Annotated in this window: 76 protein-coding genes, 1 tRNA gene, 3 rRNA genes, 1 other RNA gene and 16 pseudogenes (2 of these 97 only partly in view); 30 read left to right on the top strand and 67 right to left on the bottom strand. The window is 71.3% G+C overall.

Features of this window, described 5'->3' with window-relative positions:
- A protein-coding gene (locus ACXKR8_RS18620) for an MFS transporter (protein WP_458274032.1) crosses the window boundary here: on the bottom strand, positions 1-31 show its beginning. Its footprint begins 1,442 nt before the window's first position; 31 of the gene's 1,473 nt are visible here — the first part of the coding sequence; the start codon lies at positions 29-31; its stop codon lies off the left edge, out of view.
- A 383-nt stretch (positions 32-414) separates the two neighbouring features.
- Here ACXKR8_RS18620 and ACXKR8_RS18625 point away from each other — a divergent pair, with 383 nt between their 5' ends.
- The 3 genes from ACXKR8_RS18625 to ACXKR8_RS18635 all read left to right on the top strand — a co-directional run bounded on the left by ACXKR8_RS18625 (position 415) and on the right by ACXKR8_RS18635 (position 3,972).
- Positions 415-1,629: an IS4 family transposase gene (locus ACXKR8_RS18625; RefSeq protein ID WP_458267222.1), complete on the top strand. Its 1,215-nt coding sequence runs from the start codon at positions 415-417 to the stop codon at positions 1,627-1,629.
- Positions 1,630-1,903: 274 nt separating this feature from the next.
- Positions 1,904-1,978, top strand: a tRNA-Cys gene (locus ACXKR8_RS18630).
- A 593-nt stretch (positions 1,979-2,571) separates the two neighbouring features.
- Positions 2,572-3,972, top strand: coding sequence for an IS1380 family transposase (locus ACXKR8_RS18635; RefSeq protein ID WP_458266600.1), 1,401 nt, complete (start codon positions 2,572-2,574; stop codon positions 3,970-3,972).
- 1,077 nt (positions 3,973-5,049) lie between these two features.
- Here the strand turns inward: ACXKR8_RS18635 and ACXKR8_RS18640 are convergent.
- The gene (locus tag ACXKR8_RS18640) at positions 5,050-5,469 is read right to left on the bottom strand and encodes a phosphotransferase (RefSeq protein ID WP_462100585.1); all 420 of its coding nucleotides are present in this window, start codon (positions 5,467-5,469) and stop codon (positions 5,050-5,052) included.
- Positions 5,470-5,923: 454 nt separating this feature from the next.
- On the bottom strand, positions 5,924-6,397 hold the full coding sequence (locus ACXKR8_RS18645; protein ID WP_458274035.1) for a glycine-rich domain-containing protein: 474 nt from the start codon (positions 6,395-6,397) through the stop codon (positions 5,924-5,926).
- Between the two features lie 469 nt (positions 6,398-6,866).
- Here ACXKR8_RS18645 and ACXKR8_RS18650 point away from each other — a divergent pair.
- Both ACXKR8_RS18650 and ACXKR8_RS18655 read left to right on the top strand, forming a co-directional pair.
- Positions 6,867-7,626: pseudogene (locus ACXKR8_RS18650) on the top strand (helix-turn-helix domain-containing protein).
- A 240-nt stretch (positions 7,627-7,866) separates the two neighbouring features.
- Positions 7,867-9,378 carry an FAD-dependent monooxygenase gene (locus tag ACXKR8_RS18655; protein ID WP_458274037.1) on the top strand — a complete coding sequence of 504 codons (1,512 nt, stop codon included), beginning with the start codon at positions 7,867-7,869 and terminating at the stop codon, positions 9,376-9,378.
- Here ACXKR8_RS18655 and ACXKR8_RS18660 read toward each other — a convergent pair.
- Positions 9,364-9,987, bottom strand: a complete 624-nt coding sequence (locus tag ACXKR8_RS18660) for a TetR/AcrR family transcriptional regulator (RefSeq protein WP_458274038.1) — start codon at positions 9,985-9,987, stop codon at positions 9,364-9,366. The two genes, ACXKR8_RS18655 and ACXKR8_RS18660, sit on opposite strands and share 15 nt — an antisense overlap.
- A gap of 128 nt (positions 9,988-10,115) precedes the next feature.
- Positions 10,116-10,535 (bottom strand): TOBE domain-containing protein, encoded by a 420-nt coding sequence (locus tag ACXKR8_RS18665; RefSeq protein WP_458274039.1) that lies wholly within the window; start codon positions 10,533-10,535, stop codon positions 10,116-10,118.
- A 280-nt stretch (positions 10,536-10,815) separates the two neighbouring features.
- Here ACXKR8_RS18665 and ACXKR8_RS18670 point away from each other — a divergent pair, with 280 nt between their 5' ends.
- The 3 genes and pseudogenes from ACXKR8_RS18670 to ACXKR8_RS18680 all read left to right on the top strand — a co-directional run bounded on the left by ACXKR8_RS18670 (position 10,816) and on the right by ACXKR8_RS18680 (position 14,049).
- The gene (locus tag ACXKR8_RS18670) at positions 10,816-11,211 is read left to right on the top strand and encodes a TOBE domain-containing protein (RefSeq protein ID WP_458274040.1); all 396 of its coding nucleotides are present in this window, start codon (positions 10,816-10,818) and stop codon (positions 11,209-11,211) included.
- 34 nt (positions 11,212-11,245) lie between these two features.
- Positions 11,246-12,059, top strand: a pseudogene (modA, locus tag ACXKR8_RS18675) (molybdate ABC transporter substrate-binding protein).
- Positions 12,059-14,049 (top strand): annotated as a pseudogene (locus ACXKR8_RS18680) (ABC transporter permease). The pseudogenes modA and ACXKR8_RS18680 overlap by 1 nt, the downstream one beginning before the upstream one ends.
- A gap of 184 nt (positions 14,050-14,233) precedes the next feature.
- Here ACXKR8_RS18680 and ACXKR8_RS18685 read toward each other — a convergent pair.
- From ACXKR8_RS18685 to ACXKR8_RS18710, 6 genes and pseudogenes are all read right to left on the bottom strand, one after another.
- Complete coding sequence (locus tag ACXKR8_RS18685) at positions 14,234-16,756, bottom strand: xanthine dehydrogenase family protein molybdopterin-binding subunit (protein WP_458274043.1); 2,523 nt, start codon at positions 16,754-16,756, stop codon at positions 14,234-14,236.
- Between the two features lie 494 nt (positions 16,757-17,250).
- Positions 17,251-17,739, bottom strand: a pseudogene (locus ACXKR8_RS18690) ((2Fe-2S)-binding protein); the annotation flags it as partial.
- An 80-nt stretch (positions 17,740-17,819) separates the two neighbouring features.
- Positions 17,820-18,679 (bottom strand): annotated as a pseudogene (locus ACXKR8_RS18695) (FAD binding domain-containing protein).
- Positions 18,680-18,913: 234 nt separating this feature from the next.
- Positions 18,914-20,524: a beta-N-acetylhexosaminidase gene (locus ACXKR8_RS18700; protein ID WP_458274044.1), complete on the bottom strand. Its 1,611-nt coding sequence runs from the start codon at positions 20,522-20,524 to the stop codon at positions 18,914-18,916.
- Between the two features lie 89 nt (positions 20,525-20,613).
- A complete protein-coding gene (locus ACXKR8_RS18705; protein ID WP_458274045.1) occupies positions 20,614-20,904 on the bottom strand; it encodes a DUF3039 domain-containing protein in 291 nt (96 codons plus the stop codon).
- 77 nt (positions 20,905-20,981) lie between these two features.
- A complete protein-coding gene (locus tag ACXKR8_RS18710; RefSeq protein WP_458275018.1) occupies positions 20,982-21,560 on the bottom strand; it encodes a YqgE/AlgH family protein in 579 nt (192 codons plus the stop codon).
- 260 nt (positions 21,561-21,820) lie between these two features.
- Between ACXKR8_RS18710 and murA the strand changes: the two genes are divergently transcribed.
- From murA to ACXKR8_RS18725, 3 genes are all read left to right on the top strand, one after another.
- Complete coding sequence (murA, locus tag ACXKR8_RS18715) at positions 21,821-23,149, top strand: UDP-N-acetylglucosamine 1-carboxyvinyltransferase (RefSeq protein ID WP_458274046.1); 1,329 nt, start codon at positions 21,821-21,823, stop codon at positions 23,147-23,149.
- A gap of 113 nt (positions 23,150-23,262) precedes the next feature.
- Positions 23,263-23,784, top strand: a complete 522-nt coding sequence (locus ACXKR8_RS18720; protein WP_458274047.1) for a SigE family RNA polymerase sigma factor — start codon at positions 23,263-23,265, stop codon at positions 23,782-23,784.
- Positions 23,784-24,389 (top strand): hypothetical protein, encoded by a 606-nt coding sequence (locus ACXKR8_RS18725; RefSeq protein ID WP_458274048.1) that lies wholly within the window; start codon positions 23,784-23,786, stop codon positions 24,387-24,389. The genes ACXKR8_RS18720 and ACXKR8_RS18725 overlap by 1 nt, the downstream gene beginning before the upstream one ends.
- A gap of 7 nt (positions 24,390-24,396) precedes the next feature.
- Here the strand turns inward: ACXKR8_RS18725 and ACXKR8_RS18730 are convergent, their stop codons facing one another.
- The 12 genes and pseudogenes from ACXKR8_RS18730 to ftsE form a co-directional block, all read right to left on the bottom strand.
- Positions 24,397-25,197 carry a hypothetical protein gene (locus tag ACXKR8_RS18730; protein WP_458274049.1) on the bottom strand — a complete coding sequence of 267 codons (801 nt, stop codon included), beginning with the start codon at positions 25,195-25,197 and terminating at the stop codon, positions 24,397-24,399.
- 174 nt (positions 25,198-25,371) lie between these two features.
- Positions 25,372-25,953: a SigE family RNA polymerase sigma factor gene (locus ACXKR8_RS18735; RefSeq protein ID WP_458274050.1), complete on the bottom strand. Its 582-nt coding sequence runs from the start codon at positions 25,951-25,953 to the stop codon at positions 25,372-25,374.
- Positions 25,954-26,130: 177 nt separating this feature from the next.
- Positions 26,131-26,412 (bottom strand): HU family DNA-binding protein, encoded by a 282-nt coding sequence (locus tag ACXKR8_RS18740; RefSeq protein ID WP_030260605.1) that lies wholly within the window; start codon positions 26,410-26,412, stop codon positions 26,131-26,133.
- A 410-nt stretch (positions 26,413-26,822) separates the two neighbouring features.
- Positions 26,823-28,274, bottom strand: coding sequence for an NAD-dependent malic enzyme (locus ACXKR8_RS18745; protein WP_458274051.1), 1,452 nt, complete (start codon positions 28,272-28,274; stop codon positions 26,823-26,825).
- A 332-nt stretch (positions 28,275-28,606) separates the two neighbouring features.
- A complete protein-coding gene (locus ACXKR8_RS18750) occupies positions 28,607-30,961 on the bottom strand; it encodes a HelD family protein (RefSeq protein WP_458274052.1) in 2,355 nt (784 codons plus the stop codon).
- An 84-nt stretch (positions 30,962-31,045) separates the two neighbouring features.
- Positions 31,046-32,167, bottom strand: a complete 1,122-nt coding sequence (locus tag ACXKR8_RS18755; protein ID WP_458274053.1) for a winged helix DNA-binding domain-containing protein — start codon at positions 32,165-32,167, stop codon at positions 31,046-31,048.
- A gap of 167 nt (positions 32,168-32,334) precedes the next feature.
- Positions 32,335-32,703, bottom strand: a transfer-messenger RNA (tmRNA) gene (gene ssrA / locus ACXKR8_RS18760).
- Positions 32,704-32,882: 179 nt separating this feature from the next.
- On the bottom strand, positions 32,883-33,368 hold the full coding sequence (gene smpB / locus ACXKR8_RS18765) for an SsrA-binding protein SmpB (RefSeq protein WP_458274054.1): 486 nt from the start codon (positions 33,366-33,368) through the stop codon (positions 32,883-32,885).
- An 84-nt stretch (positions 33,369-33,452) separates the two neighbouring features.
- Positions 33,453-34,001: a S41 family peptidase gene (locus tag ACXKR8_RS18770; protein ID WP_462100586.1), complete on the bottom strand. Its 549-nt coding sequence runs from the start codon at positions 33,999-34,001 to the stop codon at positions 33,453-33,455.
- A 154-nt stretch (positions 34,002-34,155) separates the two neighbouring features.
- A pseudogene (locus ACXKR8_RS18775) lies at positions 34,156-34,536 on the bottom strand (S41 family peptidase); the annotation flags it as partial.
- Positions 34,537-34,657: 121 nt separating this feature from the next.
- Positions 34,658-35,617, bottom strand: a complete 960-nt coding sequence (gene ftsX, locus ACXKR8_RS18780; protein ID WP_458274056.1) for a permease-like cell division protein FtsX — start codon at positions 35,615-35,617, stop codon at positions 34,658-34,660.
- Positions 35,618-35,685: 68 nt separating this feature from the next.
- Positions 35,686-36,375 (bottom strand): cell division ATP-binding protein FtsE, encoded by a 690-nt coding sequence (gene ftsE / locus ACXKR8_RS18785; protein ID WP_380515036.1) that lies wholly within the window; start codon positions 36,373-36,375, stop codon positions 35,686-35,688.
- Positions 36,376-36,770: 395 nt separating this feature from the next.
- On the opposite strand from ftsE, the gene ACXKR8_RS18790 reads away from it, so the two are divergent.
- The gene (locus tag ACXKR8_RS18790; protein ID WP_458274057.1) at positions 36,771-36,965 is read left to right on the top strand and encodes a hypothetical protein; all 195 of its coding nucleotides are present in this window, start codon (positions 36,771-36,773) and stop codon (positions 36,963-36,965) included.
- A gap of 106 nt (positions 36,966-37,071) precedes the next feature.
- Here ACXKR8_RS18790 and ACXKR8_RS18795 read toward each other — a convergent pair whose 3' ends face one another.
- The 5 genes from ACXKR8_RS18795 to ACXKR8_RS18815 form a co-directional block, all read right to left on the bottom strand.
- On the bottom strand, positions 37,072-37,626 hold the full coding sequence (locus tag ACXKR8_RS18795; protein WP_458274058.1) for an LPXTG cell wall anchor domain-containing protein: 555 nt from the start codon (positions 37,624-37,626) through the stop codon (positions 37,072-37,074).
- Positions 37,627-37,834: 208 nt separating this feature from the next.
- A complete protein-coding gene (gene prfB, locus ACXKR8_RS18800) occupies positions 37,835-38,944 on the bottom strand; it encodes a peptide chain release factor 2 (RefSeq protein WP_458274059.1) in 1,110 nt (369 codons plus the stop codon).
- A gap of 71 nt (positions 38,945-39,015) precedes the next feature.
- Positions 39,016-39,345: a hypothetical protein gene (locus ACXKR8_RS18805; RefSeq protein ID WP_462100587.1), complete on the bottom strand. Its 330-nt coding sequence runs from the start codon at positions 39,343-39,345 to the stop codon at positions 39,016-39,018.
- Positions 39,300-41,279 carry a serine/threonine-protein kinase gene (locus tag ACXKR8_RS18810; RefSeq protein WP_462100588.1) on the bottom strand — a complete coding sequence of 660 codons (1,980 nt, stop codon included), beginning with the start codon at positions 41,277-41,279 and terminating at the stop codon, positions 39,300-39,302. The genes ACXKR8_RS18805 and ACXKR8_RS18810 overlap by 46 nt, the downstream gene beginning before the upstream one ends.
- A 155-nt stretch (positions 41,280-41,434) precedes the next feature.
- Complete coding sequence (locus ACXKR8_RS18815) at positions 41,435-43,219, bottom strand: serine/threonine-protein kinase (protein WP_458274061.1); 1,785 nt, start codon at positions 43,217-43,219, stop codon at positions 41,435-41,437.
- Positions 43,220-43,445: 226 nt separating this feature from the next.
- Between ACXKR8_RS18815 and ACXKR8_RS18820 the strand changes: the two genes are divergently transcribed.
- Positions 43,446-45,335 carry an FHA domain-containing protein gene (locus tag ACXKR8_RS18820; RefSeq protein ID WP_462100589.1) on the top strand — a complete coding sequence of 630 codons (1,890 nt, stop codon included), beginning with the start codon at positions 43,446-43,448 and terminating at the stop codon, positions 45,333-45,335.
- Positions 45,336-45,424: 89 nt separating this feature from the next.
- Positions 45,425-46,420: an FtsK/SpoIIIE domain-containing protein gene (locus tag ACXKR8_RS18825; protein WP_462100590.1), complete on the top strand. Its 996-nt coding sequence runs from the start codon at positions 45,425-45,427 to the stop codon at positions 46,418-46,420.
- Positions 46,421-46,442: 22 nt separating this feature from the next.
- Here ACXKR8_RS18825 and ACXKR8_RS18830 read toward each other — a convergent pair whose 3' ends face one another.
- The 7 genes and pseudogenes from ACXKR8_RS18830 to ACXKR8_RS18860 all read right to left on the bottom strand — a co-directional run.
- Positions 46,443-47,396, bottom strand: a complete 954-nt coding sequence (locus ACXKR8_RS18830; RefSeq protein WP_458274063.1) for a carbohydrate ABC transporter permease — start codon at positions 47,394-47,396, stop codon at positions 46,443-46,445.
- On the bottom strand, positions 47,393-48,367 hold the full coding sequence (locus tag ACXKR8_RS18835; protein WP_458274064.1) for a carbohydrate ABC transporter permease: 975 nt from the start codon (positions 48,365-48,367) through the stop codon (positions 47,393-47,395). The genes ACXKR8_RS18830 and ACXKR8_RS18835 overlap by 4 nt, the downstream gene beginning before the upstream one ends.
- A gap of 85 nt (positions 48,368-48,452) precedes the next feature.
- The gene (locus ACXKR8_RS18840) at positions 48,453-49,835 is read right to left on the bottom strand and encodes an ABC transporter substrate-binding protein (protein ID WP_458274065.1); all 1,383 of its coding nucleotides are present in this window, start codon (positions 49,833-49,835) and stop codon (positions 48,453-48,455) included.
- 228 nt (positions 49,836-50,063) lie between these two features.
- Positions 50,064-55,019, bottom strand: coding sequence for an NAD-glutamate dehydrogenase (locus ACXKR8_RS18845; protein ID WP_458274066.1), 4,956 nt, complete (start codon positions 55,017-55,019; stop codon positions 50,064-50,066).
- Positions 55,020-55,220: 201 nt separating this feature from the next.
- Positions 55,221-56,858, bottom strand: coding sequence for an L-glutamate gamma-semialdehyde dehydrogenase (gene pruA / locus ACXKR8_RS18850; RefSeq protein ID WP_458274067.1), 1,638 nt, complete (start codon positions 56,856-56,858; stop codon positions 55,221-55,223).
- 13 nt (positions 56,859-56,871) lie between these two features.
- Entirely contained in the window at positions 56,872-57,534 is a 663-nt protein-coding gene (locus ACXKR8_RS18855) for an HAD family hydrolase (protein WP_458274068.1), read from the bottom strand.
- Between the two features lie 74 nt (positions 57,535-57,608).
- Positions 57,609-58,109, bottom strand: a pseudogene (locus ACXKR8_RS18860) (DUF6912 family protein); the annotation flags it as partial.
- 302 nt (positions 58,110-58,411) lie between these two features.
- Here ACXKR8_RS18860 and ACXKR8_RS18865 point away from each other — a divergent pair.
- Positions 58,412-58,882 carry an Rv3235 family protein gene (locus tag ACXKR8_RS18865; protein WP_458274070.1) on the top strand — a complete coding sequence of 157 codons (471 nt, stop codon included), beginning with the start codon at positions 58,412-58,414 and terminating at the stop codon, positions 58,880-58,882.
- Positions 58,883-58,912: 30 nt separating this feature from the next.
- Here ACXKR8_RS18865 and secA read toward each other — a convergent pair whose 3' ends face one another.
- The 7 genes and pseudogenes from secA to ACXKR8_RS18900 form a co-directional block, all read right to left on the bottom strand.
- Positions 58,913-61,681, bottom strand: a complete 2,769-nt coding sequence (gene secA / locus ACXKR8_RS18870) for a preprotein translocase subunit SecA (RefSeq protein ID WP_458274071.1) — start codon at positions 61,679-61,681, stop codon at positions 58,913-58,915.
- A gap of 228 nt (positions 61,682-61,909) precedes the next feature.
- Positions 61,910-62,763 (bottom strand): annotated as a pseudogene (locus tag ACXKR8_RS18875) (endo alpha-1,4 polygalactosaminidase).
- Entirely contained in the window at positions 62,760-63,458 is a 699-nt protein-coding gene (locus ACXKR8_RS18880; protein WP_458274073.1) for a spherulation-specific family 4 protein, read from the bottom strand. The pseudogene ACXKR8_RS18875 and the gene ACXKR8_RS18880 overlap by 4 nt, the downstream one beginning before the upstream one ends.
- Positions 63,459-63,493: 35 nt before the next feature.
- Complete coding sequence (locus tag ACXKR8_RS18885) at positions 63,494-64,174, bottom strand: hypothetical protein (RefSeq protein WP_462100591.1); 681 nt, start codon at positions 64,172-64,174, stop codon at positions 63,494-63,496.
- Positions 64,141-64,905, bottom strand: coding sequence for a hypothetical protein (locus ACXKR8_RS18890; RefSeq protein ID WP_462100592.1), 765 nt, complete (start codon positions 64,903-64,905; stop codon positions 64,141-64,143). The genes ACXKR8_RS18885 and ACXKR8_RS18890 overlap by 34 nt, the downstream gene beginning before the upstream one ends.
- Positions 64,902-66,374 (bottom strand): GT4 family glycosyltransferase PelF, encoded by a 1,473-nt coding sequence (gene pelF, locus ACXKR8_RS18895; RefSeq protein ID WP_458274075.1) that lies wholly within the window; start codon positions 66,372-66,374, stop codon positions 64,902-64,904. Before pelF ends, ACXKR8_RS18890 begins: the two co-directional genes overlap by 4 nt.
- 110 nt (positions 66,375-66,484) lie before the next feature.
- Positions 66,485-68,695 carry a hypothetical protein gene (locus ACXKR8_RS18900; RefSeq protein ID WP_458274076.1) on the bottom strand — a complete coding sequence of 737 codons (2,211 nt, stop codon included), beginning with the start codon at positions 68,693-68,695 and terminating at the stop codon, positions 66,485-66,487.
- A gap of 367 nt (positions 68,696-69,062) precedes the next feature.
- Between ACXKR8_RS18900 and ACXKR8_RS18905 the strand changes: the two are divergent.
- Positions 69,063-70,255: pseudogene (locus ACXKR8_RS18905) on the top strand (winged helix-turn-helix domain-containing protein).
- Positions 70,256-70,284: 29 nt separating this feature from the next.
- On the opposite strand, the gene ACXKR8_RS18910 reads toward ACXKR8_RS18905, so the two are convergent.
- Positions 70,285-71,031 (bottom strand): response regulator, encoded by a 747-nt coding sequence (locus ACXKR8_RS18910; RefSeq protein ID WP_458274078.1) that lies wholly within the window; start codon positions 71,029-71,031, stop codon positions 70,285-70,287.
- A 181-nt stretch (positions 71,032-71,212) separates the two neighbouring features.
- Complete coding sequence (hpf, locus tag ACXKR8_RS18915; RefSeq protein ID WP_458274079.1) at positions 71,213-71,842, bottom strand: ribosome hibernation-promoting factor, HPF/YfiA family; 630 nt, start codon at positions 71,840-71,842, stop codon at positions 71,213-71,215.
- Positions 71,843-72,262: 420 nt separating this feature from the next.
- Here hpf and ACXKR8_RS18920 point away from each other — a divergent pair, with 420 nt between their 5' ends.
- The gene (locus ACXKR8_RS18920; protein ID WP_458274080.1) at positions 72,263-73,057 is read left to right on the top strand and encodes a ComF family protein; all 795 of its coding nucleotides are present in this window, start codon (positions 72,263-72,265) and stop codon (positions 73,055-73,057) included.
- Here ACXKR8_RS18920 and ACXKR8_RS18925 read toward each other — a convergent pair.
- The 4 genes and pseudogenes from ACXKR8_RS18925 to mtrA all read right to left on the bottom strand — a co-directional run bounded on the left by ACXKR8_RS18925 (position 73,045) and on the right by mtrA (position 77,690).
- Positions 73,045-73,524 (bottom strand): LpqB family beta-propeller domain-containing protein, encoded by a 480-nt coding sequence (locus ACXKR8_RS18925; RefSeq protein WP_462100689.1) that lies wholly within the window; start codon positions 73,522-73,524, stop codon positions 73,045-73,047. The genes ACXKR8_RS18920 and ACXKR8_RS18925 overlap by 13 nt on opposite strands.
- Positions 73,515-74,942: a GerMN domain-containing protein gene (locus ACXKR8_RS18930; protein ID WP_462100593.1), complete on the bottom strand. Its 1,428-nt coding sequence runs from the start codon at positions 74,940-74,942 to the stop codon at positions 73,515-73,517. The genes ACXKR8_RS18925 and ACXKR8_RS18930 overlap by 10 nt, the downstream gene beginning before the upstream one ends.
- Positions 74,929-77,011, bottom strand: a pseudogene (gene mtrB / locus ACXKR8_RS18935) (MtrAB system histidine kinase MtrB). The gene ACXKR8_RS18930 and the pseudogene mtrB overlap by 14 nt, the downstream one beginning before the upstream one ends.
- 1 nt (position 77,012) lies before the next feature.
- Positions 77,013-77,690 (bottom strand): MtrAB system response regulator MtrA, encoded by a 678-nt coding sequence (mtrA, locus tag ACXKR8_RS18940; RefSeq protein ID WP_123502153.1) that lies wholly within the window; start codon positions 77,688-77,690, stop codon positions 77,013-77,015.
- A gap of 263 nt (positions 77,691-77,953) precedes the next feature.
- Between mtrA and ACXKR8_RS18945 the strand changes: the two genes are divergently transcribed.
- A complete protein-coding gene (locus ACXKR8_RS18945; RefSeq protein WP_458274083.1) occupies positions 77,954-79,126 on the top strand; it encodes a DUF7544 domain-containing protein in 1,173 nt (390 codons plus the stop codon).
- Between the two features lie 137 nt (positions 79,127-79,263).
- Here the strand turns inward: ACXKR8_RS18945 and rrf are convergent.
- The 5 genes from rrf to ahcY form a co-directional block, all read right to left on the bottom strand.
- Positions 79,264-79,380, bottom strand: a 5S ribosomal RNA gene (gene rrf, locus ACXKR8_RS18950).
- 77 nt (positions 79,381-79,457) lie between these two features.
- Positions 79,458-82,584 (bottom strand): 23S ribosomal RNA (locus ACXKR8_RS18955).
- Between the two features lie 292 nt (positions 82,585-82,876).
- Positions 82,877-84,402, bottom strand: a 16S ribosomal RNA gene (locus tag ACXKR8_RS18960).
- Together the 16S, 23S and 5S rRNA genes form the textbook arrangement of a ribosomal RNA operon.
- 478 nt (positions 84,403-84,880) lie before the next feature.
- The gene (locus tag ACXKR8_RS18965) at positions 84,881-85,519 is read right to left on the bottom strand and encodes a hypothetical protein (protein WP_458274084.1); all 639 of its coding nucleotides are present in this window, start codon (positions 85,517-85,519) and stop codon (positions 84,881-84,883) included.
- Positions 85,520-85,596: 77 nt separating this feature from the next.
- Positions 85,597-87,045: an adenosylhomocysteinase gene (gene ahcY / locus ACXKR8_RS18970; RefSeq protein ID WP_458274085.1), complete on the bottom strand. Its 1,449-nt coding sequence runs from the start codon at positions 87,043-87,045 to the stop codon at positions 85,597-85,599.
- A 443-nt stretch (positions 87,046-87,488) separates the two neighbouring features.
- Here ahcY and ACXKR8_RS18975 point away from each other — a divergent pair, with 443 nt between their 5' ends.
- Genes ACXKR8_RS18975 through ACXKR8_RS18985 form a run of 3 tightly spaced genes read left to right on the top strand, consistent with a single transcriptional unit; the run spans position 87,489 to position 89,877 of the window.
- A complete protein-coding gene (locus ACXKR8_RS18975; RefSeq protein ID WP_458274086.1) occupies positions 87,489-88,508 on the top strand; it encodes a heavy metal-binding domain-containing protein in 1,020 nt (339 codons plus the stop codon).
- A gap of 18 nt (positions 88,509-88,526) precedes the next feature.
- Positions 88,527-89,357, top strand: a complete 831-nt coding sequence (locus tag ACXKR8_RS18980) for a heavy metal-binding domain-containing protein (protein ID WP_458274087.1) — start codon at positions 88,527-88,529, stop codon at positions 89,355-89,357.
- Between the two features lie 52 nt (positions 89,358-89,409).
- On the top strand, positions 89,410-89,877 hold the full coding sequence (locus ACXKR8_RS18985; RefSeq protein WP_458274088.1) for a hypothetical protein: 468 nt from the start codon (positions 89,410-89,412) through the stop codon (positions 89,875-89,877).
- Between the two features lie 98 nt (positions 89,878-89,975).
- Here the strand turns inward: ACXKR8_RS18985 and manA are convergent, their stop codons facing one another.
- The 5 genes from manA to ACXKR8_RS19010 all read right to left on the bottom strand — a co-directional run bounded on the left by manA (position 89,976) and on the right by ACXKR8_RS19010 (position 94,866).
- Positions 89,976-91,217, bottom strand: coding sequence for a mannose-6-phosphate isomerase, class I (gene manA / locus ACXKR8_RS18990; protein WP_458274089.1), 1,242 nt, complete (start codon positions 91,215-91,217; stop codon positions 89,976-89,978).
- Positions 91,218-91,363: 146 nt separating this feature from the next.
- The gene (locus ACXKR8_RS18995; protein WP_458274090.1) at positions 91,364-92,668 is read right to left on the bottom strand and encodes an SIS domain-containing protein; all 1,305 of its coding nucleotides are present in this window, start codon (positions 92,666-92,668) and stop codon (positions 91,364-91,366) included.
- A gap of 58 nt (positions 92,669-92,726) precedes the next feature.
- On the bottom strand, positions 92,727-92,897 hold the full coding sequence (locus ACXKR8_RS19000) for a Trm112 family protein (protein WP_380534596.1): 171 nt from the start codon (positions 92,895-92,897) through the stop codon (positions 92,727-92,729).
- A 93-nt stretch (positions 92,898-92,990) separates the two neighbouring features.
- Positions 92,991-94,376, bottom strand: coding sequence for a phosphomannomutase/phosphoglucomutase (locus ACXKR8_RS19005; protein WP_458274091.1), 1,386 nt, complete (start codon positions 94,374-94,376; stop codon positions 92,991-92,993).
- Positions 94,377-94,497: 121 nt separating this feature from the next.
- Positions 94,498-94,866 carry a DUF3499 domain-containing protein gene (locus ACXKR8_RS19010; protein WP_458274092.1) on the bottom strand — a complete coding sequence of 123 codons (369 nt, stop codon included), beginning with the start codon at positions 94,864-94,866 and terminating at the stop codon, positions 94,498-94,500.
- A gap of 104 nt (positions 94,867-94,970) precedes the next feature.
- Between ACXKR8_RS19010 and ACXKR8_RS19015 the strand changes: the two genes are divergently transcribed.
- A complete protein-coding gene (locus ACXKR8_RS19015; RefSeq protein ID WP_458274093.1) occupies positions 94,971-95,426 on the top strand; it encodes a metallopeptidase family protein in 456 nt (151 codons plus the stop codon).
- A gap of 24 nt (positions 95,427-95,450) precedes the next feature.
- Here ACXKR8_RS19015 and ACXKR8_RS19020 read toward each other — a convergent pair whose 3' ends face one another.
- The 3 genes from ACXKR8_RS19020 to ACXKR8_RS19030 all read right to left on the bottom strand — a co-directional run bounded on the left by ACXKR8_RS19020 (position 95,451) and on the right by ACXKR8_RS19030 (position 101,403).
- Positions 95,451-96,905, bottom strand: coding sequence for a DUF5719 family protein (locus ACXKR8_RS19020; RefSeq protein ID WP_458274094.1), 1,455 nt, complete (start codon positions 96,903-96,905; stop codon positions 95,451-95,453).
- Between the two features lie 3 nt (positions 96,906-96,908).
- Positions 96,909-100,928: a glycosyltransferase gene (locus ACXKR8_RS19025; RefSeq protein WP_458274095.1), complete on the bottom strand. Its 4,020-nt coding sequence runs from the start codon at positions 100,926-100,928 to the stop codon at positions 96,909-96,911.
- Positions 100,929-101,133: 205 nt separating this feature from the next.
- On the bottom strand, positions 101,134-101,403 hold the full coding sequence (locus tag ACXKR8_RS19030; RefSeq protein ID WP_380518465.1) for a WhiB family transcriptional regulator: 270 nt from the start codon (positions 101,401-101,403) through the stop codon (positions 101,134-101,136).
- A gap of 551 nt (positions 101,404-101,954) precedes the next feature.
- Between ACXKR8_RS19030 and ACXKR8_RS19035 the strand changes: the two genes are divergently transcribed.
- Entirely contained in the window at positions 101,955-102,557 is a 603-nt protein-coding gene (locus ACXKR8_RS19035) for a cysteine dioxygenase (protein ID WP_458274096.1), read from the top strand.
- Here the strand turns inward: ACXKR8_RS19035 and ACXKR8_RS19040 are convergent.
- From ACXKR8_RS19040 to ACXKR8_RS19055, 4 genes and pseudogenes are all read right to left on the bottom strand, one after another.
- Positions 102,451-102,825 (bottom strand): hypothetical protein, encoded by a 375-nt coding sequence (locus ACXKR8_RS19040; protein WP_462100594.1) that lies wholly within the window; start codon positions 102,823-102,825, stop codon positions 102,451-102,453. The genes ACXKR8_RS19035 and ACXKR8_RS19040 overlap by 107 nt on opposite strands.
- 1,174 nt (positions 102,826-103,999) lie before the next feature.
- Positions 104,000-104,680, bottom strand: a complete 681-nt coding sequence (locus tag ACXKR8_RS19045; protein WP_458274098.1) for a class I SAM-dependent methyltransferase — start codon at positions 104,678-104,680, stop codon at positions 104,000-104,002.
- Positions 104,677-105,342 carry a TIGR04282 family arsenosugar biosynthesis glycosyltransferase gene (locus ACXKR8_RS19050; protein ID WP_458275019.1) on the bottom strand — a complete coding sequence of 222 codons (666 nt, stop codon included), beginning with the start codon at positions 105,340-105,342 and terminating at the stop codon, positions 104,677-104,679. The genes ACXKR8_RS19045 and ACXKR8_RS19050 overlap by 4 nt, the downstream gene beginning before the upstream one ends.
- A pseudogene (locus ACXKR8_RS19055) lies at positions 105,316-106,002 on the bottom strand (glycosyltransferase family 2 protein); the annotation flags it as partial. The gene ACXKR8_RS19050 and the pseudogene ACXKR8_RS19055, both read right to left, overlap by 27 nt.
- A gap of 154 nt (positions 106,003-106,156) precedes the next feature.
- On the opposite strand from ACXKR8_RS19055, the pseudogene ACXKR8_RS19060 reads away from it, so the two are divergent.
- Together ACXKR8_RS19060 and ACXKR8_RS19065 are read left to right on the top strand one after the other, a co-directional pair.
- Positions 106,157-106,941 (top strand): annotated as a pseudogene (locus ACXKR8_RS19060) (response regulator transcription factor).
- Positions 106,938-108,118, top strand: a pseudogene (locus tag ACXKR8_RS19065) (sensor histidine kinase). Before ACXKR8_RS19060 ends, ACXKR8_RS19065 begins: the two co-directional pseudogenes overlap by 4 nt.
- Positions 108,119-108,154: 36 nt before the next feature.
- On the opposite strand, the pseudogene ACXKR8_RS19070 reads toward ACXKR8_RS19065, so the two are convergent.
- A pseudogene (locus tag ACXKR8_RS19070) lies at positions 108,155-109,272 on the bottom strand (NAD-dependent epimerase/dehydratase family protein).
- 103 nt (positions 109,273-109,375) lie between these two features.
- Here ACXKR8_RS19070 and cofD point away from each other — a divergent pair.
- Together cofD and ACXKR8_RS19080 are read left to right on the top strand one after the other, a co-directional pair.
- Positions 109,376-110,387, top strand: a pseudogene (cofD, locus tag ACXKR8_RS19075) (2-phospho-L-lactate transferase).
- Positions 110,384-111,724: a coenzyme F420-0:L-glutamate ligase gene (locus ACXKR8_RS19080; protein ID WP_458274102.1), complete on the top strand. Its 1,341-nt coding sequence runs from the start codon at positions 110,384-110,386 to the stop codon at positions 111,722-111,724. Before cofD ends, ACXKR8_RS19080 begins: the two are co-directional and overlap by 4 nt.
- A 37-nt stretch (positions 111,725-111,761) precedes the next feature.
- On the opposite strand, the gene ACXKR8_RS19085 is transcribed toward ACXKR8_RS19080, so the two are convergent.
- The gene (locus ACXKR8_RS19085; RefSeq protein ID WP_462100595.1) at positions 111,762-112,694 is read right to left on the bottom strand and encodes a DNA-3-methyladenine glycosylase family protein; all 933 of its coding nucleotides are present in this window, start codon (positions 112,692-112,694) and stop codon (positions 111,762-111,764) included.
- 178 nt (positions 112,695-112,872) lie between these two features.
- Here ACXKR8_RS19085 and ACXKR8_RS19090 point away from each other — a divergent pair.
- The 3 genes and pseudogenes from ACXKR8_RS19090 to ACXKR8_RS19100 form a co-directional block, all read left to right on the top strand.
- A pseudogene (locus ACXKR8_RS19090) lies at positions 112,873-113,636 on the top strand (TIGR03089 family protein).
- Positions 113,637-113,758: 122 nt separating this feature from the next.
- Positions 113,759-114,625 (top strand): LytR C-terminal domain-containing protein, encoded by an 867-nt coding sequence (locus ACXKR8_RS19095; protein ID WP_458274105.1) that lies wholly within the window; start codon positions 113,759-113,761, stop codon positions 114,623-114,625.
- Positions 114,626-114,679: 54 nt separating this feature from the next.
- A protein-coding gene (locus ACXKR8_RS19100) for an LCP family protein (protein WP_458274106.1) crosses the window boundary here: on the top strand, positions 114,680-115,343 show its 5' portion. The gene runs 878 nt beyond the window's last position; the window shows 664 of its 1,542 coding nt (coding positions 1-664); it begins with the start codon at positions 114,680-114,682; its stop codon lies off the right edge, out of view.

The raw sequence follows: 115,343 nt of genomic DNA on the forward strand, positions 1-115,343 counted from the left end.
GGGTGGTCACCGACCTCAGTGTAAGGGTCATCGCCGGGGTTGACCCCTGTCCGAAGGCGTAGCCCGCCTCCGCCTCCGGGCCTAGGACTCTGCTACTCCTGCGGACCCGTTCGCGGACTCTTCCACGGAATTTCCGGGATGGTGTTGACGAATACGGGGGTGAATACCGTAGAGTCGATTTCACCAGGGCAGGACCGGAGCACAGCAGAGGGAGTCACAATGAACGGGAAGGCAGTGCACAGCATGACGCGCGCCACCCGTTTCGACGCCCGCCCGGTCAGCTGTTCCAGCACGGCGTGTTGTTGTCCCGCCGCAGCCTGAAGGTTTTCACCGCCTCACCCATGCATCACCCCTATCACGGCCGTGTGCCCAACGTCGCTTGGGAAGCTCATGATCGGCTAAGGTCTGGATCTTGTGCCACGTGATCACATAGCTGGTGAGAGCTACCCGGAGCGGCTGCGGATGGGGCTGCTGTCGCGCACCTTTACGCCCGAGTTGGTCGACTTCGTCGTCGATGAGGCCGGGGCGCGGGAGGAGCGGACCAAGTCCCTGCCCTCGTCGCTGATGGTCAACTTCGTTCTGACGATGTGGCTGTTCACCGGCTACGGCTACGGGCTGGTGCTGCGCGAGCTGGTGGAGAACTGGCCGCGCCGTGCGGGCGAGACCTGGCGGCCGGCGACCACGGGAGCCCTGACCGAGGCGCGGGCGCGGGTGGGGCCCGGTCCGCTGCGGCTGCTGTTCGACCGGGTCGCCGGCGCCAGGGGGACGCCCGCCACACCGGGGGCGTTCTGGCGCGGACTGCGCCTGGCCTCCATGGACGGAACCCTGGTCGACGTCCCCGACAGCGAGAAGAACACCGCCGCGTACACGCGCTCCTCGAACGCCGCCGGCCCGGGGCCGTATCCGCAGGTACGACTGCTGGCCCTGGTGGAGTGCGGCACCAAGGCGATGATCGGGGCCGTCTTCGACTCCTTCGCGGTCGGCGAGCGGACCCTGGCGCTGCGGCTGCTGCCCCTGCTGGGGCCAGAGATGCTGCTGCTGGCAGACCGGGGCTTCCCCGCCTACGGCCTGTGCACCGACACCGCGGCCACCGGGGCCCAACTCCTGTGGCGCGTCTCGCAGTCGTTCGCCCTGCCGCTGGTCCAGGTGCTGCCCGACGGCACCTACCTGAGCGAACTGCGCGGGCGACGCAAGGGCGAGCGGATGCCGGTGCGGGTCATCGAGTACACCGTGACCACGACCACCTGGGGCCCCGACGGGACCACGGAGGAGACCTCGGAGCTGTTTTGCCTGATCACAACCCTGCTCGACCCCGTCACCGCGCCCGCACAGGAGCTGGCCGAGCTCTACACGTCCCGCTGGACCAGCGAGACGATCTTCAAGCACATCAAGATCGAACAGCGCGGCGGGCGCACCGCCACCCTGCGCTCGAACAGCCCCGCCATGGTCGAGCAGGAACTGTGGGCGATGCTCTGCGTCTACCAGGCAGTCCACGAGCTGGCCCTCGACTCCGCCGAGCAGGCCCACGTTCCCGCCGCGGAGATCAGCTTCAAGAACACCCTCGCCGCCGTCCGACGCACCGTCGGGACGGCTTTTCCCCCCTCGCCAGCTGGCCGCCAAGGCCCGTGACGTCCGCGCCGACCTCATCCGCCAGGCCGTCACACCCCGACCCGGACGCGCCGCACCCCGTGCCGCCAAGCGCAGCGGCACCGGATACCGCACCCTGAAACCCGACGAGCCCGCCACCACCCGCGTCACACACACCGTCAAGCTGCAGCTCTTCCCCCAGGCACACCGACCCGGCAACCCGGCAACCGTCGTCACCCTCTGCACCCACAACAACCTTGACGAACAATCACGAACACTCGAACACTTCACCGCCGCGGCCTAGCCAAGCGACGTTGGCCGTGTGCCCGAGTGGTTCAGGGGACCGCCTGCAAAGCGGTTTACGCCGGTTCGAATCCGGTCATGGCCTCCACTAGCGCTCTGAACAGCGCAAACTCCGAAACAACCGTCTTGTTGATCCAGATTGCACCCCGCACGGAAGCAAGATCACAGCACCACTGAAGTCTCCGCTTCGCTCCGGCCTGCAGAGCACCGAACCGACCAGGAGGACCGACCTGTAGGCGAGTATCGCCGCAGCAGCGGTAGACGCCAAAGAAATGGTTCTCGCTGAATTCGTGGCACATTTGCAGACGACCACGAATAAGCGTGGTCGTCCCTTTCAGGTACGCACTATCAAGGCGTACCGGTCTTCCGTCATGGCATTGGCCAAGTAGCTTGAGACACCTGCCGGTGGCGGAGGGGCAGGGTTCTTCTTGGGCGGGGGCTGGGCTATGCATCGGTGCCCATGCTGACCACGATCGCAGTGATTGCCAGCGGCGGGGCGGCGGTGCACTTCCGGTTGTGCGCGCTGACAGACAACCGGCTGATGTGCCGGGGCCCCTCAGCCCGAATCCACCGATGAATGACCTGTCCGAGGCCTGGACATAACGACGCGGATGCCCTCTGACCTGGGACGATGGGACTTCCTACAGAACCAAGTCGCCAGAACGAGAGAACATCCGCGAGATGCAATCCTGCCATGCCGCCACAGCGGTTTCCGCCGTCTTCGACGAGCCGAACCTGATCGCCGATGCCGGGCTGCTGTCGCTGGTCCGGCTGGCCGAGCGGGCCGGCCTGCGGCAACTGGCCGCGTCCGCGCTCCGCATCGAGGGCGCCGACAACAGCGGCGGAGCCAACCCGGCCGCCAAAGTGATGTCGCTGATCAGCGCGATGTGCGCGGGCGCGGACAGCATCGACGACGCGGCGCGGCTGCGGCACGGCGCGATGGACCGCGCCTTCACCTCGGTCCGCGCGCCCTCCACCCTGGGCACCTTCCTGCGCTCCTTCACCCACGGCCACAACCGCCAGCTCCACCGCGTTCACCGCGACTTCCTGGCCCGACTGGCCCGCAGCACCCCACTGCTGCCCGGCGCCGACACACTGATGTTCATCGACATCGACCCCACCCACCGCCGCGTGTACGGCCACGCCAAGCAGGGCGCGCAGGTCGGCCGCCTCAAGGGCCAGCGCACCCTGCACCCGATCCTGGCCACCCTGTCCACCCCGATCGCCCGGCCCGTGATCGGCGCGGTCCGCCTGCGCCGCGGCAAGGCCGCCGACGTCCGCGGAGCCGAGAGCTTCGTGAGCGAGGCCCTGGCCATAGCGAAGGAGACCGGCGGCACCGGGATCCGCCTGGTCCGCGCGGACAGCAAGTTCTACACCGCCGACGTGGTCGCCGCCTGCCGCCGGGCCGGCGCCCGATTCTCCCTGACCACCGGCATGAACCCCTCCATCGCGGGCGCGATCTCCCGCATCCCGCAGGAGTCCTGGACGGCGATCCGCTACCCGGACGCCTTCGTCGACCCCGACACCGGCGAGATGGTCTCCGACGCCGAGGTCGCCGAGATCCCCTACACCGCCTTCACCGGCCGAAGGAAGTCCGAGCACGTCACCGCCCGGCTGATCGTGCGCCGGGTCCGCCGATTGAACGCCGAAGTGGCCCAGGGTCAGGGCGAGTTGTTCACCGCCTGGCGTTACCACCCCGTCTTCACCGACAGCTCCTTCGCGGTGCTGCAGGCGGAACTGCACCACCGGCAGCACGCCGTGGTGGAGCAGGTGATCGCGGACGGGAAGTCCGGGCCTCTGGCCCACCTGCCGTCCGGGAACTTCCAGGCCAACGCCGCGTGGCTGACCCTGTGGGCGATGTCGCACAACCTGCTGCGGGCCGCCGGTGCGCTGACCTCGGTCTTCCACGCCAAGGCCACCACAGCGACCCTGCGCGCCCACCTGGTCCACGTCCCGGCCCGGCTCGCGCGCACCGCGCGCACCAAATTGACGGTGCATCTGCCCGAGCACTGGCCCTGGCGCGACGCCTTCACCGCCCTGTTCGAGGCCGTCCACTCCCCACCGCCGCGCCCGGCGGCCTGACCGCCACAAGATCCCGCACCGCGACGGCCCGACGGCCACCGGCGACAGCGCCACCAACCGCTCCCGACCCCGCACAACCCCTCGGACAGGCCGCGACCCGCGCACGGCGGCTACCGCACACCCTCAACCTGTTGCCCCCAGCGGCCGACCGTCCACGGGCAGGAGAGCAACCCCGAAATGATCAGCCGGTGGATTCGGGCTCAGTCGTCGGCTGGGAGCTCAAGGCGACGCTCCAGCCAGTTCGGATCGCTGAGATGTTCCCGATCGACCTGCTCCGCCAGACGCAACAATCCCCGTCCTCGCCCCTGTGCAAAGCATCCGCGAGCCTCACACCGAGCGTGCTCCAAGGCAGCAGCGCGAGCCGCATCCTCACTGTCGAAAACTTGGACGTCCTGCCGCTCGTAGCCCTCCTGCGAGTCGGCAGAGGCCTGCCCGGCCTTGAGTGCCCAGCAGCCATCCCAGCCGTGGTACTTGTCGCCCTGACCCGCTACCCAGTACGTCATGGGGCCACAGTCTGCCAGGCCGGGAAGCTGCTGCGCAGGCTGATCCGTCTCACCCGTTGTGCGGTTGTGGACGCACGCGGGGCGCACGTGAGACGGCGACTGGCACCAGGTGGCAGAAGTCCTGTGGATCCCCAGCGGTAGAGCATGGCAACAGGCGAGCGGCTGACCTCCCTCAAAAAAGCCTCATGCCAGGCGAGGAACACAACTATGCCCATGAGGGCTCGGGGCGATGATGCGTGGTGGACAACCATCCTGTTCGGAGCGGCGGTATGTTGCCGGCAAGCGCCCTGACCGCAGCAACCCATCACGCCACCATCGCCTTTCACTGACTGCCAGTACGCGGCGTAGAACAGGGCATAGGGACCGTTGCCGATCAGGTTTACCGTGGTCTCGAAACCGGCGAAGAGCAGGATGAAGGCCATCGCAGCGGGGCCATTCTCCAGCCGACCCACTACGCCCGTCCATTGCCTTCTGGGGCTCACAGCCCATGAGCCGCAAGGGTCCGCAGTGGCGCCGGCCAAGCCACTCGACTACCCGACGTAGGACGGTGGCAAGCCGGGCGGTCTGGGGGTGGTCAGCCTCGCAGGCGCGTTGTCAGGGACCAGCGTTCGGCAGCCTTCGTCAGCCTCACCCGCTGAGGCAGCGGGTCCTCATCAGTCCGGAACGACCAGAACGCATGGATGGTCCGGGCGAAAATCCGCAGCCGGTCCGGGTCTGCCTCGCGGTAGGCCGGAATGTGCCGAGCAGTGTAGTCGGCTTGCTCCGGCGTGTGGCCTGCCGCGATCAGCCGAGGGACGAGCAGAGCCGCGTCTGCCCAGTCTGGCCCGGGGCACGACAGTGCCCAGTCGAGCAGTCGGACCCCGGTGTCGGTGACCAGGAGATTGAACTCCCCGGCGTCCGTGTGGGCGAGCGACGTACCGTCCAACGCCCCTTCGCCACCGGAGGGGATGAACCGGGCCAGCCGGTTACTCAACGGCTTCTTGCTGATCTCCACCGGCCACGGGTGCCCGGACACAACGGACAGGGCCTGCACGACCGGCAGCAGGTCGGGTGAGTTCGGAGCGAAGCTCGGATGCCTGCCGACCAGAGCGCCATACCCGTACAGCAGCCACCCTCCCCCCTCGGCTTCCCACAACAGGGCGGAGCCAACGGAGCGGCAGCGGTCACCCGCGCCTCATGCCGGTACACCCATGCCTGTGGGTTGTCCGCCGGGGTGGCCTTGAGGAACACGGGGCCCGTCCGGGTGTCCAGCATGCTCGCAAAGGCGGACGTGACGCCGTAGTCAGCACTCCGGGCACTGAGCACCGGACCCGCGTGTTCCCGTACCGCTTCCCTTGCATCGTCGGGGAGTTGGGTCCAGTCGATTCGCTGCGACGACACCTGATGGATTCCTTGCCTACGCGGGGGCGGGCCAGTGCCCACGACGGAGCACCGGCCGCAGGTCCCTACTACTTCCTACCGGTGAACGGGCTGTCCGAGCAGTTGGCGTGACACTGGGAGCACTGGGCCAACTCGATCTCCGGCCAGAAGTCGGGTTGGAGCAGGAACCCCAGCTCCGCGACGGCGTCGATGGCTCGGGCCCGCAGCACCTTGCCCCCGCCGTGTTCCTCCGGGTCCAGATAGCCCGGCTTGTGGTGCACCATCTTGCCGAACATCTCCGTGCACCACGTCATGTACGCCTCGGTGTTGAGGACGAACGCGTGCCAGTAGTCGTCCACCTCCGGCGACGGGCTGAGCGGGCGGTCCGACTTGGCGCAGGCCGTGAGGAACGCGGCCATCTGACCCACCCCCAGCTCCACACGCTCCTCGGTCACCTCCGGGTGCTGGGCCCGCAAGGTGGTGATGATCAGGGCGCGGACCTCGGGGTGGATCAAGGTGCGCGGGTCAACGCCTAACGCCACAGGCAGTGCGGTCTCGCTCATGGTGTCTGTCTCCTTGAATCGAAGTTCCTCGTACCCGCCCCCTGTGAAGACGGGTGTTCTTGGGTCTGTGCCCTACGTTCCGCAAGTGCCGGACGGTGAGCCCTTGCAGCATCAAAAGGGAGCCGTAATCGCTCTGCCCGGAACCAGAGTTGGGGGCGGTGCGGAACGGTCACCGCGACCTCTTGCACTGAGGGCAGGAGCAAGGCGGAAACACCATGGACAGGATCGGGCTGGGACGGTCGTCCGAGCCGGACACCCTCTCAGCACGCACGGTGCATCGCTCGCCCGTGGCTCTGCTGATTGAGTACACCTTGATCCGGAGTCCATGCCGGGCTGTCGCCGCTTCGCTGCTGCCATCCATGTTCAACATGCTGTGCTCGGTGACGTACTCAGCGCGACGACGGGACGGGCGTCACTAGGGCGTCAAACCGGTGTCATTGACCTTGTGTCAGCCGCTACCGTGGATCACATGAGTACGCCCAACGACACCTTCCGTGCGGTCCGGGTGGGACTGCGACTCAGCCAGGACGACATGGCCCGTGAGCTTCGCCGGGTGGGTGAGTCCTCAGGCGAACCAAACGATGCCAACAAGCGGCTCGTACAGCGCTGGGAATCAGGAACGTCCACATACCCCCGACCTGTTTACGCAAGGGCCCTGGAGACGCTTACGGGACTCCCCGTGGAATCCCTCGGGTTCCGCATTCCGGTGCCTCTGGTCCGGGTGGCGGATGACGGACATGGCGGCCACGACGTGGATGCCGAGGCCGGGGCTGCGCCGATTCCCGTAGCTGCCTCACCCGCACCGGTCCACAACCACGGTGGGGTGTGGATCAGTCGGTACGAGTACTTCTCGTCGAGCCGAGGTGACACTTTCAAGGCCGCTCACTACGTCGTGTTTGCTCCAACACGGCAACCGCCTGACCGGCCGCTCGCTACCCGGCACCTCCACCAATCCGGACAGCCCGATCACTCTCGACCTGACGGTCGATCGGAACGTGGTCACCGGCACGTGGACGGAGCAGACGGCGGCTGACGGCTACTACAGCGGGGCGCGGTACCACGGAGCGATCCAACTACTGATCGAACCGACCAACCGACGCATGGCCGGCAAGTGGGTGGGCTTCGGCAAGGAGTTCGATGTGAACACGGGTCCTTGGGTGCTGTCCTTTGTGGACGCCAGCACCACCAGAACCGCGATGGAGCGGTACGCCGAGCCTCCGACCCTGTAGGACCCGCACAGCACTCCATCGGCCCTGCTGCCGCAGTCCTGGCAGTGGGGGCTGCTGCATGCCTGGGCAGAACTCCTGAACGATGCCCGAGTTGGCGCAGTCATCCTTACCCCGCCTCCGCGCCGCCAAAGGGGAACGATCGTTGGCGTTTGATGGTGGGGGGTGCTAGCGTCGACATGAAAGGGAAACGAACGTTTCCGTTTGGCGTACCTGGCGTACTTGGTGGACGAGGAGGGCGCTATGGCGGCGTCGTCGGCGGTCCCGGTTCTTCCCCTGTGCACCGACGTCCTCATCGTCGGGGCCGGCCCGGCCGGGCTGGCGCTGGCGGTCAGCCTGCGCCAACTGGGGGTGGACCATGTGCTGATCGACCGCAATGCGGCGGTGCGCCCCGGTAGCAGGGCCGCCGCCGTACAGCCCTGGGCGCTGGAGTACCTGGACCGGATCGGGGTCGGCCCCGACCTGGTCGCGGCAGGCCGGCGCGGCAGCGGGTTCCGCCTCCACGACCGGGAGCGGACGCTGCTGCGCGCCGACTACGAGCACCTCGACACCCCGCACCCGTACATCCTGCTGGCGTCCCAGCAGACCACGGAGGAACACCTGGCCCGTCGGCTGGAGGAGCTGGGCGGCGCCGTCCGCCGGGGCCACCGGTTCCTGGGCTTCACCAGCGACTTTCCCGGTGTCACCGCCACCGTCGCCGGGCCGGACGGGGTGCTGCGCGGGGTGTCCGCCCGCTACCTCGTCGGCTGCGACGGCGTCCACAGCATGGTGCGCGCGGCTGCCGGTATCGGCTTCCCCGGAGATGCCCCGGAACAGCTCTACGCCCTCGCCGACGTCCGGCTGACCGCCGGGGCCGGGGCCGCCGAGGGCGAGGGCGAGGGCGAGATCGAGAGCACCACGTTCTACCTCTCCCCCGCGGGCCTGCTGCTGCTCTCCCCGCTCGCGGGCGGCCTGCACCGCCTGGTCGCCCCCACCACGGCGGACGCCGCCGGGCCCGATGCCTCGGACGTCCAGCAGTTGCTGTCCGAGCGCGGTCCTGCGGCCGGAGACGCGCGGGTGGAGGAGGTGGTGTCGGCCTCGACCTACCGGGTGCAGGAACGGGTGGCCGAGCGCTTCCGCGACGGTCCGGTCCTGCTGGTCGGGGACGCCGCCCACACCCACAGCCCGGCCGGGGGCCAGGGCATGAACACCGGCATCCAGGACGCGGGCAATCTGGCCTGGAAACTGCAGGCCGTGCTCGGCGGACTCGCCCCGGCCGAACTGCTGGACAGCTACCACCGCGAGCGGCACCCGGTCGCCGCCCGGGTGGTCGCCCTCACCAGCCAGTTCGCCAGGATCGCGGGCCTGACCGCCCCGGTGGCCGTCCAGCGCCGCAACGACCTGCTGGCGGCAGCGGCCGCCACACCGGGCATCACTGACTGGATCGCGGCCACCCTGGCCCAGCTCGACATCGACTACACCAGCGGCCCGGACCACGGCACCCCGCGCCTCGGCGCCCGGGTCTCGCCACTGACCGTCCCCGCGACCGACCTGAACTGGACCCTGGCCCTGCCCGACCCAGATCCCGATCCCAGCACCGACCCCAGCCGCCGTCCCGGCCCCGCCGACCAGCACGGGCCGCTGACCGTCCGCCACGTGCCGGGCCTGTCGACCACGCTGCTGGTGCGCCCGGACGGCTATCTGGCCGCGTCCGGAGTGCCGACCAACCCGCAGCAGGTGCTCGACCGACTGGCCCAGTACCTACCGCTGGGGTGACGTCCCGTCCCGGACGGCCGAGGCGAGGGAGGTCAGCCCGCCGATCAGCTGCTCCGCGGCGACCGGTGCCACCAGGTGGCGGCCGACCAGGAGTCCGGGCATCAGGGTGAGCAGCAGCGTGGCGACCTGCTCCGGGTCCGCCTCGGCCGGCAGTTGCCCCTCCTCGCACCAACGGCGGGCCAGCTCCACGAGGTTGCCGCGCATGTCGAGGTGGAGGGACCGGGTGCGCTGCTCCAGCTCCGGGCTGCGCAGCGCCTCTCCCCAGGCCTGGATGGCGATACGGGTCAGGTCGTACGACTGCCCTTCGCCGCGGGAGCGGGCCTCGGCCGCCATCGCCGTCAGCACCTCGGCCGGGGACGGCGTCGGACGACGCTCCAGCAGCCGGTCGAACAGATCCCGCATCAGCGCCAGGCCCTCGTCCGCGGCGGCGGCGATGAGCTCGTCCTTGCTGCGGAAGTACCGGTAGACGGCGCTGGAGGACATACCGGTCGCGGCGATGACGTCGTCCATGGACGTGGCGTGGAAACCATTGCGGGAGAAGCAACTCCAGGCACTGGTGAGAATCCGGCGGCGGCGCTCCTCGCGGCGCTCCTCGCTCAAGCGGGGCATGCCACCAGCCTAAACGCGAACGGTGGTTCCGGTGAACGGCGGGATCCCGCACCGGGCCGGGGCCCCGGGAACCCCGCAGGGTCCCCGGTCCCGGCCCCGGCCCCGGCCCCGGCACAGCGGACGGTGGGTCAGACGGTCGCCAGGGAGACCTCGGTGGACTTGATCAGCGCGGTGACCTTGGTGCCGGCCGCGAGGCCGAGGTCCGTCACGGCGTCCTTGGTGATCGCGGCGGTGAGCTCGCCGCCCTCGACGGTGATCTTGACGGTGGCCATCGCACCGCCGGTGGCGACGTCGGTGATGGTGCCGGGGATCTGGTTGCGGATGCTCAGCCCGGTGACCGGGCCGGTGGCCAGCGACACCTCGGTGGACTTGACCATGGCGCGCACCGCGGTGCCCTCGGCCAGGCCCAGCTCCTTGACGGCTTCCAGAGTGATGGCCGCGGTGATGTCCTGACCACCGGTCAGCCGGGTCTTCACGGTGGCCATCACCTCGCCGGCGGTGACCGAGGTGACGGTGCCGGGGATCTGGTTGCGGATGCTCAGGCTCATGGGGGCCAACCTCACGTGGTGGGGGAAAGTCAGGCGTTCACCTGCTGTGTCTCCTTCACCGTAGCGAGCATTCCCGCCGCGTGCTCGGAGCCCGTCGCAGGTGCCAGCATAAAGCACCATTACGGCCCGCAGCTGTGCCTGACTAATTTCCCGATGAACTCCGCAGGGCCGCAGGGCCTTCAGGTCAGGACTTTGGTCCTGTTCCACAATTAATTCTTCCTGATAACGGGCTTTGCTTTGGCTTTGCATCTGCCAGGCATATCGTCCTAACGTCTTGTATATGCAGTTCTACACCGTGGGCCAAGCCGCTCCCCTGCTCGGGGTGAGCCCCGACACCGCTCGCCGCTGGGCCGATCAGGGCCGGGTGGCCACCACCCGCGACTCGACCGGACGCCGGTTGATCCAGGGCGTCCACCTGGCCGCACTGGCGGTCGAGATCGCCCGCGCCGGTGTCCTGGACGGCGAGGCGGTCCATATCTCGGCTCGCAACGCGTTCCCCGGAATCGTCACGGCGGTGAAAGTCGGCGACGTCGCCGCACAGGTGGAAATCCATGCCGGGCCGCACCGCTTGGTCTCCCTGCTGACCAGCGAAGCGGTCGCGGAACTCGGTATCGAGGTCGGCATGCGCGCCACCGCCCGGGTGAAATCCACCGACGTCATCATCGACCGCACCTGAATACACACGAGATACACCCGAGGAGTTTCTTTCCATGTCCCGAATCCTGACCGGCCGCCGGGCCGCCGCCGCCGTGCTCTCCGCAGCCGTCATTCGTCCCGCTGGCGGCCTGCGGGAGCGGCGGCAGCACCAGCACCGGAGCCGCCGACGACCTGAACGGCTCCTCCTCCACCGGTGCGCCGAAGGCGACGCTGACGGTCCTGGCCGCCGCCTCGCTCACCGATGTGTTCAAGCAGGCCGGCGCCGCCTACGAGAAGGAGCACCCGGGCACCACCGTGAAGTTCTCCTTCGCCGGTTCGCAGGATCTGGCCTCGCAGGTGAAGCAGGGCGCACCGGCGGACGCACTGGTCACCGCGGACACCAAGACCATGGACGGCCTGAAGGCCGAGACCAACGACCCGAGCATCATCGCCAGGAACCGTCTGGTCATCGCGACCGCCAAGGACAACCCGCTGAAGATCGCGAGCCTGAAGGACCTGGCGAACCCCACGTTCAAGGTCGTGCTGGCGGCGGCCGAGGTGCCGGTGGGCCGCTACAGCCAGCAGGTCCTGGACGCGCAGAAGGTGACGGTCAAGCCGGTCTCCCAGGAGCCCAATGTGCGTGCCGTGCTGAGCAAGGTGCGGCTGGGCGAGGCCGACGCGGGCATCGTCTACGCCACCGACGCCGCCGGCGCCGCGGGCGAGGTCCAGTCGGTGCAGATCCCCGACGGCCAGAACGCCATCGCCTCCTACCCGGCCGCCACCCTCAAGACCTCCAAGCACGCCGCCGCCGCGAGCGACTTCGTCACCTGGCTGAAGAGTGCCGAGGCGCAGAAGATCCTGCAGGCCGCCGGCTTCCAGAAGCCCTGATGGCCACGCTGCCGAGGAAGGGGACGCGGGAACGGACGCGGGAACGGACGCGGGGGCGAGTGCCGGGCCGCACCCCGCTGCCGCTGGCCGTTCCCGCGCTGCTGGCCATCGCCTTCCTGCTGCTGCCCCTGGTCGGCATCCTGGCCCGCACCCCCTGGTCGGATCTCGGCAGCAACCTCAGCGACCCGGCGGTGCTGACCGCCCTGCGGGTGTCGCTGGTGGTGTCCTTCTCCGCCCTGGGCCTGTCCCTGCTGCTGGGCGTGCCGCTGGCCTGGCTGCTGGCGCGGGTCGACTTCCCCGGCAAGACCCTGGTGCGTTCACTGGTGCTGCTGCCGATGGTGCTGCCGCCCACCGTCGGCGGCGTCGCGCTGCTGCTGGGCTTCGGCCGCAAGGGGCTGCTCGGACCGTGGCTGGAGAGCTGGTTCGGCATCACCCTGCCCTTCCACACCTCCGGCGCGATCGTCGCCGCGACCTTTGTCGCCATGCCGTTCCTGGTGATCAGCCTGGAAGGCACCCTGGCCGGGATGCACCCCCGCTACGAGGAGACCGCCGGCTCGCTCGGCGCGTCCCCACTGCGGGTGTTCTGCACCGTCACCGTGCCCATGGTCGCCCCGGGGCTGGCCGCCGGGGCCGCCCTGACCTGGGCCCGCGCCCTGGGCGAGTTCGGCGCGACGATCACCTTCGCCGGCAACCTGCCCGGCGTCACCCAGACCCTGCCGCTCCAGGTCTACCTGCTGCTTCAGGACTCGCCCGAGGCCGCGACCTCGGTCTCGCTGCTGCTGCTCGCCATCGCCATGGCCGTCCTGGTCGCCCTCCGCGGCCGCTGGACCGGCAGCACCGCCCGTAGCAGCACCGCCCGCGGCAGCAGCGCGGCCACCCACGCGGACCCATCCGGCCCGGTGGCACCGGCGCTGCCGACCGAGCTCGCCGACCCGCCCGCCCCCACTGAGCTGTGGGCGCTGCACGCCGAGGTCAGCGGTTTCAACCAGCTCACTCTGGACGCCGCGCCCGGCACCACCATCGCGGTGGTGGGCCCCAACGGCGCCGGCAAGACCACCCTGCTGCGCGCCCTGCTCGGTCTGACCTCCCGCTCCCGCGCCCGGACCCGGCTGGGCCAGGACGACGTCACCGCCCTGCCCCCGCACCGGCGCGGCGTGGCCTGGGTGCCCCAGGACGGCGCCCTGTTCCCGCACCTGACCGCTCTTGCCAACACCGCCTTCGGCCCCGGGCCCAGGGCCACCCCCGCACCGAGGCCAGGGCCGAGGCACACCTGTGGCTGGACCGCCTCGGCGTGGGCCACCTCGCCCACCGCAAGCCGGACCAGCTCTCCGGCGGCCAGGCCCAACGGGTCGCCCTGGCCCGTGCTCTGGCCGCCCACCCGCGGCTGCTGCTGCTGGACGAGCCCCTGGCCGCGCTCGACCAGACCACCCGGGCCCATGTCCGGCACACGCTGCGGCATCATCTGACCGGCTTCGGCGGCGTCTGCCTGATCGTCACCCACGACCCGGTCGAAGCGGTCTCCCTCGCCGACCAGGTCCTCGTGCTCCAGGACGGCGACGCCCTCCAGTACGCCCCGCCCACCGAGATCACCCGCTCTCCCCGTTCGCCCTGGGTCGCCCGGATGCTGGGCCGCAACGCCTGGCCCGGCACCACCACCGGCGACGGGCTCGCCCTGGCCGGGGAGCACCAGGCCCACCTGGTCGCCGCCGAACCGCTGCCCCCGGGCGCCGCCGCGCTGGCCGTGGTCGGCCCCGAGGCCGTCTCCGTCCATCGGGACCGGCCCAGTGGCAGCCCGCGCAACCAGTGGCAGGGGCGGATCGCCGAGATCACCCCGCTGGGCAGCCGACTGCGGCTGCTGGTCACCTCGGACGCCGCCCCCGACATCGTCGCCGAGATCACCCCGCAGTCGGCGGCCGACCTCGGCCTCGCCGAGGGCGCCCCGGTCTGGATCGGCGTCAAGGCGACCGAGACCAGCCTGGTCCCGATCTGACCAAGACTCAGCTGACGGCTTGTCAGCGCCCTTGCTGAGCAGTGGTGATGGGGAGTTAGACCCGGACGGTGAGGCCACCCTGCGGGTTGGCGACGGCGATGATGGCGCCGTGGTGGGCCTGGACGATGGCGAGCCCACCGGCAGCCTCGACCACGTCACTGACGAGGCAGCAGCACCTGCCGGGCTATTCGGCGATGTCCTCCGCCGCTATCGGCAGGCGGGTGACCGGGCGGCCGGTGGCCGCGCGGACGGCGGCGGCGACCGCGGCCGGGGCGACCGCGGCGGGGGCCGCGCCGACGGCCTTGGCACCGAAGGGGGCGACCACGTCGCGCTCCTCCAGCAGCGCGGCCACCCGGATCACCGGGGCGTCCAGCGAGGTGGGGAGGCGGTAGCGGGTGAAGGAGGCGTTGGAGATCCGGCCGCCCTCGCTGACCAGCTCCTCCATCAGCGCCAGGCCCAGGCCCTGGGTCGCCCCGGCCTCGATCCTGGCCTCGATCTGCTCGGGGTTGAGGGCCCGGCCGACGTCCTGGGCCACGGTCAGCTCGACCACCCGGACCGTGCCGAGCTCCACGTCCACGTCCACCACGGCGCGCATCGCGCAGAAGGCGAGGCCGACGAAGGCGTCGCCCTGCCCGGTCTCCGGGTCCAGCGGTTCGGTGGGGTGCGGACGGCACTGCGCGGTGGCCCAGAGGTCCTTGCCCTCCAGGGCCTGGAGCACCGGCATGCCGAGCACCCCGTCGTAGGAGGTGATCTTGCCGTCGCTGATGGTCAGCAGCTCCGGCGACATGCCGAACTGCGCCGCCAGCGGCTGTAGCAGCTGGTGCCGGACCATCAGCGCCGCCCGCTCGACCGCGCCGCCGGAGACCCAGGTCTGCCGTCCGCGCGCGGACGGGCCGGCCGGCGGCTGGTCGGTGTCGACCGGGGCGATGTAGACATCGGTGATGCCCAGCACGTCCTGGACGATCTGCCGGGCCAGGGTGGAGAAGCCGGTGCCGGTGTCCACGGCGGTGCACATCACCGAGGCCTGGGCGCCGCTGACCCGCACCGAGGCGGTTGAGACCTCGTCGGTGCCCTCCGCGCCGAGCATGTGCACCATGCCGACGGCGTAGCCGATGCCGCGCCGGACCGCGGCCGGGTCGCCGGCCCCGTGCGGGCCGCCGGGCAGCAGCCACTCGTCGTCGGGCTGGTCCACCGGCAGCGCGGGCAGCGGTTCGGCGGCCAGCGCGTCCAGCAGTTCCCGGACCGGCGCCGGGCAGGTGACGGCCTGTCCGGTCGGCAGCAGGTCGCCTGTCGACATGGCGTTACGGCGACGAATCTCCAAAGGGTCCAGATCCAGCGCCGAAGCCAGCTTGTCCAGCTGCGACTCATAGGCGAAGCAGGTCTGCAGCGAGCCCTCGCCGCGCATCCGTCCGGCCGGGGGGTTGTTGGTGCGGACCGCCCAGGCGTCGACAAAGACATGCGGGACCACGTACGGGCCCGCGGCCATCGCCGCGGCCGCGGCCAGCGCCTCGCTGGACACCTCGGCGTAGGCGCCGCCGTCCAGCAGCAGTTGGGCCTCGACCTTGAGCAGTCGGCCCTCGGCGTCGGCGTGGTGCCGGTAGCGGAGCAGCGCGGGGTGCCGGTGGGCGTGGGTCAGGAAGGACTCCTCCCTGGTCAGCGCCATCTTCACAGGATGCCCCGTGCGGATCGCGAGCAGGCCCAGGGCGACCTGGAAGCCCACGTCCTCGCGGTCCGCGGTGGCTCCGGGGACGCCGCTGACGACCAGTCGGACCCGGTCCGGCTCCAGGCCCAGGCACATCGCGGCCCGGTCCCGGTCACCGTGCGGATCGGTGCTGGCGACATGCAGTTCCACGCCGCCGTCCGGTCGCGGCACGGCGAGGCCGGCCTCGGCGCCGATCGGGGCCGGGTCCTGCCGGCCGACCTTGTAGAGGCCCTCCACCACCACCGCGCCGACCACCTCGGGGTCGCCGAAGCGCACCGGCTGGTGCCGGAACAGATTGCCGTCGGGGTGGATCGGCGGTGCGGTGAAGGACTGCTCGGGGTCGGTCAGCGGTTCCAGCGGCTCATAGGTCACCAGCACGGCCGCGGCCGCGAGCCGGGCGGTGTCGGGGTGGTCGGCGGCCACCGCGGCGATCGGCTCGCCGTGGTGCCGGACGTAGTCGGCGGCGAACACCGGGCGGTCCTGCACGATCGGCCCGCTGGGCGCGCCGTCCGGCAGCCCGGACGGGCCGGGGCGCAGGTCGGCGGCGGTGACCACGACATGGACGCCGGGGATGGCGAGCGCGGGGCCGATGTCGACCGAGAGGATCCGGGCGTGGGCGTACGGGGCCCGGGCGACGGCGCCCCAGAGCAGGCCCTCGGCCCAGAGGTCGGCGGCGTAGGGGAAGGTGCCCATGGCCTTGGCCAGGGCGTCGGCACGGACCGGCGAGGTGCCCAGGCCGATCGGCGCGTCGGCGACGGCCACCGCGGTGGCCGTGCCGCCGCCGGCGTTCGACGAGGTCACCGCGCTGCTGCCGGCGGCCTGCTGGGCCGGGATCCGGGCGGTGCCGGTGCCCGTGGTGGTGGCGGTGCCGGCCTTGCGGGCGCCGAGGCCGCCGAGCGCGCCCCCGGTGGCGCTGCCGGGCGCCCCCTGCGGGACGCCGGGCGCCGGGGCGGTCAGGTTCTCGTCGTCGCCGAAGCCGGAACCGGGGTTGGAGGGCGTGCTCATGCTCCGGCCTCCGGGGCGGACGAATGCGTGTGCTGTTGCTGGTGCGGCAGGACGTAGACGCCCGGCTCCACCTCGGCGGCCGGGGCATAGCCGTTCGGGACCTGGGCGTAGTCGCCCTGGCCGTAGTCGCCGGCCGGGTACTCACCGGTGGGGTACTGGCCGGTCCCGTAGTCGGGCAGCTGGAACTGGCCGGTCGGGTACTCCCCCTGCTGCGGTTGGCCCGCCTGTGGCTGGTAGTACTGCTGCTGGTCGGTCTCCGGATACCCCGCGTACTGCGGAACGTACGGAACCTGCGGGGCCGCCTCGGAACCCGCCACCTCGTCCAGCGGCCCGAACAGCGGATCCGGCTCGGCCGACTGCTGCGCCGGAAGCTCCACGTACACCGGCTGCACCGGCTCGCTCTCGGCCTCGACCGCGGCAGCCTCGACCGCGGCAGCCTCAGCGACGGCAACCTCGACGAAGGACTCGACCGTCGCGGCGGGCGCTTCCTCCGCTGCGGGCACCGACGCCGCCGCCTCGCGGGACCGCGCCACCGTCTGCACCGCGGCCAGCGCCCCGCTGTACCCGGTGCACCGGCAGAGGTTCCCGCAGAGCGCCTCGCGGGCCTGCAGGTCCGTCGGCTGGTGATTGCGTTCGAGCAGGTCGTGGACGGCCATCGCCAGCCCGGGCACGCAGTACCCGCACTGCACCGCGCCGCTCTCGGCCAGCGCCCGCTGCACGTCGGAGGGGCTGCCGTCGGCGGTGAGCCCCTCGACGGTGCGGATCTCGCTGTCCGCCGCCAGCGCGGCCGGGACCAGGCAGGCGGCCGTCAACTGCCCGTCCAGCTGCACCGAGCAGGCTCCGCACTCGCCCTGGTCGCAGCCGCCCTTGGCGCCGGCCAGGCCGAGCCGTTCGCGCAGCACGTAGAGCAGGCTCTCGCCGATCCAGGCCTCGTTCACCGGCCGGTCGAGTCCGTTCACCCGCAGGGTGTAGGAGACCCGCGGCGACTCCTCCGAGCTGCCGAAGCCGGTCGCGCCCATGCTCTCGGCCATGCCCAGCGTCACCGGGGTGGTCAGGTAGTCCGTCACTTCAGCGCCCTCCCGAGTGCGCGGCGGGCCAGTACGGACACGGTACGGCGCAACCGCGCGGCTGCCGCGCCCGGCCCCCCCTCCAGGCCGTCGGCCCCCAGGCCGCCGGGCGGCTCGGGGACGCAGGCGGAGGCGACGTACTCGCCGAAGGCCGCGGCGGCGGCGGGGTCTATGGTGCGGTCGCCGTCCCAGTCGATGCAGCCGGAGACCCACTGCTCGGCCTCCAGCGGCCGCAGCGGCACCGGCGCGACCGCGCCGACCGCGCAGCGCACCGCGCGCCGGGCCGGGTCGAGCACCAGGGCCACCGAGGCGGTGGCCCGGGAGGGACCGGTCCGCCCGGTGGCCTTCAGGAAGACCTGGGGGGCGTGCAGCAGCGGGACCCGGACGTAGCCGAGCAGTTCGCCGCCGCGCATCGGGTCGAGCCCGGTGAGCAGATGGCTGACCGGCACCTCGCGGGCGCCCTCGGGGCCGACCAGCGTGACCGTGGCCTCCAGCGCGGCCAGCACCGGCAGGGTGTCCCCGGCCGGGTCGGCGGTGACGATGTTGCCGCCGAGCGTGCCGGCGTTGCGGACCTGCGGGGGTCCGGCGCTGCGGGCGGCCTCGGCCAGGGCGGGCATCAGCGCGGCGAAGTCGGGGCGTCCCATCCGGGCGTGGGTGAGTCCGGCGCCGAGCTGGGCGGCGCCGTCCTGGTACTGCCAGCCGCGCAGCTCGTTGATCCGCCCCAGGCCGATCAGGGCCATCGGGCGCAGCAGGCCGGCGTTGACCGCCCCCATGAGGTCAGTCCCGCCCGCCACGGGACGGCGGCCGGGGAGGCCGCCAGCGCCGTGACAGCCTCGTCCAGCGAGGCCGGGAGCATGATCGTTTGGTTCACCTGTTGTCCCACCGTGCTCGGGTCTCTCACACCGCCGCTGCTTCTCGCCGTACCGTACGTGCAAACAGCCCGACCGCGCACCCTTCCGTCGTGGTGACACCTCCCAGGAGCCTCGACCCGTCCCTATTGCCCGAATTGGGACCCTTTTTGGCCGGGCTGGAGTCCCACCCAGCCCGTTCCGTCACACCCGGTGGAGTCAGACCCGGCAGATCAGACCCGTCACACCTCCGGCGGCAGCCCCTCGGCCGGACGTCCCGCCACGCCGGGCCGGCGCTGCCACGGCTTGGGCCCGTCCGCCGGGCGGTACTCCACCCCCAGCGCGTCCAGCCGCAGGTAGTGGGTCCGCATCCGGGCCTCGAACCCGGCCCAGTCCCGGTCGGCGGGCTGCTGCGGCAGCTGCGACCAGGCGACCTCGGCGAACGCCGCCAGCCTCGGGAAGGCCCGGTAGTCGACCTCCCTGGCGTCGTCCATGAACTCGGTCCAGAGGTTCGCCTGAGTGCCGATCACATGGGCCGCCGCCTCCGGATCCTGACGCAGCGCCGGGGGCAGCGGCTCGAACCGGTAGACGTCCTCCAGGGTGCGCACCCAGCCGACCGGGATCGGCTCGTCCGGGCCGTCCGCCTGCCGGTGGTCCAGGTAGACCTGCTGCTCCGGGCACATCACCACGTCGTGGCCCGCCTTGGCCGCGGCGACCCCGCCCGCGTAACCGCGCCAGGAGGACACCGCCGCGCCCGGCGCCAGTCCTCCTTCGAGTATTTCGTCCCACCCGATCAGGCGACGCCCGCGTTCGGCCAACCAGCTGTCGAAGTGCCGCAGGAACCAGCTCTGCAGCTCGTCCTCGTCGGCCAGGCCGAGCTCCTTGATCCGGGCCTGGGCGGCCGGGCTGGCCTTCCACTGCGCCTTGGGGCACTCGTCCCCGCCGAGGTGGACGAAGCTGGACGGGAAGATCTCCAGGACCTCCTCCAGCACGTTCTCGTAGAACCGCAGCGTGCTGTCCTCGACGTTCAGGACGTTGGGGTTGATCCCCCAGTCGGTCCAGGTGTCCAGCGCGCCCGTGTCCACCACGTCCTGGTTGCCCAGCTCCGGGTAGGCCGCGATGGCCGCCTGGGCGTGGCCCGGGACGTCGATCTCCGGGACCACGGTGATCTGCCGGTCGGCCGCGTAGGCGACGATCTCGCGCAGGTCGTCCTGGGTGTAGTAACCGCCGTGCGGCCGGTTGTCGCGCTCCCCTCCGGAGCGGTAGCCGACCATGGAGCGCTCACGCCAGCTGCCGGTCTCGGTCAGTTTCGGGTAGCGCTTGATCTCGATCCGCCAGCCCTGGTCGTCGGTCAGGTGCAGATGCAGCACATTGAGCTTGTGCGCGGCCAGCAGGTCGACATAGCGCAGGACGTCCGCCTTGGGCAGGAAGTGCCGGGAGACGTCCAGCAGGACGCCGCGCCAGCCGAAGCGGGGGGCGTCGCTCACCGTGACCCGGGGGACCGCCCAGCCGTCGCGACGCAGCGGCGCCCGGCGGTACGCGTCCGGGCCGAGCAGTTGGCGCAGCGTCTGCGCGCCCCAGAACAGACCGGCCTCGCCGCCGGCGGAGATGAGCACCCCGCCACCGGAGACCTCCAGCCGGTACTCCTCGGCCGCCAGGTCCGCGACGATCACCAGTTCGATGCCCGGCGCCGCGCCCACCAGCGGCAGCCCGGTCGCCGCACCCAGCGCGGACCGCAGCCAGCGCTGCACCCCCTCCGTTCCCGGCCCGCCGCTCAGGCCGGACTCCGCGTCCAGCAGAAAGGGCGGTTCTTCGGAGGCCAGCACGTCGAGCGGGGCAGGTATGAGGTCCATGAGAGCCCATCCTGCCCCGCATCACGCCATTGGTCCAGACCAAACCGGCAGCGACCGGACCGGCCCTGACCAGGCAGGCGGCGAACCCCTCAGGAGTCCTTGCCGCCCTTGTCCTTGTCCTTGTCCGGTTCGATGCCCTCGAAGATCTCCTTGCACATCGGGCAGACCGGGTACTTCTTCGGGTCGCGCCCGGGCACCCAGACCTTGCCGCAGAGCGCCACGACCGGCGAGCCGGAGAGCGCGCTGTCCATGATCTTGTCGCGCTTGACGTAGTGCGCGAAGCGCTCGTGGTCGCCGTCGCCGTGGGAGGTCTGGGGTACCGACTCGGTCAGGGTGCCGAGACCGCCGGCGCGCTGGGGCTCGGGTTCAAGGGTGCTCATGGCACACCATTCTAGAACCGCCTGCCCGCGGCACACAGCGGACTCGGTGCGGGCCCAGTGTCGACTCGGTTCCGGGCTCAGTTCTGCGAGGGGTCGTCCGGGTAGGTCGCCACCATCGCCAGCTCCCCCCGCTGCCGCCGCAGCACCGACCGCCACAGCCGGGCCGGGTCGGGGACGGAGACGTCGCCCGGCTCGGACTCCACCACGTACCAGGCGCCGTCCAGCAGCTCGTCCTCCAGCTGGCCGGGGCCCCAGCCCGCGTATCCGGCGAAGACCCGCAGCGAGCCGAGCTCGGACGCCAGCAGCTCCGGCGGGGCCTCCAGGTCGACCAGGCCGATCGCGCCGTGCACCCGGCGCCAGCCGAGCAGTTCCTCGACCGGCTGCTCGCCCGGCACCACGGCCAGCGCCAGCGCGGAGTCCAGCGCCACCGGGCCGCCCTGGAACACCACCGCGGGCGAGCCGGCCAGCTCCGCCCAGGACTCCAGCACCGCCTCGACCCCCACCGGGGTCGGCCGGTTCAGGACCACGCCGAGCGTCCCCTCCTCGTCGTGGTCGAGCAGGAGCACCACCGCGCGGTCGAAGTTCGGGTCGGTCAGCGCGGGAGTCGCCACGAGCAACCTGCCTGCGAGCGAGACAACCTCGGTCATGCCTGAGATGCTGCCGCACTCCCCCGTTCACGGGCAATGACCACGCCCGCAACGCCCGGTTCCGGCCCGCTATCCCTCCGAAATCCCTCCGCCAAGTGAGACCTTCGCCACACTTGGGCCTCCCACCAGGCTGGTTTCCCTCGCCATACCAAGGTCCCACGTCACCGGGAACCACTGATATGCCCGTTACCATCTCCTGGGGTGGCGAACCCTCGTAGCCGGGTTCACCGCTCCGCACCGGCCCTCCCCTCACCCTGGATCGCGAGAACATGACCGAAGACGTCCTGCTTGTCCATGGCGGCAACCCGCTCGAGGGCGAGATCCGTGTCCGCGGCGCGAAGAACCTGGTGCCCAAGGCGATGGTCGCGGCCCTGCTCGGGCACGAGCCGAGCCGGCTCCGCAACGTCCCCGACATCCGCGACGTCAAGGTCGTCCGCGGCCTGCTCCAGCTGCACGGCTGCACCGTCCGCGAGGGCGAGGAGGCCGGCGAGCTGATCCTCGACCCCACCCATGTCGAGAGCGCCAACGTCGCCGACATCGACGCGCACGCCGGCAGCTCGCGGATCCCGATCCTGTTCTGCGGTCCGCTGCTGCACCGGCTCGGCCATGCCTTCATCCCCGGCCTCGGCGGCTGCGACATCGGCGGCCGTCCGGTCGACTTCCACTTCGACGTGCTGCGGCAGTTCGGCGCCACCATCGAGAAGCACCCGCAGGGCACCGTGCTCACCGCCCCGCAGCGGCTGCGCGGCTGCAAGATCGAGCTGCCCTACCCCTCGGTCGGCACGACCGAGCAGGTGCTGCTCACCGCGGTCCTCGCCGAGGGCGTCACCGAGCTGCGCAACGCCGCGATCGAGCCGGAGATCGTCGACCTCATCTGCGTGCTGCAGAAGATGGGCGCGATCATCTCGATGGGGACCGACCGCACCATCCTGATCACCGGTGTGGACCGGCTCAGCGGCTACAACCACCGCGCCCTGCCGGACCGGCTGGAATCCGCCTCCTGGGCCTGCGCCGCGCTGGCCACCGGCGGCAACATCTACGTCCACGGCGCGCGCCAGCTGGAGATGATGACCTTCCTCAACACCTTCCGGAAGGTCGGCGGGGCGTTCGAGGTGGACGACGAGGGCATCCGCTTCTGGCACCCCGGCGGCGAGCTCAACGCCATCGCCCTGGAGACCGACGTCCACCCCGGCTTCCAGACCGACTGGCAGCAGCCGCTGGTGGTGGCGCTGACCCAGGCCAACGGCCTCTCCATCGTGCACGAGACGGTGTACGAGTCCCGGCTCGGCTTCACCTCCGCGCTGAACCAGATGGGCGCCCACATCCAGCTCTACCGGGAGTGCCTGGGCAGCACCCCCTGCCGCTTCGGCCAGCGCAACTTCCTGCACTCGGCGGTGGTCTCCGGGCCCTCCAAGCTGCAGGGCGGCGAGCTGGTCATCCCCGACCTGCGCGGCGGCTTCTCCTACCTGATCGCGGCCCTGGCCGCGCAGGGGCCGTCCCGGGTGCACGGGATCGACCTGATCAACCGCGGCTACGAGAACTTCATGGAGAAGCTCCGGGCCCTCGGCGCCCAGGTGGAACTGCCCACGGAGCTGTAGCCGCGGGAAGCGGCTGCCGCCGGAGCCGGTGGCGGACGGAGGGAACCCGGGGGCGACCCCAGCGGGTCAGAAGGTATGACCAGGCACCACCGTCCGCCCCGGAAGAGGCAGCTGTGCGGGATACGCCCTCCACGCGTGAAGCCGACTTCGTCCGCTTCACCGAAAGCGTCCACCCGGCGATGCTGCGTACCGCCAGGCTGCTCACCGGCGACCCGCACACCGCCCAGGACCTGGTCCAGGCGGCGCTGCTGCGGATCTACCTGTCCTGGGGCCGCTCGGACAGCTGGGACAACCCGGCCGCCTACGCCAGAAAGACCCTGGTCAATGTGCACGCGACCTGGCACAAGCGGTTCTGGCACCGCGAGGTCCCGCACGACGAGCCCGGCGACCCCTCGCAGGGGGCCGACCCGGCCCGGCAGTGGGACGACCTGGTGGACCTGGAGCGGGCCCTGGCGGCGCTGCCACCGGGCCACCGGAGCGTGCTGGTGCTCAGGTTCTACGAGGACCTGAGCGTGGAGCAGGTGGCGGAACTGCTCGGCTGCTCGGTGGGCACCGTCAAATCGCGGACCAGTCGGGCGCTGGAGCGCATCAGGCTGCGGTCCGAGCTGGCCGGACACGCGGGGAGAAGCAGCTGATGGACGATCAGGAGTGGAACGAGAGCCGACTGCACCGGCAACTCCGCCGGGAACTGCACCAGCTGGCCGATCGTCAGGCGCAGGACGCCCCGCCGCCCCCGCCGCCGGTGCAGGACGTGCTGCAGCAGGGGCGGCTGCACCGCCGGGCCCGGGTGGGCGCGGCGGTGGCCGGGGTGGCGGCCTGCGCGGTCGCCGCCGGGCTGCTGCCGCAGTCCCTGGCCGGGATCGCGGACCCGCGCCCGAGCGGGGTCGCCGCCGCCCCGGCGTCGGCGTCGGCCACCCCGCTGTCGGCGCGGCGGCTGGACCGGCTGCACCCGCCCAGACCGCCGGCCGCCCTGGTGACCGGCACCAGCTATCCGGTCGACTGGCAGCTGTCCTGCGGCCCCCGCTACTCACTGACCGTCAACGGGACCAGTTGGCGCGAGCAGGGGCACCCGGACTGGCCGAACGGGTACGACCGGGCCACGCACATCCAGACCAGCATCGTGGTGATGCCCGGCTACCTCACCGTCACCGGCCCGGACACGGCCCGCTTCGAGGCCCCCGGCTACCTGCGGGCGCCGGTCCTGCTGCGGCGCACCGCCCCCTCAGCGGCGTGCCGCTGAAACCGCGTCACGGGTAGAGCTGGTGCAGGATCTCGTTGTAGTCGTCGCTGACCGGCCAGGTCCCCGAGGGATTGTTGTACATGCAGCTACTGCTCGAGGTGTTGCGGCCCAAGCCGATCGACTTGCCGGTCTCGTTGCAGGCCAGGGCCCGGTGGTTGGCGGTGTAGCTGTCGTTGAAGTGGATCGACACCGAGCCGTCGACGAAGTGGTGGGTGCTGGTGTTGTAGCTGTAGTAGGTGGTGCCGGGGATGCCGTTGACCCCGTCGTAGCCCTCGTTGACGATCACGCAGTGCGTACCCGCCGTCCCCGGGCAGCCGCTGGGCGCCCACGCGACGTGGATGTTCGGGGAGTCGTTCCACTCGCCCAGCACCGTCGCCACCGGCCAGGACGAGCCGGTGGTGTCGCGGTAGTAGATCTGCGGGTTGGTGAAGCCGTTGCGGGCCCAGGTCACCGGCGGGCAGGTGCCGTTGATGTTGCTGGCGGTGCCGTAGCCGCAGGAGCCGGTCAGCGGGACGATGCCGGTGCCGCTGCTGGGCGCCACCAGGTTCTTGACGCCCCTGGCCTTGAGCGTCGAGTACAGCTGGGTGGCGCTCACCCCCGGCGCGGCCAGGTAGTCGGTCCCGTGGGCGATGCCGTCGGCGGTGACGTACAGGGACTGCACCTCGGCCGGGGCCGCTGCGGCCGGCGCAGTCGGGGCGGCCAGGCCGGCCGCGGGCGGCGTGGTGGCGGAGGCCGGCGGCGGCCCGGGTGTGGGGCCCTCACCGGCCAGGGCCGACTGGGCGGGTGCGAGGGCCAGGGCTACAGCCACCAGCACTCCCGCGACCGCTGTGCCTCGTGCGCGCTTGACGGGCATACATCCCCCTGGGATCCGAACAGTCGTTCAAGACGCGCTGATCCTTGCACGCACGGAACCCGCACAGCAGGCCCCGTCAGCAACTTGGCCATTTGTCGACGTAGTGAGAAAACGGAGCCCGGGCCCGCATCAGCCGCACCGCACCGCCGCACCCGCCACCCCGGCGGCGGCGACCCCGCAGCCGACCAGCAGCACCAGCAGCCCGACCGCCCGGGTGCCGTCCCGCCAGTACCGTCGCCTGCGGCCGCGCGCCAGCAGGGCGGGCAGGTCGAAGGGCCGCTCCTGGACCGCCCGGCCGGCCGGGAGCGCGTACTCCCCGCCGCAGGCCCGGCGGACCTCCTCGATGCCGCACCCCAGCGTCCGCGCGATCCGGTCGTCGGGCAGGCCCTCGTGGCGGCGCAGGACCAGCGCGGCCCACTCCCGGCGGGACAGCCCGGCCCGCGCGCCCTCGGGCCGCTCCCGCCCCGCCACGGCCCGGCGGCACCAGCGGCGGGTGTAGCCGCGCAGCATCGCCTCGTGCGTGTACAGGTGCGGGGAGCCGCCCTCGGCGAACCGGTCCCAGTGCAGATACGCCTGCACCAGCGCGGCCAGCACCAACCGCTCCGCACTCTCCTGGGCCCCCGTCAGCAGGACGGCCGTGCGCAGCAGCGGCGTCCGGCACTCGGCCGCGAAGGCCGCGAACCCGCTCTCCCTGCGACTGGCGTGCGCCACTCTGAGCCATTCCCTCCACCGGGCTGTCATATGCCACGACCGCCTGGCCCCTGGAATGGGTTCCACCGCCCCTGCGCACCCCGCCATGCAGCACGCCGGGCTCCCCCTCTCGTACGGACGAGGGAGAACCCGGCGGGATAGTGCCTTTGCTGCGTTACTGCTGTTGCCTCGGGAGGACTACTTGCCCTTGGCGGCTTCCTTGAGCTTCGAGCCTGCGGAGACCTTCACGCTGTAGCCGGCGGCGATCTGGATCGGGTCGCCGGTCTGCGGGTTGCGCGCGGTACGAGCGGCACGGTGGGTGCGCTCGAAGGTCAGGAAGCCGGGAATGGTGACCTTCTCGTCACCCTTGGCGACGACGTCGCCGACGACCTCGGCGAGCGCGGCCAGGACGGCGTCGGCGTCCTTGCGGGTCACCTCGGCACGCTCGGAGAGGGCGGCCACCAGCTCACTGCGGTTCATGTGTACTCCATGTTGGTCTGTCGCGATGCGATCAACGGCTGCCCCGGAGGACCGCCGCCTCGGCTGTCGCGCCACCCCCTGGAAGGGCAGCGTGCCGACAGGCGATGGGGTTCTGCTTGGTGCCCCAGGCTGCGCAAATCTCTTGCCTTGGGACGAATCCTGCCCCCACCACCGCCGGGAAAGCGAATCCGGCTCCTGCGGGGGTCACACGAACAGCGCCACGCAATACGCGCAGTGACGGTTCATCGACTCCCGCCGGACACTCTAGGTGATGTACCCGGTGTGGCAGGCACGGCACGCCGGTGCATGGATACCGTACGCCCTGGGAGCAGAAGCCCCCAAACAGCGCGCATCCGACACACCGGCGGCTTTACCGACCGTCACCGTACGCCTCAGAGCTGGACGGCGGGTCAGAGCTGGACGGCGGGGAAGGTGCCGGTCTCCCCGACCGGGTTCCGCGGCGCCTGGGCCGTCCCGGCGGCGAAGGCGGCGTCGCGGACGGCCGCGGCGACGGTCTTGGCCACGTCCGGGTGGAACACGCTGGGGATGATGTAGTTGGCGTTGCGCTCGTCGGCGCTGACGGTGGCGGCCAGCGCGCGGGCGGCGGCGAGCATCATCTCGCTGTTGACGGTCCGGCTCTGCGCGTCCAGCAGGCCCCGGAACACGCCCGGGAACACCAGCACGTTGTTGATCTGGTTGGGGAAGTCGCTGCGGCCGGTGGCGACCACGGCGGCGGTCTGCCGGGCCACCGAGGGGTCGACCTCGGGGTCCGGGTTGGCCAGCGCGAAGACGATCGCGCTGTCGGCCATCGCGGCGATGTCGTCCCCGTCGAGTACGTTGGGCGCGGAGACCCCGATGAACACGTCCGCGCCGCGGACGGCCTCCTTGAGCGAGCCGGTGCGCCCGCTGCGGTTGGTGTTGTCGGCGATCCACTGCAGCGACTCGTCGAGGTCGTCCCGCCCGCCGTGGACCACCCCGCGCACATCGGCGACTGTGGCATGGTTCACACCCGCGTCCAGCAGCAGCCGGAGGATGGCCGTACCGGCCGCGCCCGCACCGGACATGACGACCCGTACCTCGCCCATCTCCTTGCCGACCACCTGCAGCGCGTTGGTGAGCGCGGCGAGGACGACGATGGCGGTGCCGTGCTGGTCGTCGTGGAAGACCGGGATGTCCAGGGCCTCGCGCAGCCGGGCCTCGATCTCGAAGCAGCGCGGCGCGGAGATGTCCTCCAGGTTGATCCCGGCGAAGCCCGGCGCGATGGCCTTGACCACGGCGACGATCTCGTCGGTGTCCTGGGTGTCCAGGCAGAGCGGCCAGGCGTCGATCCCGGCGAAGCGCTTGAACAGGGCCGCCTTGCCCTCCATCACCGGCAGCGCGGCCTTGGGGCCGATGTTGCCCAGGCCCAGCACCGCGGAGCCGTCGGTGACCACGGCCACGCTGTTGCGCTTGATGGTGAGCCGGCGGGCGTCGTCGGGGTTCTCGGCGATGGCCATGCAGACCCGCGCCACGCCCGGGGTGTAGATCATGCTGAGGTCGTCGCGGTTGCGGATCGGCAGCTTGGACGACATCTCGATCTTGCCGCCGAGGTGCATCAGGAAGGTGCGGTCGGAGACCTTGCCGATGGTGATGCCGTCGATCGTCCTGAGCTTGTCGACGATCTCCTCGGCGTGGGAGACCGAGGCCGCGGCGATGGTGACATCGATCCGCAGCGACTCGAGGCCGGAGGCGGTGACGTCCAGGCCGGTGACGGATCCACCGCAGGACTCCACCAGGGTGGTGATCTGGCTCACCGCGTTGCCGCGGGCCGGGACCTCCATCCGCACCGTGATCGAGTTGGACACACTGGGCACCGTCGCCATCGACGTTCCTTCTCTCGTACGCGCGCACTTCATCAGGTTGGTGGTCTGATCGTCGCACCTACCGATGCGTAAGTGGAAATGTTGTTCCGCCCAGCGGAGAGACCAGAAGATTCTGGTGCGAAGGGAATGCGTTCCCGGGGAGCTTTGTTAGTCTGGGTGTGCGACACCGGCTCGATCCAAGCCCCCGGGCCCAACCTTAGTCGCCTAGAGCGACCACTTGCCGCGAGGCGAGCATGGCGGGCCGGTGTCGTACTGAGCGTCAGAAGGGCGCCCCCAGAAGTCTGGGGGCGCCCTTTCTGCTGTCCTGCCGGGCCTCTCTCGGGCCTGGCCGGTCAGGCGTGCAGCAGGGCCGGGACGCCGTCCGCGTCCGGCAGGTCCAGCGGGCCGGAGAGCACTGTCAGCCGCTGGGTGGCGCGGGTCAGCGCCACATAGAGGACCCGCAGCCCGGCGTCCGACTCGCCGGCGATGCCGGAGGGGTCGGCGACGACCGTGGCGTCGTACTCCAGGCCCTTGGCCTCCAGGCTGCCCAGCGCCACCGCGCGGTCGCCGAGCCCGGCGATCCACTCGGCGGCCTCGCCGCGGCGGTCCATCGGCACCACGATGCCGACCGTGCCGTCCACCTCGCCGAGCAGCCGCTCGACCTCGGCGCGGGCCGCCGCCCCCATCGCGTCCTCGCGGGCGACCGCGGCGAACCGCGGGTGCACCCCGGTGGAGCGCACCGCGCGCGGCGGCTCGGTGCCCGGCGCGGCCTGCGCCAGGATCCTGGACGCCACGTCGGCGATCTCGGCCGGGTTCCGGTAGTTGGTGGTGAGGGTGAAGCGGCGGCGGGTCTTCGAGCCCAGGGTCTCGTCCATCGCGGCCTGGGCCTCGGCCGGGTCGATCCAGGAGCTCTGGGCCGGGTCGCCGACGATGGTCCAGGTGGCCATCCGGGCCCGGCGGCCGATCATGCGCCACTGCATCGGGGTGAGGTCCTGCGCCTCGTCCACGATGATGTGCGCGTACTCGCTTCGCTCCTGCACCTCGCGGCGCGGGTCGTAGGAGCGGCGGTTGCGGTCGGCGGCCGTGGTGACCTCGTCCAGGCCGGTCAGCAGGTCGGCCGCGTCCACCTCGCGGACCCGGGGCCGGGCCGGCTCGCCGAGCAGCACCAGCAGCTCGTCCAGCAGCGCCACGTCGTGGGCGGTCAGGCTGCCGTTGCCGTCCTCGTCCAGGTGCTTCCAGGAGGCGGCGAGCAGCCGGGTCTCCTGCTGGCTCAGCGCGCCGCGGACCAACCGGCCGATCAGCCGCTGGTCGCGCAGGGTGGCCAGGGCCCGGCGCGGGGTCAGCGAGGGCCACCAGGCGTCGAGGAAGCCGAGGAAGCGCTCGTCGTCGCTGAGGTACTCGTCGAAGGTCTCCCGCTCGCGCTGCTGGTGCTCCCGGTCCACCCGGGGCGCGGACTGGAACGCCTCGTCGGCGGAGTGGGCGGCGCTCGGACGCGGCCGGGTGCGCAGCAGCAGCGACCACAGGGCGTCCAGCAGCAGCCTGCGGGCCCGGGGCCGGAGCAGGTTGACCGGGGTGCCGCCGGTGCCCAGGACGCTGCGGCGGAGGTTGCGCAGCGCGTTGGCGTCCAGCCGCAGCACCTCGCCCAGCGCGCTGACCCGCAGCTCGGTGGGGGTGGCCGGGGTGTCCAGGGCGGTGCGGGCGGCGCGGCGCATCAGCGCGACCATCCGCGAGGAGCCCTTGATCCTGGCCACCTCGGGGGTGTCGTAGGAGTCCGCGTCGACCCCGTCCACCAGGCCGCCGACCGCCCTGATCGCGACCTGCCCCTCCTCGCCCAGGGCCGGCAGCACGCCCTCGGTGTAGGAGACCAGCAGCGGGGTGGGGCTGACCACCAGGATGCCGCCGGCGTAGCGGCGCCGGTCCTGGTAGAGCAGGAAGGCGGCGCGGTGCAGCGCGACGGCGGTCTTGCCGGTGCCGGGACCGCCGGTGACCAGGGTGGCCCCGGCCGCGGCGGCGCGGATCACGGTGTCCTGCTCCTGCTGGATGCTGGAGACGATGTCGCGCATGCTGTGGCCGCGGGCCCGGCCCAGGGTCGCCATCAGCGCGCCGTCGCCGACGATCACCAGCGGCTCGCCGTCCAGCACCGGCTCCAGGTCCGGGCGGAGCAGGTCGTCCTCGACCCCGAGCACCCGGCGTCCGCGGGAGCGGATCACCCGGCGCCGGACCACCCGTCCGGGGCGCAGCGGGGTGGACTGGTAGAAGGGCGCGGCGGCCGGCGCGCGCCAGTCGATGACCAGCGGCCCGTACTCGGTGTCCAGCACGCCGAGGCGGCCGATGTGCAGGGTCTCGGCGACGACCGGGTCGGCCGGGTCCAGCGGGGTCTGCGAGGGGAAGCCGTCCTCCTCGGGGCCGTCCGGCTGCTGCAGGTCGATCCGGCCGAACAGGAAGTCCTCGAACTCGCTGTTCAGCCGCTGCAGGTGCAGCCCGGCCCGGAACACCTGGGCGTCGCGCTCGGCGAGCGCGCCGGGGGTGCCGACCGAGGCCTTGCTGGCGGCGTCGTTGAGGACGTACTCGGCCTCGGCCAGCTTCTCCTCGAGCCGGTGGTACACCCGGTCCAGGTGCTGCTGCTCGACGGCGATCTCACGGTCCCTCAGTGAGTCCGCGTGCGCTCGACTGCTGCTGCCGGCCTGGATGTCGCTGGGCGCGGTCAAGGGACCCCCTGGTGTGCGTGGTGTGTGGTGCTTTCCCCTTTTCCGTTCTTCTGTGACGAAAAAAGGGGGACGGACGATCGTACGTCATCCGCTCGTGTCGGCGCGCATCCGTACGGTGACGGTCCACTCGGTCAGATCCGGACGGTGGAACCGCAGCAGCTGCTCGGCCTCCTCGCGCACCGCCTGCTCCTCGGCGGCGTCGAGCGCGGTGAAGGGGACGACGGCGAGCTCGGGGACCGGCCCGGTCGGGGTGATGGTCCACTCGCCGCGGACCCGGCCGTCCACCAGGAACGCCGCCGCATAGCGGTTCTGCTTGCCGAGCCGGATCTGGTCCTCCGGGGTGATGATCCGACTCCGGTCGGCGTAGCCGAGCACCACGTTGTCGTAGTCCGGCAGGAAGCGCATCGGCGCGGGGGTGTCCTGGTCCGGACGCGGGGCGTCCGGCAGGTCGAACAGCTCGCGGCCGGACTCCGCTGGTAGGAAGGTGCGCAGCTGCGGGCGGAGCCGCTCGAACACCTCGGCCAGCCGGGTCAGCCCGGACCAGGCCTGGGCGTCCTTGACCGTGGCCGGGCCGAACGCGGCCAGATAGCGCAGCACCATCGCGTCCAGGGAGGGGCGGGGCTCCAGCGGGCGGCCGAGCCAGTGCTCGACGGTGGTGGAGGTGGCCTGGCTGCTCTGCCCCCACAGCCCGCGCGGCGGCACCTGCACCAGGGCGAGGGCGCTGTCCCGGACCGCCCAGGCCAGCGTGGAGCCGTCATAGCCGGGGAAGACCTCCCGCAGCGCCACGCCGAGCTGGGCGTTGGTCAGCGGCTCGCGTTCCAGCAGCTTCCGCGCGGTGCCGACCAGCTCCGCCTGCTCGATCCCCGCCAGCGCCTTGCGATAGGCGCTCTTACCGTAGGGGCCGCGATCGTTGACGACCTGGCAGAGCGGCCGGAAGCTGAGCGCGTCGGCGGCGCTGAGCAGGTGAATGGTGCCGCGCATCGCCGAGATCCGGACCACCGAGCGGTCCGTCATCAGCGCGGACAGCTCCGCCGGGTCGAAGTCGAGCAGCCGGGTCCACAGCCCCACATAGGAGGCGTGGGGGATCTGCGCCTGCAGACCTCCCAGGAACTCCACAGTCTCCAGCACCCCGCGCCGTTCCCGGCCCAGCAGCGACTGCCGGGCAAGCGTGGCGCGGTTGAGGGCACGAACGGTCAGCTTCTCCATGGCCCGCAGCCTATGAGCAGGTTGCGCTCCTGAGCGGTCCGGGCCGGGCCGGGGTTCGGGTCACGACGTGCGCTGCGCGGGCGGGGTCGGCCTTCGCAAGCCGTGACCCGAACCCCCGGAACGCAGAAACGGCGCCCTCCCGAGGGAGGACGCCGTTCAAGCAGGGGTGGTGGAGGTGGCGGGAATCGAACCCGCGTCCTGTGGTGTGAAACCAGGGCTTCTCCGAGCGCAGACCGCTGTGATTTTCTCGGCCCCGGCAGTCACGCGGACAAGCCGCCGACAGGCCCAGTCACTGTTTGATTTCCCGCCACACCCCGTGACCGGGTGAGACGGTGGAGTTCCCTAGATTATGCCAGGGTCCGGGACGGGAACGCGCCCGGTCTGACACCTTCGGTTACTCGCTCAGGCGGCGAGGGCGAAGGAATCGCGCTTGGAATTGGCGATTATAGTTTGCGACATATGGTTTACGAGATCATTGCCGCTTCCTCGGCTCGCTTCCCCTGGCTCGACATCCCCAGTCGAAACCGATCACCCCCATGTGGGTGCTATGTATTTTTCAAAACACCTGCGCCGGGCACCACGCCCGATTCCGGTGCTGTTCCGCCTGGACCTGGGGGGTCCTGCGCAACACTTGCCATACTACGGCCCCGCCGAGGGCCCGGTCCACCTCATTACCGCCGCGTCGGGCCTGCGAGCAGCCCCGGCTCAGGCCGGGTCAGCCCTGCGCGCGGCGGCGGACCGCCGACAGCACGCGGTCGGTCTCGCGCCGGTCCTGCTTCTCGCGCAGGGTCTGCCGCTTGTCGTGCAGCTTCTTTCCCTGGGCCAGCGCCAGCATCAGCTTCGCCCGGCCGTCCTTGAAGTACAGGGACAGCGGGACCAGGGTGAAGCCGGACTCACGCAGTTTGCTGTCGAGCTTGCGGATCTCCTCCTTGTGCAGGAGCAGCTTGCGCTTGCGCCGGGCGGCGTGGTTCGTCCACGTGCCCTGCGCGTACTCCATGATGTGGACGTTGTGCAGCCAGGCCTCGCCGTTGGTGATCTCGGCGAAGCCGTCGACCAGCGACGCCCTGCCTGCCCGCAGCGACTTGACCTCGGTGCCGGTGAGCACCAGGCCGCACTCGATCTCGTCCAGGATGTTGTAGTCGTGCCGCGCCTTCTTGTTCTGCGCGACGATCTTGCGTCCGGGTTCTTTTACCTTGGCCATGATGGGGGCCATTCTCGCACCTGGGACGGCCACCCAGCACGGAGGTTTACTGGCTGTCGAGCCCGGCCAGGTCGTTCAGCACGGTCATCGCGGTGCGCTCCGCCGCCTGCGGGCCGGCCGACGGGGGACGGTGACGTCCGGGGTGATGCCGGTGCCGTCCAGGTCGTGGCCGTTCGGGGTGCGGTAGTGGCCGACCGTGCGTTCGACCACCGCGCCGCCCGGCAGCGGCAGCGGCTGCTGCACCGCGCCCTTGCCGAAGGTCCGTGAGCCGACCACCACCGCCCGCTGCCGGTCCTGGAGCGCGCCGGTCAGCAGCTCGGCCGCGCTCATCGTCCCGCCGTCCACCAGCACCACCACCGGGACGACGGTGTTGCCGCCGGGCTCCGCGGTGAGCCGGTAGCTGGTGCGGCCGGCCTGGTAGGAGCCGACCGGGCCGCCGTCCAGGAAGCTGGAGGCGGATTGGACCGACTCGTCCAGCAGGCCGCCGGAGTTGCCGCGCAGATCCAGCAGGATGCCCCGGCCCCGGTTGTCCGCGCTCTGGTGCACCGCCGCCTCGACCTGGTCGCCGGTGCCGGTGGTGAACGCGGAGACCACGATCCTGGTGATGCCGGCCGCCGGGTGGTCCACCACCACGTCGTCGGCGTCCAGCAGTTGGCGGTGCAGCAGGACCGTGCGGACCAGCTTCTGCCGCTGCAGGGTGAGGCTGACGCCGGTGCCCGCGAACGGGGCTGGCGCCGCGCAGCAGGGCGACCACCTCGGTGACCGGGAGCCCGGTCACCGCGCGGCCGTCGACGGCCAGCAGCCGCTCGCCGACCCGTACCGACGCCCGTCCGGCGGGGGCGTCGGCGCGGACCTTGGCGACGGTGACCACACCGGCCGGGCTGCGGACCACCCAGAGCCCGACCCCGGCGTAACGCCCGTCCAGGGCCTCGGCCATGACCGCGTACTGCTCCGGGCCGTAGTAGGCGGCCCAGCGGTCGGCGCTGCGCTCGACCCAGCTGCGGGCGGCGGCGTCGCTCAGGGAGCCGCGCGCGGAGGCGGGCACGGGAGCCGGCTGGGGCTGCCCCTCGCTGCCCCAGGCGCCCGCCGCGGCGCCGGTCACCAGCACGGCCCCGAACACCAGGCCGAGGGCCAGTTGGAGGCGGAGATGCGGATAGCTACCGGACATGCTGGCTGAGTCTAGGGGGCGAAGGCCCACCGACCGTGACGAACGCGGCAGAACGCCCCGGACGCAGTACAGCGGCCGGGGCGTTCTTCCTATCTACCAACAAGGATATCTACCAACAGCGTTAGACCCGCAGGTACTTGCGCAGCGTCAGGAAGGCCGCCAGCGAGGACACCACCAGGCCGGCCAGCAGCATCAGCGGCATCACCTGGAACACCGGGCCCCAGCCGATGAAGGTGATCAGCTTGACCTGCTGGCTCAGGATCCGGTCGATGAACAGGTACTTGGCGACCGCCAGCATCGCCGACGCCAGCACCGCGCCGACCACGGCCGCGAACGCCGCCTCCGCGATGAACGGCATCTGCACGTAGTAGTTGGAGGCGCCGACCAGCCGCATGATGCCGGTCTCGCGCTTGCGGCTGAACGCGGACACCCGCACCGTGTTGACGATCAGCAGCACCGTGACGAAGGCCATCACCGCCATGATGATCCAGGCGCCCATCTGCGCGGTGTTGAGCAGGTTGAACAGCGGCTTCAGCACCTCGTTCTGGTCCTGTACCTCCTTCACCCCGGGCTGGCCGCCGACCAGGCCGGAGACGACCTGGTACTTCTGCGGGTCGGTCAGCTTGATCCGGAGCGAGTTCTCGAAGGAGTCGGCGGTCAGCGAGGGGATCAGCGGGTTCTTCGGGTCCTGCTTCTTGAACTCGTCCAGCGCCTGGGCCGGGTCCTCCGTGTAGAATTTCTCGACCAGGCCGGTCTTCTGCAGCTGCGCCCGGACCGAGTCCATCTGGGTCTGGGTGGCCGCGCCCGAGGCGCAGTTGGGCGCCACCGTGCCGACCGCCGCGCCCCCGCCGGGCGTGGCGCTGCCCGCGCTCTGGCCCGCGTCGGCCTTGTTGCAGAAGAAGATCGACACCTCGACCTTGTCGCCCCAGTAGCCGCGCATGTCGCGGACCTGGGCGTTCAGCAGGAGGGCGGCGCCGACCATCGCGAGCGAGAGCGCCACGCTCACGACCACCGCGATGGTCATCGTCAGGTTGCGGCGGAGACCGATGCCGATCTCCGACATGACGAACTGTGCTCGCATGACTTCCTAGCTGTTCTTGACGTCGCCTGGTGCGGACGCCGTGGAGAGAGGGCGGGTGGCCCCGGGCGTCAGTGCTGGTACCCGTACACGCCGCGGGACTGGTCGCGGACCAGGTGGCCCTGGTCCAGCTCGATGACCCGCTTGCGCATCTGGTCGACGATGGCCTGGTCGTGCGTCGCCATCAGCACGGTGGTGCCGGTCCGGTTGATCCGGTCCAGCAGCTTCATGATGCCCACGGAGTTCTGCGGGTCGAGGTTTCCGGTGGGCTCGTCGGCGATCAGCAGCATCGGGCGGTTCACGAAGGCGCGGGCGATGGCCACGCGCTGCTGCTCACCACCGGACAGCTCGCCGGGCATCCGGTCCTGCTTGCCGGCCAGGCCGACCAGTTCGAGGACCTCGGGGACGACCTTGCCGATCACATTGCGGGGCTTGCCGATCACCTCGAGCGCGAAGGCCACGTTCTGGCCGACCGTCTTGTTGGGGAGCAGCCGGAAGTCCTGGAACACCGTGCCCAGCTGGCGCCGCATCTGCGGGACCTTCCAGTTGGACAACTTGGCCAGGTCCTTGCCCAGGACGTGCACCTCACCGGTGCTGGGTCGCTCCTCGCGGAGGATCAGCCGCAGGAAGGTCGACTTGCCCGAGCCGGAGGAACCGACCAGGAAGACGAACTCGCCCTTTTCGATCTCGAGCGAGAGATTGTCCAGTGCGGGACGGTTCTGCTTCGGATAGGTCTTGGAGACGTTGTCGAATCGGATCACGGCTGCATCACGGTCGGCCAGTCTAGGTGTTGAGAGGGGACGCGGATACCGGTTGTTCCGGAACCGTCTTCCCTCCCCGCGGACAGGGACAGGTCTGTCAGTGGAGCCGCGCCATGGGGCGACGCCTGGCTCCCCCGGTTGGCCGACCATACGCGAACCCGACGTGTGCTCGCAGTCACGGGCACGGAAAGGTGGGGGAGTTCACGGACAGACAGCATCAAATCGGAATAAAAATGCGGCAAATCCATAGGATCGTGCCATCATAGTCACTAAGTGTGATCATCCTCGCGGGCGGACAGTTCGGGGAACCCGCCCGGATCGCGTTCGACATGGCACAGTGGAGGGAACCCACCCGGCATGGTGTCTCGTTGGGCAGGTCGAAGGAGGAGATCGATATGACGCTCGACCGTCTGGTGTGCGCCAACTGCGCCGGTCCGGTGGCGGAGGGACGCTGTCCCACCTGCCGCGCCAGTCGACAGCGGTTGCAGGACCAGCGGGGCCTCTTCGCCGGCCTCTCCCCCGCCGCACTGATCGCCCTGCTGGTGGCCCTGCTCGCCTGTGCGCTGATAGCACGGCACGCCTTCGCTTAGAAGTCTTCCCCACCCGTGACAGGTCAGGCCCCCGGAGTCCGCTCCGGGGGCCTGACCTCGTTACCGGTGTCCAGCTGTTACCGGTGTCCAGCTGTGGGGAGCCCGCTCAGACGCCGTGCCGCGGGGCCGCGGTGCGCGGTCCGAAGCGGAACACCAGGCCGCCCGCGAGCAGGGTGAAGCCGCCCGCCAGCAGGAACGGGACGCTGCTGTCGTCGGCGCCGGTCTCGGCGAGGGTCTGCCGGGCCGGGGCCTGGGTCATCCCGCTGCCGCCGGTCTGGCCGCCGCCGGCCGCGGTGCCCGAGGTCCTGGTGGCGCCGGGCGTCGCCGTGACCGGGGCCGAGCCGGTGGTCGGGTCGGCCGGGCCGGTGGTGGTCGGGTCCGCCGGGGTGCTGGTGCCGGGGTCGGCCGGGGCGGTGCTGCCAGGATCGGCCGGGGCGGTGCTGGGGTCCGTGGCCGGGTCGGTGCCGGTGGGGTCGGTGACCGGGTCGGACGCCGCCGCCGAATCCGTCGCCGTCGGCACCTCCGCGTAGGCGCCGGGAACGTCCAGCGGGCCGTTGACGATTTTGCCGGGGGCCAGGGCCGGGGCGGTGACCGCGTTGGCGACGCCGGTGATCATCAGCCCCGCGCCGGACAGTGCCAGCGCCGCTGCGGCGACGCGCACGCCCCGCGAGCGTATGCCGGCGCCCCTCTTCCGGTGTCCGCGACGCAAACTGGCCACAACGGCCCCTCTCACCACTTCGCTTCCTGCCCGTACGGGGCATTGCGGGCCAGCATGGTGAATCGCGCCGCTAAACGTCAACGGCGATCTGTCCGGTTTCAGGGGCAGATCGCCGTTGTTGCTATGAATATTCCGACTGGAGACTTACGCCCTATTCGGCTTTCTCATTCTGCTTGCGCCAGCGGATACCGGCCTCGATGAAGCCGTCCAGATCGCCGTCGAGCACCGCCTGCGGATTGCCCACCTCGTACTGCGTGCGCAGGTCCTTGACCTGCTGGTACGGGTGCAGGACATAGGAGCGCATCTGGTTGCCCCAGGAGTTCCCGGCGTCCTTCAGCGCGTCCATCTCCGCCTTCTCCTCCTGGCGGCGGCGCTCCAGCAGCTTGGCCTGGAGCACGTTCATGGCGCTGGCCTTGTTCTGGATCTGCGAGCGCTCGTTCTGGCAGGAGACCACGATGTTGGTGGGGAGGTGGGTGATCCGGACCGCCGAGTCGGTGGTGTTGACGCCCTGGCCGCCGGGGCCCGAGGAGCGGTAGACGTCCACCCGGAGGTCGCCCTCGTCGATGTCGATGTGGTCGGCCTTCTCCACCACCGGGAGCACCTCGACGCCCGCGAAGGAGGTCTGCCGGCGGCCCTGGTTGTCGAACGGGGAGATCCGGACCAGCCGGTGGGTGCCCTGCTCGACCGAGAGCGTGCCGTAGGCGTAGGGGACCTTGACGCCGAAGGTCGCCGACTTGATGCCGGCCTCCTCCGCGTAGGAGGTGTCGTAGACCTCGGTCGGGTAGCCGTGCCGCTCGGCCCAGCGCAGGTACATCCGCATCAGCCGCTCGGCGAAGTCGGCCGCGTCCACGCCGCCGGCCTCGGCCCTGATGTTGACCAGGGCCTCGCGGGCGTCGTACTCGCCGGAGAGGAGGGTGCGGACCTCCATCTCGTCGATCACCTTGCGGACGCTGGTCAGCTCGGCGTCGGCCTCGGCCCGGGCGTCGGCGTCGGCCTCGTCCTCGGCCAGCTCGAACATGACCGAGAGGTCCTCGATCCGGCTGCGCAGGCCCATCACCTTGCGGAGCTCGCCCTGGAGGTAGGAGAGCTTGCTGGTGACCACCTGGGCGGCCTCGGGGTCGTTCCAGAGGTCGGGCGCGGCGGCCTGCTCCTCGAAGATCGCGATGTCGGCACGGATCCTGTCGAGATCGACCACGGCCTCGATCGACGACATGGTCGTCTCGAGGGACTTGATTGCTTCGGATGGATCGATGGCTGCCACGCGACCAGCCTAATGGTTCCCGCAACGGCTTACCGCCGAGCCCCGCTCACGGCCGGGCCCGGGGCCGCCCTTCAGCGGGTGTGGGCGAACCGCAGGCCGCCGGCGGGGGTGCGCAGGAACAGCCCGACGCCGGTGGCGTCGGTGTAGGCGGCCGGGTCACCGGTCGCGCCGTGCAGCGTGCCCGGCGTCCAGCGCGAGCCCTCGGCGCTGCCGGCCGCCTCCGCGCCGGAGGCGGCGAAGACGTACTGCACCCCGGCCGCGGTCTGCACCGCCTCGGGACGGGCCGCGCCGCCGGAGGCGGTGACCCCGGCCGCGGTGATCCCGGTGACCGGCTGGGCCTGGTACCAGAGGCCGTTCACCGCCTGGGTGCGCAGCACCGGGCCGCCGCTCGCGGGCACCACGAAGGCGTCGATCCGGCCGCCGGCCTCGGCGACCAGGGCAGGCGTGCCGGCGATGCTGCCGGCCGTGGACACCGTGTGCCAGACGCTCCAGGCCCGCTGCCGGGGTACGAGGTGGTGGCCAGCACCGTGCCGATCCGGGCCACCAGGTCGATCCGGTTGCCGTGGACCGCGGCGGCGGGGGCCGAGTCCACCCGGACCTGGCCGTCCAGCTTGCCCCAGGCGCTGGCGGTCCACCGGCCCTGGACCAGGGTGCGCTGGTAGACCAGGCCGTCGGTGCCCCGGACGAACAGCCGCAGCCTGCCGTCCGGCAGGACCACGGCGGCGGGCGCTCCGCTGACCTGTATCCCGGTGAGCTTGCCCCAGCCGCCGAAGGCGGTGGCGCCCCGGGTGAGGTAGCGGACGTAGCCGTCCGCGTCGGTGCCGAAGACATAGGCGGTGTCGCCGACCTCGACCGCCCGCACCGCTCCGACCAGCGGGACCGGCGGCGCCGGGGCCGTGGTCCAGGCCGCCCAGGCGGGCAGCGGAGCGGCGGCGGGCAGCGGGGTCGAGTCGGTCTGCCCGGCCACCGGGGCCTGCGGCAGCCCGGTGGCGGCGGTGGCCGGCGCGGAGGGCACGGGGGTGCGGCCGGTGCTGTCGCTGCTCGGGGTACGGCCGCCGGCCGCGCCGTCGGGGCTGTTGGCGAACGCCTTGTAGGCCCCCAGCGCGCCCGCGGCGACCAGCAGCACCAGCACCCCGGCCAGGATCCGGCGGCGGCGCCGTACCGCCGGGCCCGCGCCGCCGCGCTTGGCGCCGGCGTGGCGGTGGGCGCTGCCCTTCCCGGCCTTGGCGGCCCGCTCCTGCCGCGAGGCCTCGGCGAAGGAGGCCAGCTCCTCACGGCTGGGGCGGCGCAGGCTGGTGTGGGTGTCCCGGCTGGAGTCCGGCTGCGCCCGGGGCACCAGCGGGACGGCGGGGCCGCGGCGGCGCCGGGCCTGGCCGGCGTCCCGGCCGTCCCCGTCCCGGTCGTCCAGGCTGTCGCGGCCGTCCCGGTCGTCGGCGTCGTCCTCGTAGTCGTACTCGGCCAGGTGCGGGGCCGGCGGAGCGTCCGGGTGGCTGACCGTCAGCACCGGCAGCCCGGCCAGTGAAGGCAGCTGCTCGCGCAGCCTGGTCGCCAGCTCGGAGGCGCGCAGCCGGGAGGCCGGGGCCTTGGACAGGCACTGCGCGATTACCTTCCACAGGTCCTCGGGCAGGCCCGGCAGCGGGGCCACGGTCTCGGTCACATGGCGGCGCAGCACCGCCCCGGTGTGGCCGCCGCCGAACGGGGTGAACCCGGCCAGCAGCTCGTACAGCACGGTGGCGAGGGCGTAGATGTCGACCGCGGCGCGCGGTTCCAGGCCCTCGATCACCTCGGGGGCGAGGTAGTCGGGGGTGCCGATGATCCGGGTGGCGCGGGTCCGCCGGGGGGCGTCGACCAGGCGGGCGATGCCGAAGTCGGAGAGCTTGGCGCGGGGGGCTCCGCCGGGCCCGGGCGAGGAGGCCTGGTCGAGCAGGATGTTCTCCGGCTTGACGTCCCGGTGCACGATCCCGGCGGCGTGCGCGACGGCCAGGCCCTCGGCGACGTCGGCGGCGACCGAGACCGCGGCCTGCGGGGTGAGCGGGCCCTCGCGGTCCAGCCGGGAGCGCAGGTCGGAGCCGTGCACCAGCTCCATCACCAGGGCCAGGTCGTCGCCGTCCACGACCAGGTCGTGCACGCCGACCACCCGGGGGTGGTCCAGGCTGGTGAGGGCGGTCCGCTCCTGGACGAAGCGGCCGACCAGGACCTCGTCCGAGGCGAGGTCCTCGCGGAGCAGCTTGATCGCCACCGGCCCCTCCGGGCCCTCGCCGAGCCAGACGGTTCCCGCCGAACCCCGGCCGATCACCTGGTGCGCGGTGTAGCGGCTGCCGATCTTGCGTGCCAAGGCTGCTCCGTGCGCGTAGGGACCTCTGCTGGCGGGCACCGACGCGTCCTGACCAGGTGCCAGCGACCAAAGTACGCGGGTTGGGGCCGCATGGGGGAACCGGACGCGTGTTACTGCAGGTCAGATGTCGACAAAACGTCAATCTCGGGTGCTGTTCAGCCCTTTGGGGTCGGTAGCGGGGGCAGGCTGGGCACGCTGCCGACATCCTTCTTGATCTTGTTCGCGGTGCCGGTGGCGTCGTTCCACCACTGCACCACCTGGTGCCACCAGGACTCCACATGGTGGATCCAGTCCTGGGCCGGGGTGAAGTACCAGACGCAGGCCGCGATCACGGCCAGCACGAGCAGCACCCGGAGGCAGCCGCCACCGGGGATCCGCCGACGCCGGCGCGGCGGCCGGGGCTCGCGCCCCCGCCGCGGTGCGGGCTCCGGAGCGCGCTCCGGCTCACGCCGGGGCGCCGGACGCGGCTGGACGTCCGGCCGCGCCTGGGGTCGCGCCTGCGGCTGCGGGGCCGGCTGCGGCCGCGACTGCGGCCGGGGTTCGGGCTCGACATAGGCCGGCGCCTGGTACTGCGGCGGCTGCGGGGCCGGGCGGTACGGCGGCGGAGCCACCTGCGGCTGGGGCCCCGGCTCGGCCGGGAAGCGGTAGTCGACCCGGGTCTGCTCATTGCGGGTCCTGGCGGCCCGCAGCTGGTTCTCCCACGGGTGCGGGTCCTGCTGGCCGGGACCGCCCTGCTCGGCCTGCTGCCCCTGGCTCTGCCGGCTCTGCTGGGCCTGCTCGCCCTGGAGCACCGGCTGGGTGGTGGTGACGCCCGGCGGCGGCCCGAACTGGCCGTTCGACGGGGGGATCCGCTGGGTGCGCTCGAAGGAGCCCGGCGGTAGCACCTGGGTCGGGTCGGCCGCCCCGAACGGGTAGTCCGCACCGGCCGGGTAGCCCGCACCGGCCGCCACCGCACCGAACACCGTCGGCGCGCCGGGGTCGTAGCGCACCCCGTTCGGCACCGTCGGGTCGTTGCCCGCCACCAGCGGCGGGGCCAGTAGCGCTCCCACCGCCATCGCCGCCTCGATCTGCGCCGAGGAGGCGTGCACCCCGATCCCCGCGGCGACCGTACGCAGCGCGGTGGCCAGGGTGACCGCGCTGGGCCGCCGCGCCGGGTCCTTGCTCAGACAGCGCTCGACCACGTGCCACAGCGGTTCGGGCAGGTTGCGGGGGCGCGGCGGCTCCTGGGAGAGGTGCGCCTGGAGGATCTGCAGCGGTCCGTCGCCGTGGAACGGCGGCTTCCCGGTCAGCAGTTCGTACATCATGATGCCGGCGCCGTAGATGTCCACGGCGGCCGTCTGCTCCCGGCCCTCGGCCGACTCCGGCGCGACGTACGCGGGGGTGCCGACGAACTCATGGGTCCTGGTCAGTCCCGGCGAGTCGGCGAGCCGGGCGATCCCGAAGTCGGTGAGCAGCGGATGCATCCGCTCGGCGCCCTCCGGCGTCCGCACCGTCGACAGCATCACATTGGCCGGCTTGAGGTCGCGGTGGACCACCCCGTCGGCATGGCTGGCGGCCAGCGCGTCGGCGATCTGCGCCATCAGCAGCGCGCCGGCGACCGGGCTGAGCGGGCCGTGCTCGCGCAGGTAGCGGTTCAGGTCGGGGCCTTCGACCAGGTCCATCACCAGGGCCAGCAGCTCGCCCTCGACCACCAGGTCGCGGACCCGGACGATATTGGGGTGGATCAGCCGCAGCAGCACCGAGCGCTCGCGCAGGAAGCGCATCACCACGTCGGGGTCGGCGGCCAACTCCTCCTTGAGCACCTTGATCGCGACATGCTGCGTGCCGGCCGTGCTGTCGCCGCTGTCCGAGCCGTCCCGGATCCGGGCGCGCCAGACCGTCCCGGTGGCGCCGCGTCCCAGCGGCTCCTCCAGCAGGTACTTGCTGCCTACAGGCCGCACCCGTGCGCTCCTCGTTGTCCGTCAGCCCTGGCGCTGCCATCTCGCAGGGCAACCGTCTGCTGGCCAACACTAAGCCCCTACCCGCAGGACGCCCCTCAGGGTGCTGAAAGTTCCCAAGATCACTGGAAAGGGTGGCGGGAGCAACTTGTCGGTGGGGGGTGGGAGGATGCATGCAGCACCGGGGTTGGGGCAGGGCAGGTGCGAAACCGGAAGGGGCCGAGGGACGATGCAGATCCGGCTGAGCGTTCTGGCGGCGCGCGACGGCGCGCCCTCGGCGCGGGCGCAGGCCCGCGGCCGGGTGCCCGCGCAGATCGCGGACGTGCTGGTGACCGCTCCGGCGGGGACGACCCTCGGCGCGGTGGCCGGCGCCCTCGCGGGCGCGGTCGGCGCCCGTCCCGGGCCGCGCGGCGGCCGGTCGGCGGGCCAGGTCCTGATCTTCGCCGGCGACCAGCGGCTGGACGAGCGCTCCGTACTCGGCCACCCCCCGCTGGTGGACGGCGTACTGCTGCGTCTCGACGAGCCCGACCCGGACCGCGTCGCCGGGGCGGAGAGCCCCGACCCGCTGGCCGAGCTGCGGGTGGTCGGCGGCCCCGACGCGGGCGGAATCCACCTGCTGCTGCCCGGCAGGGTGCGGGTCGGCCGCTCGGCCGAGGCCGACGTCCCGCTGGACGACCCCGACGTCTCCCGCTTCCACCTGGCCCTGGACGTCTCCGCCGACGGCCGGATCGCCCTGGCCGACCTGGGCTCCACCAACGGCACCGCGCTGGACGGCGCCCCGGTCGGGGCCGAGCCCTGCCCGGTGCTGCCGGGCGCGTTGATCAACCTGGGCGAGTCGGCCCTGCTGGTCGTCCCCGGCGAACGCCGGGCCCCGTCCCGGCGGACCGACCAGGGCGGCCTGCTGCCGGACGGGCAGGGGCATCTGCAGATCGCCGCCCGCCCCGGTACCGCCGTCCCGCCCGCCCCCAGCACGCCCGGCGGCCCCACCGCCAGCGGCACCGGCAGCTCCCCGCTCGGCAAGCCGCCGGGCGGCCGGGCCAAGGGGCTGCTGGCCCGCGGCGGCGAACGGCTGCTGCGCGGCCGCTCCGGCGCGGCCGGACGGCCCGCCGAGGCCCCCGCCGCCCCGCAGCCCGGCCGGGGCGCGGGCGGCGCCGCACGGCCCGCCACGGGCCAGGGCCCGGCGGAGGGAACGCCCGGCGGCGCGGACCGGGGGGCGACGCCCACGCACGGCGTACGGCTCCCCGCCGCCCGGCCGGCGGCCGCCGTGGACGCCGCCCGCTGGCCCGATCCCGCCGAACTGCTGCACACCGTGCTCGGCCCGGGCCCCCGGCTCTGGGAGCGCGGCCCCGAACACCCCGACGCGCTGGCGCTGCGGCTCGGCAGCGCCGGCCCCGGCGCCGCCCCTGCGGTCCTGGACCTGCGCGCGGCCGGCAGCCTCGGCCTGACCGGACCGCGCGGCCGACTGGCCGGTCTGGCGCGGGCCCTGGTCGCCCAGCTCGCGGCGCTGCACGGCCCCGGCACGCTGGAGCTGGTCCTGGTCGCCGCCGACCCGGCCCGCCCGGCCGAGGCCAGGACCGAGGAGTGGGCCTGGCTGCACTGGCTCCCCCAGCTCCGCCCCACCCGGGGCCAGTCCTGCCGGCTGCTGACCGCCTTCGACCCGGAGCAGGCCCTGGCCCGGCTCACCGAGCTGGAAGCCACCACCACCGCCCGCCCCGGCGGCTTCACCGTCCTGGTGGTCGACGGCGACCCCGGCGGCGCCGAGGCCAGGGCCGCGCTGGGCACCCTGCTGGCGCACGGCCCGGCCAGGGGCGGGGTGCACGTCATCGCCCTGGCCGAGCGCCCCGACCTGCTGCCGCCCGGCTGCGGGGCCACCGCCGCGATCACCGGCGAGGTGGGCACCCTGCTCACCCTCGAACGCCCGCTCCCGCACCAGCTCGGCGCCGCCCCCGGCGGCCTGCACCGGGCCGCCCCGGACCGCGAGCTGGTGGACGGCATCGCCCTGGACGCGGTCTCCGCCGCCTGGGCCGAGCGGCTGGCCCGCGCCCTGGCCCCGCTCCGCGAGCCGGACTGCACCCGCAGGCCCGGCCGCGGCGCACTCCCCGACACCCCCGGCTGCTGAACCTGCTCGGCCTGGACCTGGTCACCCCGGCCAAGCTGTCCGGCCGCTGGTCCGAGCTCCAGGTCGGCAGCGGTACCCTGCCCAGCGCCGTGGTCGGCGCCGACCGCGAGGGCCCCTGCGGGCTGGAACTGACGGACCATCTGCTGATCGGCGGCGCACCCGGCTCCGGCCGCACCGAGCTGCTGCGCGCCCTGCTGGCCGCACTGGCCGTGGCGGAGCGCCCGGACCGGCTCGGCATCATGCTGATCGAGGGCCGCCCCTCCGCCGACCCCGCCGCCGGACTGCGCCCCTGCATCGAACTGCCGCACGTCACCGACTACGTGGACGGCTCGGACGAGCTGCGGCTGCTGTACGCCGCGCAGACCCTGCTGGGCGAGCTGGACCGGCGGGAGCAGCTGCTCCAGGGCCGCTCCTTCGCCTCCTGGCACGCCGAGCGCGCGCTGGCCCGGCTGGCGCCCCCGCGCCGTCCCGCCGACGACTACCCGTCAGGACCGCTGTCGCCCCCGGCGCAGCTCGGCGCCCCCTCCGGGCACCTGATCCTGGACACCGCGCCCCCGGCGCACCTGGTGGTGGCCGTGGACGACCACGACGAGCTGCTGCTGCCGGGCCGGGAGCGGGCCGCGCTGGCGGCGGCGCTGGACGCGGTCGCGCTGCGCGGGCCGCGGCTCGGGGTGCAGCTGGCCGTCAGCACCGGCCGTCCGGACCGCAGCAGCGGCACCGACCTGGACGAGGCCGCGCATCTGCGGATCGCCCTGCGCACCGACGACGCCCGGCTGTCCTCGCTGCTGATCCATGTCGACGACGCCGCCACCGTCCCCGAGGACCGGCCCGGACGCGGCTGGATCCGGCACATCGACGGCGGGGTGACCGCCCTGCAGACCGCCAGGATCAGTGGCCGGATCCCCCGCACCGCGACGCTGCGCCCCACCGTCGCCCCGCTGGACTGGACCGCGATGGGGGATCCGCCGCCGCGCCGCCCGGTCCGCGAGCTGGGCAACGGGCCGACCGACCTGGCGCTGCTGGCCAGCGCTCTGCAGCGGGCCGCCGAGACGCTGGACGCCGTCCCGGTGGCACCGCTGCTGTAGAACCGCTGTAGAGAACTGCTGGTCAGCCCTTGACCGAGCCGGCCAGCAGGCCGCGGACGAAGTAGCGCTGGAGCCCGAAGAACACCCCGAGCGGGATGATGATCGAGATGAACGCCCCGGCGGTCAGGATCTCCCAGTGGTCCCCGAAGGAGCCGGACAGCTGGGCCAGCCTGACCGTCATCGGAGAGACGTCCGCCGTCCCCCCGGTGAAGGTGAGGGCGACCAGCAGGTCGTTCCAGACCCAGAGGAACTGGAAGATCGCGAACGAGGCCAGCGCCGGGGTCGCCAGCGGCAGCACGATCGACCGGAACACCCGGAAGTGGCTGGCCCCGTCCACCCGGGCCGCCTCGATCAGGTCGTTCGGCAGCTGGGCGATGAAGTTGTGCAGCAGGAACACCGCCAGCGGCAACGCGAACATGGTGTGCGAGATCCACACCGGGGCGTAGGTCCCGCCCACCCCGAGGCCGGGGAAGACGGTGACGCTGCCGATGTGCGCGCCGCCGGAGTACAGCTGGAGCAGCGGGACCAGCGCCATCTGCAGCGGGACCACCTGCAGCGCGAAGATCACGAAGAAGATGATGTCGCTGCCCCGGAACCGCACCCAGGCCAGCGCATAGGCGGCCATCGAGGCGAGCGCCAGCGGGAAGATGGTGGCCGGGATGGTGATGGCCAGCGAGTTGACCAGGTACGGCATCAGCCCGTTGTCCACCCCGAAGCCGCCGTTGAACAGCACCTCGTGGTAGTTGGACAGGGTGATCCCGGGGTGCGAGAAGAAGGTCCACCAGCCCGACTGGGCCACGTCCTTCTCCGGTCGCAGCGAGGTCACCAGCAGGCCGAGGGTGGGAACGGTCCACAACACCGTCAGCACGATGACCAGGAAGGAGGCGATCGGGCTGCTGAACGCGCGCCGGACCGCCTTCGCCCCGGCCGGACCGGTCGCCGCCACCGGGGGCGGGTCCTTGACCAGGTTGCTCATCGGTGGGCACGCTCCCTGCGCAACTGGACGATGTTGTAGCCCACCAGGGGCAGCACCGCGATGAAGAGGATCACCGCGAGGGCGCTCCCCCGGCCCCTGCTGAACTGCACGAACGACTGCGAGTACATCTCGTTCGCCAGGACCTGGGTGCCGAAGTTGCCCCCGGTCATGGTGCGGATGATGTCGAACAGCTTCAGCGTCGTGATCATGACCGTGGTGAGCACCACCACCAGGGTGTTCCTGATCATCGGAATGGTGATCTGCTGGAACAGCCGCCAGCCGCTGGCCCCGTCCAGCACCGCCGCCTCGGTGATCTCGTCCGGGATGGCCTTGATCGCGGCGGAGAGGACGACCATGGCGAAGCCGGTCTGCACCCAGACCATGATCGCCATCAGCAGGAAGTTGTTGAGCGGGTGGGAGAGGATCCAGTTCGGCGGGTTGCTGCCGCCCAGCCACAGCCAGATCTGACTGAGCAGCCCGATCTGCGGCTGCGAGGGGTCCCGGTAGTTGTAGACGAACTTCCAGATGATGCTCGCGCCCACGAAGGAGATCGCCATCGGCAGGAAGATCAGCGACTTGTAGAGCGCCTGCCGCTTCAACCGGTCCACCAGCAGCGCCAGCACCAGGCCGAGCACCGTGGTCACCACCGGGGCCACGATGATCCACAGCAGCGTGTTGAGCAGCACCTGCTGCTCGTCGCTGCTGGTGAAGGCCCAGGTGTAGTTGTCGACGCCGAGGAACTTGGTGGCGCCGTCGTTGTAGAGGCTGAGGTAGATGGTCCGGATCGCCGGGATCACCAGGCCGACCGCGAGCAGCAGCAGCGCCGGGCCCAGGAACACCACCGCGGCCAGCGGCTTGGCGATCCGCCCGGACGCCCGCCCGGCCACAAAGAAGATCAGGATCAGGACGGCGAGGAAGACAAGGATGGCACCGGCCGCATTGCCGAACTTGGTCAGCGCGTCAGCCCACATACGTGTGGAGCTCCTCTGGACTGGATGGGGCCGGGGTGGGGCGGCCCCTGAAGGCCCGCCCCACCCCGCTGATGAACCGCGGTGACTACTGCGGCCAGGCGGCGTCGATGTTCGACGCCGTCTTCTGCACCGACTGGTTGCTGGCGAACCAGGCCGTGAACTCCGACCACTCCTTGCCCGAGCCGATCGCCGCCGGCATCAGGTCGGAGGCGTCGAAGCGGAAGGTCGCGGACGGGTCGGTGAGGTACTTCGCCGACAGCTGGTCGACCGGGTCGGTGTAGACCGCCGCGTCGACCCCCTGGTTGGCGGAGACCCAGCCGGTCGCCACCTTGATCCGCGAGGTTGCCCAGGCCGCGGTGGACAGGTAGTTCTGCACCGCCTGCACCTCGGGCCTGCTGGAGAACGCGGCCACGAACTCGCCGCCGCCCTCGACCGGGTCGCTCACCGACGGGTCGACGGCCGGCAGCTTGAACGCCCAGATGTCGCCGTCGGGGCCGATGTTGGTGCCCTTCGGCCACTGCGCCTCGTAGAAGGACGCCTGCTGGAGCATGGAGCACTTGCCGGTGAGGATCGGCGCGCCGGCGTCCTGGAAGGTGGTGCTGGCGACGGTGCTGACTCCGCCGAGGCCGCCGTTGACCCAGGCCGGGTTGTGCATCCAGCCCTGGACCACGTTCATCGCCGCGATGATCTTCGGGTCGCTGAACTTGATCTGGTGGCTGATCCACTGGTCGTAGACGTCGCCGCCGTACTTGCCGAGGACGACCTCCTCCAGCCAGTCGGAGGCCGGCCAGCCGGTGGCGGTGCCCGAGCCGAGCCCGCCGCACCAGGGCTTGTTCTTCCCGGCCTTGGCGATGGTGTCGCTCAGCTTCATCAGGTCGGCCCAGGTGGTCGGCACGGCGTAGCCGGCCGCCTTGAACGCCTTGGGCGAGTACCAGACCAGCGACTTCAGGTTGGCGCTCATCGGCGCCGCGTAGAAGGTGCCGTCGACGGTGCCGTAGGTCTTCCAGGCCGGGGCCCACTTGGCCTCGTTGGCGACGGTCTGGGCCGGCGGCTTGACCACCTTGCCGGTCTTCACCATCTGCTGGAGCAGACCGGGCTGGGGGATGATCGCCAGGTCGGGGGCGGTGCCGCCGCTGACCCGCACCGGGAGCTGCGACTCGAAGTCATTGGAGCCGACATAGGCGATCTTGATGCCGGTGCAGGTGCTGAACTGCTTCCAGGAGGTCTGGAGCGAGTCCGACTCCGGGCTGAGGATGGACGCGAACATGGTGACCGTGGTGCCCGCGTGCCCGGCGTAGGCCTGGTACTGGGCGCAGTCGCCGGAGAGCGCCGCGGAGGAGCCGGACGCCTTGGACGTCGGGGTGGAGCTGTTCGAACAGGCGGCGAGCAGTGCCAGTGAGGTTGCCGCGCCCACGGCCAGCACCTGTCGGTAGCGCCACCCGCCGTTCCTGCTGACCTGGTTCCGCATAAGTTGCAAGCCTCCTTGAGGGAAGTCGACCGCGCTGTCATTTCCCGATGCCGTCGGAGCGGCTTTGCAACCAAAACCACTCATGCGAGCAAGGATTGGACCATAACTTGCGTGGGAGGCCACGCCAAGGGCTCCCACAGGGTTCGTCGAGTTCATCGCCCGAACGTGACCCGGGCCGCCTTCGAATGCTTCGGAGACGGCCCGGGCGGGTACTCGACGGCAGAGCGGTCAGCGCATCGTTCCGGTACGAAGCAGTGTCCGGATCACCCGCATCGCGACGCTGAGGTTGGCGAGGTCGTAGGACTCCGCACCCCTTATGTCGTCCAGCGTCGCCCTGGCCCGGTTGACCAGCGTGGCATTGGTGCCGACCCAGGCCTCGAAGCGCTGCTCCGGGGTCGCGCCGGGGCCGCCGTGGCCCAGCAGGTCCGCGGTGAGCAGGGCGTGCGCCGCGAACAGGTCCTCGCGGATCGCGGCCCTGGCCATCGACTGCCAGCGGTCCCCGCGCGGCAGTTCGATGATCCGGTCCAGCAGTTCGGAGATCTGCAGCCGGTCGGCGAGGTCGTAGTAGAGCTCGGCGACGGTGCGGACCTCCTGCTTGGTGCGGTCGGCGACCTCGACGATGTCCAGGGCCGGGAAGACCGAGGAGAGCCCGGCCACCTTGACCGCCAGCTCGGCCGGGACGCCGGCCTCGACCAGCTCCCCGTGCACCCGGTCGAACCACTCCCGGTCGGAGCCCTGCAGCAGGTCCGGCAGCAGGCCCCAGACCTCGTCGCAGCGGTCCTTGAAGACCTCGATGGTCTCGGCGATGTCCAGCGGCTGGCGCCGGTTGTTGAGCAGCCAGCGCGTGGCCCGCTCGACCAGGCGGCGGCTGTGCAGCCGCATCCGGGTCTGCACCTCGGCCGGGACCTGGTTGTCCAGGCCCTCGATCTCGGCCCAGATGCCCTTGAGGTCGAAGATCGCCCGGGCCGCGGTGTGCGAGCGGATGATCTCCTCGAAGGTGGCCCCGGTCTCCTCCTTCAGCCGGAAGGCGAAGGTGCAACCGCCTCGGTTGATGGTCTCGTTGACCAGCACGGTGGTGATGATCTCGCGGTGCAGCGCGTGCGCGTCGATCTGCTCGGCGAAGCGCTGCTGCAGCTGCGGCGGGAAGTAGCGGTGCAGCTTGCCCTGGACGTAGGCGTCGTCGGGCAGGTCGGAGGCCAGGATCTCGTCCGCGAGGGTGATCTTGGTGTAGGCGAGCAGCACCGACAGCTCGGGCTGGGTGAGCCCGCGTCCGGCCGAGGCCCGTTCCCGGATCTGCGAGCCGTTGGGCAGGAACTCCAGGGCCCGGTTGAGGTGCCCGTCGGCGACCAGCCGCCGCATCATCCGGGAGTGCACGTCCAGCATGCTGGGGGCCTGGTCCATGGCGTTGGCCAGGGCCACGTTCTGCGCGTAGTTGTTCTCCAGCACGTGCTTGCCGATGTCGTCGGTCATCTCGGCGAGCAGGGCGTTGCGCTGCTTGACGGTCATGTCGCCGTCGATGACGACCCGGTTGAGCAGGATCTTGATGTTCACCTCGTGGTCCGAGGTGTCCACCCCGGCCGAGTTGTCGATGGCGTCGGTGTTGACCGCGCCCCCGGCACTGGCGAACTCGATCCGGCCCAGCTGGGTGGCGCCCAGGTTGCCGCCCTCACCGAGCACCTTCACCCGCAGGTCGGCGCCGTCGACCCGGATGGCGTCGTTGGCCTTGTCGCCGACCTCGGCGTTGTTCTCGGTGGACGCCTTGACGTAGGTGCCGATGCCGCCGTTCCAGAGCAGGTCGACCTGGGCCAGCAGGATCGTCTTCATCAGCTCGGCGGGGGTGAGCCGGGTGACGCCCGCCTCGATGCCGAGGGCGGACCGCATCTGCGCGGTGATGTTGATCGACTTGGCGCTGCGCGGGAAGATCCCGCCGCCGGCTGACACCAGCTTCTTGTCGTAGTCCTCCCAGGAGCTGCGCGGCAGGTCGAACAGCCGCCTGCGCTCGGCGAAGGAGCTGGCCGCGTCCGGGGCGGGGTCGATGAAGATGTGCCGGTGGTCGAAGGCCGCGACCAGCCGGATGTGCTCGCTGAGCAGCATCCCGTTGCCGAACACGTCGCCGGACATGTCGCCGATGCCGACCACGGTGAAGTCCTGGGTCTGGGTGTCGTGGCCGAGCTCGCGGAAGTGCCGCTTCACGGACTCCCAGGCGCCCTTGGCGGTGATGCCCATGCCCTTGTGGTCGTAGCCGGCCGAGCCGCCGGAGGCGAAGGCGTCGCCGAGCCAGAAGCCGTAGGAGACGGCGACCTCGTTGGCGATGTCGGAGAAGGTCGCGGTGCCCTTGTCGGCGGCGACGACCAGGTAGGTGTCGTCCCCGTCCAGCCGGACCACGTCCTTGGGCGGGACCACGCCCTTCTCGGGGACCAGGTTGTCGGTGATGTCCAGCAGTCCTGAGATGAACGTCTTGTAGGACGAGATGCCCTCGGCCAGCCAGGCGCCCCGGTCCACGTTCGGGTCGGGCAGCTGCTTGGCGACGAAGCCGCCCTTGGAGCCGACCGGGACGATCACGGTGTTCTTCACCATCTGCGCCTTGACCAGGCCCAGCACCTCGGTACGGAAGTCCTCGCGCCGGTCGGACCAGCGCAGACCGCCGCGGGCGACCTTGCCGAAGCGCAGGTGCACCCCCTCGACCTGCGGCGAGTAGACCCAGATCTCGTACGCCGGGCGGGGCGCCGGCAGGTCCGGGATGGCCTGCGGGTCGAACTTCATCGAGACGTAGGAGTGCGGCTCGCCGGTCTCCCGGTCGCGCTGGAAGAAGTTGGTCCGCAGGGTGGCCTTGATCAGGGTCAGGAAGGAGCGCAGGATCCGGTCCTCGTCCAGGCTCACCACCTGGTCCAGGGCGCCGTCCAGCTCCTCCATGATGCCGTCGGTCAGCTCCTCGCTGCCGGAGCGGTGGGCCGGCGAGAGCCTCGCCTCGAACAGGTTCACCAGCAGCCGGGTGGTGTGCACGTTGTTGGTGAGCGCGTCCTCCACGTAGTCCTGGGAGAAGGTCGACCCGGCCTGCCGCAGGTACTTGGCGTAGGCGCGCAGCACCACGGCCTGACGCCAGGTCAGCCCGGCGCGCAGGATCAGCGAGTTGAAGCCGTCGTTCTCGGCCTTGCCGGTCCAGGCGGCGGCGAAGGCCTCGTGGAAGCGCTCGCGGGCATCCTCGTTGACCCCGGACGCGATCTCGGCGGGCAGCCGCAGCCCGAAGTCGTAGACCCAGGCGTTGCTGCCGTCGCTGCGGCGCAGCTCGTACGGGTGCTCGTCCAGCACCTCGACGCCGAGCCGCTGCAGCACCGGCAGCACGTCGCTGAGCGAGACCGAGCCGCCCAGCCAGTAGATCTTGAAGCGGCGTTCGCCCTCGGCGGCGTCCACCGGCTGGTAGAGGTTCAGCCGGAAGTCGGTCGGCCCGGTCAGCGACTCCAGCCGGCGCAGGTCGGCGACGGCGGCGGCGGGCGGGAAGTCCGCGCGGTAGCCGTCGGGGAAGGCGTTGGCGTAGCGACGGGACATGTCCGCGGCGGGCTCCTCGCCGCACTCGCGGGTCAGCGCCTCGTTGAAGCCGTCGATCCAGGAGCGGGCGGACTCGGCGAGCTTGGCCTCCAGGCGCTCCACGTCGGCCTCGGTCAGCACCGGCAGCTCACTGCCGGCCGGGACCCGGACCACGAAGTGCAGCCTGGCCAGCACCGACTCGGTGTTCCAGGCGGTGTAGTCGATGGTGCTGCCGCCGAGCTCGCGCTTCAGCAGGTCCATCAGCCGCAGCCGGACCCGGGTGGTGTAGCGGTCGCGCGGCAGGTACACCAGCGCGGAGAAGTAGCGGCCGTACTCGTCCTGGCGCAGGAACAGCCGCAGCTTGCGGCGCTCCTGCAGGTAGAGCACGTTCAGCGCGACCTGGAGCAGCTCCTCCGGGTGGGTCTGGAACAGCTCGTCGCGGGGGTAGGTCTCCAGGATCTGGACCAGGTCGCGGGCGTCGTGGCTCTCCGGGGTGAAGCCGGAGTCGGCGACCACCTGCTGGACCTTGCGGCGGACCACCGGGACCCGGGTGACCGACTCGGTGTACGCGGCGGAGGAGAGCAGGCCGAGGAAGCGGCGCTCGCCGACCACGTTGCCGTCCGCGTCGAACTTCTTGACGCCGACGTAGTCCAGGTAGGACGGGCGGTGCACGGTGGAGCGGCTGTTGGCCTTGGTCAGCACCAGCAGCTTCTTCTCCCTGGCCTTGGCCCGGGCCGGGGCGGCCAGCCGGCCGAAGGAGGCCGAGGGCAGCGCCCCGCCGATCGGGTCGCCGGTGGCGTGGGCGTGCGCGCGGGGGTCGGAGCGGAGCACGCCGAGGCCGGTGCCGGTGACCGCGGAGAGCACGTCCTCGCCGTCCTCGCCCTCGGAGGTGCGGACCAGGTCGTACTCGCGGTAGCCGAGGAAGGTGAAGTGGTCGTCGGCGAGCCAGCGCAGCAGCTCCTCAGCCTCCACCACCTCCTGGAAGGCCAGCGCGCCGGGCGGGGAGGCGGCCAGGTCCTCGGCCAGGCGCAGCGCGCCGTCCCGCATCTTGGTCCAGTCCTCGACCACCTCGCGGACGTCGCCGAGGACCCGGCGCAGGTCCGCCTCGATCGAGCGGAGATCGTCGCGGTCGGTCTCGCGGTCGATCTCGATGTGCATCCAGGACTCGATCAGCACGTCCTGCGGCCGGTCCGGGTCGGCGGCGGTGCAGGCGTCCGCGTCCAGGATCTCCAGCAGCTTGCCGGTGATGTCACGGCGGACCAGCAGCTGAGGGTGGATCACCACATGGATGGCGCGGTCCTGCCGGGTCAGCTCGTTGGTGACCGAGTCCACCAGGAAGGGCATGTCGTCGGTGACCACCTCGACCACGGTGTGGCCGCAGGTCCAGCCGTTCTCCTCCACCGTGGGGGTGTGCACCCTGACTTCGGCGCTGCCCTGCGGGCGTCTCGCCGCCAGCCGGTGGTGCGAGGCTGCCGCGCCGTAGACGTCCACGGCGTCGCGGTCGAGCAGGTCTTCGGGGGCGGTGTGCAGGTAGTAGTGCTTGAGGTACGAGGCGAGGGCTCCCTCGCCCAGCTCCGCCCCCGGCCCTGTTCCCTGTTCTCCCTGGACTGCTGCCTTGCTGAGCAGTTCGGCCTTCGCTGCGTCCAGCTGGGTCTGCATGGCTGATTGGCTCCTGTCGCGCGCCGTTGCGTGACTCGGTGGTATGCGTGGGACTGGGCACGACCGCCGGGTCTGTCCGTATCCTCCCCCATGTCCGCTTGGGGAGGCGAATGACCGGCGAAAGTCCCGCGTCCTTGCGGGTTTCCCGGCGAGCCTAACCGGGGTAAGTGACACTGTCAGGGGCCGGATCGGTGCACTGCGTCAGGAACTTTGGTCCGCACTGTACGGGTTGTCCAAGTACGTGGGGCCAATAAACGTTTCCTTGATCGACCGGGGCGAGGTCCAGCGCAGCAGGTTCAGCGGCGACCCGGCCTTGTCGTTGGTGCCGGAGGCCCTGCCGCCGCCGAAGGGCTGCTGACCGACCACCGCGCCGGTGGGCTTGTCGTTGATGTAGAAGTTCCCCGCCGCGAACCGCAGTTTGCGGGTGGCCAGGGCGATGGCGGCCCGGTCCTGGGCGATCACCGCGCCGGTCAGCGCGTACGGGGCGACCGACTCCAGCTGGTCCAGGGTCTGCTCCCAGCGGCCGTCCTCGTACACGTGCACGGCCAGGATCGGGCCGAAGTACTCGGTGGAGAAGATCTCATGGCGCGGATCGGTGACCATGATCACAGTGGGGCTGACGAAGTAGCCGATGGCGTCGTCGCAGTGGCCCCCGGCCACGATGTCCAGGCTGTGGTCGTTGCGGGCCCGGTCGATGGCGTCCCGGTTCCTGGCATAGGCGCGGGCGTCGATCAGCGCGCCCATGAAGTTGGAGAAGTCGCTGACGTCCCCGGCGGTCAGCGCGTCGACCTCGGCCAGGAACTCCTCCCTGACCGCCCGCCAGAGGCTGCGCGGGACGTACGCGCGGGAGGCCGCCGAGCACTTCTGGCCCTGGTACTCGAAGGCGCCGCGGACCAACGCCGACCGCAGCACCGCCGGGTCGGCGCTGGGGTGGGCGACCACGAAGTCCTTGCCGCCGGTCTCGCCGACCAGCCGGGGATAGCCGCGGTAGCCGCCGATGTTCAGGCCCACCGTCTGCCAGAGCTGCTGGAAGGTACGGGTGGAGCCGGTGAAGTGGACCCCGGCCAGATCCCGGTGCGGCAGGGCCACCTGGGACAGCGCCTGGCCGTCGCCGGTCACCATGTTGATCACCCCCGGCGGCAGCCCGGCCGCCTCCAGCAGCCGCATGGTGTACCAGGCCGACAGGGTCTGCGTCGGCGCGGGCTTCCAGACCACGGTGTTGCCCATCAGCGCGGGCGCGGTGGGCAGGTTCCCGGCGATGGCGGTGAAGTTGAAGGGGGTGATCGCGCAGACGAAGCCCTCCAGCGGCCGGTGGTCGCTGCGGTTCCACACCCCGCTGCCGCTGACCGGCTGCTCCTCCAGGATCTGCCGGGCGAAGCGGACGTTCCAGCGCCAGAAGTCCACCAGCTCGCAGGGCGCGTCGATCTCGGCCTGCTGCGCGGTCTTGGACTGGCCCAGCATGGTCGCCGCGGCCAGGGTCTCCCGCCAGGGGCCCGCCAGCAGGTCGGCGGCCTTGAGGAAGATCGCGGCCCGGTCGTCGAAGGACAGCTCCCGCCAGGCCGGCGCGGCCTTCAGCGCGGCGTCGACCGCGAGTTGGACGTCCTCCCGGGTGGCGTTGCCCAGCACGCCGAGCTTGGCCGCGTGGTGGTGCGGCTGGACCACCTCGATCCGCTCGCCGCCGCCCATCCGCCGCACCCCGCCGACGGTCATCTGCAGCGGGACGTACTCGCCGGCGAGAGTGGAGAGCCGTGACTCGATCCGGCTCCGCTCCGGACTGCCCGGGGCGTACCCCTGGATCGGCTCGTTCACGGGCAGCGGTACCTGCGTGACAGCGTCCATACGTCTTATGCTGTCACGATTTGACCAGTTCCTGGGCGTATGCGATGGCCTGCGCCAGGGTGTCGGCGACCGGCACCCCGACCTGTTCGAGCTCGGAACGCGCGTGCGCGCCGCCGCTGTAGAGCACCGCGTGCGCGCCGACGTGCGCCGCCGCCACCGCGTCGTCCACCACGTCCCCGATCAGCACCGTCCGCGCCGGGTCCACCGCGGGGACGATCGCGGCCAGGTGCCGGACCAGGTGCTCGGCCTTGCCGCTCACCCCGCTGGTGCTGACCCGGCCGTCCACCCGGGCGAAGTACTGCTCCAGCCCGAACCGGCGGACCAGCGGCAGCAGTTCCTCGTGCCCGTACATCGACAGCAGCGACTGCGAGCTGCCCCGGCCGGACCAGTCGGCGAGCAGCAGCTCGACGCCGGCCGAGAGGCCGCAGGTGTCGCGGAGGGTCTCGTAGTGGCTGTGGAACGAGGCGTCCATCCGCAGCCACTCCTCCGGCGTCGGCGCGCGGCCCATCAGCTGCTCGTAGAAGTCGACCACGGGAATCCGGTACTGCTCGCGGTACTGCTGCACCGTGAGCGGCGGGAGGCTGATCTCGGCGAAGGCCGCGTTGCTCGCGGCGACGACGACCTCGACGTCGTCGAAGAGGGTGCCGTTCCAGTCCCAGACGATATGTGCGCGCATGCCCTCACCGTATCCGGGAGCACCGTCAGCCCAGCCGTCGGCCCGTCGGCCGGCCAGCGGTCAGCCCAGCAGGCCGGGATCTCCTGGTTGGCGAACCAGAGCAGCTCATGGTCCTCGGCGCCGTCCACCACGAAGCGGGCGTCCTCGTCCCCGGTGTCGGCCGCGGCGACCGCCGCCACCGCCGCGGTGACGTCCTCCCGCACCTCGGCGTCGTCGGCGTCGGCGTGCACGGCGGCGGCCTTGGCCATCGCCAGCGGCTCGGACAGGGTCACCGCGCCCAGCGCGGCCGGGTCGCTGTGCTCGTCGTCGTTGCGCAGCGCGACCGCCTGGTCCGGGACGTCCACGGCCACCACCACCCGGCGGCGCGGGGCCTCGGCGTCGTCCGCCAGCAGCCGCAGCGAGGACTGCGCGGCGCGGACCAGGGCCGCGTACTCCAGTTCCTCGATGTCGTCGCTCAGATACCACTCGCGCAGGGCCGGGGTGACCGCGTAGGCCCGCAGCGGCGCGGGGCCGAGGGTTCCGGTCCCGTGCGCCTGCGCGAGGGCGTTCATGGTGGTGGGCACGTACACGCGCATCGGGGGTGCTCCGGGTGACGGTGGGGCGGGACGGGTTCAGGTGCTCAGCATAGGCGGCAGATTGGCGGCTGCGGAGAGTCACCGATCGTGTGGGATCTGACTGCTGTGCGTGACCGGTCCGGCTTCGGACCTCCGGGCATCAGTGCTGGTCAGAGCCTACTTTTCACTCGGATAGGTGAACTTCGCGGTGCCCGCCGCCGACCGGTCCGGTTGCTTGCCGACGCCGGTCGCCGGGGGTACCACAGACCTGTGCGGCGGCGCTGTCGCCGCGGCACCGTGTACCAGTTACGGGGGTAACCGACATGGTTGAGACATCCAGCTGCCGACCGGGCCCGCGCCCGGCACCGGCACCGGCCCCGGCCGGGGCGCGGCTGGGCCGGGTGCACGGGGTCGGCGCCAGGCCCCGGGCCTGCGGGCCCGCGCCGACCAGGACCCGCCACAACGCGGTGGCCGGCCACTACGCCCAGCGGCTGCTCGAAGTGCTCAGCGGGCACCGGGTCTGCGACCAGCTCGCCGTGCTGACCACCGAGGAGGTCTACGACGATGTGCAGACCCTGGTCAAACGCCGGCTGCTGCGGGCCCCGGGCAACGCCCTGCCGGTGCTGGGGCGGGTCTTCGACGACTCCCCCGCGCCGGGGGTGCTGGAGGTCACCGCGACGGTCGGCGTCGGCGACCGGGTGGAACTGCTGGCGTTCCGGCTGGAGCAGCACAGCCCCCCGCGCCGGCCGGAAACCACGACATGGCGGTTCACCGCCCTGGAAACCAGGTGGTGAACCGCCATGCCGGTGCTCTGTGCGCTGCCGCTACTTCTTGCGGCGGCGGCCCTTGGCGGCCTTGCGGCGCTCGGCGCGGGTGCCGGCCTCGCCGTCGCCGTCCACGTCGTCCTCGAACTCGCCGGCCACGAAGTCGCCCTCGACCACGCCGCCGTCACCGTCCACCGAGGGGGCGGTGTAGTGCAGCCGGTCCGGACGCCGCGGGGCCTCCAGGCCCTTGGCGCGGATCTCCGGGCGGGCGTCCTCCGGGGCCTTGTCCAGCTGGATGCCGTCGGCCTCCGGCAGCGGAACCTCCTCGACCTGCTGCTCGACCTGGACCTCCAGGTTGAACAGGTAGCCGACGGACTCCTCCTTGATGCCCTCCATCATGGCGGCGAACATGTCGAAGCCCTCGCGCTGGTACTCGACCAGCGGGTCGCGCTGGGCCAGCGCCCGCATGCCGATGCCCTCCTGGAGGTAGTCCATCTCGTAGAGGTGCTCGCGCCAGCGGCGGTCGAGCACCGAGAGCACGACCCGGCGCTCCAGCTCCCGCATCACCGTCTCGCCGAGCTGGCTCTCCCGCTCGACGTACTTGGTGTGCAGGTCCTCGCGGACCGCCTCGGCGAGCAGCTCCGAGGTGATCCCGGAGCGGTCGCCCTCCTCGTCCTCCAGGTCCTCGACGGTCAGGCTGATCGGGTAGAGCTGGCCCAGCGCCTGCCACAGCTTGTCGAAGTCCCACTCCTCGGCGAAGCCGTCGGCCGTGGCGTTCTTCACGTAGGCGTTGACGGTGTCGTCCATGAAGTGGTCGATCTGCTCGCGCAGGTCCTCGCCCTGCAGGACGCGGCGGCGCTCGCCGTAGATGACCTCGCGCTGGCGGCTCAGCACCTCGTCGTACTTGAGCACGTTCTTGCGGATCTCGAAGTTCTGCTGCTCGACCTGGGTCTGTGCCGAGGCGATGGCGCGGGTCACCATCTTGGACTCGATCGGCACGTCCTCGGGGACGTTCGCCATCGACAGCACGCGCTCGACCATGCCGGCCTTGAACAGCCGCATCAGGTCGTCGCCCAGGGACAGGTAGAAGCGGGACTCGCCCGGGTCGCCCTGACGGCCGGAGCGGCCGCGCAGCTGGTTGTCGATCCGGCGGGACTCGTGCCGCTCGGTGCCGAGGACGTAGAGGCCGCCCAGCTCCTGGACCTCCTCCTGCTCCGCCTTGACCGCGGACTTGGCCTTGTCCAGGGCCTCGCCCCAGGCGGCCTCGTACTCCTCGGGGGTGTCCACCGGGGAGAGGCCGCGCTGGGCCAGCTCGGCGGAGGCGAGGTGCTCGGGGTTGCCGCCGAGCATGATGTCGGTGCCTCGTCCGGCCATGTTGGTGGCGACGGTGACGGCGCCGCGGCGACCGGCCTGCGCGACGACCTGGGCCTCGCGCTCGTGGTGCTTGGCGTTGAGGACCTCGTGCTGGACCCCGCGCTTGCGCAGCTCCTGGGCCAGGTACTCGGACTTCTCCACGCTGGTGGTGCCGACCAGGATCGGCTGGCCCTTCTCGTGCTTCTCCACGATGTCCTCGACCACGGCCGCGAACTTGGCCGGCTCGGACTTGTAGATCAGGTCGGGCTGGTCGATCCGGACCCGGTCCCGGTTCGGCGGGATCGGGACCACGCCGAGCTTGTAGATCTGGTGGAACTCGGCCGCCTCGGTCTGGGCGGTACCGGTCATCCCGGAGAGCTTGTCGTACAGCCGGAAGAAGTTCTGCAGGGTGATGGTGGCCAGGGTCTGGTTCTCGTTCTGGACCTCCACCCCCTCCTTGGCCTCGATCGCCTGGTGCATGCCCTCGTTGTAGCGGCGGCCGGCCAGGATACGGCCGGTGTGCTCGTCGACGATCATGACCTCGCCGTTCATGACGACGTAGTCCTTGTCGTTCTTGTAGAGCTCCTTCGCCTTGATGGCGTTGTTCAGGAAGCCCACCAGCGGGGTGTTCACCGACTCGTAGAGGTTGTCGATGCCCAGGTAGTCCTCGACCCGGGTGACGCCGACCTCGAGCACGCCGACGGTCCGCTTCTTCTCGTCGACCTCGTAGTCGCGGTCGATCTTCAGCCGGTTGACCAGTTTGGCGAAGTCGCCGTACCACTTGGTGGCCTGGTCGGCCGGTCCGGAGATGATCAGCGGCGTACGGGCCTCGTCGATCAGGATCGAGTCGACCTCGTCGACCACCGCGAAGTTGTGGCCGCGCTGCACCAGTTCGTCCTGGGACCAGGCCATGTTGTCGCGCAGGTAGTCGAAGCCGAACTCGTTGTTGGTGCCGTAGGTGATGTCGCAGGCGTACTGCGCGCGGCGCTCGGCCGGGGTCATGTTGGCCAGGATCACGCCGACCTCGAGGCCGAGGAAGCGGTGCACCCGGCCCATCCACTCCGAGTCGCGCTCGGCGAGGTAGTCGTTGGTCGTGATCAGGTGCACGCCCTTGCCGGACAGCGCGTTCAGGTAGGTCGGCAGCGTGCCGACCAGGGTCTTGCCCTCACCGGTACCCATCTCGGCGACGTACCCCAGGTGCAGCGCCGTGCCACCCATGATCTGGACGTCGTAGTGGCGCTGGCCGAGGGTGCGCTTGGCCGCCTCGCGGACAGTCGCGAATGCCTCAGGGAGGAGATCGTCCAGGGACTCGCCGCCGGCGTAACGCTCCCGGTACTCGTCGGTGAGCGCACGCAGCTCTGCGTCCGTCAGGTTGACGAAGTCCTCTTCGATGGAATTGACCTGGGCGGCAATGCGGTGCAGCTTGCGAAGGATCTTGCCTTCGCCTGCGCGCAGGATCTTGTCGAAGACGGACACGTGAACTGGCTCCTTGCCTGGGCTGGCACTGGGCGGTCTGTGCGCTGGAGTACCGCGCACCGGCGATGGAGACGCACCACCGCGTGGCCATCGTATGCGAGGAAACGAGCGGGCCGGGAGGTCCGTCAGCAGACCAGCTCGGTGTCACCCCCACGAGTGGGGCGATCGACCGTCACGATAAGCCGCGAAGCAGACAAATGGATGGCTTCCTCCTGGTGGACCGATCCCTCAGCAGCTGCGCCGCCAGGCGTCCAGGGCCGGGTGCTTGAGCAGGGCGCTGAAGCGCAGCCGGCGGGCGTCCGGGCAGAAGCCGGCGAGCGGCAGATCGTACTCGGCCTCGAACACCGCCTTGCCCTGCTGGATGAAGGGGACCAGCTCCGCGCACTCCCGGTACTCCGCACACTGTTCGTCCACCGCGAAGTCGAAGTCGCCGACGAGCTGGGGAATCTGGTCGAGGTCGTTCTTGAGGCCGACCGCCAGGCCGCGGGCGTGGGCCAGACCGGCCACCATCCGGTTGAAGGCGAGCTGGTCGGCCGCGGTGAGCGGGAAGCCCGAGTGGTTGTCGTAGCCGTCGACATTGTCGGGTTCCACCGCGTCGAAGCCCTTCGCCCGGCACATGTCGAAGCGGCCCGCGATGATCGGCCGCAGCAGCGCCAGCCCGCGCACGTCCAGCCAGCGCTCGCCCGGCCAGCCGTCGCCCGCGCCCAGCAGCACCGCCGGATAGGTGGAGCGGTCCGGACGGAAGTCCTCATAGGCGCCGACGTTGACGTAGCAGATCGCCTTGCGGCCCTTGGCGTGCAGGGCGGCCACCACGGCGGCGCCGTTGTCGAAGCCGTCGATGTCGTAGACGGCGGCGTCGACGTTGATGTCCACGGTCCTGCTGAGCTGCCACTGCCAGCTCTCGCCGGGGCCGGCTGCCAACGGGGCCCCGGGCTGTGGGCGGCGGCGCTGGCGGCGGCCGGGCCGGGGGCGGCGCCGCTGGGGATGCCGTCCGAGGAGCCGCCGCCACCCGGACTGCATCCGGCGGACAGCAGCAGTAGCGCGCTGCCGCAGAGCGCGAGCAGCCGCGCGGTACGGCTCAGCACACCTCGCTGCCCTGTCGCAGGAACTGCGGCATCAGCACCGACCAGGGGTTGTCGCCCGCCCCCGGCGTCGCATAGCAGTACTCCGCCCCGTACTGCCGGGCGAACCGGGCGACCAGCCCGCAGGCCTCCGCCGGGGCGGTGTGCACCAGGTGCCCGAAGCGCTCCGCCGGGAAGTCCGTGGTCCAGGCCGGGACCCGGAGCCGCTGGTAGGTCTCCCAGGCTCCTTCGAAGGTGATCACCACATCCGCGATCCTGGCATAGCCGGGGTCGGGGTGGACCCCGGGGTTGAGGACCACCTGCCGGGCCTCCAGCGAACGGGCCGCCACCGCCAGCCGCCGGTAGTGCGGCAACAGCTCGGGATCGGAACCGGCCTGGTCCAGGAACACCCCGTCGACCCCGTACCAGTCCTGGTAGCGCTCCAGGTCGGCGACCACCTCGCGGTGGCCGCGGCCGCCGTAGTCGGTGTCCACATAGCCGAGCAGCGGGATCCCGGCCGCCCGCAGCGTGGCCGCTGCCTCGGCGAACTCCGGCTGCGGCGCGTCGCCCGGCCCGCTGGCCGGATTGAACACCACCCAGGCCACCTCGCCAGCCTGCGCGGCCACCGCGTCCCAGGCCTCCGGCTCCGTCCCCGGATAGACGTACAGGGGGACCAGCAGCCGTCGCTCGCTGCCCTCACGGGTCGTCAATTCCACTCCACAGATAGCAGGTCAAAAGGCTTCCAGGGCGTTCAGCGGTGCACGGTGACCCGCCCCAGCGACCAGCAGGCCACCGCGACCAGCAGCAGCGCCGCTATACCGCCGACGGCGACCTCGGTGGCCCCGGCGACGGTCGCGGCGGCGGCCGGGGTGCAGATGCCCGCGGCGGCCCAGGCCGAGCCGAGGGCCTGGAGCAGCAGCGCGGTCCAGATGGTGGCCCCCAGTGCGAGCAGCCCCGGCAGTTCGGTGCCGACCGGCCCCACCGGCCCCTTGGCCAGGGCCGCGCCCATCGCCCCGCCCAGCAGTGCGAGCAGGCCCAGGTAGGTCAGCAGGCCCACCGCCATCGACCGGGCCGAGAGCAGCGCGAAGCCGCGCATGCTGTGGGCCGCCCGCAGCGCGCCGTGGATCCGGTTGCGGTAGCCGTAGAGCAGCCACTCGGCCGGCCCCATGCTGACTGTCAGCGCCAGCATCGGGGCCACGTCGAGATGGCCGCCGCGCAGCGCGATCCCCAGCGTGAGCAGGGACATCGCCATGCCGAACAGGCCGTGCGGAATGGAGGCCCGGACCGGCGGCAGCGGTTCGACGGCGGTGTCGTCGTCGGTGTCGCGCAACTGCTTCCGCAGCTCACGACCGGCCTGGCCGACCGCCAGCAGCACGGTGCAGACCAGCAGCAGCGCGGTCAGCGGGGTCGGCCGGAACAGCCCCAGCAGCACGGCCGTCCCCCGAGCGCGGCCGGGACCAGGGTCAGCAGCAGGACCCGCTCCCGGCCGAGGACCAGCAGCACGCAGGAGCCGCCGAGGTAGAGCGCCTGCCCGAAGCAGAACAGCAGCACCCCGCCGACGTCCCGCCCGCCGGCCAGGGCGCCCACCAGCGCGCCGAGCACCCCGAGCCCGGCCCCGACGAACGCGCCCCGCAGCAGGCAGCGCCCGGCCGAGCGGCGCAGGCCGCGTCCGAGCCGGTGGTGGGTGCGGTGGGCCAGCGCCTGGTTCCAGGCCCAGTTGAACAGGACCGAGAGCGCCAGCGCGAAGGTGCCGTGCGGCAGGCCGCCGGCGTCGGCGGGGCCGGTCAGCAGCGGCGCGCCGAGCGGGAAGCCGAGCCCGGGCAGGGCGTAGAGCACCCCGCGCAGCACACTGGTGGGCAGCGAACTGTGCCAGGGGGACGGTGCGGCGGTCGGCTCCGGATAGCTGCGCGGGGTCTCCGCGTAGAGGTCCTCGGCGAGTTCGAAGGCGTCGGACCGGCCGTAGTGGCGCTGGATCTGACGATCCGTCACCCCTTCCGCCTCGATCGCGGCGGCGACCTCGAAGGAGTGCACTGCGGTCGCGGCGACCCCGCCGAAGCGGTGCGCCGCCTCCTCGGCCGGGTCCATCGGGGTGGTGGGCCTGGGCAGGATCTTCGGCAGCGGATTCAGCCGCACCCCCGCCAGCAGTTCAAGGACGGCGCTCACACCAGGGCCTCGATTCGGGTCGTCGCGGCCGGGGACCACATCGTCCTGGGGTCCTCCAGCAGGGCGTCGTAGACACCGCGGAAGGTGGCCACGGTGCGGCCCAGGGTGAACTGCTCGATGACCCGGTTCCGGGCCGCGTCGCCCAACTCCTGCCGCCGCTGCGGATCCCGGAGCAGGCTCAGCGCCGCCCTGGCCATGGCCTCGGGCTCCCTCGGCGGGACCACGAGACCGGTGTCGGCGACGGCCTCGCGGACCCCGCCGACGTCGGTGGACACGGTGGCCCGCCCGCAGGACATCGCCTCGATCAGGGAGAACGGGAAGCCCTCGGAGATGCTGGAGAGCATCACCACGCTGCCGGCCGCGTAGGCGTGCCGGACGGTGTCGATCCGCCCCTCGAAGACGACTCCCTCGGCCACCCCCAGCTCGGCGGCGAGCGCCCGGCAGTCCTCCTGGTACTGCTCGCCGCCGGCCGGGGCGGCGCCGAAGAGGCGCAGCCTCGCGTTGGGAATCTCGGCCCTGACCAGCGCGAACGCCCGGATCAGGGTCTCCAGGTCCTTGATCGGGTCGACCCGGCCGGCCCAGCTGAGGGTGGGGATCTCCGGCTCGGGTCCCGCGTAGGGGAAGAGCTCGGGGTCGACCCCGTTGTAGACGGTGCGGATGCGCTGCGGGTCGCAGCCGCCGCGTTCCTCCCAGCGCCGGTTGTAGCGGTTGCAGGGGGTGATCAGATCCGCCCCCCGGTAGCCCTCGGTGGCGAGCAGCCGGAAGAAGCCCAGGATCAGCGCCTTGACCGGCCAGCGGTAGGGCGCCGAGCGATAGCTCAGATAGCGTTCACGCAGGTAGATGCCGTGTTCCGAGAGTAGCAGCGGCACCCCGTGGAAGCGGCGTGCGGTCAGCCCGGGCAGCACCGCGAGACCGCCGGTGACCACGTGGGCGACGCCCCGGCTGGGCGGCTGCACCGCGAGCGGGCGCAGCGCGTGCTCCAGCAGGTCGGTGGCCTCCAGTGCGTCCTGGACGGTGGGGCGGGAGGCATGGGTGGCCAGGAAGGGGCGCTGCCAGAGCTTCTGCAGCGAGCGGACCGCCCCCTCGGTACGGAGCGCGGCCGTCAACGAGCCGCCGGTGAGGGCGAACTCGGCCAGCTCGTACAGCTCGTCGGCGAAGTACTTCTCGAAGTCGACGTCCAGCAGCGCCAGCAGGAAGCGCTCGTACCCGGCCAGGAAGCGGCGCAGGGCGCGGCCGCGCGGCGGGGCGCCCACGGGGGTGCGGCCCCAGAGCGGAACCGAGCTGACCGAGGCGACATGCGGCGGCAGCTCCCAGACATGCGGTTCGCGACCGCTGCCGGTGATGCCGAGGACATGGAAGCGCACGTCCGGCATGCCCTGCACCAGCTGGTCGCACCAGACGCTCACTCCCCCGTGCACATAGGGGTAGGTGCCCTCGGTGAGAAGGGTGACCTCGGTCGGTCCGGTCATCTTGGTGCGTCCCCCTCAAGCTGGTTCGGTCGTGCCGCGTCCGGGGCCCGGGTTGCCGTCCTGGGCCCCGGACGCGGTCCGGATCTCGCTGTTTGCTGCGGTGGAGCGGGTTACAGCAGCCCGCCGAGCAGCTTGGTCACCCCGGCCACCGTCATCGGCACCACGCCGAGGACACCGCTGGGGACCACCGGCTTGGTGGTCGACGGCGGCGCGGTCGTCGAGGAGGACGTCGGAGCCGGTGTGGCGGCCGCGGCCGGAGCCGGTGCGGCCGGCGTGCCCGCGCTGTTGAGCGTCAGCGCGACGTTGCTCTGCAGCAGTCCGGGCGTGACCCAGCCGGAGAGTTCGCCGGCGTAGGCGGTGCCGAAGGCGCTGGTCCCCAGCAGCTGCTTCTGCACCGTCCCGGTGGGCGCGGTGACCTGGGCCGCGACGCCGCTGGGGGCGTTCACGGTCACGGTGTTGCCGACCCGGTAGCCGCTGGCGGTGCCGGCGGTCACCGCCGCGCTCCAGGTGGCGCGCTGCTTCAGCTCGGCGCCGATCGCGGACTCACGCAGGTTGGTGATGGGCGCGTTGGCCGCGAACAGGCTGGCGTAGTTGCTGAAGATCTGGTCGAGCACCGGGTAGAGGATCCGGTCCTCGGTCAGGTTGGACTGGTGCGCGTAGGTCGGCAGCGGGCTGTTGTCGATGATGTGCCCGAGGTCGATCTTGGCTTCCAGCGGGGTGATGTAGTTGGCGTACCCGGTGCTCAGGTCGAGCGGCGCGGGCAGGCAGGTGCTGGTGGCCGGGTTGGCGGTGCACAGGCCGCTGCCGCCCTGGGCGGTGCTGGTGTAGAGCCAGTTGTACTCGTCCACCTCGTCGGCGGTGTGCCCGGCGTTGTAGTAGACGTTCATCGGGAACCGCGGCACGGTCAGCGCCTGGCCGATCGCCCGCTGGTTGAGCTCGCGGGAGTGGTCGCTGCCGGTCCACTTGATCCCGGTCGCGGCGAACGCCTGGGCCAGGTTGGGGTTGTCGGCGGGCTGCTGCGGCAGCGTCATCAGACCGGAGTGCTCCCCGGTCACCAGCTCGGTGTTGTCGGTGCTGAAGCCCTTGCTCGCGGCCCACTGCTGGTTCTTGCTGATGGCGGTCTGGATGGTCGACTCGGACACCCAGGCGGTGCTGCCGTCGGCGTTCTTGGTGCAGGTCCAGGGGACCGTGGTGTTGTCCTGGACGCAGCCGAGGAACGGGTGGTCGTAGGTGTGGTTCACCCAGCGGAACGAGGACTTGGCCGACTGCAGCGAGGTCAGCAGCGGGTCGGAGCCGGTGTCCGCGACCTGTTCGTCGCTGCCGCCGCCGTTGAAGAGGAAGTCGAAGGTGAAGTTGTGCGCGGTCTCCCACTGCTGGGCGAAGGTCACATCGGCCGGGGTCATCCGGATGGTGGACTCCACCGGGGTGCCCTGGCAGGCGGAGATCGCGTCGCCGGGGGTGCACTTGGCAGTGCTGCTCCAGCGGTCGTCCGGCAGGAAGATGTCGTCGACGTGCTGCTCGTAGTAGTTGCGGTCGTAGCCGAGGTGGATGCCCTGGGTCATCCAGTCGACGATGCCGCGGGCCAGCAGCCGGTACTGCTGCTGGTACTGGTTGTAGGCGAAGGTCAGCACCAGCTCGGAGACGCCGCCGTGGTCGTACTCGCCGGCCAGCACCCCGGGGGAGCTGCTGCCCGGGATCGGCGCGGTGATCAGCGGGGTGAAGGTGGACCCGGCCGCCTGGGTGGCCAGCGGGGTCGCCAGATAGCCGTAACTCTCGGTCACGGTTGGGTCGTTGTCCTCGAACGGCAGGCTGCCCTTGAGGTAGCGGAAGGATCCGCCGAGGCCGGCCGCGGTGACCGTCCCGGTGATCCCGTCCAGCGACCCGATGTAGCCGGGGTCGGCCGCGTAGTTGAGGCCGACCGTGGGCTGCGCGTAGGTGTAGGCGTCGACCTGGCGCACCCCGAAGGTCTGCTCGTACGTGGTCAGCGCCGTCATCTCGGCCGAACCCGCCGCGAACGGCGCGTTGTTGGGCAGTACTACGGCCTGGAACTTGCCCTCGGCCTGGCCGCTCACCGTACCGCTGAGGAACGCGGCGTTGATGGTGGGCCGGTTGCTGTCCGACAGCTTCACCACGGTGAACGGCGTGCCGGAGATGGTCATCTCGTCCATGATCGCGGCGGTGGCCGGGCCACCGTCGTCCACCACGAGTACGCGCAGGTCGATGCGCTGTGCGGTGGCCGCGTGCGCGGCCATGCCCGGGGTGAGCGCCGACAGCAGTCCCGCCGCGGTGAACGCGGCGGCCCAGCGGGTCCTACGACCCATGTTGTCCCCTCCAGAGGCAGCCGCGCATGGATGCGGGCATGCCGAAGTACGGATCGGCGCGGACGGTCGGGCCTGGTGCCCTGCCGCGCCTGAATGGAATGAGTGGTCCCCCGTCGCCCCCGCGACTGTGTGCAGGCCGCACACCCCCCAATCAGCTCACGGGCGGTGAGCCCGTGACTGCGGTGCGTGGCGCTGCGATTCATATGCTAGAAGCACGAGCGGGCCCTCCATGACCGCTACCTGCGAGATCACCCCAAAACTCACCCTTGTGGGTTGTTTCTCGTACATCGATCTGATTTGGCTCATACGAAAGAGCGGATGGCCCGGCTGCGGCGGGAGTGTCAGTGCGGGCTTCTACGCTGATCCCATGAGGACCCTCCCCGACGCCACCGCTCCCGCCCTCACCCTCCGCGCCGACGACGCCCGCCGGATCGCCCTGCGGGCCCAGGGCCTGCTGGGCGCCCCGGACCGGCGCGGCGGGGTGCGCGGCGTGCTGCGCCATCTCGGCTCGGTTCAGCTGGACACCATCTCGGTGCTGGCCCGCTCGCACGAGCTGATCCCGTACGCCCGGCTCGGGGCGGTCGGCCGCGAGGCGGTGGAGCACGCCTACTGGAGCGGCGGGACGTCCTTCGAGTACTGGTCCCATGCCGCCTGCGTGCTCCCGATCGAGGAGTGGCCGCTGTTCGGCTTCCGGCGCCGCGCCTTCCTGGCCCGCGGCCACCGCTGGCACCGGATGGAGGACGCCGACCGCTCCTGCGCCGAGGTGCTGGCCCGGCTGCGTGCGGAAGGGCCGCTGACCGCCACCGAGCTGGGCGGCGCCAAGAAGGGCGGGATCTGGTGGGACTGGTCCGAGACCAAGATCGCGGTCGAGTGGCTGCTGGACACCGGCCAGGTCGTCTGCACCGAGCGCCGCGGCTGGAAGCGGTCTACGACCTCACCGAACGCGCCGTCCCCGGCGAGCTGCTCGGCAGCGACCCGGACGACGCGGCCTGCTTCCGGCAGTTGGTGCGCCAGTCCGGCGCCGCCCTGGGCGTCGCCACCCGCAAGGACCTCGCCGACTACCACCGGCTCAAGGCCGACCAGGTGGGCGCCGCCCTCCCGGACACCGGTCTGGTCCCGGTGCTGGTCGAGGGCTGGGGCCGGAACGGCGCGGCCGCTCCGGCCTGGGCCGATCCGGCCGCCCTGGCCGCCGAGCCGCGCGGCCGGCACCGCACCACCCTGCTGTCGCCGTTCGACTCACTGGTCTGGGACCGGGCCCGCACCGAGCGGATCTTCGGCCTCAGCCACCGGCTGGAGGCGTACACGCCCAAGGAGAAGCGGCTGCACGGCTACTTCGCGATGCCGCTGCTGACCGGCGGCCGACTGGTCGGCCGGGTCGACCCGGCCCGCGAGAAGCGGACCCTGATCGCCCGTCAGGTCTCGCTGGACTCCCCCGCCCTGCTGCCCGCGCTGGCCCAGGCCCTGCGGGAGGCCGCCGACTGGGTCGGCTGCGACGTGGTCAGGGTCGAGCGGATGCACGACGAGGCGCTGCGCCCGGCCCTGGAGAAGCTGCTCGGCTGAGACCGACCCGACCGGTCGCCCCGGTCGCGTCACCCTATTTCGAGGATCTTCTCCCGCATCGCATAGACCACGGCCTCCATCCGGGAGTGCAGCTGCAGCTTCTCCAGGATGTTGCGGACATGGTTCTTCACGGTGTTCTCGCTGATGAAGAGCTGCTTGGCGATGTCCCGGTTGTTCAGCCCGGTGGCGACCAGCTTCAGCACCTCCAGCTCACGCTCGGTCAGCCGCGGCGCGGGCAGCAGCCTGCGGTCGTCGGTGCGCTGCTGGATCATCGACTTGAACTCGGTCAGCAGCTTGGCCGCCATCGAGGGGCTGATCTGTGACTGTCCGTCGGCGACCGCGCGGATCGCGGTGGCGACCTCGTCGGTGGAGATCTCCTTCAGCAGGTAGCCGGTCGCCCCGGCCTTGATCGCCTCATAGAGGTCGGCCTCCTCGTCGCTGATCGTCAACATGATGATCTTCGTACTCGGGGCCACCTCCTTGATCGAGGTGCAGGCCTCGATGCCGCTGCGCCTGGGCATCCGCACATCCATCAGGATGATGTCGGGCAGCAGGTCGGCGGCCTTCTCCACGGCCTCGGCGCCGTCCCCGGCCTCGCCGACGACCTGGATGTCCTCCTCCTGGGCCAGCACGATCTCCAGGCCCCGCCGGAAGAGCGCGTGGTCGTCCACGACCAGGACCCTGATCGGCTCGACCGTACGTCGCGGGCCGTCGGTCTCCCGGTCCCGATCCTCGTCGAGCCGGTCGTCGCGCCGGCCGTCCCATCGCTCCGCCATCCGGACCTCCCCCTCGGCTGGTCGGGTGTTCCCGCCATGATTCCACGCCCCGCCGCCCGTGCGATCATTCCGCAGCTCCGGGTTCCCCCGGAAGTGTCACCCCGGGCGCGGCGCAGGCGCACGGAAGGGGCGCGGTGCCTGTCGCACCGCGCCCCTTCACCGCCTGGTCCCGCCGGGGCGGCTACTGCCCTTCAAGCTTCAGGTGGATCACTCCGTAGTCATAGCCGTGCCTGCGGTAGACGACGCTCGGCTGCCCGGTGTCGATGTCCTGGAACAGGTAGAAGTCGTGCCCCACCAGCTCCATCTCGTAGAACGCCTGGTCCAGCGCCATCGGCACGGCCGCATGGGTCTTCTCGCGGACCACGAGCGGGCCGTCGCCCTCGACCTCGATGCAGCCGATCTTGGTCTTGCTGACCGGCTCGGCCAGCTCCTCCGGGGTCGCCACGTCGGGGGCCGCCGAGAGATTCGCGGTCGCCTCGGCCACGCTCATCGGCGAACGCGGCCCCTTGTGCACCCGCCGCCGGTCGGCCACCTTGCGCAGCTGCGCGTCCAGCTTCGCCGTGGCCAGGTCCAGCGCCGAGTACGGGTCCGGCGCGCTGGCCTCGGCCCGGATCACCGGACCGCGGCTGTGCAGCGTGATCTCCACCCGCTCGGCACGCTCCGCCTGCCGCGGGTTGCGCTCCTTGGACAGCTCAACGTCCAGGCTGATCACCTTGTGGTCGAGCTTCTGGATGTGCTCCAGCTTCTCGCCTACGTGCTTGCGAAACCGCTCGGGCACCTCGGTCTTGTGACCCTTGACGACGATGTCCACGCAGATCTCCGATCACTTGCCCTGTCGCCGGTCGGACCCTCAAGGTCCGCGCGGCCCATCGAGTTCGCAGCACCGCCCGCTCGGAGGTGGGCGGGACCGCCCCTCACATCCCTACCTCCCCAGAAGGAAGGGTTGGAACCCCATGGAACAACGGTTCTCGGGATTCCGCCCACCCTGCGTCGGAGGACCGGGAGCGATCGGCGCGGCCACGGCGCCACCGGCATCGCCGACACGCCTGTGCACCAAAGTCGCGGCACTGCGCGGGCTTGTACAGCCCTTGCGTCAGTCCTACCCCCATACGGATGAATCCACGGTAAATATCCACCGTCCCGGGGGTCGGCCCAGCAGGCTGTTGTCCATGCTCCGGCCGCGTCGCCGTCGAGCCGCCCAGCCGTCGTCCGCCCGCCCGGAGGATGCTCTGTGACCAGCACGTTCCTCGGACTCTTCGATGCCGCCCTCGATCTGCTCGTGCCGGTGCCCTGCGTCGGCTGCGGCGCGGCGCACACCCAGCTCTGCGCCGCCTGCCGAGCCGAACTGGAGGGCGCGCGCCCACACCCCGCACGCCCCCAGGCAGCCCCGCCGGGACTGCCCGAGGTGTACGCCGCGACCAGCTACGAAGGCGCGACCCGGCAGATCCTGCTGGCCCACAAGGAGCGCGGGGCGCTGCGGCTGGCCCAGCCGCTGGGCCTGGCCCTGGCCGCGGCGGTACGCGCCGCCGTCCCGGCCAGCGCCGCCGCCCGCGACGCCCCGCTGCTGCTGGTCCCGATGCCCTCCGCCGCCGCGACGGTACGGGCCCGCGGACACGACCCCACCCGCCGGCTCACCCTGGTGGCGGCCAGGACGCTGCGCGCGGCCGGGGTGCCGGCCCGGGTGCTGACGGTGCTTCGGCAGCGGCGCGGCACCGCCGACCAGTCCGAGCTGGGGGCGGCCGAGCGGCTGCGCAACCTCAGCGGGGCGCTGACCGTCCCGGCCGGTCGCCGGGGGCGGCTCGGCCGGGGCCGGATCGTCCTGGTCGACGACCTGGTCACCACCGGCGCCACCCTCGCCGACGCCGCCCGCGCCCTGGCCGAGGTGGGCGGCGACGTGCTGGCCGCGGCGGTGGTCGCCGCGACCGTCCGCCGTGACGCCGCCCGGTGTGACGACGCGCGCCGTGACGATGCGCGCCGTGACGATGCGCGCTGGCTTCCGGCCGCCGGGCGGGCTCAGCCGGGGTAGCTCGGCATCGGGCCGTTGGCGCTGGTGTCGCCGTTCTTCGCCACCGCGAACCACTGGTTCTTGGCCCAGCGGTAGATCTTGCCCTTGTCCTCGGCCGTGGCCGGCGCGGCCGCCCCGATCGAGTCGCTCAGCAGCGGCGCCCTGGCGGCCAGCTGCAGCGAGGAGTCCTGCTGCAGTGCGGCCACCGTGGTCATGCCCTCCGCGAAGGAGGGCAGTTGCTCCGGGGCGTCCAACGCCGAGGATCCGTCGACCTCCCAGGTGGAAAGCCCCAGCGCGGTGCCGGTGGACTGGCCGAGCACGATCAGGCTGTCGCCGTCGAACCAGGACACCGACTTCACGCTGATCAGCGACGGCGCGACGGACTGCAGGCCGTCGATGGTGAGCTGCGGCGCCTCCGCGGTCCCGGACTGCTCGATCCGGCCGACCTGGACCGAACTGCCGCTGCCGCTCCTGACCGTCAGCGCGATCCGCGCCCGTCCGCGGCGACCCGGACCCCGGTGACCGTTCCGTGCAGGCCGTTCACCGCCACCGGCACCAGCTTGCCGCCCACCACCGCGTGGACCGCGGGGGCGGCGGGGTCGGTGTCGGCGACCCACAGCGTCCCCAGGTCGTCCCAGCTCGGGGAGCTGAGCCCGCCGGTGACCTGGCTACTCAGGGTCGCGTGCACCGGGACGGTCTTCTGGTTCAGCGTGCTCAGGAAGAGGTCGCGCCGGTTCGCCGAGAGCACCGCCACCTGGCCGCCGGTGCCCGGGGCGACCGCGAACCCGCCGATGTGCCCGATGTTCGGCGGCGCGAGCACACCCGGCACCAGCTTCGGTGTCGGGACCGCCGCCCCCACGTCCAGGCTCTCCAGGCGTCCGTCCGAATCCACGAAGTAGCTGGTGGCACCGTTCGGCGCCTGGAACGGCGAGTAGGGGCTGTTCTCGTCCGCCGAGCAGGCGGCGGTGGTGTCGCCGTTGCGGTAGAGCGAGACCGAGTTGATCTGCTGGCCCACCTGCTGGGCCTGCTGGGTCGGCACCTCGGAGAGGGTGAAGTACAGCTGCGAGGCCATGCGCCGGCAGTCGTCCGGGTTCTGGATCGCGGTGCCGATCTTCCCGCCGAACTGGAGCCTTATGCCGCCCACCCCCGCGTCGCCGCCGACGCTCACCCGGTTCTTGCCCAGCGAGGAGTTCGACGGGAAGGTCCGGACGACCGCCGGGGCCAGCCAGTCGCTCGGACCGCCGAGCAGGGCGTTCGCCGCGTCGGTGAGCGGGTCGATATGGCTGCGGACGTAGATCGGATCGGCGGCGAGCGCCGAGGGGCTGCCGTCGGCGCCGGAACGGGCCACCGGGTAGTAGAGGTTGACGGGCTCATATATACGGGCGAAGTCGACCTGGTTCAGGATGATGCCCGGCGGCGGCGAGGTGATCCGCCAGCCGTCCGAGCCCTTCACCACGGTGAAGTTGAAGGTGCTCTCCTGACCAGGGACGGGGACCGGGACATAGGCGTGCCTGGCGTTGAGCGTGGCCACCAGCACGCCCTTGACCTGGATCGTCGCCTTGGTGCTGGTGGGCGTCCCGGTGATCCGCTCGCGGATCTGCTGCAGCACGGTGACCTGCTGCTCCGGGTTCCAGGCCGCGGCGGCGTCGGCCGTCAGGAACTGCTTGGCGGTCTGGTAGTGCTGCTCGTCGGACACCAGGTCGTCCAGGAAGCCGGACAGCATCTGCTGCGGCGGGTCGCCCGCCTTCGGCGGCTCCGCGACCACCACCACCTGCTGGGCCGTCTGCGTGCTGGCCTCGGAGGCGCCGGGGGCACCCGGCGAGCCGGTGCTGGGCATGGTGGCGCAGCCGGCCAGGAGCAGCCCGCCCGCCAGCGCCCCGACGGCGCGGGCGCTAGTCCTCGTCATCGGTGGAACCTTCATCGCGCCCTTCCTTGGACACCACGACCTGGGCACCGGTGACGCCGTAGCCGGAGGCCCCGCGGACATCGGAGGGCTTGCTCGGCGGCATCGGCGCCCGCCCGGGCACCCCCGGAATCACGGAACCGTACCCCAGCACCCCGCCGAGGCCGGAGCCGAGCCCCGTCCCCAGCACCGCGCCCTCCTCCGCCGACTCCCCGCCCAGCGCGGTCGCGCCGCTCGGCCGGGACGCCCGCATGTACGGCATGCCCGGCACCGTGAGGCCGCGGTTGCCGCGGGAGTCCTCGGGTTCCAGCGGGATCGGCGAACGCATGATCTCCGCGCCGGCGTTGCGGGGCACGGTCAGCCGGAACTGCGAACCGCCGCCGGGCTCGCCCCAGGCATGCAGCCAGCCGCCGTGCAGGGCGGCGTCCTCCAGCGCGATCGACAGCCCGAGCCCAGTACCGCCGGTGGTCCGCGCCCGCGCCGGATCGGCCCGCCAGAAGCGGTTGAACACCCGGGACGCCTCGCCCGGCTTCAGCCCGATGCCCTGGTCCCTGACCGCGATGGCCACCGCGCCGTCGCCGACCGCGAGCCTGACCTCGATGTCCCGTCCCTCGCCGTGCTCCAGCGCGTTGACCACCAGGTTCCGCAGGATCCGCTCGATCCGGCGCGGATCCACCTCGGCCACCACCGGTTCGTCACCGCCGCGCACCCAGCACCGCGCTGCCCTTGGTGGCGGCCAGCGGCTCGGCCGCCTCGATCACCCGGCCGACCACGTCGCGGAGGTCGGCGGGCTCGACGTCCAGGATCGCCGCACCGGCGTCGAAGCGGCTGATCTCCAGCAGGTCGGCGAGCAGCGACTCGAACCGGTCCAACTGGTTCTGCAGCAGCTCGGCGGAACGTTCCGCCGCCGGATCGCCGAAGTCGCCGCGGGACTCGTACAGCAGGTCGGCGGCCATCCGCACCGTGGTCAGCGGGGTCCGCAGCTCGTGCGAGACGTCCGAGACAAAGCGCCGCTGGACCCGCGAGAGCTCCTCCAACTGCCGGATCTGCGTCTGCAGCGCGGCTCCCATGCGGTTGAACGACTCCCCGAGCCGGGCGATGTCGTCCGTCCCGCTCACCTTCATCCGTTCGTCCAGCCGTCCGTCCGCCAGCCGCTCGGAGATCTCGGCCGCCATCCGCACCGGCGTGACCACCTGGCGTACCACCAGCCAGGAGATCGCTCCGAGCAGGATCACCACGAAGATCCCGGCCGTGAGCAGGGTGGTGGTGACCAGGCTGAGGGTGCTGCTCTCCAGGGTGAAGGGGAAGACGTAGTAGAGCTGGTAGGTCTGCGTACCGTCCCGGGAGGAGGTCGTCAGCTCCTCGCCCACGACCATCCCCGCCTCGCTGGGCGTGGGCGGATTGTCCAGGTAGTAGATCGTCGTATAGGTGGACGCCGACGCCGACTGGCTCGCGCTCGCGTTGATGTGAACCTGGTTGCGGAGGTTCTGGCTGATGGTGCGGTCCGGGTCGACATTGCCGACCACCCGGGGATTGCGGGAGCCGGGATTGCTGCTGGTCACGGTCAGCGACTCGGCGGTGCCCGGCACCATGCCGACCACGGCGTACTGGCCGGCGCCACTGCTCGCCAGGAAGTTCACCTGGTTCGCCAGCAGCGTGCCCATGTCCGGCTGGCCGTCGGAGGTCGTCGAAGGGTTCCCGCCCGACCCACTGGGCGCCCCGAGCCCGGACGTGGGGTTCACATCCCGCTGGGCCGCGGCCTTGAAGCCGTTCTGCGCCTGGACGGTCGCCGCCGCCACCTTGGACTTGAGCAGCCCGTTGCGGACCTGGTTCACCACCACGACACCCAGCAGCAGCACCACGCCCAGCGAGAGCACCAGCGTGGTGGCCACCACCCGCAACTGGATCGAACGCCGGTACAGACCGGTGAACTCACGGATCGGGCGCCGGAACCGGCGCCCGATCAGGCCCGCCAAGGAGCGGACCCAGTCGGACACCGCACCGACCTGTCTGTTTCCGGAAGCCGACCGCCCGCCGTCCGGACCCGGCGCGACGGGGGTCTGGCCGCTCATCTCAGCTCGGTCCTGCCTTGTAGCCGACGCCGCGTACCGTCACGACGATCTCGGGACGCTCCGGGTCGCGCTCGATCTTGGACCGGAGCCGCTGCACATGGACGTTGACCAGGCGGGTGTCAGCGGCGTGCCGATAACCCCACACCTGCTCCAGCAGCACCTCGCGGGTGAACACCTGCCACGGCTTGCGGGCCAGAGCGACCAGCAGGTCGAACTCCAGCGGGGTCAGCGGAATGCTGCGCCCGTCGCGCTTCACCGAGTGGCCGGCCACATCGATCACCAGATCGCCGATGGCGAGCTGCTCGGGGCTGGGCTCCTCCGCCCGGCGGAGCCGCGCCCGCACCCGGGCCACCAGCTCCTTCGGCTTGAAGGGCTTGGTCATGTAGTCGTCAGCACCCGATTCAAGACCGACCACCACGTCCACGGTGTCGGTCTTGGCAGTGAGCATGACGATCGGTACGCCCGACTCGGCGCGGATCTGACGGCAAACGTCGATCCCGTCCCGGCCGGGCAACATCAGGTCGAGCAACACCAGATCGGGCTTCACCTCGCGGAAGACGGCCAGAGCCTTGTCGCCGTCAGCGACAAACGACGGCTCAAAACCCTCCCCGCGCAGCACGATGCCAAGCATCTCAGCCAGAGCAGTGTCGTCATCGACGATCAAGACGCGTCCCTTCATGTTCACCATGGTCTCATTCCGGAAACGTGAGCTGGGGCACAGTGGACAGAGAGATCCGCCACTCGTTCGAGTTCCACACCCATATATGGCACGTTTTTGGAAGAAACGGGATATTTATCACGCCCCAGTCTCTGCGCCGCAGGACCAAATGAGACCCATCTCGCTGCGCCGGGCGGGGCTCCCCGCCCTACCGGGCCCTCACCTCCGGCATGACACCATGTCCGGAACCAGCCCAACCCCGCAATGACAGAGACGGACCGCGCATGACCGACACCCCGAGCCGGCCACCAGAGAAAGCCCCTGCTCCCGAGTCGGCCGCCACGGAGACACCGGTCCGCCCCGGAATCCCCGAGCAGGCCACCGGCCCCGCCCCTACCGCCCCCACTGCCCCCACTGCCCCGAACTGGAACGCCGCCCCCGGTTGGGGCGGAGTCCCCACCGGCCCGGTGCCCGGCTGGGAGTGGTCCCACGGCTGGATTCCCCAGCCCGGCATCATCCCGCTCCGCCCGCTCCGGGTCGGCGAGCTCCTCAGCGCCGCCTTCGCGCTCTACCGCAGCTACTGGCGGACGATCCTGCCGATCACCGCGGTCGTCGCCGTGGTCACCCAGGTCGCGACGACACTGATCGTCAATGCCATGGACCAGACGGTGACCAGCCCGTCCCTCAGCTCCTCCGGCGACCCCGCCGAGGACCTGCGCAGAAACGTCGACAGCCTGCTCGACCTCCTCCCGTCGCTGGGAGTGACGGAGCTGATCTCCGGTATCGCCGGCACCCTGGCCACCGCCATGCTCATCCTCGTCGTCAGCAAGGCCGTCATCGGACGTCCCGCGCCCCTCGCCGAGGTCTGGCGGGAGGCCCGTCCCCGGCTGCCCCAGCTGCTCGGCCTTACCGCGCTGGTCAGCCTGCTCGGGGGCGGCGTCCTGCTGGCCTCGGTGGCGCCGGCCCTGCTGGCCCACTCCGCCGGAGCCTCCGACGGCGCCCAGGCCGGGCTCACCCTGCTGATCGTCCCCGGCAGCATCGTCGCCCTGTGGCTCACCGTCTCGATGCTGCTCGCAGCACCGGCCCTGATGCTGGAACGCCAGGGCATCCGCAGTGCACTGGCCCGCTCGTTCCGGCTGGTCCGCGGCGGCTGGTGGCGGATCTTCGGGATCTTCCTGCTGGTGGTGCTGCTCTGCTCGATCGCGATCGGCATGATCGGCGTGCCGGCCACGCTGTTCAGCAGCGTCTCGCAGGGCGTCAACACGGACCCATCTGTCGCCGCCCTGATTGTGAGCTGCGTCAGCGCCATCATCGGCACCATGCTCACCCTGCCGATCCTCACCGGCACCACTGCGCTGCTGTACATGGACCAGCGTATCCGGCGCGAGGCGCTGGACCTGGACCTCGCGGCGGCGGCTGGCGTCCCGGGGTACGCGCCCCAGCAGCACCACTCCTGACGGAGCCCCCCGGTTGGCCCCTGTCCCGCGTGCTTGGCGCGGGGGCAGGGGCTTTCCTATTGGGGGCTTGTACCCACCTGGTCCGGAACGCAGTAAAGCCCCCTGACCGGTGGTCAGGGGGCTTTACTGTAATGGTTGTTCGGCGGCGTCCTACTCTCCCACAGGGTCCCCCCTGCAGTACCATCGGCGCTATGAGGCTTAGCTTCCGGGTTCGGGATGTTACCGGGCGTTTCCCTCACGCTATGACCACCGAAACACTATGAAGTTGACACGCACCTGCCTAAGCAGGCGGGTCGTGACTTCAGAACTGCACAGTGGACGCGTAGCAACTATGGTCAAGCCCTCGGCCTATTAGTACCGGTCAGCTCCACCCCTTACAGGGCTTCCACATCCGGCCTATCAACCCAGTCGTCTACTGGGAGCCTTACCCACTCGATGGTGGTGGGAGTCCTCATCTCGAAGCAGGCTTCCCGCTTAGATGCTTTCAGCGGTTATCCTTTCCGAACGTAGCCAACCAGCCATGCCCTTGGCAGGACAACTGGCACACCAGAGGTTCGTCCGTCCCGGTCCTCTCGTACTAGGGACAGCCCTTCTCAAGACTCCTGCGCGCGCAGCGGATAGGGACCGAACTGTCTCACGACGTTCTAAACCCAGCTCGCGTACCGCTTTAATGGGCGAACAGCCCAACCCTTGGGACCTACTCCAGCCCCAGGATGCGACGAGCCGACATCGAGGTGCCAAACCATCCCGTCGATATGGACTCTTGGGGAAGATCAGCCTGTTATCCCCGGGGTACCTTTTATCCGTTGAGCGACGGAGCTTCCACAAGCCACCGCCGGATCACTAGTCCCTGCTTTCGCACCTGCTCGACCCGTCGGTCTCACAGTCAAGCTCCCTTGTGCACTTACACTCAACACCTGATTGCCAACCAGGCTGAGGGAACCTTTGGGCGCCTCCGTTACATTTTAGGAGGCAACCGCCCCAGTTAAACTACCCACCAGACACTGTCCCTGATCCGGATCACGGACCCAGGTTAGACATCCAGCACGACCAGAGTGGTATTTCAACGACGACTCCACCCAAACTGGCGTCTGAGCTTCAAAGTCTCCCACCTATCCTACACAAGCCGAACCGAACACCAATATCAAGCTATAGTAAAGGTCCCGGGGTCTTTCCGTCCTGCTGCGCGAAACGAGCATCTTTACTCGTAATGCAATTTCACCGGGCCTATGGTTGAGACAGTCGAGAAGTCGTTACGCCATTCGTGCAGGTCGGAACTTACCCGACAAGGAATTTCGCTACCTTAGGATGGTTATAGTTACCACCGCCGTTTACTGGCGCTTAAGTTCTCAGCCTCGCCCCGTCGAAACAGAGCTAACCGGTCCCCTTAACGTTCCAGCACCGGGCAGGCGTCAGTCCGTATACATCGCCTTACGGCTTCGCACGGACCTGTGTTTTTAGTAAACAGTCGCTTCTCGCTGGTCTCTGCGGCCGGCCCCAGCTCAAGGAGCAAGTCCCATCACCAGTTCCGGCCCCCCTTCTCCCGAAGTTACGGGGGCATTTTGCCGAGTTCCTTAACCATAGTTCACCCGAACGCCTCGGTATTCTCTACCTGACCACCTGAGTCGGTTTGGGGTACGGGCCGCCATGAAACTCGCTAGAGGCTTTTCTCGACAGCATAGGATCATCCACTTCACCACAATCGGCTCGGCATCAGGTCTCAGACTATATGTGCGACGGATTTGCCTATCACACGTCCTACACCCTTACCCCGGGACAACCACCGCCCGGGCTGGACTACCTTCCTGCGTCACCCCATCGCTCACCTACTACCCTGTTGGGTCAGCGGCTCCACCACTCCCATCCATCCGAAGACTTCAGGGCGGCTTCGCGGCTTTAGCATTCAGAGGTTCGACGTTGGCGCTTCAAAGCGGGTACGGGAATATCAACCCGTTGTCCATCGACTACGCCTGTCGGCCTCGCCTTAGGTCCCGACTTACCCTGGGCAGATCAGCTTGACCCAGGAACCCTTGGTCAATCGGCGCAAGAGTTTCCCACTCTTGTATCGCTACTCATGCCTGCATTCTCACTCGTGAACCGTCCACGACTGGCTTCCGCCGCCGCTTCACCCGGCACACACGACGCTCCCCTACCCATCACAACACCCGTTGGGGCTTCACGTTGCAATGACACGGCTTCGGCGGTGTACTTGAGCCCCGCTACATTGTCGGCGCGGAATCACTTGACCAGTGAGCTATTACGCACTCTTTAAAGGGTGGCTGCTTCTAAGCCAACCTCCTGGTTGTCTCTGCGACTCCACATCCTTTCCCACTTAGCACACGCTTAGGGGCCTTAGCCGGTGTTCTGGGCTGTTTCCCTCTCGACCATGGAGCTTATCCCCCACAGTCTCACTGCCGCGCTCTCACTTACCGGCATTCGGAGTTTGGCTAAGGTCAGTAACCCGGTGGGGCCCATCGCCTATCCAGTGCTCTACCTCCGGCAAGAAACACGCGACGCTGCACCTAAATGCATTTCGGGGAGAACCAGCTATCACGGAGTTTGATTGGCCTTTCACCCCTAACCACAGGTCATCCCCCAGGTTTTCAACCCTGGTGGGTTCGGTCCTCCACACGGTCTTACCCGCGCTTCAACCTGCCCATGGCTAGATCACTCCGCTTCGGGTCTTGGGCGCGCTACTATGTCGCCCTATTCGGACTCGCTTTCGCTACGGCTACCCCACACGGGTTAACCTCGCAACACACCGCAAACTCGCAGGCTCATTCTTCAAAAGGCACGCAGTCACGATCAGTAAGGGCAAGCCCTCCTGACGACGCTCCCACGGCTTGTAGGCACACGGTTTCAGGTACTATTTCACTCCGCTCCCGCGGTACTTTTCACCATTCCCTCACGGTACTGTCCGCTATCGGTCACTAGGGAATATTTAGGCTTAGCGGGTGGTCCCGCCAGATTCACACGGAATTTCTCGGGCTCCGTGCTACTTGGGAGTTGCACAAGCAAGCCGTACAGGTTTCGTCTACGGGGGTCTTACCCTCTACGCCGGACCTTTCGCATGTCCTTCGACTACCCATACGGTTTCTGACTCGCCCAGAAGTCGGCAGACAACTGAAGTGCAATCCCACGACCCCAACCACGCAACCCCTGCCGGGTATCACACGTGACTGGTTTAGCCTCATCCGATTTCGCTCGCCACTACTCTCGGAATCACGGTTGTTTTCTCTTCCTGCGGGTACTGAGATGTTTCACTTCCCCGCGTTCCCTCCACACCGCCTATGTGTTCAGCGGCGGGTGACAGCCCATGACGACTGCCGGGTTTCCCCATTCGGACACCCCCGGATCAAAGCTCGGTTGACAGCTCCCCGGGGCCTATCGTGGCCTCCCACGTCCTTCATCGGTTCCTAGTGCCAAGGCATCCACCGTGCGCCCTTAAAAACTTGGCCACAGATGCTCGCGTCCACTGTGCAGTTCTCAAGCAACGACCAACCACCCATCACCCCCACACACACGGTGCGAAGTTCACTGGGGCCGGCGTTCAAAGGACACAGACCTTCCGGCCGTACCCTCAGGACCCAACAGCGCGCCCGACACCACCCACCCCACCAGACCTCGTTCCACGCGCCGAAGCGCAGTACCAGAGACCCGAAGGACCGTGCGGTGCCGAATAGTCAACGTTCCACCCATGAGCTGGCCACCGTCAGACAGATGCTGACGCAGTGGCACTGTGCTCCTTAGAAAGGAGGTGATCCAGCCGCACCTTCCGGTACGGCTACCTTGTTACGACTTCGTCCCAATCGCTGGTCCCACCTTCGACAGCTCCTTCCCTTACGGGTTAGGCCACCGGCTTCGGGTGTTACCGACTTTCGTGACGTGACGGGCGGTGTGTACAAGGCCCGGGAACGTATTCACCGCAGCAATGCTGATCTGCGATTACTAGCAACTCCGACTTCATGGGGTCGAGTTGCAGACCCCAATCCGAACTGAGACCGGCTTTTTGAGATTCGCTCCACCTCGCGGTATCGCAGCTCATTGTACCGGCCATTGTAGCACGTGTGCAGCCCAAGACATAAGGGGCATGATGATTTGACGTCGTCCCCACCTTCCTCCGAGTTGACCCCGGCAGTCTCCTGTGAGTCCCCATCACCCCGAAAGGCATGCTGGCAACACAGAACGAGGGTTGCGCTCGTTGCGGGACTTAACCCAACATCTCACGACACGAGCTGACGACAACCATGCACCACCTGTATACCGACCACAAGGGGGCGTACATCTCTGCACGTTTCCGGTATATGTCAAGCCTTGGTAAGGTTCTTCGCGTTGCGTCGAATTAAGCCACATGCTCCGCTGCTTGTGCGGGCCCCCGTCAATTCCTTTGAGTTTTAGCCTTGCGGCCGTACTCCCCAGGCGGGGAACTTAATGCGTTAGCTGCGGCGCGGACCACGTGGAATGTGACCCACACCTAGTTCCCAACGTTTACGGCGTGGACTACCAGGGTATCTAATCCTGTTCGCTCCCCACGCTTTCGCTCCTCAGCGTCAGTAATGGCCCAGAGATCCGCCTTCGCCACCGGTGTTCCTCCTGATATCTGCGCATTTCACCGCTACACCAGGAATTCCGATCTCCCCTACCACACTCTAGCCTGCCCGTATCGAATGCAGACCCGGAGTTAAGCCCCGGGCTTTCACATCCGACGCGACAAGCCGCCTACGAGCTCTTTACGCCCAATAAATCCGGACAACGCTCGCACCCTACGTATTACCGCGGCTGCTGGCACGTAGTTAGCCGGTGCTTCTTCTGCAGGTACCGTCACTTGCGCTTCTTCCCTGCTGAAAGAGGTTTACAACCCGAAGGCCGTCATCCCTCACGCGGCGTCGCTGCATCAGGCTTTCGCCCATTGTGCAATATTCCCCACTGCTGCCTCCCGTAGGAGTCTGGGCCGTGTCTCAGTCCCAGTGTGGCCGGTCGCCCTCTCAGGCCGGCTACCCGTCGTCGCCTTGGTAGGCCATTACCCCACCAACAAGCTGATAGGCCGCGGGCTCATCCTGCATCGCCGGAGCTTTCCACGCACACCCCATGCGGAGATGCGTCGTATCCGGTATTAGACCTCGTTTCCAAGGCTTGTCCCAGAATGCAGGGCAGATTGCCCACGTGTTACTCACCCGTTCGCCACTGATCCACCCAGAAGGGCTTCACCGTTCGACTTGCATGTGTTAAGCACGCCGCCAGCGTTCGTCCTGAGCCAGGATCAAACTCTCCGTGAATGTCATCAGGTAATCCTGATAGCACCCGCGAAAGAGCGGCACGACGATCAGCGGAATAGCCGACCCCGTGCACTGCGTCCTCGCTAGTGTTTACTGCATTATCTTGCCAAATGAAACTTGGCGTTGACTTTTGGCACGCTGTTGAGTTCTCAAGGAACGGACACTTCCTTCAGGCGGCTTTCAGACCGACCCTCCGGGCGTTTCGTTCTGTTTCCAGCTTAGCAGATCCGTTTCGCCTGTCTGAACCAGTCGATTTCGTTTCCACCTGCACTGGCGGCGAATTTCCCCGCCGTTGTCAGCAACCCTATCAGGCTTCCTGACCCGTTTTCACGGCCCGCGTTTCCTCGGAATCGGGACAGCATTCACCCGGCATTTCTGCCCGGATTCGTGCTGCATTTCGACGTACCGCGGAAGGCGGGAGTCAGAGACTACCCACCGCCTCACGACCTGTCCAGTCGGAGGCAACTGCTCCAACCTACTAGGCGTACTCGGCCGGGTCAACAGTTCGACTGGGGGGAGTTTCCAGCTGTTCGAGCTCGATGCCGGGGGCCGCCAGGACCACGTCGCCGGCCAGATGGACCACCCCCTCCTCCCCCGTGGCCAGGTCGGCCACCCGGTAGCGCTCCACGATGAGCGGACCGTTGTCGGTGGGGTGCGAGTCGATGCTGTCCAGGGTCCAGCCCTGGTCCAGCGTGCGGGGCGCGAGGACCGGGTCGGTGAAGGCGACGACCCGGAGCCGGGACGAGCTGCCCGGGCTGAGCCGCAGCAGTCGGGCCGTCGCGACCAGGAAGGCGGGCGAGCGTCCGGCGAAGGCATGGGCCCGGTCGTTGCCCTCACCGGCGTGGAGGCCCTCGGCGTCCTCCTGGTGGCTGCGTACCCAGCTGAGCCCGTCCAGCAGGCCGGCCCGGATCTGCCAGCCGCCGACGCGGAGTTCAAGGCGGAGCGGGCGGCTCAGGGCGTCCAGGGTGAGGTCGATCGAGCCGTCGGGTTCGCCGTCCGTGCTGAGGGTCTGCGCGGTGTAGCGCCAGCCGGAGGGGCCGGGGGCGCAGCTGAAGCGCTCCTCGCCGAGAGGAATGTTGTCATGGGTGTCGTAGAAGGAGTAGCGACCGCTGGGCATGGTCCGCACTCTACGGCCGAGTGGCCGTCGCCCCGGGTACGGATGTCCCGGGGCGCCGGCCACTCATGTGGTTCGGATCAGTAGCGGTAGGTGTCCGGCTTGTACGGGCCCTGGACCGGGACGCCGATGTAGGAGGCCTGCTCCTCGCTCAGCACGGTGAGCTTGACGCCCAGCGCGTCCAGGTGGAGCCGGGCCACCTTCTCGTCCAGGTGCTTGGGCAGCACGTAGACGTCGACCGGGTACTCCTCGGTCTTGGTGAAGAGCTCGATCTGGGCGATCGTCTGGTTCGCGAAGGAGTTGGACATCACGAAGGACGGGTGGCCGGTGGCGTTGCCCAGGTTCAGCAGACGGCCCTCGGACAGCAGGATGATCGTGTGGCCGTCCTCGAAGCGCCACTCGTGGACCTGGGGCTTGATCTCGGTCCTGACGACACCGGGGAGCTTCGAGAGACCGAGGATGTCGATCTCGTTGTCGAAGTGGCCGATGTTGCCGACGATGGCCTGGTGCTTCATCCTCGCCATCTGGCCCGCCAGGATGATGTCCTTGTTGCCGGTGGTGGTGATGAAGATGTCGGCGATGCCGACGACCTCGTCCAAGGTGGTGACCTGGTAGCCGTCCATGGCCGCCTGCAGGGCGCAGATCGGGTCGATCTCGGTGACGATGACCCGGGCGCCCTGGCCGCGCAGGGACTCCGCGCAGCCCTTGCCGACGTCGCCGTAGCCGCAGACCACCGCGACCTTGCCGCCGATCAGGACGTCGGTGGCCCGGTTGATCCCGTCGATCAGCGAGTGCCGGCAGCCGTACTTGTTGTCGAACTTCGACTTGGTGACCGCGTCGTTCACGTTGATGGCCGGGAAGAGCAGGGTGCCCTCGCGGTGCATCTCGTAGAGGCGGTGGACACCGGTGGTGGTCTCCTCGGTGACGCCCTTGATCGCGGCAGCGGCCTCGGTCCACTTGCGCGGGCTCTGGGCCAGGGTGCGGTTGAGCACCTCCAGCACGATCCGGAACTCGTCGTTGTCGGCGGTCGAGGGGTCCGGCGCGACACCGGCCTTCTCGAACTCGACACCCTTGTGGATCAGCATCGTGGCGTCGCCGCCGTCGTCGAGGATCATGTTCGGGCCGACCTCACCGGGCCAGCTGAGCGCCTGCTCGGTGCACCACCAGTACTCCTCCAGCGACTCGCCCTTCCAGGCGAAGACCGGAACGCCCCGCGGGTCCTCCGGAGTGCCCTCGGGGCCGACCGCGATCGCCGCGGCGGCGTGGTCCTGGGTGGAGAAGATGTTGCAGGAGCACCAGCGCACATCGGCGCCGAGCGCGGTCAGCGTCTCGATCAGCACCGCGGTCTGGATCGTCATGTGCAGCGAACCGGTGATCCGGGCGCCGGCCAGCGGCTGCGAGGCTGCGAACTCCTTGCGGATCGACATCAGGCCCGGCATCTCGTGCTCGGCCAGCTGGATCTCCTTGCGACCGAAACCGGCAAGGGAGAGGTCGGCGACCTTGAAGTCACCGGTGGGAGTTACGGACATGCTTGTGTCTCCATCGCTATCGCTCATGAGGCGCCGGGGACTCTACCGGCGGGGGCTCGGAAATGGCTGGGCCGCAGACACAGAGCGCAGGCCGACGGGACGCGTGGAAAAACGCGCGCCCGCGGGTCATGCCTCGTGCGGCCCAGTTGCGTCGGAGGACCTCTCTCCCTCGGCACGCCCGGCCGCAAACCGCTCCCCGAGGGGATCGCGGTGTCGCCCGAGCCCACCGACCGCCATCAGCAGCGACGTCTGGCTCTGGATCGAATCTACACCGAACGGCGGGCGGGACAGGTCCGATGGGGCATGTTCCGGCCGACAAACAGCCGGGCGGCGACCCGACACGGCGTAAGAGGGGCGTAGATTCCGATGCGCTCGATCGAATCTTCGTCCTAGGGTGCAGAGGTTGGACCTCCGCTGCTCGATCGGACGGGAATAGAGGACAGATGTCGGTGCCATGGAGCGGCGGCGGACTGCCGCCGGCTGCCGCTGAGCGGATGGCCGAGGTCCGGGAGAGCGGGACCTGGACGTCCGCGCTGTCGACCGGAGAGTTCGCGGCGATCCGCGCGGTCGGGTTCGAGCCGGTCGGCCAGGTGATGGGCTCGGCGGTTTACCACATCGGACGGAGCGGCAGGTACTGGGGCTACCACGACTGCCTCTTCCCCGGTGCGGGGTACGGCTACAGCTTCGGCAACGTCGGGACCGCCCCGGTCGCGTTGTCCGGAAAAGGCTCCCCGGCGGCCGCGCTGGTGGGGGTGTTCGAGTCGGCGCGGCGGGCCGCGCTGGACCGGATGACGGCGGAGTGCCTGGCCCTCGGCGGTGACGGCGTGGTGTCGGCCGGGCTGACCATGGCGCCGTTCCCCAGCCAGCCCAACTGCCTGGAGTTCAAGGTGATCGGCACCGCGGTGCGGGCGCGGGGCACGGTTCGCCCCAAGCACCCGTTCACCTCGCACCTGGACGGGCAGGGGTTCGCCAAGCTGGTCTCCTCCGGCTGGGTGCCGGTGGAACTGCTGGTGGGCATGTCGATCGGGGTGCGGCACGACGACTACCGGACCCAGTCGCAGACCTACTCCTGGCAGAACGTCGAGGTCACCGGGTGGAGCGAACTGATCCACGGGGTCCGTGCCGACGCCAGGCGGCAGTTGCAGCTGCAGGGCGCCAAACACGGCGGGGACGGGGTGGTCATGGCCGCGAGCGAGCTGCGGGTGTGGCGTGAGTCCTGTCTGCGGGCGCGGAACCGCAACAACTCGGAACAGGAGGACCATGTCGCCGAATCCACCATGGTGGGGACGACCATCGCGCGTTTCACGACCAGGCAGGAGCCGCCGCGGACGCTGTCGGTGATGCCCTTGGGCGACCGGGGTGAGCTGCTGCGCCGCCGGCTGGCGGCGGTCGCGTCCAGCCCGTACGGAGACCGCTCGGAGTACAAGCGGTTGGTGCAGGAACTGAATGAGCTGGGCGACTGAGAGATGAAGGGTAGCGACATGACGAACACGGGGCCGAGCGCCGAGGGCGTACCGGCGGACGCGATGCGGCGGCTGGCGGAGCTGGCACCGGGCAAGCCGGGCTCGATCTTCACCAGCGACCTGTCGGTGAACGAGTTCCTGCTGGTGCGCGAGGCCGGCTTCAAGCCGATCGGCCTGGTCCTCGGGAGCTCGATCTACCACGTGGGCATCCAGATCGGCCGCTGGGGCAAGAACCAGGAGCTGGAGACCCTCAGCCAGGCGATGTACCACGCCCGCGAGTTGGCGATGACCAGGATGGAGGCGGAGGCTGCGGCACTGGGCGCGGACGGCATCGTCGGGGTCCGGCTGACGGTCGAGGCGCGGGAGTTCGGCAACGACGTGGCCGAGTTCATCGCCATCGGCACCGCGGTCAAGGCCGACCACCCGGCTCCGGGCAACACCACCTGGCGCAACAACAAGGGCCAGCCGTTCACCTCGGACCTGTCCGGGCAGGACTTCTGGACCCTGATCCGGGCCGGCTACGCCCCGCTGGGCATGGTGATGGGCACCTGCGTCTACCACATCGCGCACCAGCGGGTCGGCGCCGTCTTCTCCAACCTGGGCAAGAACGTGGAGATCGAGCAGTTCACCCAGGCCCTCTACGACGCGCGTGAGCTGGCCATGGCCCGGATGCAGGCCGAGGCGGAGGCGCTGCACGCGGAGGGCGTGGTCGGGGTGCAGCTCAACGCCCACAACCACCGCTGGGGCGGCCACACCACGGAGTTCTTCTCGATCGGCACGGCGGTCCGCCCGCTGCGGTCCGACCATGAGATCGAGCGGCCCACAATGGTGCTCAGCCTGGACGGGTGAGAAGCTCCTATGACGGCTGATCGCGTGGGTCTCTCAAGTGCGGGGTTGAACAATGAGCGAGCATGATCCGTTGCCGGCCCTGCCGGAGGACACCAGCGGTGCGGTGGACGGCGTCGTGGACGATCCGGGAGCGTCGATCGACATGCTCGCCGCCGCGCTGCGGCGCGACTCGGCCGATCTGGAGATCTACGTCAAGGTGCTGACCGGCTCGCTGGCGGACGCCCTGCCGGAGGGTTCGGTGGCCTTCGAGCGCAAGCGGTCGGTCGGCGACCGGCTCGCCGGGCGCGAGGGCAAGGTGGAGAAGCTGGAGGTGTCCCTGGACGACCGGCGGCTGATCCTGACCCTGGCCCACGGCCGGCCCCAGGCGGAGGTGGCCACGGTGGTGCGCGGGGTGGTGCTGTCGCGCAAGCCGGTGGGTCTCGACGTCTGGGCCACCGAGCTGGCGACGGCGGTGGCGCTGCGGGCCCAGTCGGACGCCAGGGCGCGGGCCGCCCTGGAGAAGCTGGTGCTCGGCGGGTAAGGCCGGTCGGCCTCACTCCTACGGGTGATATTCGCCCCGGATTTCGGCTCCACGGCCGAAATCCGGGGCTTCTGTCTGCCGCCGGGTGTAGTTATGACTCAGAGCGAAACCGTGGCACGGAAGACCGTGCTCGGGGCGCTGTCCGCTGCCGTGACCCTGAGGTCCACGGCGTTGGCGGAGACATAGGCGGATTCCCCGCGGCGAAGTGTGACTGGTGAATCGTCCGCATCGGTGAGGACCGCCGTCCCCTCGGTGCAGAGCAGGATCTGCGGTGCGGTGCCCTGGATGCGGCGGCCGGCCGGGGCAGTACCGCCCAGGGTGTAGCAGGAGAGCCGGAAGTCGTCGATGGGCGTGGGGTACCACTCCTCGCCGTCGGAGCCGGGGACCGGGACAGGGTGCAGGACGCCGGGTTCGGCGCTGCGGAAATCAATGATGCGGAGCAGTTCGGGCACATCGATGTGCTTGGGGGTGAGCCCACCGCGGACCACGTTGTCGGAGTTGGCCAGGATCTCCACGACCAGGCCGTCGAGGTAGGCGTGCGGGACGCCGGCGCCCAGGTAGAGCGCCTCGCCCGGCCGCAGCTGGACGAAGTTGAGCAGCAGGGCGGCGATCACCCCGGGATCGCCGGGAAAGGCGCGGCCGACGGCCGCGCAGGGGCCCAGTGAGGCAGCGAGGGCGGCCGGGAGGCCGAGCCTGTCGGGAGCGGCGGCGGCGCGCTCCAGGGCCTCGGTGGTCGCCAGGACGGTGGCCGCGGTGGCTTCCGGTGAGCTGGTGAGGATGACGGCCAGGGCCTCCCGGAGGGCCTCCGGCTCGGGCTTGGAGCGCAGCAGGTCGAGGAGGGGGGCGAGCGCGGGCACAGCCAGGGCGTCCAGCAGCCGGACGGTCTCGGCGGTGTCGCGGAAGCCGCAGAGACCGGTGAACTCGGTCAGGGCGCAGGCGAGTTCGGGCTTGTGGTTGGCGTCCTTGTAGGTGCGGTACGGGGAGTCGATCGGGACGCCGCGGGCCTCCTCGTCGGCGAAGCCGGCCCGGGCCTGGTCGAGGTTCGGGTGCACCTGGAGCGAGAGCGGTGCGCCCGCGGCGAGGAATTTGACCAGAAAGGGGAGGGCGGGGCCGAAGCGGGCCACGGCGGCGGCGCCGAGTTCGCGCTCGGGGTCGGCGGTGATCACCGCGTCCAGCGGGCGGGGTCCTGCACCGCGGTCGACGGTGGAGGGCTCCCCGGGGTGGGCCCCCATCCAGAGCTCCGCCTGCGGCTCCCCGGTGGGGGCGGTGCCGAGCAGCGCCGGGATGGCGGTCGGCGAACCCCAGGCGTAGGGACGGACGGTGTTGGTCAGGCGGTCCACGGCACAGGTCCTCATCTGTGTGGTCGGACTGGATTCTCCGAGCGGGGGGGTGCATGCGGCAGCGAATGCGGGTGCGGTTGTGCGAGCGGGATTCAGTAGTCAGGCGGGAGTCAGTGGTCCGGTTGGGTTCAGCCGTCCAGGGAGGTTCAGCCGTCGAGCGGGGCCCTGCCGGCCGGGACACCGGCCGCCCCGGAGGAGGCGAGTCCGAGGTAGACGGCGGCGAAGTCGGTCAGCGCCACGAGTTCGGCCATGGCTTCGAGGGCGTCAGCGTGGCCGGAGGCCAGTTCGCAGAGGGTGATCCGGTGGTCCGTGGCGAGCGCTCGGGCGCGGGCCAGGGTGCGGCGGGAGGTCAGCGGCGCGGTGCTGCCCGGCTCTGCGGCGGGCGGCTGCTCCGGCGGGTAGCCCTCGCCCTGCGGCGCCTCGCCCGGGCCCTGGTCGGCCGACTGGTCCGGGTGCGGGGCTCGGTGCAGCAGGACGACCTTGAGCCGCAGGGTGTCGGGCTCCTCGGTGCGGTCCCGGAAGAAGTCGTCCTCGTCCTCCGCCTCGTCCGCGGCGAGGTGGCCGGCCAGCAGACCGCGCTGAGTGGTCAGCGCCTCGGGCAGGGTGCCCTGCAGGGCCGGGCGGCCGGCCTGGTCGGTGAGCATCTGGACGAACCGCCGGGCGGCCACCTCGGTACAGGGGCTGTCGCTCCACAGCAGCGGCAGCACGCCGTCGAGTTGGACCGCGAGGGTCTTCGCCGGGTTGCCGTAGGTCTCGGCCCGGGGGCGGCAGCGCACCGCCACCTCGTCCAGCCGGTCGGCGGTCGCCGACAGCGAGAACGGGGTGGTGACCAGCCCGATCCGGTGGGCCAGGGCGACGGCGGGGGCCAGCAGGCCCCAGAACGAGGAGGGGGTGTCGCGGGGCAGGTCGCGGTCGCGGCCGATCCGCTCGTCCCCGAGGACGGCGGAGACATACGGCAGCGGCAGGCCCCTGGTCTGCAGCGCGGCCTCGGACAGCGGGCTCTCGACCGGGGCGACCACGACCACGGTGCAGCCGCGGACGTACGCCTGCTCGATGAGCGAGACCAGGCCGGGCTCGGTGCCGGTGGTGGACAGCACGACCAGCAGATCGGAAGGTCCGGCCCAACCGGGGACGGACCAGAGCAGACCGGAGGTGAAGTCGATGGCACGGGTGACCGAGTCGTCCGAGGTGCTCGCCCGGAGGACGGAGACCGGGCAGGCGCCGCCCATCAGGACCGCGAACGCGTCGCCGGCCAGGGCCGCGATGCCGTGTCCGGCGACCAGGACGGCCCTGGGGCGTCCCTCGGGGCGGAGCCGGTCGAGACCGGCCTCCCCGGCGAGGCGCACGGCGTTGCGCACGGTGGCGCCGGCCGTGGCGAGGTCGAGCAGGACCCCCGAGGTGTCGGCGCGCGCCAACGTGTCGGGGTCGTCGAGCACCCACTCCTCGAACATGCGGTGGCCTCCCCTGTCCTTCGGGTACTGGTCCTTCAGGTACTCGGTCCTTCGACGCTCAGGACGGGCGGCGGGCCTCGTCGATCAGCAGGACCGGGATGCCGTCCCGGACGGGGTAGGCCAGGCCGCAGTCGGCCGAGGTGCAGACGAGCTCCTCGGCGTCCTCACGCAGCGGCGCGTGGCACTGCGGGCAGGCGAAGATCTCCAGCAGGGCGGGGTCGATGCTCATGGCCGTTCTGCTCCCGGAAAGGTGCGGGCGGGTCCGGAGCGCGGTTGCACGCCGGAGGGCTACCGTACCGCTGCGGCCGATCAGGCCGCGGCGTCAGCCTCGGACGATGGCCAGGACCTGGTCCCTGATCTTCGTCATCACGGCCTCCTCGCGGGCCTCCACATTGAGCCGCAGCAGCGGTTCGGTGTTGGAGGCGCGGAGGTTGAACCACCAGTCCCGGCTGGTGACGGTCATGCCGTCGAGCTCGTCGAAGGACACGTCCGGGGTGCCCGTGAAGGCGGCACGGACGGCGGCGGTCCGCGCGGCCTGGTCGTCCACGGTGCTGTTGATCTCGCCGGAGGCCGTGTAGCGGTCGTACTCGGCGACCAGGGCGCTCAGGGTGCCCGGCTGGGTGCCGAGGGCGGCCAGCACGTGCAGGGCGGCGAGCATGCCGGTGTCGGCCCGCCAGAAGTCGCGGAAGTAGTAGTGGGCGGAGTGCTCACCGCCGAAGACGGCGCCGGTGCGGGCCATCTCCTGCTTGATGAAGGAGTGGCCGACCCTGGTGCGGACGGCCTTGCCGCCGTGCTCGCGGATGACCTCGGGAACGGTCCAGGAGGTGATCAGGTTGTGGATGATCGTCGGCTCGGCCTCCCCCGCGGCCTTGGCCCTGGCCAGCTCGCGGACGGCGACCAGGGCGGTGATCGCGGAGGGCGAGACCGGCTCGCCGCGCTCGTCGACCACGAAGCAGCGGTCGGCGTCGCCGTCGAAGGCCAGGCCGATGTCGGCGCCGACCTCGCGGACCTTCGCCTGCAGGTCGACCAGGTTCTTGGGGTCGAGCGGATTGGCCTCGTGGTTGGGGAAGGTGCCGTCGAGCTCGAAGTACAGCGGCACGATGTCCAGCGGCAGCCCGCCGAGGACGGTGGGCACGGTGTGGCCGCCCATGCCGTTGCCGGCGTCCACGGCGACCTTGAGGCGGCGGATGCCGGAGAGGTCGACCAGGCCGTTGAGGTGGTCGGCGTAGGGCTGCAGTTCGTCCTGCTGGGTGATCGTGCCCGGCCGGACGTCCCCGCCGGGAATGGTGACCGTGCCGTCCTCGGCCATCCAGGACTCGACCAGTTCGCGGATCTCGACCAGGCCGGTGTCCTCACCGACCGGGGAGGCTCCGGCGCGGCACATCTTGATGCCGTTGTACTGGGCCGGGTTGTGGCTCGCGGTGAACATGGCGCCGGGCAGGTCGAGCTTGCCGCTGGCGAAGTAGAGCTGGTCGGTGGAGCAGAGGCCGATCTCGACCACGTCCGCGCCCTGGGCCGCGGCGCCCTCGGCGAAGGCCCGGGAGAGGGAGGGCGAGGTGGGGCGCATGTCGTGTCCGGTGGTGATCGCGGTCGCGCCGGTCACCTGGACGAAGGCCGCTCCGAAGGCACGGGCGAGGGACTCGTCCCACTGGTCCGGCACGGTGCCGCGCACGTCGTACGCCTTGACGATCTGCTTGAGGTCAGGCACTCGGGGTCTCCGCCATTCTGGTTCCACGCTCGTCCAAGGTCGCAGCCCGGATTGCGGCTGGTGGCCCGAGATTACCCGCTGGCCAGGGGACGGATCCGCCCCGGGGGGCGCGAGCGGCCTGCTACTGGGTGTCGGGCGAGCGAAGGACGCGCAGGTGGCCGCGTCGGCCGACCTCGGTGGGATCGGCCGGGCTGCCCCCGTCCTGGCGGCGAACCGGGGGGCGGGCGGCCTCGCGAACGGCGTTGGCCAGGGCCTCCAGGTCGTCGCCGGTGGGGCGGATCGGTCCGGAGTCGACGGTCAGCCGGACCACCTCCCACCCGCGCGGGGCGGTCAGCCGCTCGGCGTGCTCGGCGCAGAGGTCGTAGCAGTGGGGTTCGGCGTAGGTGGCGAGCGGCCCGAGGACAGCGGTCGAGTCCGCGTAGACGTACGTCAGCGTCGCGACGGCGGGACGACCGCACGCGGTGCGCGAACAGCGACGTACAGGGCTCACGACGATGGACGGTACCCCACCGGGAGACCTGTCCGCGACGACCCCGGCCCCGTGTCGTCCGGATGTTGGCGTGTTGGCCGGTTCTCAGTCAGTACGCTGCGGGAATGGAAAGACCCGCTGCACCGGAGAGCCGACCGCGTCGACGCGACCGCCATGGACGGGGTCTGCGGGGACCGCTGGCCCCGCCGCAGGTGCCGCTGTCGCTGAGCCGCTCCGAGATGTTCGACGACTATGTGCGCGAGTCGGTGGAGCGGCTGGAGCGGCGCTGGCCGCAGCTGGCCGAGGTCGAGTTCGCGGTCCAGGACGTCCCTGGACCGCTGCCGGGCGAGCCCGAACCGGATGTGACGGACGCGCGGGCGGACGACGTCCCGCTCGGGCGGGTGATCGCGGCCGGGCAGGGCACTCCCGGCCGGATCGTGGTGTTCCGGCGTCCGGTGGAGACCCGCGCCAAGGGGCGGGACGAGCGTGCCGCGCTGGTGCACGAGGTCGTGGTGGAACAGGTCGCGGAACTGCTCGGGGTCGATCCCGACGAGATCGACCCCGGGCCGGACCCGGCCTGATTCAGACCCTCGGATGACGTCGGGTCAGGGCATCAGGATGGAGTCGTTCTGGACGGCGCGGGGGATCTGCACCGTGCTGTGGTCGTCGGGCAGCTGCTGGATGGTGAAGGTCGGCACCCCGCCGCTGTCGCGGCTGATCATGCGGGCCGCGTACACCGGGCCGCCGGAGACCGGCTCCACCGTCACCGCGTAGCTGCCGGTGGGGCCCTTGGGCACCACCTGGACCGTGGCCCCGAGCGGGATGGACACGTTCTGCGTGGTGGGCGTCCCGGTGGCGCCGACCTCGGAGACCTTCACCACGGCTGCGGCGTCGGTGGCGGTGAGCAGCAGGGTGCTGTCGCCGTTGGTGTTGCCCGCCGCGGTGCCGCGCTGGCCGATCGGGGTGCTGCCCGCCAGGTAGGCGGTGTCGGTACCGGTCTTGGCCTTGCCCCGCACCACCTGGATCCCGGCCACGAAGGGGGCCGCCTGCTTGGGGTCGGTGGGGGTGAGCCGCATGGTGGCCGGCTGGCCATGGGTGAGGGCGCCCAGGTTGAACCGGGTGACCATGCCCGACTTGGCGTGCACGGTCTCGATTCCGGCCGGGGTGATCCAGCCGTCCTGCGAGGCCAGCTGCACCTTGAGGTCGACGTCGGCCGGACCGGGGACGGCCAGCACCAGGGAGGCGCCGGTCAGGTCGCCGGGCAGGCCGGGAATGACCTGGCTGCTGCCGAGCGTGGTGGCGGGGACCCAGTCCGCGCCGTTGGCGCCACCGCTGTCGGCGTGCAGGGCGGCGCCGACCCGGCCGCTGCGCACCTGCACGTGCACCGCCAGGGCGGGGTTGTCGGTGCCGGGGCTCAGCAGTGAGGAGAGCAGCAGCGAGGAGGTCCCGGACGCCGGGACGTTGATGTTGGCGGCTTGGGCGTTGTCGACCTCACCGCTCGGACCGAAGATCTTGATGTCGACGTCGGCGGCGGTGCTCTCGGCGTTGGTCAGTTCGACGTAGTCGACGCTGCCCTTGGCCGCGTCGCCGCCGGCGAACCAGAAGTCGGTGCCGGGGGTGCCGCAGGCGGTCCCGGAGAGCGCCTTTCCCGGGCCGGTGGTGGTCTGCTGCAGGGTGAAGCCCGGTGCGGCGGCCCCGTCGGCCGTGCCGAGCAGCGCGGCCGCCTTGGTGCCGGCGACCGCCTTGGCCGTGGTCGACCCGCCGACCGCGGTCTGCTTGACGAGCGGTGTGGACGCGGCGGCCAGCGGGCCGAGCGTGGCGGTGCCGGAGCCCCCGGCCGCCCCGGTCTGCGCGCCGGGGACGGCCAGGGCGTAGGCGGTGGTCCCGGTCAGGCTCTGCATCGGCGGCGGGCAGACCCGGCTGCTGTGCTGGACTGCGGTGCGGACGGTCACGCCGGGCGCCGCCGCCTGCCCGGTCGGCGGGTGGACCTCGGCGATGCCGACGGCGATCGCGAGCACGCCGACGGCGGCGAGCAGGGACTGTGTGGTGCGGCTGATCATCACTCAGCTCCCGGCTTCGTTGTGGTGCTGCGGATCCTGGTGCTGCGGATGCTGCGGGTCCTGGCGGTGCTGAGGGTCCTGCTGCGGGTCCTGTGCCTGCAGCCACGGGTCGTCCGGCGGCAGTGAACCGTAGGCGCCCTGGTTCTGCGGTGGTTGGGCCTGGTCCGCGGGCCAGGTGTAGCCCTGAGCGCCCTGCCCGCCCTGCGCCGGGTACGGCTGCCCCTGCGGGTCGAACTCCTGCGGGGCGTACTGGGGTTCGCCGTAGGGCTGGGGGGTGTAGCCCGGCTGCTCGCCGTAGTACGGCTGGGCCGGGTACTGCGGGTCGGTGTAGGGCTGCTGGGCGACATAGCCCTGGTCGGCGGCGTACGCCTGCTGCTCCTGGTACGGCTCGGCCGGGGGGTACTGGTCCCAGCCGTAGGGCTGCTGCTGCGGCTGCTGCGACCCGTCCGGCTGGGGCTGCTGCTCCCAGCTCTGCTGCTGCGGGACGGCGGCGTAGACCCCCGGCTGGGGCTGCGGCTCGGCCTCCGCGGCGTTGCCGAAAGCGGCAGCGCCAGCAGCGCCGACAGCACCGGCACCAGCACCAGCACCGGCGCCGACCGGGACCGGCTCGTCCGCGCCCTCCGCCGCGGCCAGCCTGCGGGCCCGGCGGGAGCCGGGCAGCGGCGCCTCGGCGGCGGCCGCCGCCTGCTCCGGGCTGCCCTCCTCCGGCAGGTCGTCGTCGTTGTGGTCGCGGCGGCCCGGCAGCGCCAGGACCAGCACCACGAAGGCCAGGAAGGCCTGTCCGGCGATCCAGCCCAGGTGCAGCGGGCTCTCGCTGTAGCTGACCACCAGTCGGCCGCCGCTCGCCGGGAGCGCGAAGCCCTGGGCCCAGCCGTTCACCACGGTCGGCTTGAGCGCCGTGCCGTCGAGGGTGGCGTGCCAGGCCGGGTCGGCGCTGTCGGCCAGCCGCAGCGTCCGCCCGTCCGGGCCGGTCGGGACGGTGGCGTGGACGTCGACCGGCCCCGCGGGCACGGCGATGTCGGGGCTGCTCGCGGCACCCGCCGCGGCGGGGTTCTGGATGACCGCCCGGGAGACGTTGTCGGTCACCCGCCAGATGCTGTAGTTGGGCTGCTGGTTGACCCGGGTGATCCCGGGGGTGGCGTTCAGGGTGTCGCTGAGCTGGGTGCTGACCGGGGACTGGACCAGCACGTACTGGACCGCGTAGTCGGCGAGACCGCCGGCCTGGTCCCCGCCGGCGCCGGCCACCAGGTTGGCGACCAGCGTGCTGAGGGCCTTGGAGGGACCGGCCTCGGCCGAGGTCTCCGCGCTGCCCACGGTCGGGCCCGCGTTGCGGACCAGCGAGTAGCTGACCACGCCGCCGTTGTTGCTGGTGGTGAGCACCAGGGTGCGGATCTGGTCAACCGTCGCGGCCTGCTCGGCGATGAACGCCGGGACCAGCTGGCCGCTGCCGCGCTGCAGCGGGTCGCCCGCGCCGCGCACCACCCACCACCCGGCCGCGGCCACCGGGGCCAGCGCGGCGGCGATGACGACCAGGGCGGCGACGGGCTGCCGCCAGCCGAAGTCGATCCCGGCGACGCGCCCGCGGGCGCCGTCCGCGCCGATGGCGGCGGCGGAGAGCAGGGCGATCCCGGCCAGCAGGGTGGCCGGTCCGGCCCAGGCCGAGACGGACTGGGCGCCGGGTCCAGGGGAGACCTTGGCGGTGCCGGTGAGCACCGCGCCCAGGATCCCGAGCGCGGCGACCCCCCAGGCGGCGACGACGGCGCGGCGGCGGTCGGCGCGCAGCAGGGCGGCCAGCGCCGCCAGCACGATGCCGACGACCAGCAGGCCGGGGACGGTGCCGCTGCCGCCCGGGTCGAGCAGCAGCAGTCCGGTGGGGGTCGCGGTGGGACCGACCGCGCCCGGGATCCCGGCCTCCAGCAGCAGCCGGGCCGGGTGCGTCAGCAGCCCGAGCGACCAGGGCGCGAGGACCAGCAGCGGGGTGGCCACGATGGCGACGCAGCGCGGGCCGAGGTGGCGCAGCGCGTCCGCGCCGCTGCCGAAGGCCCCGCCGCGCAGGAACCCGGCGAGCAGCGCGCCGAGCACGAACAGCAGCGCGAGCAGCCAGGCCAGCGGGACGAACGCGGTGGTCAGGCTGAGCAGCAGGGCGGCGACCCAGGCGCTGCGCCAGCCGGGGCGGCCGCCCTTGGCCGCGGTCTCCCGGCGGATGCCCAGGCCGACCGCGATGGCGGCGGCGCGGGCCAGCGGCGGCAGCAGCACGGCGAGCACGGCGGTGCCGATCCGGCCCTGGGCCAGCGCACCGGTCGCGGCCGGCAGCAGCGCGTACCCGGCGCTGGCCCAGGCGCGGACCAGCCGGGACTCGATCAGCGGCCGGGACACCAGGTACGCGGAGACCCCGGCCAGCGGCACCGCGAGGATCAGCAGCGCGCCGACGGCCAGGCCGGGGTTGCCGAGGAAGATGCTGGACAGCACCGCGAGCACGCCCAGGTACGGGGGCGAGCCGCCGGCCGTGCCGACGCCGTTGGCCTGCCAGGAGGCCGCGTACTGGTGCCACAGGTCGGACGCGCCGCCGGGGGTCGGCAGCAGCGCGCCGCCGAACAGGGTGCCGGAGCCGAGCAGGCTGCGGCAGGCGATCAGGGTGAGCAGCAGCAGTCCGGCGAAGAGCACCGGGGCGGGCCTGCGGGCGAGCCGCCGGAGCCGGCCGAACTGCTCGACCTCCAGGAACTCGGCGTCGTCGTCGACCGGGCCGGACTCGACCGAGCCGTGGCGGCTGGCGATGGCCTCGTTGCCGGTCTTCCCGGCGAACTCGGAGACCAGGTTCTCGACGGTGGCGCGGGCGCTGGCGCCGGGCGCGGGGAAGAGGCTGCGGTCGTCCAGGGCGTCGGGGCGTCGGACCCGGGCCCGCCGGGCCCGGCCCGCGATGATCCGGCCGAATCTCAGCAGCACCTGGGCGAACCCGGCGAACTCGTCCATGGCCTGCCCCGGCGTCTTGCCGAGCAGGTAGCCGAGCGCACGGACCACGGTGCTGAGGGTGATCCGCAGCAGCAGGTACGGCAGCATCAGCGCGCGCGAGTTGGCCAGCAGCGTGTAGACCGCGCCGGACTTGTCGATCCGGTGCGGACGGTCGGAGCGGGCGCAGTCGATCGGGCGGCGCTCCCGGCTGGCGGCCTCGGCGTGCCGCAGCACCGCGTCGGGCGCGACCACGGTGCGGTGGCCCGCGGCGGCGACCCGCCAGCAGAGGTCGACGTCGTCGCGCATCAGCGGCAGCGCCTTGTCGAAGCCGCCGAGCTCCTCGAAGACGTCGCGGCGGATCAGCATGCCGGCGGTGGAGACCGAGAGCACCGGGCGGACCTGGTCGCGCTGGCCCTGGTCCTGCTCGCGGCGGTCCAGACCGGTCCAGCGGCGGCCGCTGCGGGCGATGCTGACGCCGACCTCGAGCAGCTGCCTGCGGTCGTACCAGCTGCGCAGCTTGGGGCCGATGACGGCGGCGCTGGGGGTGGTCTCGGCGACCTGGAGCAGATGGCGCAGCGCGTCGGGCTGGGGCTCGCAGTCGTCGTGGAGCAGCCAGAGCCACTCGACCGGCTCGACCGAACCGCCGGCCAGCAGCTGGTCGGCGGCGAGCTCGTCATGGTGCCCGAGCGGGTCGCCGAACTGGTCGTGCGCCCCGCTCACCGGGTCGTAGCCGCTGGCCGAGATGGCATAGGGCAGATCCTGCGCGCGCAGCGGCAGGGTGGCCTTGACGGTCTCGTTGACGGCGGTGCCGAAGCCGGTACGGCGCCCGTACTGGTGCACCGAGGAGGAGCCGAGCGCGTCGGAGAGCAGCTGCAGCGAGGCATCGCCGGAGCCGGTGTCGGCGGCGAGGGCGCGCTGCACCGGGCGGTCCTGACTGAGCAGGCCGTTCAGTGCCTGTGGCAGCCAGCGGGCGCCGTCATGGCTGACCAGGACGGCGGTGACCAGGTGCCTCGGGTAGGCCGGAGGCCGTCCTGGGGCGGGCTGGCCGTAGGGAGTCGTCGCTGTGGCAGTCATCGCGGTGGGTGGCCCCGGTTCGCTGAGTGGCGTGGCTGGGTGAGCGACCCACACTAACGGTTGGCGGTGTGACGCTTCAGGGCCGGTGTGGTTTTGTGAGGAATGCGCAGTGTGAGGAAGGGGACGGCGAAGCCCCGCCGACGTCGGCCCGGCGGGGCTCTGTGCTGCTTGTGGACGGCCAACGGCACCAGAGGCACCGAACTCGTCAGACCACGGCCTTCTTGAGGCGCCGGCGCTCCCGCTCGGAGAGGCCGCCCCAGATACCGAACCGCTCGTCGTTCGCCAGGGCGTACTCCAGGCACTCGGAGCGGACCTCGCAGGCGAGGCAGACCTTCTTGGCCTCCCGCGTGGACCCGCCCTTCTCAGGGAAGAACGATTCCGGATCGGTCTGGGCGCACAAGGCGCGTTCCTGCCAGCCGAGCTCTTCCTCGACGGCGTCGTCGTCAAGGATCATCAATTCAAAGAGCTCGCTCATCAGCGCGCCTCCTACCCCTCTTCAGCGTGCGTCCCCGTGGTGCGGTCCTTCGCCAAAGTGACGAAACGACACAAGTGAAATTACAAGTGCGCAACTCTGGCCCAGTCAAGCCATGCTCTGGTATTGGGCCTGGGATTCACTCCCTGGAACCAAGCAGCCACGATAAGTGTGCATATTCGGACAAACCGGAGTCCCAACCATCCGACCGGTCATTCAAACGTCGATCGGTTACCCCGTCCGAGTGGACGTGGGTACTGAGCCGCTCGTTCCCGGCGATCTTGGGGGCCAAACCAGGGTGTGGATTTATCCACCGATCGGGTGATGTCGCCCCTCCGGTCGGGGGGGCGAGTTGACAGTGGGCAGGGACACACGATGTCCTGAATCCATGCCAGAGCAGCGCGCCCACTCCGAGAGCCTCGTCACCGAGCTCCGCCGTGCCGCCAGCGCGCTCTGTTGCCGCTGTAGCTAGGGCCTGCGACCTCTCCGGTCGCCGAGCCCCCACCGGAAGCACCCCACCCGGTACTACAGCGTCAGCAAGGACATCTCTTCTCATGTCTTCACTGCCTCCTCACCACACCTTTGCCTCCCCCGCGCCCTGGGCCGACGGCCTCAGCGACGTGAGCATCGCCGGCGACCCGCTCGCCTGGCCGCACCTCGCCCCCGCCCGGGCGGCCCACCCCACCAGCATCGGCGACTTCGCCGCGCTCGCCCGCCGGGTCGCCGCCGACCGCGGGCGCTGGCAGCCGATGGTCCGCTACGACGCGCTGACCCGCTGGTACGGGCAGCTGGAGACCGGCGCCGGGTACGAGGTGTGGCTGCTCAGCTGGCTGCCGGGACAGGGCAGTGGCAGCCACGACCACGGGCGCTCGTCCGGGGTGCTCACCGTCCTCGAGGGCGAGCTGACGGAGCGTTCGCTGACCGGGGCGGGCCAGACCGAGCGGCTGCTCGGCTCCGGCGCCCAGCGGGTGTTCGCCCCCGGCTACCTGCATGAGGTGGTCAACACCTCGCTGGAGCCGGCCGTCAGCCTGCATGTGTACTTCCCCGGCCTCACCGAGATGACCCCGTACGGATCGGCGTGGGGACGGCAAGGGCAGGGGCGCTCGGCGCAGCGGCCGGAGCCGGCAGTGCGGGACGCTGCGGAGGTCGAAGGCTGAGCAGGGTCCGGACCGCGGTGCCGGCCAGGACCAGGCAGAGCGCGGCGGTGTAGGCGGGCTGCTGGGCGCCGCCCCCGACGACCACAACAGCTGCTGCCGCGGCGGGCAGCCCCAGCCACTCCCAGCGGCCGTCCAGGGCGACCAGGGCCACCACCAGCAGCGCGTACCAGGGGTAGCCGGGGGCGGCCAGGAACAGTGCCGTGCCGGTGACCAGAAGCGCGCCGCGCCAGGGGCGGTCCGGGTCGCCGCGGCGGAGCACCAGCAGCACGGTCGCCAGCAGATCACCGCGACCAGGGCCGGGAGCAGCCGCGAGGGCAGCCCGAGCAGGGTCAGCAGGCCGAAGCGGTTGCCCTGGTCGTAGCCCTCCTCCTGGAGGTAGCCGGGCAGGTAGCCGATCACACCGAGGCCCGAGGCCAGCACATACGGCAGGTAGCAGAGCAGGAAGGCCAGCAGGGCGGCGGCCGGGACCAGGAGGTCGCGCAGGCCGGGCCGGCGGCCCCGGCGGAGCACCCCGGACAGCGCCCCCGGCAGGGCCAGGGCGGGGATCAGCTTGACCGCGGTCGCCGCCCCCAGCAGCGCCCCGCCGAGGACTCGGCCTCCCCGAACCGAGCGGTCCGAGCGGGCCGAAGCGACCGAGCGGGCCGAAGCGACCGCCGCGAGGCCGCAGACCATCAGCAGCGCGCCCAGGGTGTCGACATGCGCGTCGTTCACCGCCCACAGCGCCACCCCCGGACACCAGGCCCACAGTGCGGCCCGGTGCAGCGGCGCGCGGATCCGGCGCAGGATCAGCAGCAGCGCGCCGCTGGTGAGGACGGCCAGCAGCGCGCCCCCGGCCTGGGCGGTGCGGACGCCGTGGCCGCCGGTGACCCGCCCTGCCTGGTACAGGCCGAGGAACCAAACCTCGGCGACCGGGGGGTAGATGGTGTGCACGGTCGGACGGTTGATATGGGTGCAGACCGTTCCGGACCGGTGCAGGTCCCAGCCGCGACAGGAACCGGTGACCGGGAACAGCGCCGGATCGGCCGCCCGCAGGCCGGCCAGGGCCGGATCGGTCGGGGCGTAGGCGTAGGGGGAGGTCCCGGCCGCCTGGACGTGGCCGTCCCAGAGGTAGCGGTAGGCGTCGTCGCTGGTCCGGGGCGGGGCGAGCAGCCCGGTGAGGGCGAGGACGACGCTGCCGGCCAGGACCAGGGCGGCGGTGCGGCGGGGGTCGCCGACCCGGCGCAGCAGCAGGATGGCGAGCGCGAAGAGGACGGCATCGGCGAGATACCACCCCCGCAGCGGCCCCACCGCCCCGAGCGTCCCCCCACCGGTGACGGTGGCGGCGAGCGCGGCGGTCAGCGCGGCCAGCCCAGCCACGGCCAGGGCCGTGGCCCCGCCGGAACCGCGTGCCCTGGCACGGGCGGAAGCCGGGACGGCGGAAGCGGCGGCACCGGCGCGGGCGGTCATCGGGAGGATCCAGGGCTGAGGCGGAGGGCCAGGAAGTGGCGGCCCTCGGCGGTCCAGGCGTCGGTGAGGCGGAAGCCTGCCGCCACCGCCTCGGCCAGGGTGGCCCTCGCGCCGAGCCTGGCCCAGGAGAACGGGGGGCCGCAGCGGCCCGCGGCGTCCTCGACGGTGACGGTGACCCGGTCGTCCAGGTCGGCCGGTTCCACCTCGACCAGCAGCAGGCCCTCCGGCGCCAGCAGCTCCGCGGTGCGGGCCAGCAGCGCGCCCGGGTCGCCGCCGATGCCGAGGTTGCCGTCGGCGAGCAGCGCGGTGCCCCAGCGGCCCTCCCCCGGCAGCCGGTCGAAGACCGAGCGGCACAGCGCGCTGCCGCCGAGGCCCCTGGTCCGGGCCACCGCGCTGTGGGTGACGTCCACGCCCAGCGCCGGCAGGCCGTAGGCCTGGAGCTCGGCGACCAGGCGGCCGGGGCCGCAGCCGAGGTCGATCGCCGGAAGGCGGCGGTGCAGGCAGCGCAGCAGCAGGGTGCGGTCGGCGGCGTCCGGCGGCGCGCACCAGCGTTCGACGTCCAGCGGGTAGCGGTGGCCGTCGGCGCGGCGGAGCCAGAGCGGTCCGGTGCCGCTGCGCATCGCCTCGGCGAAGGGGTCGTCGGCCCAGGGCGCGCGGAGCGGGCTGAGCAGGGTCACCGTGCGACCCCGGCCGGGGCGACGGGCACCGGCGGGCGCAGGGCGCTCCAGCGGGCGGCGAAGCGGGTGCCGGGGGCCAGCGCGGCGACCTCGGCGGCCTCGCTGACGGTGTCGACATCGGTCAGGGTCGGCAGCACGGTGACCCGGAGCGCCGCGGCCGCGAGGCGTTTCCGCAGCTCATCGCCAGTGTGGGCGGTGGACATCGGCACGTCGTGCAGCAGTCGGCGGGCCAGCTCGGCGGTCGGGCGGGCCAGGCCCAGGGTCCAGAAGCCGCCGTCGGTGGCCGGGCCGAACCAGGCGTCGGTGCCGGCCCGTCCGGCCGGGGACAGCGCCTCGGCCAGCGTCCTGGCGCTGAGCTGCGGGGTGTCCATGCCGACCAGCAGCGCCGGGGCGTCGCCCGCGAGCTCCGCGGCCGCGGCGAAGGCCGCCGCGAGGCGTACGTCCAGGCCGCCGCCGCGCTGCGGCAGGACCTCCCAGCCCGGCGGCAGCCAGCGGCCCGGGGCGCCGTCCAGGACCAGCAGCCGCCGCCCGGCGGGGACACGGCCGAGGGTGCGGAGGGTGTCGGACAGCGCGGCCTCGGCGAGGTCCGCGGCCTGCTCGGGGGTGCAGGCGGGGGTGAGCCTGGTCTTCACCCGTCCGGCGACCGGAGCCTTGGCCAGCACCAGCAGCGTCGGGGCGGGCGCGGCCAGCAGCGCGCCCATGTCCTGGACCGCCTGCCGGGTGCCGCGCAGGGTGCCGGTGACCTTGGAGCGTCCGGCCCTGGGGTAGTACGCCACCTCGCGTTCGACGATCCGCATCCCGGCGTTGGCGGCGGAGAGGACCATCTCCAGCGGGTAGCCGGAGCGGCGGTCGCCGAGGCCGAGATCCAGCAGCCGGTCGCGCCGGGCGGTCCGCATCGGGCCGAGGTCGTGCAGGTCCGCGCCGGTGCGGGCGCGCAGCCGCCGGGCCAGCTCGGCGTTGGCGAGCCGGGCGTGCACCGGCCACGCCCCGCGCGCGGTCGGCCGCCTGCGCCCCAGCACCAGGTCCGCGCTTCCGTCCCGGACCAGCCCGACCAGGCCGGGCAGCTCGGCGGGGTCGAGCGAGGCGTCGCAGTCGCAGAAGCAGACGTACTCGGCGGTCGCGGCCAGCAGCCCGGCGTGGCAGGCCGCACCGAAGCCGCGCCGGTCCTCGTGGACCACCAGCGCGCCCAGGTCGCGCGCGATCTCGGCGGATCCGTCGGTCGAGCCGTTGTCCACAACGATCGCGCGGTACCCCTCGGGCAGCCGTTCGATCACCCAGGGCAGCGCCTGCGCCTCGTCCAGACAGGGCAGTACGACGTCCACCTGGGGGACGGTCGAAGATTCGTCATGGGATCACGGTAGGAGCGACAAGGGGGACAAAACCCCCGACTCCTCCTTACAGAAGTCCTACGGGACCGGCCGGACCGGATCGGGGCAGCTCGCGGGCTTCTACTCTCAAGAGGTGCCCCCATCCCACATCCTCGTCGTCGACGACGACCCGACCGTCGCCGAGGTCGTCGCCCGCTACCTCCTCCACGCCGGCTACACCGTCGAGCGCGCGGAGGACGGCCGCGCCGCGCTGGAGCAGGCCGCCGCGACCCGGCCCGACCTGGTCGTCCTCGATCTGATGCTGCCCGAGATCGACGGCCTCGAGGTCTGCCGGCGGCTGCGCGCCGACCCGGTGGCCCGGCACGTCCCGGTGGTGATGCTGACCGCCAAGGGCGACGAGCAGGACCGGATCACCGGTCTGGAACTGGGCGCGGACGACTATGTGACCAAGCCCTTCTCGCCGCGTGAGCTGGTGCTGCGGATCCAGTCGGTGCTGCGCCGCAGCACGGTCTCCGGGGGCGCGCCGGACGAGGCTGCGCCCTCCCCGAGCTGCTGCGCGCCGGGGACCTGACGCTCGACCCCGGCGCGCGCCGGGCCCACCGCGCCGGGCGTGAGCTGGCGCTCACGCTCCGGGAGTTCGATCTGCTGGCCTTCCTGCTCCAGCATCCGGGCACCGCCTTCGGGCGCGAGGAGCTGATGCACAAGGTGTGGGGCTGGGACTTCGGCGACATGTCGACGGTGACCGTCCATGTCCGCCGGCTGCGGGAGAAGGTCGAGGACGATCCGGCCGCACCGCGCCTGATCACCACGGTCTGGGGCGTCGGCTACCGCTTCGACCCCACCGCGGACCCCACCGCCGACCTCGCGGCCGACCCCGACCCCGCCGCCGACTCCGGCACCGCCCTCGACACCGCCGGTGAGGTGGAGGCATGAGCGACTTCCTGACCATGGCCTGCTACGCCGCGCTGGGCGCGGTGCTGGCCGGGCTGCTCGGCTGGCCCGCCATCGTGCTGCTGCGCCGCCGCTCACTGGCGCTGTCGCTGTTCACCGTGGCCGCCGTCACCGCCGTGTCGCTGACCGGGAGCACCATCGCGGTCGCCCAGGCGATGCTGCTGGACCGGCACGACTACGCGGTGGTGACCATCGTGCTGTCGATGGGCTGCGTGGTCTCGCTGATCGTCGCGGCGCTGCTCAGCCGCCAGGTGGTGGCCGGCAGCCGGGCCCTGGCCGTGGCCGCCCGCACGGTCGGCAGCGACGACGGCTTCACCGCCCCCGAGCAGCCGCTGAGCGCGGAGCTGGCGGCGCTGAGCTCCGAGCTGTCGGCGACCAGCGGGCGGCTGGCGGAGTCCCGGCAGCGGGAACGGGCGCTGGAGTCCTCCCGGCGGGAGCTGATCGCCTGGATCTCGCACGATCTGCGCACCCCCCTGGCCGGCCTCCGGGCCATGGCCGAGGCGCTGGAGGACGGGGTGGCGGACGACCCGGCCCGCTACCACTCGCGGATCAGGCACGAGGTGGACCGGCTCACCGGGATGGTGGACGACCTTTTCGAACTGTCGAGGATCCAGGCCGGGGCCCTCACCCTGAGCCTGTCCCGGGTCTCGGTCTACGACCTGGTCGGCGACGCCATAGCGGGCGCCTACCCGCTGGCCCAGGAGCGCGGGGTGCACCTGGTCGGGACGGCATCGCGCCGGCCCCGGTGGAGGTGGACAGCCGGGAGATCACCCGGGTGCTGGGCAATCTGCTGATCAACGCCATCCGCTCGACCCCGGTGGACGGCACGGTCGCCGTCGCGGCCCGGCAGGAGGAGCGCCAGGTGGTGGTGTCGGTGACCGACGGCTGCGGCGGCATCGACGAGCAGGACCTGCACCGGGTGTTCGAGACCGGCTGGCGCAGCGGGACGGCGCGGACCCCGCGGGTGGTCGGCGCGGCCGGGGTGGCCACCAGGGGCGGCGCGGTGCAGCACCACGGCGACACCGGGGCGGGGCTCGGGCTCGCCATCGTGCGCGGGATCGTGGAGGCGCACGCGGGGCACGCGTCCGTCCGCAATGTGCACGGCGGCTGCTGCTTCGAGATCGCCCTGCCGGCGGCAGCGGCGGCCACCGCCGGCTGAGCCCGAAGCGCGGAGCCCGTAGCAGCGCAACGGCCCTCAGCCGCGCAGGGGCTCGTGGGCGAAGGCGGTCATGCCCTCGCGAAGCCGACCGCGGGGAGCCAGCCCAGTTCGGTGCGCAGCCGGGTGGAGTCGGCGGTGATGTGGCGGACGTCACCGAGCCGGTAGTCCCCCGTCACCACCGGATCGGGACCGCCACTGGCGGCGGCCAGCGCGGCGGCCATCTCGCCGACGGTGTGCACCGTGCCGCTGCCCACGTTGTAGCAGCGCGAACTCCCCGGCGGGCGCTGCCCCAGCGCGCCCTGCTCCCCCGGCTGCCCCGACTCCCCCGGCGCGTCCAGCGCGTCCAGCGCGTCCAGCGCGTCCAGCGCCGCGAGGTTGGCCGAGGCCACGTCGGAGACATGGACGAAGTCCCGGCGCTGGCCGCCGTCCTCGAAGACCCGGGGTGACTCGCCGCGTTCCAGCGCCGAGCGGAAGATCGAGGCCACCCCCGCGTACGGGGTGTCGCGGGGCATCTCCGGGCCGTAGACGTTGTGGTAGCGCAGTGCGGTCACCCGGCCGGAGGTGGCCCGGGCCCAGGCCGAGGCCAGGTGCTCCTGGGCCAGCTTGGTCGCCGCGTAGACATTGCGCGGATCCGGTGCGGCGCTCTCGTCCACCAGCTCGGAGGCGAGCTGCGCGCCGCAGTGCGGGCACGGCGGTTCGAAGCGGCCCACGTCCAGGTCCGCGGTGCGGCGGGGGCCGGGGGCGACCTCGCCGTGCTCGGCGCAGCGGTAGCGGCCCTCGCCGTAGACGACCATCGAGCCGGCCAGGACCAACTGTCCCACCCCAACCCTGGCCATCGCGGCGAGCAGCACCGCCGTGCCCAGGTCGTTGCAGCCGACGTACTCGGGGGCGTCGTCCAGGTCGAGGCCGAGGCCGACCATCGCCGCCTGGTGGCAGACCGCGGTGACCCCGCGCAGCGCGCGTTCGACGATCACCCGGTCCCGGACGTCGCCGTGCAGGAACTCGACGCCGTCCGGGAACAGCGGTGGCTTCCGGCTCGGGTGGACCGCGGGGAGCAGCGCGTCCAGGATCCGGACCCGGTGTCCGGCCTCGGCGAGTCGGGTGGCGATCGCGGAACCGATGAAGCCGGCGCCGCCGGTGAGAAGGACGTCCATGAGGGGACGCTAAAGCAGACCGCGACCGGTTTGGGAGGGTTGCGAACGATCCGTCAGGGGTCCGTAAGAAAGGTGGTCAGAGCCGGATGCGAGGATGGGCGCCATGCGCATCGTGGTACTTGCCGGAGGAATCGGAGGCGCGCGCTTTCTGCGCGGCCTGAAGCAGGCGGTCGGCCCCGGGGGTGAGATCACCGTCATCGGGAACACCGGCGACGACATTCACCTGTTCGGGTTGAAGGTGTGTCCCGACCTGGACACCGTCATGTACACCCTCGGGGGCGGAATCCACGAGGAACAGGGCTGGGGACGGGCCGACGAGTCCTTCTCCATCAAGGCCGAGATGAAGGCCTACGGGGTCGGCCCGGAGTGGTTCGGCCTCGGCGACAAGGACTTCGCCACCCATATCGTGCGGACCCAGATGCTGGCCGCGGACTACCCGCTGAGCGCGGTCACCGAGGCGCTGTGCGACCGCTGGAAGCCGGGGGTCCGGCTGATCCCGATGTCGGACGACCGGGTCGAGACGCATGTGCTGACCGACGTCGACGGGGAGCGGAAGGCGGTGCACTTCCAGGAGTACTGGTGAAGCACCACGCCACGATCCCCGCGCACGCGATCATCCCGGTCGGCGCGGAGACCGCGAAGCCGGCGCCGGGGGTGCTGGAGGCGATCGCCGAGGCCGATGTGATCATCTTCCGCCGTCCAACCCGGTGGTGAGCATCGGCACGATCCTGGCCGTGCCCGGGATCCGGCAGGCGGTGGCAAGAGCCGCGGCCCCGGTGATCGGCCTCTCCCCGATCATCGGCGGGGCGCCGGTCCGCGGGATGGCGGACAAGGTGCTGGAAGCGGTGGGGGTGGAAACCTCCGCGGCTGCGGTTGCCAAGCACTACGGCAGTAGGGCTGCGGCGCGGAGCGCCCCGAGCGAGGGTGGCGGCGGGCGACGGGCGGGCTTGATCGACGGCTGGCTGGTGGACGAGTCGGACGCCGCCGCGGTGGCCGAGGTCGAGGCGGCCGGGATTCCCTGCCGGGCGGTGCCGCTGTGGATGACCGACGTGGACACCACCACGGCGATGGCCCAGGCGGCACTGGCGTTCGCGGAAGCGGTGCGGAGCTCGTGACCGAGCCAGCAGCGGCCGAGACGGCTGCGGACCAGCTCACGGTGTGGGCCCTCGCCGGGCTGCCGGAAATCGGGCCGGGTGACGACCTCGCCGAGTTGGTGGCCGGGGTCGCGCACGGCGCGACCGACGGCCTCGCGGACGGCGACATCCTGCTGGTGACCTCGAAGATCGTCAGCAAGGCCGAGGGCCGGATCGTCCAGGCGGGCGACCGGGAGGCGGCCATCGACGCCGAGACGGTCCGGGTGGTCGCCCGGCGCGGGCGGACCAGGATCGTGGAGAACCGGCAGGGCATGGTGATGGCCGCGGCCGGCGTGGACGCGTCCAACACCCCGTCAGGGACCGTGCTGCTGCTGCCGGAGGACTCGGACGCCTCGGCCCGCGCGCTGCGCAAGCGGCTCGGCGAGCTGACGGGACGTCGGATCGCGGTGGTGATCACCGACACCTTCGGGCGGCCGTGGCGCAACGGGCTCACCGACGTCGCCATCGGCGCGGCCGGGATCACCGTGCTGGAGGACCACCGGGGCCGGGTCGACGCCCACGGCAATGAGCTGGCGATGACGGTCACCGCGACCGCCGACGAGCTCGCGGCGGCGGCGGACCTGGTGAAGGGCAAGACCAGCGGGCGGCCGGTCGCGGTGGTCCGCGGCCTGGGCCACCTGGTGACCGGGGAGGACGGCGCGGGCGTCCGCCCGATGATCCGCTCGGCCGCCGAGGACATGTTCCGGCTCGGCAGCTCCGAGGCGGTCAGGGAGGCCGTCACCGGACGCCGCACGGTCCGTGCCTTCACGGCCGAGCCGGTGGACGGTGCGGCCGTCCGCCGCGCCGTCGCGGCGGCGATCACGGCGCCCGCGCCGCACCACACCACCCCCTGGCGCTTCGTCCTGGTCGAGAGCGCGGACACCAGGACCCGGCTGCTGGACGCCATGCTGGCGGCCTGGAACCAGGATCTGCGGGAGCTCGACGGCTGGAGCGAGAGCCGGGTCGCCACCCGGGTCCGGCGCGGGGACGTGCTGCGCAATGCCCCTTACCTGGTGGTGCCCTGCCTGGTGACCGACGGCGCCCACGACTACCCGGATGCCGCCAGGGCCGCCGCCGAACGCGAGATGTTCGTGGTGGCGATGGGCGCGGCGGTGGAGAACCTGCTGGTCACCCTGTCCGGCGAGGGTCTGGGGACGGCCTGGGTGTCGTCCACCATGTTCTGCCGCGAGGTGGTCCGCGAGGTGCTGGAGCTGCCGCAGGGCTGGGACCCGATGGGCGCGGTCGCGGTCGGCCACCCGGCCGCTCCGGCGCCGGAGCGGGCGCCGAGGGACGCCGAGGCCTTCATCGTCACCCGCTGAACCCGCTGGACCCGCTGAACCGCCGACGCGACCGAGGTCACATCGCGCGGAAGTCGATCGGGGCGTAGCGCGGCGCCCGCCTCGGGGCGCGGACGCTGGTCATCCGCAGCAGTCGGCAGACCCGGTGCCGGTGCCCCCGGTAGGGCTCCAGCAGTTCGAGCATGATCGCGTCGTCGCTGCGCTCGCGCCCGGCCAGGGCCCAGCCGACGGTGTTCGGGAGGTGCAGGTCGCCGACGGTGACCGCGTCCGGGTCGCCGTTGCTGCGCTGCAGGGTCTCGGCGGCGGTCCAGACCCCGATGCCGGGGACGGACGTCAGCCGGGCCGCGGCCTCGGCCGGGGCCAGGCCGGAGGCCTGCTCCAGCCTGGCCGCGAGCCGGGCGGCGCGGACCACGGTGGCCGAGCGGTGACCGTCCACGCCGGCCCGGTGCCACTCCCAGGACGGGATCATGGCCCAGTCCCGGGCCGCCGGGGTGATCCGCATCCCGGCCGGGGCCGGTCCCGGCGCGGGCGCGCCATGGTGCAGCAGCAGGTAACGCCAGGCCTCGTGAGCCTCGCCCACGGTGACCCGCTGCCCCAGCACCGCCGGGACGAGGGACTCCATCACCAGACCGGTCCGGCCGATCCGCAGCCCGGGGTGGCGCCGACGGAGCTCGGCCAGCAGCGGGTGGCCGCAGGGGTCGAAGGCCGCCGGGTCGTCCTCCGCGCCGAGCAGCGCCGGGAGCCGGTCGAGCAGCCACTCCGCACCCGGGCCCCAGGCCTGGGCCTCGATCTCCGGAGCCGCCGGGTCCGCTGCTGAGCGAACCGTGATCCGCAGCGTGCCGAGGCCGCCCGGGGTGCGGGAGCAGCGCCAGAGCGCGCCGTCCGGGGTCCCCCGGTAGGCCGGGTCGCGGTGGCCGAAGCGGAGCACGCCGATGGTGGCGCGGACGTCGAGCGGGCCCTCCGGCCGCCAGACCCGCACGGCCTGCGCCACAGTGCCCCCACCCGTCAGATTCACCACGCCAGACTACGGCGGCCCCCGGCCGCCCCGTGCGGACGCCGGGAATTTCCGGAAGGTGTAGACCTGTCCGACTCGCCGCCGGACGGCGCGGACGCTTCGGCCGTACAGGTGCGCGACCCCGTTGACCCCAGGGCATAGGCTGGAGCCCACCATGAGCCAGACACCCCTCAGCGGCGCAGAGACCCCCGCCGATCTGCTGCGCTCCGCCCTTGCCTCCGACCCTGCCCGTCCGCTGATCACCTACTACGACGACGCGACCGGAGAGAGAGTCGAACTCTCGGTCAAGACGTTCGACAACTGGGTGGCGAAGACGGCCAACCTGCTGCAGGACGATCTCGCCGCAGCGCCCGACGACCGGGCCGCGCTGCTGCTGCCCGCGCACTGGCAGACCGCCATCTGGCTGTTCGCCTGCTGGTCGGTGGGCCTGACCGTGTGTCCTGGCGGCGACCCCGCCGAAGCCGACCTGGTGGTCAGCGGCCCCGACACGCTGGAGGCCGCGCTGGCCTGTCCCGGCGAGCGGGTGGCCCTGGCGCTGCGGCCGCTGGGCGGACGCTTCCCCGAGCTGCCGACCGGTTTCCTGGACTACGCGGCGGAGGTGCCCGCCCAGGGCGACCGCTTCGTCCCGTACGCGCCGGTGGACCCGGACCGTCCGGCGCTGGTGATCGACGGGGAGCAGCTGACCGGGCCCAGTCCGTGTCGCTGGCCGCCGAGCAGGCGTCCCGGATGGAGCTCAGCCCCGGCGACCGGGTGCTGAGCACGCTGTCCTTCGACGACTGGGCCGGGCTCGGCGGCGGGCTGCTCGCCCCGCTGGCGGCCGGCGCCTCGGTGGTGCTGTGCCGCAACAGCGAGAAGCTGGCGGACGAGGCGATGGAGGCCCGGATCGCCTCGGAGCGGGTGACCCACCGGGTCAGCTGAGACGGCGTCCGCCGCTCATCCTGACGTACTTACCTCTGCTCCTCACCACACTCATGGGGTGAACGGCTACTGTGGCCGACTCGGGTGGAACACGTCCGAGGCCCAGCAGAGTGGAGCAGCACGTGCAGTCGGGATACGGGACAGGCGGCAACAGCGCCGATGCCGCGGACCTCTGGGTGCTGGACCCCCGTACGGGTGAGTACCGGATGCGGCTGCCCGGCGAGCCCGTTCCGCCGCCCGCCCCGGTACCCGCGCCGACCAGCCCCGTGGGCAGCACCGTCGCGTCCCGCAGCGCCTCCCGCACCGCGGGCCGGAAGCAGGACGGCCCGGGCCGCAACCAGGCCGCCCCCGGCCGGGCCGGACGCCGCCGGGAGCGGGCCGACCGGCGCAGCGGCCCCTGGGTCGCCGCCGTGGCCTGCTTCCTGCTCGCGGTCGGCGGCACCGGCGGCTACCTGCTGCTGCACCACGGCGGCGGTACGAACACCGCGAACGGACCCGGCACCGGCCCGGTCGCGGGCACCGGCCCGTCGGCGAGCTGCTCCGCGCACCCCGCCGCCACCGGACCGGTCCCCGAGCCCCCCGTGTCCGGCAGCTTTCTGCAGGGCAGCCGGGCCACCGCGATCAACGTCAGGGTGACGGTGCTCAACGGCACCGGCACCATCGGCCAGGCCGAGTCGGTGCTGAACTGGCTGCAGAGCGGCAAGGAGGGCTTCCTGCGCTCCAGCAACGGCGGCCCGGCGCCGGCCACCGCGCCCACCACCACGCTGGTGTACGCGCCGAACCATGTGGACCAGGCCCGTACCCTCGCCGCGGCGATGGGCCTGCCCGCGACCGCGCTGCACGGCGACGGAAAGACCAGCGATGCGATCGGGCGGATGGTGCTGACGCTGGGTCAGGACTTCCACGGCATAGGCAAGCCGTTCGCGGCCCCCTCCCTCGCAGCCTCCGCGCCGGCCGCCGGCGCGACGGAGGGCTGCGGCAGCCAGTAGCCCGGTGCCGAGCTCCGGGTGACACGCCCGAGCGCACTAAGGCAGGCACCGCCGATGACCACCGACCACCTCAAGCCCCGCCGCAGGGTTCCGGTATCAACGCTGCCCGGGGCGCCCCGCCGGCGCCCCCGCAAGCGGTCGCGCGGGCGGGTCAAGCTGCTGGCGATCAGCCTCGGTGTGCTGCTGGTGGTCTGCGGCGCCGGAGCCTGGGGCTATGTGCAGTATCTGAACAGCAATATCAAGCACGGGGCGCTGAGCTTCGGCGACCAGGGCACGCCGCACAACGACGCGGCCGGGCACAGCGCCCTGAACATTCTGATGATCGGCTCGGACAGCCGGGACACCGCCGCCGACCTGAAGCTGGGCGGCGCCCGCGGCTCGGTGGGCGGTCCGGTGCACGCGGACGTGGAGATGCTGCTGCACGTCTCGGCGGACCGCAGCAACGCCTCGCTGCTGAGCATCCCCCGCGACACCATGGTCGACATCCCGCAGTGCACCGACCCCAAAACCGGGAAGGTGTACCCGGAGTCGCCGCACGAGCAGATCACCGACAGCCTGTCGCACGGCGGCCCCGGCTGCACCGTCTACACCTGGCACCAGCTGACCGGCATTCACATCGACCACTACATGATGGTCGACTTCGGCGGCGTGGTGAGCATGGCGGACGCCATCGGCGGGGTGCCGGTCTGCACCACGGGGAACGTCGCCGACCCCTACT

The organism is Streptacidiphilus sp. PAMC 29251, from assembly GCF_054208735.2.

Bases quoted from the DNA above. Each gene is read 5' to 3' on its own strand.
- ACXKR8_RS18635 (WP_458266600.1), top strand. From the start codon at position 2,572: ATGCAATCCTGCCATGCCGCCACAGCGGTTTCCGCCGTCTTCGACGAG.
- ACXKR8_RS18645 (WP_458274035.1), bottom strand. From the start codon at position 6,397: ATGAGCGAGACCGCACTGCCTGTGGCGTTAGGCGTTGACCCGCGCACC.
- ACXKR8_RS18655 (WP_458274037.1), top strand. From the start codon at position 7,867: ATGGCGGCGTCGTCGGCGGTCCCGGTTCTTCCCCTGTGCACCGACGTC.
- ACXKR8_RS18660 (WP_458274038.1), bottom strand. From the start codon at position 9,987: ATGCCCCGCTTGAGCGAGGAGCGCCGCGAGGAGCGCCGCCGCCGGATT.
- ACXKR8_RS18665 (WP_458274039.1), bottom strand. From the start codon at position 10,535: ATGAGCCTGAGCATCCGCAACCAGATCCCCGGCACCGTCACCTCGGTC.
- ACXKR8_RS18670 (WP_458274040.1), top strand. From the start codon at position 10,816: ATGCAGTTCTACACCGTGGGCCAAGCCGCTCCCCTGCTCGGGGTGAGC.
- ACXKR8_RS18685 (WP_458274043.1), bottom strand. From the start codon at position 16,756: ATGAGCACGCCCTCCAACCCCGGTTCCGGCTTCGGCGACGACGAGAAC.
- ACXKR8_RS18700 (WP_458274044.1), bottom strand. From the start codon at position 20,524: ATGGACCTCATACCTGCCCCGCTCGACGTGCTGGCCTCCGAAGAACCG.
- ACXKR8_RS18705 (WP_458274045.1), bottom strand. From the start codon at position 20,904: ATGAGCACCCTTGAACCCGAGCCCCAGCGCGCCGGCGGTCTCGGCACC.
- murA (WP_458274046.1), top strand. From the start codon at position 21,821: ATGACCGAAGACGTCCTGCTTGTCCATGGCGGCAACCCGCTCGAGGGC.
- ACXKR8_RS18725 (WP_458274048.1), top strand. From the start codon at position 23,784: ATGGACGATCAGGAGTGGAACGAGAGCCGACTGCACCGGCAACTCCGC.
- ACXKR8_RS18740 (WP_030260605.1), bottom strand. From the start codon at position 26,412: ATGAACCGCAGTGAGCTGGTGGCCGCCCTCTCCGAGCGTGCCGAGGTG.
- ACXKR8_RS18745 (WP_458274051.1), bottom strand. From the start codon at position 28,274: ATGGCGACGGTGCCCAGTGTGTCCAACTCGATCACGGTGCGGATGGAG.
- ACXKR8_RS18755 (WP_458274053.1), bottom strand. From the start codon at position 32,167: ATGGAGAAGCTGACCGTTCGTGCCCTCAACCGCGCCACGCTTGCCCGG.
- smpB (WP_458274054.1), bottom strand. From the start codon at position 33,368: ATGGCCAAGGTAAAAGAACCCGGACGCAAGATCGTCGCGCAGAACAAG.
- ftsX (WP_458274056.1), bottom strand. From the start codon at position 35,617: ATGCGAGCACAGTTCGTCATGTCGGAGATCGGCATCGGTCTCCGCCGC.
- ACXKR8_RS18790 (WP_458274057.1), top strand. From the start codon at position 36,771: ATGACGCTCGACCGTCTGGTGTGCGCCAACTGCGCCGGTCCGGTGGCG.
- ACXKR8_RS18820 (WP_462100589.1), top strand. From the start codon at position 43,446: ATGCAGATCCGGCTGAGCGTTCTGGCGGCGCGCGACGGCGCGCCCTCG.
- ACXKR8_RS18830 (WP_458274063.1), bottom strand. From the start codon at position 47,396: ATGAGCAACCTGGTCAAGGACCCGCCCCCGGTGGCGGCGACCGGTCCG.
- ACXKR8_RS18835 (WP_458274064.1), bottom strand. From the start codon at position 48,367: ATGTGGGCTGACGCGCTGACCAAGTTCGGCAATGCGGCCGGTGCCATC.
- ACXKR8_RS18840 (WP_458274065.1), bottom strand. From the start codon at position 49,835: ATGCGGAACCAGGTCAGCAGGAACGGCGGGTGGCGCTACCGACAGGTG.
- ACXKR8_RS18845 (WP_458274066.1), bottom strand. From the start codon at position 55,019: ATGCAGACCCAGCTGGACGCAGCGAAGGCCGAACTGCTCAGCAAGGCA.
- pruA (WP_458274067.1), bottom strand. From the start codon at position 56,858: ATGGACGCTGTCACGCAGGTACCGCTGCCCGTGAACGAGCCGATCCAG.
- ACXKR8_RS18855 (WP_458274068.1), bottom strand. From the start codon at position 57,534: ATGCGCGCACATATCGTCTGGGACTGGAACGGCACCCTCTTCGACGAC.
- ACXKR8_RS18865 (WP_458274070.1), top strand. From the start codon at position 58,412: ATGGTTGAGACATCCAGCTGCCGACCGGGCCCGCGCCCGGCACCGGCA.
- pelF (WP_458274075.1), bottom strand. From the start codon at position 66,374: ATGACCGGACCGACCGAGGTCACCCTTCTCACCGAGGGCACCTACCCC.
- ACXKR8_RS18900 (WP_458274076.1), bottom strand. From the start codon at position 68,695: ATGGGTCGTAGGACCCGCTGGGCCGCCGCGTTCACCGCGGCGGGACTG.
- ACXKR8_RS18910 (WP_458274078.1), bottom strand. From the start codon at position 71,031: ATGGCGGAGCGATGGGACGGCCGGCGCGACGACCGGCTCGACGAGGAT.
- ACXKR8_RS18930 (WP_462100593.1), bottom strand. From the start codon at position 74,942: ATGACGAGGACTAGCGCCCGCGCCGTCGGGGCGCTGGCGGGCGGGCTG.
- mtrA (WP_123502153.1), bottom strand. From the start codon at position 77,690: ATGAAGGGACGCGTCTTGATCGTCGATGACGACACTGCTCTGGCTGAG.
- ACXKR8_RS18945 (WP_458274083.1), top strand. From the start codon at position 77,954: ATGACCGACACCCCGAGCCGGCCACCAGAGAAAGCCCCTGCTCCCGAG.
- ACXKR8_RS18965 (WP_458274084.1), bottom strand. From the start codon at position 85,519: ATGCCCAGCGGTCGCTACTCCTTCTACGACACCCATGACAACATTCCT.
- ahcY (WP_458274085.1), bottom strand. From the start codon at position 87,045: ATGTCCGTAACTCCCACCGGTGACTTCAAGGTCGCCGACCTCTCCCTT.
- ACXKR8_RS18975 (WP_458274086.1), top strand. From the start codon at position 87,489: ATGTCGGTGCCATGGAGCGGCGGCGGACTGCCGCCGGCTGCCGCTGAG.
- ACXKR8_RS18980 (WP_458274087.1), top strand. From the start codon at position 88,527: ATGACGAACACGGGGCCGAGCGCCGAGGGCGTACCGGCGGACGCGATG.
- ACXKR8_RS18985 (WP_458274088.1), top strand. From the start codon at position 89,410: ATGAGCGAGCATGATCCGTTGCCGGCCCTGCCGGAGGACACCAGCGGT.
- ACXKR8_RS18995 (WP_458274090.1), bottom strand. From the start codon at position 92,668: ATGTTCGAGGAGTGGGTGCTCGACGACCCCGACACGTTGGCGCGCGCC.
- ACXKR8_RS19000 (WP_380534596.1), bottom strand. From the start codon at position 92,897: ATGAGCATCGACCCCGCCCTGCTGGAGATCTTCGCCTGCCCGCAGTGC.
- ACXKR8_RS19015 (WP_458274093.1), top strand. From the start codon at position 94,971: ATGGAAAGACCCGCTGCACCGGAGAGCCGACCGCGTCGACGCGACCGC.
- ACXKR8_RS19020 (WP_458274094.1), bottom strand. From the start codon at position 96,905: ATGATCAGCCGCACCACACAGTCCCTGCTCGCCGCCGTCGGCGTGCTC.
- ACXKR8_RS19025 (WP_458274095.1), bottom strand. From the start codon at position 100,928: ATGACTGCCACAGCGACGACTCCCTACGGCCAGCCCGCCCCAGGACGG.
- ACXKR8_RS19030 (WP_380518465.1), bottom strand. From the start codon at position 101,403: ATGAGCGAGCTCTTTGAATTGATGATCCTTGACGACGACGCCGTCGAG.
- ACXKR8_RS19035 (WP_458274096.1), top strand. From the start codon at position 101,955: ATGTCTTCACTGCCTCCTCACCACACCTTTGCCTCCCCCGCGCCCTGG.